Source organism: Paraburkholderia sp. (genome assembly GCF_050742655.1).
Classification (GTDB): domain Bacteria; phylum Pseudomonadota; class Gammaproteobacteria; order Burkholderiales; family Burkholderiaceae; genus Paraburkholderia.
Genome location: NZ_JBOIGG010000013.1, coordinates 57,672 through 173,014 on the forward strand (window position 1 = coordinate 57,672; position 115,343 = coordinate 173,014).

General features: G+C 64.1%; 96 protein-coding genes and 6 tRNA genes (2 of these 102 cut by a window edge). 64 read left to right on the forward strand and 38 right to left on the reverse strand.

Annotated elements, in window-relative coordinates; genetic code table 11:
* The 4 genes from ACREXZ_RS18950 to ACREXZ_RS18965 form a co-directional block, all read left to right on the forward strand.
* Positions 1-560: the 3' portion of a class I SAM-dependent methyltransferase gene (locus ACREXZ_RS18950; RefSeq protein ID WP_431765650.1), read on the forward strand. The gene continues 46 nt to the left of window position 1, outside the view; 560 of the gene's 606 nt are visible here — the last part of the coding sequence; its start codon lies off the left edge, out of view; it ends in the stop codon at positions 558-560.
* Between the two features lie 45 nt (positions 561-605).
* On the forward strand, positions 606-1,526 hold the full coding sequence (gene dapA, locus ACREXZ_RS18955) for a 4-hydroxy-tetrahydrodipicolinate synthase (RefSeq protein WP_431765651.1): 921 nt from the start codon (positions 606-608) through the stop codon (positions 1,524-1,526).
* 123 nt (positions 1,527-1,649) lie between these two features.
* Positions 1,650-2,789 carry an outer membrane protein assembly factor BamC gene (gene bamC, locus ACREXZ_RS18960; RefSeq protein ID WP_431765652.1) on the forward strand — a complete coding sequence of 380 codons (1,140 nt, stop codon included), beginning with the start codon at positions 1,650-1,652 and terminating at the stop codon, positions 2,787-2,789.
* Positions 2,790-2,797: 8 nt separating this feature from the next.
* A complete protein-coding gene (locus tag ACREXZ_RS18965) occupies positions 2,798-3,571 on the forward strand; it encodes an MBL fold metallo-hydrolase (RefSeq protein ID WP_431765653.1) in 774 nt (257 codons plus the stop codon).
* Between the two features lie 147 nt (positions 3,572-3,718).
* Here the strand turns inward: ACREXZ_RS18965 and ACREXZ_RS18970 are convergent, their stop codons facing one another.
* Positions 3,719-4,414, reverse strand: coding sequence for a Bax inhibitor-1/YccA family protein (locus ACREXZ_RS18970; protein ID WP_431765654.1), 696 nt, complete (start codon positions 4,412-4,414; stop codon positions 3,719-3,721).
* Positions 4,415-4,703: 289 nt separating this feature from the next.
* Here ACREXZ_RS18970 and ndk point away from each other — a divergent pair, with 289 nt between their 5' ends.
* The 17 genes from ndk to ACREXZ_RS19055 all read left to right on the forward strand — a co-directional run bounded on the left by ndk (position 4,704) and on the right by ACREXZ_RS19055 (position 23,845).
* Positions 4,704-5,129, forward strand: a complete 426-nt coding sequence (gene ndk, locus ACREXZ_RS18975) for a nucleoside-diphosphate kinase (protein ID WP_431765655.1) — start codon at positions 4,704-4,706, stop codon at positions 5,127-5,129.
* Positions 5,130-5,238: 109 nt separating this feature from the next.
* Positions 5,239-6,387 carry a 23S rRNA (adenine(2503)-C(2))-methyltransferase RlmN gene (gene rlmN / locus ACREXZ_RS18980; protein WP_431765656.1) on the forward strand — a complete coding sequence of 383 codons (1,149 nt, stop codon included), beginning with the start codon at positions 5,239-5,241 and terminating at the stop codon, positions 6,385-6,387.
* 217 nt (positions 6,388-6,604) lie between these two features.
* Positions 6,605-7,714, forward strand: a complete 1,110-nt coding sequence (locus tag ACREXZ_RS18985; protein ID WP_431765657.1) for a helix-turn-helix domain-containing protein — start codon at positions 6,605-6,607, stop codon at positions 7,712-7,714.
* Between the two features lie 98 nt (positions 7,715-7,812).
* The gene (ispG, locus tag ACREXZ_RS18990; protein ID WP_431765658.1) at positions 7,813-9,114 is read left to right on the forward strand and encodes a flavodoxin-dependent (E)-4-hydroxy-3-methylbut-2-enyl-diphosphate synthase; all 1,302 of its coding nucleotides are present in this window, start codon (positions 7,813-7,815) and stop codon (positions 9,112-9,114) included.
* Positions 9,115-9,135: 21 nt separating this feature from the next.
* On the forward strand, positions 9,136-10,476 hold the full coding sequence (gene hisS / locus ACREXZ_RS18995) for a histidine--tRNA ligase (RefSeq protein WP_431765659.1): 1,341 nt from the start codon (positions 9,136-9,138) through the stop codon (positions 10,474-10,476).
* 64 nt (positions 10,477-10,540) lie between these two features.
* Positions 10,541-11,170 carry a YfgM family protein gene (locus tag ACREXZ_RS19000; RefSeq protein ID WP_431765660.1) on the forward strand — a complete coding sequence of 210 codons (630 nt, stop codon included), beginning with the start codon at positions 10,541-10,543 and terminating at the stop codon, positions 11,168-11,170.
* A gap of 59 nt (positions 11,171-11,229) precedes the next feature.
* The gene (gene bamB, locus ACREXZ_RS19005; RefSeq protein WP_431765661.1) at positions 11,230-12,375 is read left to right on the forward strand and encodes an outer membrane protein assembly factor BamB; all 1,146 of its coding nucleotides are present in this window, start codon (positions 11,230-11,232) and stop codon (positions 12,373-12,375) included.
* Between the two features lie 435 nt (positions 12,376-12,810).
* Complete coding sequence (der, locus tag ACREXZ_RS19010; RefSeq protein ID WP_431765662.1) at positions 12,811-14,148, forward strand: ribosome biogenesis GTPase Der; 1,338 nt, start codon at positions 12,811-12,813, stop codon at positions 14,146-14,148.
* 153 nt (positions 14,149-14,301) lie between these two features.
* Entirely contained in the window at positions 14,302-14,541 is a 240-nt protein-coding gene (gene hfq / locus ACREXZ_RS19015) for an RNA chaperone Hfq (RefSeq protein WP_431765663.1), read from the forward strand.
* Between the two features lie 72 nt (positions 14,542-14,613).
* Entirely contained in the window at positions 14,614-15,789 is a 1,176-nt protein-coding gene (hflX, locus tag ACREXZ_RS19020) for a GTPase HflX (RefSeq protein WP_431765768.1), read from the forward strand.
* Positions 15,790-15,838: 49 nt separating this feature from the next.
* Complete coding sequence (gene hflK / locus ACREXZ_RS19025; RefSeq protein ID WP_431765664.1) at positions 15,839-17,227, forward strand: FtsH protease activity modulator HflK; 1,389 nt, start codon at positions 15,839-15,841, stop codon at positions 17,225-17,227.
* A 10-nt stretch (positions 17,228-17,237) separates the two neighbouring features.
* Entirely contained in the window at positions 17,238-18,140 is a 903-nt protein-coding gene (gene hflC, locus ACREXZ_RS19030; protein WP_431765665.1) for a protease modulator HflC, read from the forward strand.
* A gap of 44 nt (positions 18,141-18,184) precedes the next feature.
* Complete coding sequence (locus ACREXZ_RS19035) at positions 18,185-18,376, forward strand: DUF2065 domain-containing protein (protein WP_431765666.1); 192 nt, start codon at positions 18,185-18,187, stop codon at positions 18,374-18,376.
* Between the two features lie 145 nt (positions 18,377-18,521).
* Positions 18,522-19,673 carry an ATP phosphoribosyltransferase regulatory subunit gene (locus ACREXZ_RS19040; protein WP_431765667.1) on the forward strand — a complete coding sequence of 384 codons (1,152 nt, stop codon included), beginning with the start codon at positions 18,522-18,524 and terminating at the stop codon, positions 19,671-19,673.
* Positions 19,674-19,767: 94 nt separating this feature from the next.
* A complete protein-coding gene (locus ACREXZ_RS19045) occupies positions 19,768-21,114 on the forward strand; it encodes an adenylosuccinate synthase (protein ID WP_431765668.1) in 1,347 nt (448 codons plus the stop codon).
* A 3-nt stretch (positions 21,115-21,117) separates the two neighbouring features.
* Entirely contained in the window at positions 21,118-21,705 is a 588-nt protein-coding gene (locus ACREXZ_RS19050) for a phosphoribosyltransferase (RefSeq protein WP_431765669.1), read from the forward strand.
* Between the two features lie 253 nt (positions 21,706-21,958).
* Positions 21,959-23,845, forward strand: a complete 1,887-nt coding sequence (locus tag ACREXZ_RS19055; RefSeq protein ID WP_431765670.1) for a potassium transporter Kup — start codon at positions 21,959-21,961, stop codon at positions 23,843-23,845.
* A 108-nt stretch (positions 23,846-23,953) separates the two neighbouring features.
* On the opposite strand, the gene ACREXZ_RS19060 is transcribed toward ACREXZ_RS19055, so the two are convergent.
* Positions 23,954-26,296 (reverse strand): Tex family protein, encoded by a 2,343-nt coding sequence (locus ACREXZ_RS19060; RefSeq protein WP_431765671.1) that lies wholly within the window; start codon positions 26,294-26,296, stop codon positions 23,954-23,956.
* A 100-nt stretch (positions 26,297-26,396) separates the two neighbouring features.
* On the opposite strand from ACREXZ_RS19060, the gene ACREXZ_RS19065 reads away from it, so the two are divergent.
* The 3 genes from ACREXZ_RS19065 to ACREXZ_RS19075 all read left to right on the forward strand — a co-directional run bounded on the left by ACREXZ_RS19065 (position 26,397) and on the right by ACREXZ_RS19075 (position 29,979).
* Complete coding sequence (locus ACREXZ_RS19065; protein ID WP_431765672.1) at positions 26,397-27,374, forward strand: hypothetical protein; 978 nt, start codon at positions 26,397-26,399, stop codon at positions 27,372-27,374.
* A gap of 81 nt (positions 27,375-27,455) precedes the next feature.
* Positions 27,456-27,671, forward strand: a complete 216-nt coding sequence (locus tag ACREXZ_RS19070; RefSeq protein WP_431765673.1) for a DUF465 domain-containing protein — start codon at positions 27,456-27,458, stop codon at positions 27,669-27,671.
* Positions 27,672-27,732: 61 nt separating this feature from the next.
* Positions 27,733-29,979 carry an ATP-dependent DNA helicase gene (locus ACREXZ_RS19075; RefSeq protein ID WP_431765674.1) on the forward strand — a complete coding sequence of 749 codons (2,247 nt, stop codon included), beginning with the start codon at positions 27,733-27,735 and terminating at the stop codon, positions 29,977-29,979.
* Positions 29,980-30,131: 152 nt separating this feature from the next.
* Here the strand turns inward: ACREXZ_RS19075 and ACREXZ_RS19080 are convergent, their stop codons facing one another.
* Both ACREXZ_RS19080 and ACREXZ_RS19085 read right to left on the reverse strand, forming a co-directional pair.
* The gene (locus ACREXZ_RS19080) at positions 30,132-30,392 is read right to left on the reverse strand and encodes a hypothetical protein (RefSeq protein ID WP_431765675.1); all 261 of its coding nucleotides are present in this window, start codon (positions 30,390-30,392) and stop codon (positions 30,132-30,134) included.
* A 232-nt stretch (positions 30,393-30,624) separates the two neighbouring features.
* Positions 30,625-31,872 carry a JmjC domain-containing protein gene (locus ACREXZ_RS19085; RefSeq protein ID WP_431765676.1) on the reverse strand — a complete coding sequence of 416 codons (1,248 nt, stop codon included), beginning with the start codon at positions 31,870-31,872 and terminating at the stop codon, positions 30,625-30,627.
* A 32-nt stretch (positions 31,873-31,904) separates the two neighbouring features.
* On the opposite strand from ACREXZ_RS19085, the gene ACREXZ_RS19090 reads away from it, so the two are divergent.
* A complete protein-coding gene (locus tag ACREXZ_RS19090; protein WP_431765677.1) occupies positions 31,905-32,444 on the forward strand; it encodes an FKBP-type peptidyl-prolyl cis-trans isomerase in 540 nt (179 codons plus the stop codon).
* Here the strand turns inward: ACREXZ_RS19090 and ACREXZ_RS19095 are convergent.
* The gene (locus tag ACREXZ_RS19095) at positions 32,424-33,788 is read right to left on the reverse strand and encodes a hypothetical protein (protein ID WP_431765678.1); all 1,365 of its coding nucleotides are present in this window, start codon (positions 33,786-33,788) and stop codon (positions 32,424-32,426) included. The genes ACREXZ_RS19090 and ACREXZ_RS19095 overlap by 21 nt on opposite strands.
* The gene (gene mutS, locus ACREXZ_RS19100; protein ID WP_431765679.1) at positions 33,745-36,408 is read right to left on the reverse strand and encodes a DNA mismatch repair protein MutS; all 2,664 of its coding nucleotides are present in this window, start codon (positions 36,406-36,408) and stop codon (positions 33,745-33,747) included. Before mutS ends, ACREXZ_RS19095 begins: the two co-directional genes overlap by 44 nt.
* A gap of 468 nt (positions 36,409-36,876) precedes the next feature.
* Here mutS and ACREXZ_RS19105 point away from each other — a divergent pair, with 468 nt between their 5' ends.
* Together ACREXZ_RS19105 and ACREXZ_RS19110 are read left to right on the forward strand one after the other, a co-directional pair.
* Positions 36,877-37,575, forward strand: coding sequence for a helix-turn-helix transcriptional regulator (locus ACREXZ_RS19105; protein WP_431765680.1), 699 nt, complete (start codon positions 36,877-36,879; stop codon positions 37,573-37,575).
* A 73-nt stretch (positions 37,576-37,648) separates the two neighbouring features.
* Positions 37,649-38,797 carry an epoxide hydrolase family protein gene (locus ACREXZ_RS19110; RefSeq protein ID WP_431765681.1) on the forward strand — a complete coding sequence of 383 codons (1,149 nt, stop codon included), beginning with the start codon at positions 37,649-37,651 and terminating at the stop codon, positions 38,795-38,797.
* 241 nt (positions 38,798-39,038) lie between these two features.
* Here ACREXZ_RS19110 and lplT (ACREXZ_RS19115) read toward each other — a convergent pair whose 3' ends face one another.
* Together lplT (ACREXZ_RS19115) and ACREXZ_RS19120 are read right to left on the reverse strand one after the other, a co-directional pair.
* Positions 39,039-40,337: a lysophospholipid transporter LplT gene (gene lplT, locus ACREXZ_RS19115; protein WP_431765682.1), complete on the reverse strand. Its 1,299-nt coding sequence runs from the start codon at positions 40,335-40,337 to the stop codon at positions 39,039-39,041.
* A 186-nt stretch (positions 40,338-40,523) separates the two neighbouring features.
* Positions 40,524-41,324, reverse strand: a complete 801-nt coding sequence (locus tag ACREXZ_RS19120) for an inositol monophosphatase family protein (protein ID WP_431765683.1) — start codon at positions 41,322-41,324, stop codon at positions 40,524-40,526.
* Between the two features lie 349 nt (positions 41,325-41,673).
* Here ACREXZ_RS19120 and ACREXZ_RS19125 point away from each other — a divergent pair, with 349 nt between their 5' ends.
* Both ACREXZ_RS19125 and cysE read left to right on the forward strand, forming a co-directional pair.
* Positions 41,674-42,543: an RNA methyltransferase gene (locus tag ACREXZ_RS19125; protein WP_431765769.1), complete on the forward strand. Its 870-nt coding sequence runs from the start codon at positions 41,674-41,676 to the stop codon at positions 42,541-42,543.
* 182 nt (positions 42,544-42,725) lie between these two features.
* Complete coding sequence (gene cysE / locus ACREXZ_RS19130) at positions 42,726-43,529, forward strand: serine O-acetyltransferase (protein WP_431765684.1); 804 nt, start codon at positions 42,726-42,728, stop codon at positions 43,527-43,529.
* Between the two features lie 23 nt (positions 43,530-43,552).
* Here the strand turns inward: cysE and ACREXZ_RS19135 are convergent, their stop codons facing one another.
* The 4 genes from ACREXZ_RS19135 to ACREXZ_RS19150 form a co-directional block, all read right to left on the reverse strand.
* Positions 43,553-44,350: a UDP-2,3-diacylglucosamine diphosphatase gene (locus ACREXZ_RS19135; protein ID WP_431765685.1), complete on the reverse strand. Its 798-nt coding sequence runs from the start codon at positions 44,348-44,350 to the stop codon at positions 43,553-43,555.
* Positions 44,351-44,458: 108 nt separating this feature from the next.
* Positions 44,459-44,953 carry a peptidylprolyl isomerase gene (locus tag ACREXZ_RS19140; RefSeq protein WP_431765686.1) on the reverse strand — a complete coding sequence of 165 codons (495 nt, stop codon included), beginning with the start codon at positions 44,951-44,953 and terminating at the stop codon, positions 44,459-44,461.
* Between the two features lie 156 nt (positions 44,954-45,109).
* Positions 45,110-45,691 (reverse strand): peptidylprolyl isomerase, encoded by a 582-nt coding sequence (locus ACREXZ_RS19145; RefSeq protein ID WP_431765687.1) that lies wholly within the window; start codon positions 45,689-45,691, stop codon positions 45,110-45,112.
* Between the two features lie 66 nt (positions 45,692-45,757).
* Positions 45,758-46,486, reverse strand: a complete 729-nt coding sequence (locus ACREXZ_RS19150) for a tetratricopeptide repeat protein (protein ID WP_431765688.1) — start codon at positions 46,484-46,486, stop codon at positions 45,758-45,760.
* 234 nt (positions 46,487-46,720) lie between these two features.
* Here ACREXZ_RS19150 and cysS point away from each other — a divergent pair, with 234 nt between their 5' ends.
* The 6 genes from cysS (at position 46,721) to ACREXZ_RS19180 (ending at position 53,641) form a co-directional block, all read left to right on the forward strand.
* Complete coding sequence (cysS, locus tag ACREXZ_RS19155) at positions 46,721-48,118, forward strand: cysteine--tRNA ligase (protein WP_431765689.1); 1,398 nt, start codon at positions 46,721-46,723, stop codon at positions 48,116-48,118.
* A gap of 47 nt (positions 48,119-48,165) precedes the next feature.
* On the forward strand, positions 48,166-49,182 hold the full coding sequence (locus ACREXZ_RS19160; RefSeq protein ID WP_431765690.1) for a DNA-3-methyladenine glycosylase family protein: 1,017 nt from the start codon (positions 48,166-48,168) through the stop codon (positions 49,180-49,182).
* A gap of 122 nt (positions 49,183-49,304) precedes the next feature.
* Positions 49,305-50,276 carry an acetyl-CoA carboxylase carboxyltransferase subunit alpha gene (locus ACREXZ_RS19165; RefSeq protein ID WP_431765691.1) on the forward strand — a complete coding sequence of 324 codons (972 nt, stop codon included), beginning with the start codon at positions 49,305-49,307 and terminating at the stop codon, positions 50,274-50,276.
* Between the two features lie 47 nt (positions 50,277-50,323).
* Positions 50,324-51,763 carry a tRNA lysidine(34) synthetase TilS gene (tilS, locus tag ACREXZ_RS19170; RefSeq protein WP_431765692.1) on the forward strand — a complete coding sequence of 480 codons (1,440 nt, stop codon included), beginning with the start codon at positions 50,324-50,326 and terminating at the stop codon, positions 51,761-51,763.
* Between the two features lie 384 nt (positions 51,764-52,147).
* Entirely contained in the window at positions 52,148-53,398 is a 1,251-nt protein-coding gene (locus tag ACREXZ_RS19175; RefSeq protein ID WP_431765693.1) for an aspartate kinase, read from the forward strand.
* A gap of 149 nt (positions 53,399-53,547) precedes the next feature.
* Positions 53,548-53,641: transfer RNA gene (locus ACREXZ_RS19180), tRNA-Ser, on the forward strand.
* A gap of 403 nt (positions 53,642-54,044) precedes the next feature.
* Here the strand turns inward: ACREXZ_RS19180 and ACREXZ_RS19185 are convergent.
* The 8 genes from ACREXZ_RS19185 to solA all read right to left on the reverse strand — a co-directional run bounded on the left by ACREXZ_RS19185 (position 54,045) and on the right by solA (position 65,317).
* Complete coding sequence (locus ACREXZ_RS19185; protein WP_431765694.1) at positions 54,045-54,323, reverse strand: hypothetical protein; 279 nt, start codon at positions 54,321-54,323, stop codon at positions 54,045-54,047.
* 30 nt (positions 54,324-54,353) lie between these two features.
* Entirely contained in the window at positions 54,354-54,632 is a 279-nt protein-coding gene (locus ACREXZ_RS19190; RefSeq protein ID WP_431765695.1) for a hypothetical protein, read from the reverse strand.
* A 1-nt stretch (position 54,633) separates the two neighbouring features.
* Positions 54,634-59,205 carry an RHS repeat-associated core domain-containing protein gene (locus tag ACREXZ_RS19195; protein ID WP_431765696.1) on the reverse strand — a complete coding sequence of 1,524 codons (4,572 nt, stop codon included), beginning with the start codon at positions 59,203-59,205 and terminating at the stop codon, positions 54,634-54,636.
* Between the two features lie 7 nt (positions 59,206-59,212).
* Positions 59,213-59,635: a DcrB-related protein gene (locus tag ACREXZ_RS19200; RefSeq protein ID WP_431765697.1), complete on the reverse strand. Its 423-nt coding sequence runs from the start codon at positions 59,633-59,635 to the stop codon at positions 59,213-59,215.
* A gap of 15 nt (positions 59,636-59,650) precedes the next feature.
* Positions 59,651-61,762 carry a type VI secretion system Vgr family protein gene (locus ACREXZ_RS19205; RefSeq protein ID WP_431765698.1) on the reverse strand — a complete coding sequence of 704 codons (2,112 nt, stop codon included), beginning with the start codon at positions 61,760-61,762 and terminating at the stop codon, positions 59,651-59,653.
* A gap of 513 nt (positions 61,763-62,275) precedes the next feature.
* On the reverse strand, positions 62,276-63,019 hold the full coding sequence (locus ACREXZ_RS19210) for an alpha/beta fold hydrolase (RefSeq protein ID WP_431765699.1): 744 nt from the start codon (positions 63,017-63,019) through the stop codon (positions 62,276-62,278).
* Between the two features lie 148 nt (positions 63,020-63,167).
* The gene (locus tag ACREXZ_RS19215; RefSeq protein ID WP_431765700.1) at positions 63,168-63,983 is read right to left on the reverse strand and encodes an alpha/beta fold hydrolase; all 816 of its coding nucleotides are present in this window, start codon (positions 63,981-63,983) and stop codon (positions 63,168-63,170) included.
* 191 nt (positions 63,984-64,174) lie between these two features.
* Entirely contained in the window at positions 64,175-65,317 is a 1,143-nt protein-coding gene (solA, locus tag ACREXZ_RS19220; RefSeq protein WP_431765701.1) for an N-methyl-L-tryptophan oxidase, read from the reverse strand.
* Positions 65,318-65,706: 389 nt separating this feature from the next.
* On the opposite strand from solA, the gene ACREXZ_RS19225 reads away from it, so the two are divergent.
* On the forward strand, positions 65,707-66,066 hold the full coding sequence (locus ACREXZ_RS19225) for a hypothetical protein (protein ID WP_431765702.1): 360 nt from the start codon (positions 65,707-65,709) through the stop codon (positions 66,064-66,066).
* 106 nt (positions 66,067-66,172) lie between these two features.
* On the opposite strand, the gene fabI is transcribed toward ACREXZ_RS19225, so the two are convergent.
* Positions 66,173-66,964: an enoyl-ACP reductase FabI gene (gene fabI / locus ACREXZ_RS19230; RefSeq protein ID WP_431765703.1), complete on the reverse strand. Its 792-nt coding sequence runs from the start codon at positions 66,962-66,964 to the stop codon at positions 66,173-66,175.
* 108 nt (positions 66,965-67,072) lie between these two features.
* Here fabI and ACREXZ_RS19235 point away from each other — a divergent pair, with 108 nt between their 5' ends.
* From ACREXZ_RS19235 to ACREXZ_RS19255, 5 genes are all read left to right on the forward strand, one after another.
* Positions 67,073-68,938 (forward strand): extracellular solute-binding protein, encoded by a 1,866-nt coding sequence (locus ACREXZ_RS19235; protein WP_431765704.1) that lies wholly within the window; start codon positions 67,073-67,075, stop codon positions 68,936-68,938.
* A gap of 47 nt (positions 68,939-68,985) precedes the next feature.
* Positions 68,986-70,023, forward strand: a complete 1,038-nt coding sequence (locus ACREXZ_RS19240; RefSeq protein ID WP_431765705.1) for a microcin C ABC transporter permease YejB — start codon at positions 68,986-68,988, stop codon at positions 70,021-70,023.
* Between the two features lie 34 nt (positions 70,024-70,057).
* A complete protein-coding gene (locus tag ACREXZ_RS19245) occupies positions 70,058-71,131 on the forward strand; it encodes an ABC transporter permease (protein WP_431765706.1) in 1,074 nt (357 codons plus the stop codon).
* Positions 71,128-72,747: an ABC transporter ATP-binding protein gene (locus ACREXZ_RS19250; RefSeq protein ID WP_431765707.1), complete on the forward strand. Its 1,620-nt coding sequence runs from the start codon at positions 71,128-71,130 to the stop codon at positions 72,745-72,747. The genes ACREXZ_RS19245 and ACREXZ_RS19250 overlap by 4 nt, the downstream gene beginning before the upstream one ends.
* Positions 72,748-72,874: 127 nt before the next feature.
* A complete protein-coding gene (locus ACREXZ_RS19255) occupies positions 72,875-73,582 on the forward strand; it encodes a C40 family peptidase (RefSeq protein ID WP_431765708.1) in 708 nt (235 codons plus the stop codon).
* Positions 73,583-73,674: 92 nt separating this feature from the next.
* On the opposite strand, the gene ACREXZ_RS19260 is transcribed toward ACREXZ_RS19255, so the two are convergent.
* A complete protein-coding gene (locus tag ACREXZ_RS19260) occupies positions 73,675-74,625 on the reverse strand; it encodes a patatin-like phospholipase family protein (RefSeq protein WP_431765709.1) in 951 nt (316 codons plus the stop codon).
* A 331-nt stretch (positions 74,626-74,956) separates the two neighbouring features.
* On the opposite strand from ACREXZ_RS19260, the gene gltX reads away from it, so the two are divergent.
* From gltX to ACREXZ_RS19295, 7 genes are all read left to right on the forward strand, one after another.
* On the forward strand, positions 74,957-76,366 hold the full coding sequence (gene gltX / locus ACREXZ_RS19265) for a glutamate--tRNA ligase (RefSeq protein WP_431765710.1): 1,410 nt from the start codon (positions 74,957-74,959) through the stop codon (positions 76,364-76,366).
* Positions 76,367-76,489: 123 nt separating this feature from the next.
* Positions 76,490-76,565 (forward strand) — tRNA-Ala (locus tag ACREXZ_RS19270).
* A 169-nt stretch (positions 76,566-76,734) separates the two neighbouring features.
* Positions 76,735-76,810 (forward strand) — tRNA-Glu (locus ACREXZ_RS19275).
* Positions 76,811-76,889: 79 nt separating this feature from the next.
* A tRNA-Asp gene (locus ACREXZ_RS19280) sits at positions 76,890-76,966 on the forward strand.
* 60 nt (positions 76,967-77,026) lie between these two features.
* A tRNA-Glu gene (locus ACREXZ_RS19285) sits at positions 77,027-77,102 on the forward strand.
* Positions 77,103-77,171: 69 nt separating this feature from the next.
* Positions 77,172-77,248, forward strand: a tRNA-Asp gene (locus tag ACREXZ_RS19290).
* Positions 77,249-77,407: 159 nt separating this feature from the next.
* Positions 77,408-77,872 carry a GNAT family N-acetyltransferase gene (locus tag ACREXZ_RS19295; protein WP_431765711.1) on the forward strand — a complete coding sequence of 155 codons (465 nt, stop codon included), beginning with the start codon at positions 77,408-77,410 and terminating at the stop codon, positions 77,870-77,872.
* Positions 77,873-77,895: 23 nt separating this feature from the next.
* Here ACREXZ_RS19295 and ACREXZ_RS19300 read toward each other — a convergent pair whose 3' ends face one another.
* On the reverse strand, positions 77,896-78,780 hold the full coding sequence (locus tag ACREXZ_RS19300) for an AraC family transcriptional regulator (RefSeq protein ID WP_431765712.1): 885 nt from the start codon (positions 78,778-78,780) through the stop codon (positions 77,896-77,898).
* A gap of 175 nt (positions 78,781-78,955) precedes the next feature.
* Here ACREXZ_RS19300 and ACREXZ_RS19305 point away from each other — a divergent pair, with 175 nt between their 5' ends.
* Positions 78,956-79,363: a gamma-glutamylcyclotransferase family protein gene (locus tag ACREXZ_RS19305; protein WP_431765713.1), complete on the forward strand. Its 408-nt coding sequence runs from the start codon at positions 78,956-78,958 to the stop codon at positions 79,361-79,363.
* Positions 79,364-79,468: 105 nt separating this feature from the next.
* On the opposite strand, the gene aceB is transcribed toward ACREXZ_RS19305, so the two are convergent.
* The gene (aceB, locus tag ACREXZ_RS19310; RefSeq protein ID WP_431765714.1) at positions 79,469-81,061 is read right to left on the reverse strand and encodes a malate synthase A; all 1,593 of its coding nucleotides are present in this window, start codon (positions 81,059-81,061) and stop codon (positions 79,469-79,471) included.
* 67 nt (positions 81,062-81,128) lie between these two features.
* A complete protein-coding gene (locus tag ACREXZ_RS19315) occupies positions 81,129-81,905 on the reverse strand; it encodes a haloacid dehalogenase type II (RefSeq protein WP_431765715.1) in 777 nt (258 codons plus the stop codon).
* Between the two features lie 161 nt (positions 81,906-82,066).
* Between ACREXZ_RS19315 and ACREXZ_RS19320 the strand changes: the two genes are divergently transcribed.
* Positions 82,067-82,969, forward strand: coding sequence for a LysR family transcriptional regulator (locus ACREXZ_RS19320; protein WP_431765716.1), 903 nt, complete (start codon positions 82,067-82,069; stop codon positions 82,967-82,969).
* A gap of 141 nt (positions 82,970-83,110) precedes the next feature.
* Entirely contained in the window at positions 83,111-83,545 is a 435-nt protein-coding gene (locus tag ACREXZ_RS19325) for a universal stress protein (RefSeq protein WP_431765717.1), read from the forward strand.
* A 244-nt stretch (positions 83,546-83,789) separates the two neighbouring features.
* On the opposite strand, the gene aceA is transcribed toward ACREXZ_RS19325, so the two are convergent.
* From aceA to ACREXZ_RS19340, 3 genes are all read right to left on the reverse strand, one after another.
* The gene (gene aceA / locus ACREXZ_RS19330; protein ID WP_431765718.1) at positions 83,790-85,094 is read right to left on the reverse strand and encodes an isocitrate lyase; all 1,305 of its coding nucleotides are present in this window, start codon (positions 85,092-85,094) and stop codon (positions 83,790-83,792) included.
* Positions 85,095-85,475: 381 nt separating this feature from the next.
* The gene (locus tag ACREXZ_RS19335) at positions 85,476-87,083 is read right to left on the reverse strand and encodes a DEAD/DEAH box helicase (RefSeq protein ID WP_431765719.1); all 1,608 of its coding nucleotides are present in this window, start codon (positions 87,081-87,083) and stop codon (positions 85,476-85,478) included.
* Positions 87,084-87,543: 460 nt separating this feature from the next.
* Complete coding sequence (locus tag ACREXZ_RS19340; protein ID WP_431765720.1) at positions 87,544-87,813, reverse strand: acyl-CoA-binding protein; 270 nt, start codon at positions 87,811-87,813, stop codon at positions 87,544-87,546.
* Between the two features lie 161 nt (positions 87,814-87,974).
* On the opposite strand from ACREXZ_RS19340, the gene tsaB reads away from it, so the two are divergent.
* Genes tsaB through ACREXZ_RS19360 form a run of 4 tightly spaced genes read left to right on the forward strand, consistent with a single transcriptional unit; the run spans position 87,975 to position 91,144 of the window.
* Positions 87,975-88,724 carry a tRNA (adenosine(37)-N6)-threonylcarbamoyltransferase complex dimerization subunit type 1 TsaB gene (tsaB, locus tag ACREXZ_RS19345; RefSeq protein WP_431765721.1) on the forward strand — a complete coding sequence of 250 codons (750 nt, stop codon included), beginning with the start codon at positions 87,975-87,977 and terminating at the stop codon, positions 88,722-88,724.
* Positions 88,721-89,215, forward strand: a complete 495-nt coding sequence (gene rimI, locus ACREXZ_RS19350; protein WP_431765722.1) for a ribosomal protein S18-alanine N-acetyltransferase — start codon at positions 88,721-88,723, stop codon at positions 89,213-89,215. The genes tsaB and rimI overlap by 4 nt, the downstream gene beginning before the upstream one ends.
* Positions 89,202-90,137, forward strand: a complete 936-nt coding sequence (locus tag ACREXZ_RS19355; protein WP_431765723.1) for a uracil-DNA glycosylase — start codon at positions 89,202-89,204, stop codon at positions 90,135-90,137. The genes rimI and ACREXZ_RS19355 overlap by 14 nt, the downstream gene beginning before the upstream one ends.
* A complete protein-coding gene (locus ACREXZ_RS19360) occupies positions 90,137-91,144 on the forward strand; it encodes a DUF1853 family protein (protein ID WP_431765724.1) in 1,008 nt (335 codons plus the stop codon). Before ACREXZ_RS19355 ends, ACREXZ_RS19360 begins: the two co-directional genes overlap by 1 nt.
* Positions 91,145-91,175: 31 nt before the next feature.
* Here the strand turns inward: ACREXZ_RS19360 and thiD are convergent, their stop codons facing one another.
* Entirely contained in the window at positions 91,176-92,000 is an 825-nt protein-coding gene (thiD, locus tag ACREXZ_RS19365; RefSeq protein WP_431765725.1) for a bifunctional hydroxymethylpyrimidine kinase/phosphomethylpyrimidine kinase, read from the reverse strand.
* Positions 92,001-92,067: 67 nt separating this feature from the next.
* On the reverse strand, positions 92,068-93,375 hold the full coding sequence (lplT, locus tag ACREXZ_RS19370; protein ID WP_431765726.1) for a lysophospholipid transporter LplT: 1,308 nt from the start codon (positions 93,373-93,375) through the stop codon (positions 92,068-92,070).
* 219 nt (positions 93,376-93,594) lie between these two features.
* Between lplT (ACREXZ_RS19370) and alr the strand changes: the two genes are divergently transcribed.
* The 3 genes from alr to ACREXZ_RS19385 all read left to right on the forward strand — a co-directional run bounded on the left by alr (position 93,595) and on the right by ACREXZ_RS19385 (position 96,513).
* The gene (alr, locus tag ACREXZ_RS19375; RefSeq protein ID WP_431765727.1) at positions 93,595-94,665 is read left to right on the forward strand and encodes an alanine racemase; all 1,071 of its coding nucleotides are present in this window, start codon (positions 93,595-93,597) and stop codon (positions 94,663-94,665) included.
* Positions 94,666-94,729: 64 nt separating this feature from the next.
* A complete protein-coding gene (gene radA / locus ACREXZ_RS19380) occupies positions 94,730-96,106 on the forward strand; it encodes a DNA repair protein RadA (protein ID WP_431765728.1) in 1,377 nt (458 codons plus the stop codon).
* A gap of 143 nt (positions 96,107-96,249) precedes the next feature.
* A complete protein-coding gene (locus ACREXZ_RS19385; RefSeq protein ID WP_431765729.1) occupies positions 96,250-96,513 on the forward strand; it encodes a DUF2866 domain-containing protein in 264 nt (87 codons plus the stop codon).
* On the opposite strand, the gene ACREXZ_RS19390 is transcribed toward ACREXZ_RS19385, so the two are convergent.
* Both ACREXZ_RS19390 and ACREXZ_RS19395 read right to left on the reverse strand, forming a co-directional pair.
* Positions 96,510-97,574 (reverse strand): CaiB/BaiF CoA transferase family protein, encoded by a 1,065-nt coding sequence (locus ACREXZ_RS19390; protein ID WP_431765770.1) that lies wholly within the window; start codon positions 97,572-97,574, stop codon positions 96,510-96,512. The two genes, ACREXZ_RS19385 and ACREXZ_RS19390, sit on opposite strands and share 4 nt — an antisense overlap.
* Before the next feature lie 86 nt (positions 97,575-97,660).
* Positions 97,661-99,595 (reverse strand): ATP-binding cassette domain-containing protein, encoded by a 1,935-nt coding sequence (locus ACREXZ_RS19395; protein ID WP_431765730.1) that lies wholly within the window; start codon positions 99,593-99,595, stop codon positions 97,661-97,663.
* 142 nt (positions 99,596-99,737) lie between these two features.
* Here ACREXZ_RS19395 and ACREXZ_RS19400 point away from each other — a divergent pair, with 142 nt between their 5' ends.
* Positions 99,738-100,217, forward strand: a complete 480-nt coding sequence (locus ACREXZ_RS19400; RefSeq protein ID WP_431765731.1) for a glutathione peroxidase — start codon at positions 99,738-99,740, stop codon at positions 100,215-100,217.
* A gap of 3 nt (positions 100,218-100,220) precedes the next feature.
* On the opposite strand, the gene cls is transcribed toward ACREXZ_RS19400, so the two are convergent.
* The 6 genes from cls to dapC all read right to left on the reverse strand — a co-directional run bounded on the left by cls (position 100,221) and on the right by dapC (position 106,424).
* Positions 100,221-101,660: a cardiolipin synthase gene (gene cls / locus ACREXZ_RS19405; protein ID WP_431765732.1), complete on the reverse strand. Its 1,440-nt coding sequence runs from the start codon at positions 101,658-101,660 to the stop codon at positions 100,221-100,223.
* A gap of 118 nt (positions 101,661-101,778) precedes the next feature.
* A complete protein-coding gene (gene prmB, locus ACREXZ_RS19410) occupies positions 101,779-102,663 on the reverse strand; it encodes a 50S ribosomal protein L3 N(5)-glutamine methyltransferase (protein ID WP_431765733.1) in 885 nt (294 codons plus the stop codon).
* A 39-nt stretch (positions 102,664-102,702) separates the two neighbouring features.
* On the reverse strand, positions 102,703-103,842 hold the full coding sequence (dapE, locus tag ACREXZ_RS19415; protein ID WP_431765734.1) for a succinyl-diaminopimelate desuccinylase: 1,140 nt from the start codon (positions 103,840-103,842) through the stop codon (positions 102,703-102,705).
* A gap of 94 nt (positions 103,843-103,936) precedes the next feature.
* Positions 103,937-104,302 carry an ArsC family reductase gene (locus tag ACREXZ_RS19420; protein ID WP_431765735.1) on the reverse strand — a complete coding sequence of 122 codons (366 nt, stop codon included), beginning with the start codon at positions 104,300-104,302 and terminating at the stop codon, positions 103,937-103,939.
* 3 nt (positions 104,303-104,305) lie between these two features.
* Positions 104,306-105,133: a 2,3,4,5-tetrahydropyridine-2,6-dicarboxylate N-succinyltransferase gene (gene dapD, locus ACREXZ_RS19425; protein WP_431765736.1), complete on the reverse strand. Its 828-nt coding sequence runs from the start codon at positions 105,131-105,133 to the stop codon at positions 104,306-104,308.
* 73 nt (positions 105,134-105,206) lie between these two features.
* On the reverse strand, positions 105,207-106,424 hold the full coding sequence (gene dapC / locus ACREXZ_RS19430) for a succinyldiaminopimelate transaminase (protein ID WP_431765737.1): 1,218 nt from the start codon (positions 106,422-106,424) through the stop codon (positions 105,207-105,209).
* A 394-nt stretch (positions 106,425-106,818) separates the two neighbouring features.
* Between dapC and ACREXZ_RS19435 the strand changes: the two genes are divergently transcribed.
* From ACREXZ_RS19435 to def, 5 genes are all read left to right on the forward strand, one after another.
* A complete protein-coding gene (locus tag ACREXZ_RS19435) occupies positions 106,819-107,814 on the forward strand; it encodes a DMT family transporter (RefSeq protein WP_431765738.1) in 996 nt (331 codons plus the stop codon).
* 148 nt (positions 107,815-107,962) lie between these two features.
* Complete coding sequence (smc, locus tag ACREXZ_RS19440; RefSeq protein WP_431765739.1) at positions 107,963-111,481, forward strand: chromosome segregation protein SMC; 3,519 nt, start codon at positions 107,963-107,965, stop codon at positions 111,479-111,481.
* 133 nt (positions 111,482-111,614) lie between these two features.
* Positions 111,615-112,829, forward strand: a complete 1,215-nt coding sequence (locus ACREXZ_RS19445; protein ID WP_431765740.1) for a cell division protein ZipA C-terminal FtsZ-binding domain-containing protein — start codon at positions 111,615-111,617, stop codon at positions 112,827-112,829.
* A gap of 218 nt (positions 112,830-113,047) precedes the next feature.
* Positions 113,048-115,099: an NAD-dependent DNA ligase LigA gene (gene ligA, locus ACREXZ_RS19450; RefSeq protein WP_431765741.1), complete on the forward strand. Its 2,052-nt coding sequence runs from the start codon at positions 113,048-113,050 to the stop codon at positions 115,097-115,099.
* Positions 115,096-115,343, forward strand: partial view of a peptide deformylase gene (def, locus tag ACREXZ_RS19455; protein ID WP_431765742.1) — the beginning only. 286 nt of this gene lie beyond the right edge of the window; 248 of the gene's 534 nt are visible here — the first part of the coding sequence; the start codon lies at positions 115,096-115,098; its stop codon lies beyond the right edge, outside the window. Before ligA ends, def begins: the two co-directional genes overlap by 4 nt.

Genomic DNA, 115,343 nt, shown 5'->3' on the forward strand with positions numbered 1-115,343 from the left:
GCTGGGTGCGTCGCTGGACGCATCTGGTCGCGCCGGGCGGCGCGGTGCTCGACGTCGCGTGCGGCAGCGGACGTCACACGCGCTGGTTTGCGGCGCACGGGCATCCGGTGACGGCGATCGATCGCGATACCGATGCGCTGGTGGAACTGCGCAGCGAGCCGCTCGTCAAACCGCTCGCCGCCGACCTCGAAACCGCCGGCTGGCCGCTGCCCGACGACACGCGCTTTGCCGCGGTGGTCGTCACGAACTATCTGCATCGACCGCTGTTTCCGGCACTGCTGTCGGCGCTCGCGCCCGGCGGCGTGCTGATCTACGAGACTTTCGCGCAGGGCAACGAGACCGTCGGCAAACCGTCGCGGCCCGATTTCCTGCTCGCACCGGGCGAACTGCTCGATGTGGTTCGCGGAAGGCTGCGAGTGGTGGCCTTTCAGGACGGCTTTCTGGCGCAGCCCCGGGCGGCGTTCGTACAGCGGATCTGTGCCGTGTCGGAGGCGTCCGATGGCCGCCCGGCGGGGCAGGAGAAACCCGGACCCCCTCCGCGTTACGACCTCGCGGGCTAATCCGCTACAATCGCGATTTACCGATTCCCTTCATCACGGCGTTTCATGACTAACGGTACACACGGCACCCGCAGCAACGACGGCATCTGGATTCGCGGCAGCATTCCCGCAATCGTCACGCCCATGCTCGAAGATGGCAGTCTCGATCTGGCGGCGTTCCGCAAACTGATCGACTGGCATATCGCAGAGGGCACGAACGGGCTCGTCGTTGTGGGCACGAGCGGCGAGTCGGCGACGCTGTCGGTCGAAGAGCACGTGCTGATGATCAAGACCGCGGTCGAGCACACAGCGGGCCGGATTCCGGTGATCGCCGGCTCGGGCGGCAACTCCACAGCCGAGGCGATCGAGCTGACCGAGCAGGCGAAGCGTGCCGGCGCCGATGCGACCCTGCAGGTCGTGCCGTACTACAACAAACCCACCCAGGAAGGTATCTACCGGCATTTTGCGAAGATCGCGGAAACCGTCGATCTGCCGGTGATCCTGTACAACGTGCCGGGCCGTACGGTCGCGGATATGTCGAACGAAACGATCCTGCGCGTCGCTGGCGTGCCGGGCGTGATCGGCGTCAAGGAAGCGACCGGCAACATCGATCGCGCGGCGCACCTGATCAAGTCGGCACCCGCGCATTTCGGCATTTACAGCGGCGACGATCCGACTGCGATCGCGCTAATGCTGCTGGGTGGCCACGGCAATATTTCCGTGACCGCGAACGTCGCGCCACGGGCGATGAGCGAGCTGTGCAAGGCCGCGCTCGCCGCCGACGCGAAAACGGCAAGAGCGATTCACCTGAAATTGCTGTCGCTGCACAAGAACCTCTTCATCGAATCGAACCCGATTCCCGCGAAGTGGGCGCTGCAACAGCTGGGCCGCATTCAGGGCGGCATCCGCTTGCCGTTGACGCCGCTCGATGCGCGCTACCACGACGTGGTGCGCGCCGCGCTGCGTGAAGCGGACCTGACAGGCTGAAGCGGTATCGGCCCGGTCGCCCGACCGGGCCGGACCGTCACAGATATTCCCTTAACCGACGTCGATCCCGCCACGTTCCAGGCCCAGAACCAGGCACCGCGTTCCAGCTTCACGAAGGACCTCATGAAACGTTCCGCACTTTCCCTCCACGCAACCCGCATGGCGGCGCTGGCGCTTGTTCTCGGCACGCTCGCCGGTTGCGATACGCTGAACGACTGGTTCGCTTCCGACCGCGTCAACTACCGGACGACGAGCAGCGCGCCGCCGCTCGCGGTGCCGAGCGACCTGACCTCCGCGCAGATCGATCAGCGCTACGCCGCGCCGCCAGCTGACAAGGCGTTCGGCGGTGCTCCGCAGCGCGCCGTGACGGTAGCCGGTAACAAGACTGAAGGCGTGCCGAATACGCAGGACCCGTTCGGCATGCACGTCGAGCGCGATGGCGATCATCGCTGGCTTGTCGTCGACGGCCGCACGCCGGATCAACTGTGGCCGCAGCTGCAGGAGTTCTGGACCGAAAACGGTTTTGCGCTGAAGACCGACACGCCCGCGACCGGCATCATGGCAACCGACTGGGCCGAAAACCGCGCGAACATTCCGGACGACTGGTTCCGCCGCACGATCGGCAAGGTGATCGATATGGCGTACTCGTCGGGCACTCGGGACAGGTTCCGCACGCTCGTGTCGCGTGACCAGAACGGCGCGACCGATATCTCGATCACGCACAGCGCGCTGGAAGAAATGCTGACCGGGCAGGACAAGACGTCGTCGCGCTGGGTCGAACGGCCGCGCGATCCCGCGCTCGAAGCAGTATTCCTCGCGAAGCTGATGCAGCGATTCGGCCTGACCGACGCGCAGTCGAAGCAACTGCTGACCGACGCGCGTCCGTCCACGGCGCCTGCCCAGCTCGATACGTCGAACGGCGCAGCGATGCTCGATCTGCAGGAATCGTTCGACCGTGCGTGGCTGCGTGTGGGTCTGGCACTCGATCGGACCAACTTCACGGTCGATAACCGCGACCGCGAGAAAGGCATCTACTACGTGCGCTACGCGGACTCGATGGAGGAGCTGAAGCGCGACGGACTGTTCGGCAAGCTGTTCTACAGCAACAGCAGTGCGAAGAAGCCAGGCCAGGAATTCATGGTGAACGTGCGGCCGCATGGCGATGCGAGTACCCAGGTCGCCGTGGTCGATTCGAACGGGCAGGTCGATACGTCGTCGGACGCGCAGCGCATTGTGTCGTTGCTGCATGCGCAACTGAACTAGGCGGGACCATGCGCTTCGCGAGCCTCGGCAGCGGCAGCGAGGGCAACGCGCTGCTCGTCGAGGCGCGCAGCGGCACGACGACCACCCGGGTGCTGCTCGACTGCGGGTTCTCGGCCAAAGAGGTCGAGCGGCGGCTGATGCGCGTCGGCGCGGATGTCGAGGCGCTCGACGCGATCCTGATCACGCACGAACACAGCGACCATATCGGCAGCGCGCTGACGCTGGCCCGCAAATGGTCGATCCCGTTGTACATGAGCTGGGGCACCGCGCGCGCGGTCGGAGCGGACGAGCCGGACATCGATCTGCATGTGTTGTGGAGCGACGAGACGGTCGCGATCGGCGACGTGTCGGTGCTGCCTTACACCGTGCCGCACGATGCCCGCGAGCCGTTGCAGTTCGTGCTATCGGATGGTGCCGCGCGGCTCGGCGTGCTCACCGACGTCGGCACGTCGACACCGCACATCAGCGAGGTGCTGAGCGGCTGCGACGCACTGGTACTCGAATGCAATCACGACTTGCGGATGCTGGCGGCGAGCCGCTACCCGCCGTCGCTGAAAGCGCGGATCGGCGGTGCGCATGGGCACCTGAACAACGACGACGCGGCCGGCATCCTGGCTTCGCTCGATCGTTCGCGGCTGCGGTACCTGGTGGCGGCGCATCTGAGCCAGCAGAACAACCTGCCGGAACTGGCGCAGGCGGCGATGGCCGCGGTGCTTGGCGGGGCGAGCGAAGACGTGATCGTCGCGTCGCAGGAAGAGGGGTTCGCGTGGCTGAGCCTGTGAGGGCTTTGACGTGATGCCGTGACGGAGTTGCCCGATGCAGTCCGGACAAAGCGCGGCTACCAATAGAAAACGCCCATGACGAACTTCGCCATGGGCGTTTTGCTGTGCCACCGGCTGTCAGTCAGGCAGCCGGGCGGCGTGTGTCGCCTAGTTGCGGTTGCCGCCGAAGATACCCAGCAGCGCCAGCAGGTTCACGAACACGTTGTACAGATCCAGGTAGATCGCCAGCGTCGCGGTGATGTAGTTCGTCTCGCCGCCGTTCACGACGCGCTGCACGTCGAACAGCATGTACGCCGAGAAGATCACGATGGCGAGCACCGACACCGTGAGCATCAGCGCCGGCAGATGCAGGAACATGTTTGCGACCATCGCCAGCAGCAGCACGATCACGCCCACGAACAGCCACTTGCCGAGACCGGAGAAGTCGCGCTTGCTGACCGTGGCGATCGTCGCCATCGCGGCGAAGATCACACCGGTGCCACCGAACGCGAGCATGATCAGCGACGGACCGTTCGAAAAGCCGAGGATGAAGCTCAGCATGCGCGACAGCATCAGGCCCATGAAGAACGTGAAGCCGAGCAGCACGAACACGCCGATTGAGCTGTCCTTGGTACGCTGGATCGCGAACATGAAGCCGAAAGCGATCGCGAAGAACGCCAGCATGCTCATGGCCGGGCTGGTGGCGGCGAACAGCGAGAACCCGGTTGCGATACCCACCCACGCGCCGAGCACCGTCGGCACCATCGACAGCGCGAGCAGCCAATAGGTATTGCGCAGTACGCGGTTACGGGTTTCGGCCGTGGTGACGGTACCGCCGCGGCCAAAGTTGTAGGACTCGTTCATGGTTTCTCCTTGCGCCGAGCGCAGTGTGTGCGTAGTGGTGGTGCCCGCCGTCTGCCGGTTCGGCCCGGCTTGCCCACCCTACGCGTGAAAACTACATCCTTAAGATTAACCGTGTCTTAAGGAGTTGCAATGTCTGCCGGACGGGTTGTGCCAGGTGCGCGTGCGACACCGGAGCAACTGCCTCTTAGAGGCTTTCTGATTGTAAGGGTTCAATCGCAATCATACATCGGAACATGCTACAATAGCGGATTCATTTGAATCTGTAACCTCTTAATTTTCTGGAGTTTTTATGGCGCTCGAACGCACTTTGTCGATTATCAAGCCGGACGCAGTGGCAAAGAACGTGATCGGCCAGATTTACAGCCGTTTCGAAAACGCTGGCCTGAAGATCATTGCCGCCCGTATGGTGCATCTGTCGCGCGCCGACGCGGAAAAATTCTATGCAGTTCACGCGGAACGCCCGTTCTTCAAGGACCTCGTCGAATTCATGATCTCCGGCCCGGTGATGGTGCAGGCGCTGGAAGGCTCGGACGCGATCCTGAAGAATCGCGAACTGATGGGTGCAACCGATCCGAAGAAGGCCGAGAAAGGCACGATTCGCGCGGATTTCGCCGACAGCATCGACGCGAACGCGGTGCACGGCTCGGACGCCGCCGAAACGGCGCGTAACGAGATCGCGTTCTTCTTCCCGGAAGTCAACGTTTACTCGCGCTGATCGACGGGCAAAGTAGTAAGGTAAAGCAGGAACGGGCGCGAACGGCTGGAACGTTCATGCAGCGTGTTTTGCATGAACGTGGTCTCGCACTGAAATGGCAGGATTCGATATGACGAGCACAACCGTCAACCTTCTCGATCTCGACGCTCAGGGGCTTGTCGCCTATTGCGACAGCCTCGGCGAAAAGCCGTTTCGCGCCAAGCAGTTGCAACGCTGGATTCACCAGTACAACGCGGCAGATTTCGATGGCATGACCGATCTCGCGAAATCCCTGCGCGAAAAGCTGAAAGGGCGCGCGACCCTCGCGATGCCCGATATCGTCAGCGACCATATCTCCACCGACGGCACGCGTAAGTGGCTCGTCGACGTCGGCAACGGCAATGCCGTTGAAACCGTCTTTATTCCCGAAGAAACCCGCGGCACGCTGTGCGTGTCGTCGCAGGCCGGCTGCGCGGTGAACTGCCGCTTCTGCTCGACCGGCAAACAGGGTTTTTCGCGCAATCTCTCCACCGGCGAAATCATCGGCCAGTTGCGTATGGCCGAGTTCGCGCTGCGCGCGGCGCGCGGCACGGCAGGCGGCCGTGCGACGGGCGGCGACGGCAAGGGCGAGCGCGCCGTGACCAACGTCGTGATGATGGGCATGGGCGAGCCGCTGCTGAACTACGACGCGGTCGTGCCGGCCATGCGTCTGATGCTCGACGACAACGCGTACGGGCTGTCGCGCCGACGCGTGACGCTGTCCACGTCGGGCGTGGTGCCGATGATGGACCGGCTCGGCGCCGATCTGCCGGTGGCGCTCGCGGTTTCGCTGCACGCGCCGACTGACCATCTGCGCGACATGCTCGTTCCGTTGAACAAGAAGTATCCGTTGCGCGAGCTGATGGCGGCGTGCGAGCGGTATCTTCGGGTCGCACCGCGCGACTTCATCACGTTCGAATATTGCATGCTCGACAACGTGAACGATAGCGAAGCGCAGGCGCGCGAACTGCTGGCGGTGACGCGCGACATACCGTGCAAATTCAATCTGATTCCGTTCAATCCGTTCCCTGAGTCCGGGCTTTTTCGCTCGAAGCCGGAACAGATCAAGCGGTTCGCGCAGGTGCTGATCGACGCGGGCGTCGTGACGACCGTGCGCAAGACACGTGGCGACGACATCGATGCTGCCTGCGGTCAGCTTGCCGGTGCGGTCCAGGACCGTACACGGCTCGCCGAACGCACCGGGAAGGCGGCGAGGGTCATCGAGGTCCGCGCGGTGTAATTGCTGTAACAGCAGCGGCAAGCGCCGCTGTGAGGTGTAAATCCGGTCCGGTTCCGGCGTTGCCGGCAGGGCTGGTTGAACGAAAGTTTGCAGAATCGATCGGAAGCGGCACAGGGCCGCGCATTTTGTTATAAACGGTCTGCGAATCCGGTTTTGGGGCGGGGGTGTCCCGAAGGATCGCACGAGTGAAAAAAGAATCGACGCGAAAGGACTTGGGATGAGTGAGCCGCAGCACCCGCACCCGCAGCCGCAGGACACCGAGATGAACGCAAGCCGCCCAACGCCGGCCGCGGTGCCGCCGGTAGGCTTGGCTGGGCTGGATTCCCTCGCGGGGGTGGGCGCCCGTCTGGCGCAACTGCGCGAGTCGAAGGGCTTGTCGATCGACGACGTGTCGTCGCGCCTCAAAGTAGCCGCGCCCAAGTTGCGGGCGCTCGAAGCGGGCGACATCAGTCATCTGCCGGACACGACTTTCGCGCTCGGCGTCGTGCGCAGTTACGCACGGATGCTCGGCGCCGATCCTGCACCTTTTACGCAGGCGTTGCGTCGCGAGAAAGGTGTGCCGCAGCCGGATCTGTCGATGCCCGCGTCGTCGGGGCGCGATCTGCCACGTGGCAAGGTATCGCTGTCGCTCGGTGGGGCGCCGCGGCGCCGGTCGTGGCTGTGGGGTATCGCGGCGATCGTCGTCGCAGTCATCGCGCTGGCGATGTGGCACACGAACAGCGGTGAGTCGTCCGCATGGCTCGCGCGTCTGAAGGCGAGCGCGAACGGCACGGCAGGGGCGGGTACACCGGCCGATGCATCCGCGACGGTCGCGCAGGGCCAGACGACACCGGCCGCCGACGACTCGGCCAGCGCGCCGGACGCGCAGACGGCTTCGGCTGCTGCCGCCGATACGACCGCGGCGGCGTCCGGTGGAACGCCGATGCCGGCACCGCTGTCTACCGCAGCGGCACCGGCGTCGGTACCGGCTGCGACAGCCGCGCCCGCACCGCAGGCGCAGAATGCCGCGAGTGCACCGGCAGTGGTCACAACGGCACAAGGAACAACACAGGCAGCATCGGCGGTCGTCGCGCAGGACGGCGAGGCGATCGTCGCGATGCGCGTGACCCAGGACAGCTGGTTCAGCGTGCGCCAGAAGGACGGCAAGGAGCTTTTCTCCGGGCTCGTCCACTCCGGCGAGACGAAGGAAGTCACCGGCGCGGCGCCGTTCAGGATTACGGTGGGCAACAAGGCAGGGCTCGAGTCGCTGACGCTTGATGGCCAGCCGGTTGATCCCGCCAAGTATTCGTCGGCCCGAGGCAACGTCGCGCGTTTCGCGTTGCCTTGATTCAGTAACGACGCGTCGCGGCGAAAGGCCTGCGGCGCTCCCTGGTCGGGTGGCGCCCATGTGCGCGGACGCCCGGCCGATTTTTTGCGGATTTTTCGATGCATTCCGATCCCTTGCCCTCCAGCAGCCAGATCAGTTCGTCCGAGCCCGTTTTCGGCGGCCACGCGCCGCGTCGCAAGTCGCATGCGGTCGACGTGCGCTGGGGCGGCCAGCTCGTGACGATCGGCGGCGACGCGCCGGTGCGCGTGCAGTCGATGACCAACACCGACACGGCGGATCCGATCGGCACCGCGATCCAGATCAAGGAACTGGCGCAGGCCGGCTCCGAACTCGTGCGGATCACGGTCAACACGCCGGAAGCCGCGGCGGCCGTGCCGGCGGTGCGCGAGCAGCTCGACCGGATGGGCGTGATGGTGCCGCTCGTCGGCGATTTCCACTACAACGGTCACCTGCTGCTGCGCGACTATCCGGACTGCGCGGAAGCGCTGTCGAAGTACCGGATCAATCCGGGCAACGTCGGTCATGGCGCGAAACGCGACACGCAGTTCGCGCAGATGATCGAAGCGGCAGTCCGTTACGACAAGCCCGTGCGGATCGGCGTGAACTGGGGCAGTCTTGACCAGGACCTGCTCGCGAAGATGATGGACGAGAACGCCGCGCGCGCCGAACCGTGGGAAGCGCAAAGCGTGATGTACGAAGCGCTGATCCAGTCGGCGATCGGCTCGGCGGAGCGCGCGGTCGAACTCGGCCTCGGGCGCAACAAGATCATCCTGTCGTGCAAGGTGAGCGGTGTGCAGGATCTGATCGCCGTCTATCGCGAGCTTGCGAGGCGCTGTGAATTCGCGCTGCACCTCGGGCTGACCGAGGCGGGCATGGGTTCGAAGGGCATCGTCGCATCGACGGCCGCGCTGTCGGTGCTGTTGCAGCAGGGTATCGGCGACACGATCCGGATTTCGCTGACGCCGGAACCGGGCGGCCCGCGGACCGGCGAAGTAATCGTCGGCCAGGAAATCCTGCAGACGATGGGCCTGCGCTCGTTCACGCCAATGGTGATCGCGTGTCCGGGTTGCGGGCGGACCACCAGCACGCTGTTCCAGGAACTCGCGTCGCAGATCCAGACGTATCTGCGCACGCAGATGCCGGTGTGGCGCGACCAGTTCCCCGGCGTCGAGAAGATGCACGTCGCGGTGATGGGCTGCATCGTCAACGGGCCGGGCGAATCGAAGCAGGCGAACATCGGCATCAGCCTGCCGGGTTCCGGCGAGAATCCTGCTGCGCCGGTGTTCATCGACGGCGAGAAGGTGAAGACGCTGCGCGGCGAGCGCATCGCCGAAGAATTCCAGCAAATCGTGAGCGATTACGTCGAGCGCACCTACGGTCGCGCAACGGCGCTCAACTAAATATTCGTCGATCGAAGACAGATGACTGAACAGAAGAAGAAGCTCGAAAAGCTGTCCGCCGTGAAGGGCATGAACGATATCCTTCCGCAGGAAGCCGGGCTGTGGGAGTTTTTTGAATCGACCGTGAAGTCGATGCTCCGTTCGTACGGATACCAGAACATCCGCACGCCGATCGTCGAACACACGCAGCTGTTCACGCGGGGCATCGGCGAGGTGACGGACATCGTCGAGAAAGAGATGTACAGCTTTACCGACGCGCTGAACGGCGAGAATCTCACGATGCGCCCCGAGAATACCGCGGCCGTCGTGCGCGCGACGATCGAGCACAACCTGCTGTACGACGGCCCGAAGCGTCTGTGGTACATCGGTCCGATGTTTCGCCACGAGCGTCCGCAGCGTGGGCGCTATCGCCAGTTTCATCAGGTCGGCGTCGAGGCGCTCGGCTTTGCAGGCCCGGACACCGATGCCGAAATCATCCTGATGTGCCAGCGCCTGTGGGACGATCTCGGGCTGTCGGGCATCCGTCTCGAGATCAACTCGCTGGGGCTCGCGGATGAGCGCGCCGCACATCGCGTCGAACTGATCGCGTACCTCGAAAAGCATGTCGACGCGCTCGACGAAGAAGCGAAGCGCCGCCTGTACACGAACCCGTTGCGCGTGCTGGACACGAAGAATCCCGCGCTGCAGGAGATCGCGCAGAACGCGCCGAAGCTGATCGATTTTCTCGGCGACGAATCGCGCGCGCACTTCGACGGACTACAGCGTCTGCTGAAGGCGAACAACATTCCGTTCAGGATCAATCCGCGCCTCGTGCGCGGGCTCGACTACTACAACCTGACCGTGTTCGAGTGGGTGACCGACAAGCTCGGCGCGCAGGGTACGGTGGCCGCAGGCGGCCGCTACGATCCGCTGATCGAGCAACTGGGCGGCAAGCCGACGGCCGCGTGTGGCTGGGCGATGGGTGTCGAGCGGATTCTCGAACTGCTGAAGGAAGAGAACCTCGTACCGGAGTCCGAAGGCTGCGACGTGTACGTCGTCCACCAGGGCGACGCGGCACGCGAACAGGCGTTCATCGTCGCCGAGCGGCTGCGCGACACCGGGCTCGACGTGATCCTGCATTGCAGCCCCGACGGCCAGGCCGCAAGCTTCAAGTCGCAGATGAAGCGCGCCGACGCAAGCGGCGCGGCGTTCGCGGTGATCCTCGGCGACGACGAGATCGCGAACGGCACGGTCGGGGTCAAACCGCTGCGCGATGCCGCTGAAAATAACGGTAAGAGTGAACAACAGAACGTCGCGGCTGAAGACTTGACCGAATTTCTAATCAATGCGATGGTTGCAACCGCCGAAGACGGCGAGGACTGATCGCGGCGGCATTATTTACGCGGCCCGGCACGGACAGATATAAGGAAGAAGGAATCGCCTCGCGATGAGTTATCACGACGAACAAGAATCACTCGAGAGCCTGAAGGCATGGTGGACGCAGTGGGGCAATGCGACCACGTGGATCGTGCTGGTAGTGCTCGTTGCCGCAGCCGGCTGGAACGGCTGGAATTTCTGGCAGCGGCGCCAGGCAGCCGAAGCTGCAGTGCTGTACGACCAGGTGCAGCAGGCGGTCGCATCGAACGACAAGGCGAAGGTTTCGCGCGTCACCGCTGATATGGAAGACAAGTTCAGCAGCACCGCGTACGCGCAGATGACCGCGCTCGCCGCCGCGAAGTCGCTTTACGCGGCCGGCGACGAACCGGCGGCGAAGGCTCAGCTGCAATGGGCTGCCGATCACGCGAAGGACGATGAATTCCGGCAGATCGCGAAGCTGCGCCTCGCGTCGCTGCTACTCGACGAAAAAGCGTACGACGCCGGGCTTGCGCTGCTCGCGCAACCGCAGTCGGATGCATTCAAGGGCGTCGTCGCCAACGGCCGTGGCGATCTGCTCGCGGCTCAAGGCAAGCGCGACGACGCGCGCACCGCGTACAAGCTCGCGCTCGACACGCTGCCGAAGGCCGACTCGTCGGCTCGCCAGCTGATCCAGTTCAAGCTGGACGCACTGGGCGGCTGAGCGCTGCGTAGCGCGGCGCCTTCCCACCGATCAACCTCTCACCCATGCTTCGCTCACCGATGAATCTGCTGAAACGTTACGCTGTGCCCGTTGCCTGTGCGATGACCGTGCTCACCCTGGCGGCTTGCTCATCCACGAAAGACGAGCGCCGCGTGCCGACGCCGCTCACCGAGTTCAAACCCGTGCTCGAGGTTCAGCAGACGTGGAAGTCGAGTGTCGGCAAGGCCGGCCGCTACCTGTTCTCGCCGGTCGCCGTCGGCGACGTGGTGTATGCGGCAGGGACCAACGGCTCCGTCGCGAAGATCGACGCGAAGACCGGCAAAGACATCTGGCGCACGAAGGTTGGCAGCGACCTGTCGGCGGGGGTCGGCAGCGACGGCACGCTGACTGCGGTCGGCGCGCTGAAGGGCGGCGTCTACGTGCTCGGACCGGACGGCAAGGTGCTGTGGAAGGGCACCGTGCAGGGCGAAATCATTTCGCCGCCGCTCGTCGGCAACGGCCTCGTGATCGTGCGCACGATCGACGGCCAGATCGCCGCGTTCAATGCGCAGACCGGCGAGCAGAAGTGGGTCTACCGGAATCGCGCGGTGCCGCTGAACCTGCGGGTGTCGTCGGGCATGACGTTCGCCGGCGACGCCGCGGTGCTGGCCGGTTTCCCTGGCGGTGCGTTCGCCGCGATCAGCCTGCAGAGCGGCGATGCGTTCTGGCAGACGCCGGTGTCGTACCCGAAGGGCGTGACTGAAGTCGAGCGGATCAACGACGTGACCGGCCCGCCGACGCTGCTTGGTGCGCAGGCGTGTGCGGTGACGTTCCAGGGGCAGCTCGGCTGCTTCGATGCGAACTCGGGGCGTGCGGTGTGGGAGAAGCCGTTCTCGAGCACGAGCGGCCTCGCGCAGGACGATCGCGCGGTGGTCGGCGGCGACGACTGGTCGATCGTGTCTGCATTCGACGCGACCAACGGCAGCCTGCTGTGGCATAACGACAAGCTGAAGAACCGCGACGTCGGCATTCCGTACCTGCTCGGTCGCGCGGTCGTGGTGGGCGACTACGAGGGTTACGTACATTTCCTGTCGCGCGACGATGGCACGTTCATCGCGCGCATGAAGACCGATGGCAGCGCGATCACCGCCGCGCCGGTGCTGGCCGGCGACACGCTGGTCGTGCAGACGCACGACGGCGATCTGTACGGATTCCGTCCACGCTGATCGCAACGCGTCGCGGCAGGACCATGCGGGCCGGCTGCAACGCCGGCCGCGCGTTTTTTCAGGGCGGTGCGATAGCCTGAGCGGTCCGATGAGGGCCGTGGCCGCCTGGCCGGATGGTGTGGCCTGTGTGCCGTAACCATCCGCTTCGTCCCGTGCGAAGACATGGCTTGTGAACAGGCCCGCCCAGGCAGGTAACCTGCACTGGAAGCCGGATGTAGTGTCTGGCCGGCGTCTGTCGAGCGCCCGCGCGATCAGACATAGCCAGGCGCAATCGGGCGCAATCGGGCGCAAACCGACGCAAGCAGACTCTCCGCCTGTCCGGCCGCGGCTGGATTCGTGATAATTTTCGTCAGATGCCGCCGCGAACCGGCTGCCTGATGCCGTTCGTGGCGCCGCGGTTTTCCGCACGCCGCGCTTCACCGTGAACAACATTAGATGAAACCCGTAATTGCCCTCGTCGGGCGCCCCAATGTGGGGAAATCCACGCTGTTCAACCGTCTCACGCGTTCGCGCGACGCACTCGTCGCCGATCTGCCGGGGCTCACGCGCGATCGCCACTACGGCGAAGGGCGGGTCGGCGAGCGGCCGTATCTGGTGGTCGATACCGGTGGCTTCGAGCCGGTCGCGAAGGACGGCATCATGCACGAGATGGCGCGGCAGACGCGCCAGGCCGTCGAGGAGTCGGACATCGTCGTGTTCATCGTCGACGGCCGCAATGGGCTCGCGCCACAGGACAAGACGATCGCCGATTATCTGCGCAAGACCGGCCGGCCGATTTTCCTCGTCGTGAACAAGGCCGAGGGGATGAAGTACAGTGCGGTCGCCGCCGACTTCTATGAACTCGGCCTCGGCGATCCGCGCGCGATTTCGTCCGCGCACGGTGACGGCGTGACCGAGATGATCACCGAAGCGCTCGAAGTTGCGTACGCGGGACATCCGGAAGAAAGCGAAGAGGGCAAGGAAGCGCGCGGTGTGAAGATCGCGATCGTCGGGCGGCCGAACGTCGGCAAGTCGACGCTCGTGAATACGCTGATCGGCGAAGAGCGCGTCATCGCGTTCGACATGCCGGGCACGACGCGCGACTCGATCTATGTCGACTTCGAACGGCAGGGCAAGAAGTACACGCTGATCGATACAGCGGGTCTGCGTCGTCGCGGCAAGGTGTTCGAGGCGATCGAAAAATTCTCGGTCGTGAAGACGCTGCAGTCGATCTCCGATGCGAACGTCGTCATCCTGATGCTCGACGCGCGCCAGGACATCTCGGATCAGGATGCGCACATCGCCGGCTTCGTTGTCGAGCAGGGGCGCGCGCTCGTGGTCGGCGTGAACAAGTGGGACGGTCTCGACCCGCATGTGCGCGACCGCACGAAAGAGGATCTGCAGCGCAAGCTGAAATTCCTCGAGTTCGCTAAATTCCACTTCATTTCGGCCTCGGAAAAGACCGGCATCGGCCCATTGATGCGCTCGGTAGACGACGCGTATGCCGCCGCGATGGCGAAGCTGCCGACGCCGAAGCTGACGCGCGCGCTGATCGACGCGGTCGAATTCCAGCAGCCGCGCCGACGCGGTCCGGTGCGGCCGAAACTGCGCTACGCGCACCAGGGCGGCCAGAATCCGCCGATCATCGTGATCCACGGCAACGCACTCGACGCGATCACCGAAACCTACAAACGCTACCTCGAAAACCGCTTCCGGGAAACTTTCGCGCTGACCGGCACTCCATTGCGAATAGAGTTCCGTTCGTCGACGAACCCTTACGCGGACAAAGACTGAAGTTCAGGCTGAAACCCGCGTGTGCATTGGGTTTGGCCGGATGGCCGGCCCAGCGCGCAAAAATGAAAATCGGCTATAGTGTAGCGATTGACGGCGGATATCTTTTTCTTCGCCGACAATTCAGTCAACCTGCAAAAAAATACGGAGTTTGCTATGAGCAACAAAGGGCAATTGTTACAAGACCCGTTTTTGAACGCACTGCGTAAAGAGCATGTGCCGGTGTCGATCTACCTGGTCAACGGCATCAAGCTTCAAGGGAACATCGAATCGTTCGACCAGTACGTCGTGTTGCTCCGGAATACGGTGACCCAGATGGTGTACAAGCACGCCATTTCGACTGTGGTGCCCGCCCGTCCGGTGAATTTCCACCCGGATGCCGAAACACCGGCCTAACCTTCCATCGCGGCCGGCGCTGCGTCGCCCACTGGCGATTCTTGCCGGCCGCCTATTTTGACCACCACCAATTTGATCAACGCAGCGCTTGTCGGTATCGACTTCGGAAAGATCGATTTCGTAGCCAGTCTCGAAGAACTCAGCCTGCTCGCGCAAAGCGCGGGCGCTCATCCTGCCGTTACCCTCACCGGTCGCCGTTCCAGTCCCGATGCCGCGATGTTCGTCGGCAGCGGCAAGGCTGAAGAACTGCGGATCGCGTGCGAAGCGAACGACATCGAACTCGTCATCTTCAATCACGCACTCGCGCCCGCGCAGCAGCGCAATCTGGAGCGCGTGCTTAACAGGCGCGTGATCGATCGCACGAGTCTGATTCTCGACATCTTCGCGCAGCGCGCGCGCAGTCACGAAGGCAAGCTGCAGGTCGAGCTCGCACAACTGCAGTATCTCTCGACGCGGCTCATCCGCGCATGGACCCACCTTGAACGGCAGAAAGGCGGTATCGGTCTGCGCGGTCCTGGCGAAACGCAGCTGGAAACCGATCGCCGGTTGATCGGCGAGCGCATCAAGGCGTTGAAGATCCGGCTCGACAAGCTGCGTCGCCAGCACGGCACGCAACGGCGCGCGCGCGAGCGCAACCGCACGATGTCGGTATCGCTCGTCGGCTATACGAATGCCGGCAAGTCGACGCTGTTCAACGCGCTGACGAAAGCGCAGGCCTACGTGGCCGACCAGCTGTTCGCGACGCTCGATACGACCTCGCGTCGCGTGTACCTCGGCAATGAAGTGGGGCAGGTCGTGGTGTCCGACACGGTCGGCTTCATCCGCGAGCTGCCTCACCAGCTGGTCGCGGCGTTCCGCGCGACCCTCGAGGAAACGATTCACGCCGACCTGCTGCTGCACGTCGTCGATGCGTCGAGCGCGGTGCGGCTCGACCAGATCGACCAGGTCAACGACGTGCTGCACGACATCGGCGCGGACACGATCCGGCAGGTGCTGGTGTTCAACAAGATCGACGCGGTGCCTGAGCTGGCGGCCCGCGGCGACGCGGTTGAAAGGGATGAGTATGGTAATATTTCGCGCGTCTTTTTGAGCGCGCACACGGGGCTTGGACTGGACACATTGCGCGCGGCCATCGCTGAAATCGCTACTGCCGAACATCTTGCCGGCGGAGCTCCTCCACTGCCGGACGAGCCGCCATCTGTCGGGGCTCCACACGAGCATCGCAAGATCCCGGAACACGGGCGTTGACCCGTTCCAATTGCATTGACTGGCTGTCTATTCGGGTGAACGAACACAGGTGAACGATTACAACGAGCGGAGTATCTGGCTGCGTCTGCGCGGCATGTTGTCGCTGAACGACCCGCGATGGGGACGAGGCGATGGCAATGGCGACCGGCAGCGTCCGAACGAACCGCGTCGTCCGCAAAACGACAAGGACGGCGAAGGGCCGCCCGATCTCGACGAGATGTGGCGCGAGTTCAACCGTCGTCTGTCGAAGCTGTTTGGGCGCCGTGGGTCCGGTGGCGGCGATCGCCGTCCGGATAACGGCCGTGGTGCGCGGATCGGTGTCGGCATCGTGGTCGGCGTGCTGATCGCGATCTATCTCGGCAGCGGCGTGTTCGTCGTCCAGGACGGCGAGGCGGGTGTCGTGTCGCAGTTCGGCGAGTATCGCTATACCGCCGGGCAGGGCGTGCACTGGCGCATGCCGTACCCGTTCGAATCTCACGAGATGGTCAACGTCGGACAGATCCACTCGGTCGAGATCGGACGCAACAACGTCGTGCGTCTCGCGAACGTGAAAGATGCGTCGATGCTGACGCACGACGCCGATATCGTCGACGTGCGCTTCTCGGTGCAATACCAGGTGCGCAAGCCCACCGATTATCTGTTCCGCAGTGTCGATCCCGAACAGAGCGTGATCCAGGCCGGGCAGGCCGCGATACGTAGCATCGTCGGCTCGCGCAGTACCGACGACATCCTCTATCAGGATCGCGAAGCAATCGGTCTGCAACTGAGCGATGCGATCCAGCAATCGCTTGACGCCTGGCATACGGGCCTCGCAGTCACGGGCGTGACGATCCAGGGCGTGCAGGCACCGGAGCAGGTGCAGGCCGCCTTCGACGATGCGACTAAAGCGCATCAGGATCGCGAGCGTGCGAAGCGCGACGCGCAGGCCTATGCAAGCGAGCTGTTGCCGCGCGCGCAGGCGGACGCCGCCCGGATGATCGACGAAGCGAAGACCTACAGCGACCGCGTGGTGGCAGAGGCGCAAGGTGATGCCGCGCGCTTCAAGCAGGTCTACGCGCAGTATTCCAAAGCGCCCGCGGTGATTCGCGAGCGCATGTATCTGGACACGATGCAGCACATCTATTCGAATACGACGAAGGTGTTCGTCGACAGCAAGTCGAGCAGCAACGTGCTGTATCTGCCGCTCGACAAGCTCGTCGACCAGACCCGTCAGCGTGCCGCCGAAGCGGCTGCCGCGAGCGATGTCACGGGTGCCAATGCATCCGCATCGAACGCAGCCGCCGCAGCCGCAGCGATGGCCGCTACGAGCGGCGCTGCATCGGGTGTCGCCGCCGCGACCGCAGCCAATCCGGCGAGTCAGGCCGTGGCCGCGAGCGATCCGCTTCGTTCGCGCGAAGGTTTTCGCAGCCGCGGCCGCGAAGACGACACGCCGCAATAAGGAGCGCACCATGAATCGAATCATTGCGCTCGTCGTCGGCATCGTGGTCGTGCTGTTCGTCGCATCGTCGATGGTGTTCGTCGTCGACCAGCGCCACATGGCGGTGCTGTTGTCGCGCGACGGGGGCGAAGGCACGCTGGCCGGTCCCGGTCTGCACATCAAGCTGCCGGCGCCGCTGCAAACGCTGCGTCTCGTCGATACGCGGATCCAGACGTTCGACCCACCGGACGAAGACCGCTACCAGAGCGCCGACCAGTCCGACCTGCTCGTCAATCCGGTCATCAAGTATCGCGTGAGCGACCCGCTGAAGCTCGTCGCCGAAACCAAGGGCGATACGCAAAGCCTGCCCGACCGGCTCGCGCTGCTGTTGCGCAGCGCGCTCGGCGATGCGTTCGCGAAGTATCCGGTCGCCGACGCGCTCGCGAAGCAGCAGGCGATCGCCACCGAAGCGCGCGACGGCATGCAGAAGGCCGCGGCGTCGCTTGGCGTCGACGTGCTGGCCGTGCAACTCACACGTATCGATTTCCCCGCGGCCATGGCCGATTCGGTCTACAAGCGGATGATCGCGGGACGCGAACAGGCGGCTGCCCGCGAACGCGCGGAAGGCAAGTCGGAAGCGGACCAGATCAAGGCCGACGCGGACAGCAAGCAGCAGGCACTGATCGCCGATGCGTACCGTCAGGCGCAGACGATCAAGGGCGACGGCGACGGCAATGCAGCGTCGATTGCTGCCGATGCGTTCGGCCGCGACCCGCAGTTCTATGAGTTCTACCAGAGCATGCTGGCCTACCGGAATAGCTTCAAGCCGAACGACGTGATCGTCGTCGACCCGAGCAGCGAATTCTTCCGCTTCATGCGCAGTCCGTCCGGCGGCGCATCGCCGGATGCCGCTGCGGCGTCACGCAAACACTGATTACCGGAGCGCCGCGGCACACGCATCGCGGCGTCGTCACCCGAATGGACATAGCCGGCTCGTTACTGCTCGCGATCGCACTGATGCTGATCATCGAGGGAATGTTCCCTTTCGTTTTTCCGAGTGCGTGGCGCGATACGTTTCGTAGAATGTCGGAGCGGCCGCCGCATCACATCCGGATCGGCGGCCTGATCGTGATGTCGCTGGGACTCGTGCTGCTGCTGATCGCCACCTGATCCGCCGCGCCGCGCGTGCGACACGTTGGGCGCAGCAGGGGCTCGGCACGCACATGCCCGCGTGTCGGCCCACCCGCTGCCCACGCCCGCTCGCCACTTTCCGCCGGCGCCTTCGCGCCGTGCTTACCATCGTAGGACTGCATCGATGTCGACCTGGTTACTTCCCGAGAATATTGCCGACGTGCTGCCGTCGGAGGCCCGCAAGATCGAAGAGCTGCGGCGTAGCCTGCTGGACCGTTTCCGCGCGTACGGCTACGAGATGGTGATGCCGCCGCTGCTCGAATACATCGAGTCGCTGCTGACGGGCGGCGGCAGCGATCTGAACCTGCGCACGTTCAAGCTCGTCGACCAGCTGTCCGGCCGCACGCTAGGGCTGCGCGCGGACATCACGCCGCAGGTCGCGCGTATCGACGCGCATCTGCTGAACCGTCAGGGCGTGACACGCCTGTGCTACGCGGGCAACGTGCTGCACACGCGGCCGCGTGGCCTGCACGCGACGCGCGAGCAGATCCAGATCGGCGCCGAAATCTATGGCCATGCGGGGCTCGAAGCGGATCTCGAAATCCAGCAACTGATGCTCGACGCACTGCGTCTCGCAGGTCTCGCGAAGGTGCGGCTCGATCTGTGTCATGCGGGTGTACTGGCCGCGCTGCTCGACGGCGAACCGGCCGCGTCCGCGCTCGGGCAGACGCTGTTCGAGGCGCTGGCCGGCAAGGACGTGCCGCAGCTCGTCGAACTCACCGCGCATCTGCAGCCGGTCACACGCGATGCGCTGCGCATGCTGCCCACGCTGTACGGCGACGCATCGGTACTCGACGAGGCGCGCGCGCGCCTGCCGAACACGCCTGAAATCGCCCGCGCACTGGACGACCTCGCGTTCCTCGCGGCGCAGGTCGACGGCGCCGAAGTGATGATCGATCTCGCCGACCTGCGCGGCTACACGTATCACAGCGGCGTGATGTTCTCCGCGTATGTCGACGGCGTGCCGAACGCGGTTGCGCGCGGCGGCCGTTACGACCACGTCGGTCAGGCCTACGGCCGGGCACGCGCTGCGACCGGCTTCTCGCTGGATCTGCGCGAAGTGGCGCGCATTTCGCCGGTCGAGGCGCGCAGCAGCGCGATCCTCGCGCCGTGGCAGCACGACGACGCATTGCGCGCGAGCGTCGCGGCGCTGCGCGATGCCGGAGAGGTCGTGATCCAGGCGCTACCAGGACATGACCACGACCTGGACGAATTCGCATGCGACCGCGTGCTAGTCGAGCGCAACGGCGCGTGGGTCGTCGAGATGCGGCACTGAGCAAGATTGTCCAGACCTTTGAGCGGAAACGGAAAAATTCGGAACCCGCGGCGAACCTAGGTAAAATACGTTTTTAACCAGCTTACGAAACAACATGTCTGCCAGCGCAGTGAATGTGAACGCCGGGCGCAACGTCGTCGTGGTGGGGACCCAGTGGGGTGATGAGGGCAAGGGCAAGATCGTCGACTGGCTGACGGACCACGCCCAGGGCGTCGTTCGCTTTCAGGGCGGTCACAACGCCGGCCATACGCTCATCATCGGCGGCAAGAAGACGATCCTCCGTCTGATTCCGTCGGGCATCATGCACCCGGGCGTCGCGTGCTACATCGGCAATGGCGTCGTGTTGTCGCCGGAAGCGCTGTTCAAGGAAATCGGCGAGCTCGAATCCGCCGGCGTCGACGTCCAGAAGCGTCTGTTCATTTCCGAAGCCACCACGCTGATCCTCCCGTATCACATCGCGATCGACCAGGGGCGCGAAGCGCGCCGCGGCGCCGGCAAGATCGGCACCACGGGTCGCGGTATCGGCCCCGCGTACGAAGACAAGGTCGCACGCCGCGGGCTGCGCGTGCAGGACCTGTTCGATCCGGTGACGTTCGCCGAACGTCTGCGCGAAAACCTCGATTACCACAACTTCGTGCTGACCCAGTACCTGGGCGTTGCGGCCGTCGATTTCCAGCAGACGCTCGACACGATGCTGAGCTACGCGGACCGTCTGAAGCCGATGGTCACCGACGTCTCCCGTCGTCTGTACGACGAGAACGCGGCTGGCCGCAACCTGCTGTTCGAAGGCGCGCAGGGCACGCTGCTCGACATCGATCACGGCACCTATCCGTTCGTCACGTCGAGCAACTGCGTCGCCGGTGCGGCGACGGCCGGCGCGGGCGTCGGTCCGCAGAAGCTGCACTACATCCTCGGCATCACGAAGGCCTACTGCACGCGCGTCGGTTCGGGTCCGTTCCCGAGCGAGCTGTACGACGCGGACAACGCCGACCGCCAGGACCAGATCGGCGTGACGCTCGCGAACGTCGGCAAGGAGTTCGGCTCGGTCACGGGCCGTCCGCGCCGCACCGGCTGGCTCGATGCCGCCGCGCTGCGCCGCTCGATCCAGATCAATGGCCTGTCGGGCCTGTGCATGACGAAGCTCGACGTGCTCGACGGCCTCGACGAAGTGAAGCTGTGCGTCGGCTACACGATCGACGGCAAGGCGGTCGATCTGCTGCCGCGCGGTGCAACCGAAGTCGCGCGTTGCGAACCGGTGTACGAAACGTTCAGCGGCTGGAAGGAAAGCACGGTCGGCATCAAGTCGTGGGACGCGCTGCCTGCCAATGCGCGTGCGTACCTCGAACGCGTGCAGGAAGTCTCTGGTGTACCGATCGACATGGTATCGACCGGTCCGGACCGCGACGAGACGATCCTGCTGCGCCATCCGTTCAAGGTGTGACCCATGACGCAGGGTGTGCCCATGATCGCAATGAAGGACCCGCGCAACGATGACAAGAACCTGTGGGTCGGCTGGGACGAGTATCACCGGCTGATCGAGCTGCTCGCGCTCGCCGTGCACGATTCGGGCTGGAAGTTCGACAAGATCCTGTGCCTCGCGCGTGGCGGTCTGCGCGTCGGCGACCAGCTGTCGCGCATCTACGATCTGCCGCTGGCGATTCTCGCCACCAGTTCGTATCGTGAAGCCGCGGGCACCGAGCAGGGCGAACTCGACATCGCGCAGTACATCACGATGACGCGCGGCGAGCTGTCGGGCAACGTGCTGCTGGTCGACGATCTGGTCGATTCCGGCGTGACGCTCGCGCGCGTGCAGCAGCATCTGAAGGACCGCTATCCGGCGATCACGTCGGTGCGCTCCGCGGTGCTCTGGTACAAGGGCTGCTCGAAGGTCAAGCCGGACTACCACGTGCAGTTTCTGCCGACCAACCCGTGGATTCACCAGCCATTCGAAGAATGGGACACGGTTCGTCCGCACAATCTCGGCGCATGGATCAAGCGCGGTACCGCGCAGGATTCGGCATCGAAGGCATAACCCGCTTCGACCGCCTCGCTACAGGGAGCCCTCGCGGCTCCCTTTTTATGAGTCGACGGAGTTTTGTGACAGCGTCACACGAACGGCCGCAGAATGGCCGGCAGCGCCCCATCCGCACACAGACTTGCTTCGGACGCGATGCTACACTGCGGACCGTCCGCGTCGTGTATCCGCAACGACTGGACAGCGGGTTCTGGCCCACAGTTAGAATAGCGCTCGTTTTACTCCGCTCCGGAACGGATTCCTTGCGTTTATGACAGATACCCATCACGTGCGGAAGCAGCCGCTGCCGTCTCTTGCGATCGCCGCCGTCGGAGTGGTCTTCGGCGACATCGGCACCAGCCCGCTGTATGCGCTGAAAGAAGCCTTCAGTCCATCGCACGGCATCCCGCTCACCGAAGCGTCGATCCTGGGTGTCATCTCCCTGCTGTTCTGGGCGATCATCATCGTCGTGAGCATCAAGTACGTGATGTTCGTGATGCGCGCCGACAACAACGGCGAGGGCGGCGTACTCGCGCTGATGGCGCTGTCGCTACGCTCGTTCAACCAGAAAAGCCGTGCGGCCGGGCTGCTGATGATGCTCGGCATCTTCGGCGCGTGCATGTTCTACGGCGATGCGGTGATCACGCCGGCGATCTCGGTGATGTCGGCGGTGGAAGGGCTCGAGATCGCGGCGCCGAAGCTGACGCATCTCGTGTTGCCGCTCACGATGGTCATTCTGGTCATTCTGTTCTGGATCCAGCGGCACGGCACGGCGATGGTCGGGCGGCTGTTCGGGCCGATCATGGTGGTGTGGTTCGCGACGATCGCGGTGCTCGGCATTTCGCATATCGTGCAGGCGCCGGTCGTGATCAAGGCGCTGAACCCGTACTACGCTTTCACTTTCATGTCGGCGCACGTGCTGCAGGCTTACGTCGTGCTCGGCTCGGTCGTGCTGGTGCTGACCGGCGCCGAAGCGCTGTACGCGGACATGGGCCACTTCGGCGCAAAGCCGATCCGCGTTGCATGGTATGCGCTCGTGGGGCCTTCGCTGGTGCTCAACTACTTCGGCCAGGGCGCGCTGCTGATGCACGACCCGAAGGCGATCGAAAATCCGTTCTTCCTGCTCGCACCGGAATGGGCGCTGCTGCCGCTCGTCGTGCTGTCGACGGTCGCGACGGTGATCGCGTCGCAGGCGGTGATCTCCGGCGCGTATTCGCTGACGAGCCAGGCGATCCAGCTCGGCTATGTGCCGCGGATGAAGATCCTGCATACGTCGGAACTCGCGATCGGCCAGATCTACGTGCCGGTGGTGAACTGGATGCTGCTTCTGATCATCCTGTGCATCGTGGTCGCCTTCAAGAGCTCGGACAACCTGGCCGCCGCGTACGGCATCGCGGTCACCGCGACGATGGTCATCACGACCGTGCTCGCGTGCGTCGTGATGGTCAAGGTGTGGAAGTGGAACAAGCTGCTGGTCGGGCTGATCATCGGCGTGTTCATGGTCGTCGACGTAGGCTTCTTCGGCGCGAACCTGCTGAAGGTCGCGGAGGGCGGCTGGCTGCCGCTCTGCATAGGCGCGCTGCTGTTCTTCCTGCTGATGACGTGGTTCAAGGGCAGGATGATCGTGAAGGACCGCACCGCGGCCGACGGTATTCCGCTGATGCCGTTCCTGCAGGGGCTGCTCGCGCATCCGCCGCATCGGGTGTCCGGGACCGCGATCTATCTGACGGGCAGCGACTCGCTCGTGCCGGTCAGCCTGCTGCACAACCTGAAGCACAACAAGGTGTTACACGAGCGCACGATCTTCCTGACCTTCGTCACGCGCGACATTCCGTATGTCAGCGACGCCGAACGCGTCACCGTCAAGGAGATCGACGGCGGACTCTATCTCGTCAAGGCCGTGTACGGCTTCAACGAGACGCCCGACGTGAAGGCCGTGCTGCTCGAGGTCGGCCGCACGCACGACATGACGTTCGAACTGATGGACACGTCGTTCTTCCTCGCGCGCGAAACGGTCGTGCCGACGCAACTGCCGGGGATGTCGGTGTGGCGCGAGCGGGTGTTCGCGTGGATGCACCAGAACGCCGCGAAACCGACCGATTTCTTCAGCATTCCGGCGAACCGGGTCGTCGAACTGGGTACGAAGATCGAGATCTGAGCACAACATGTCGAACGAGACGAGCGCGACGAGCGCGACATTCGCGAACGAAAAAAAGCCCACGCACGCGTGGGCTTTTTTTGTATCGCTCGAAGAGCCGATACTCGTCTAACGCTGCTTCAGTTTCGCGAACGCCGCAGCCATCGCGCCCCCTGCTTCCGGCTCGCGCGAACGCTGCTGTTGCGGACGGCCACCGCCGGCCCCGGACCGATTGGCGCCACGCTCCTGCGGGTTGCCACCGCGCGGAGCCGAGCCGCCGGCGAAGTCGTCGTCGAGACGCATCGTCAGCGCAATACGCTGACGCTTCACGTCGACTTCGACCACCTTCACCTTGACGATCTGACCGGCCTTCACGACTTCGTGCGGGTCCTTGATGAACTTCGTCGACATGGCCGACACGTGGACGAGACCGTCCTGATGCACGCCGATGTCGATGAACGCACCGAATGCGGCGACGTTCGTCACGACGCCTTCGAGCACCATCCCAGGTGCGAGATCGGAGACTTTCTCGACGCCTTCGCGGAACGTCGCGGTCTTGAATTCCGGACGCGGGTCGCGACCGGGCTTCTCGAGTTCGGTGAAGATGTCGCGCACGGTCGGCAGGCCGAAGCGGTCGTCGACGAATTCCGCGGGCGACAGCCCCGACAGCGCCTCGCGATTGCCGAGCACATCGCCGACGTGCTTGCTGATCTTCGCGAGAATCCGCTCGACGACCGGATACGCTTCCGGGTGCACCGACGACCGGTCGAGCGGATTTTCGCCGCCGTTGATGCGCAGGAAGCCGGCGGCCTGCTCGAACGTCTTGTCGCCGAGACGCGGCACCTTGCGCAGATGTTCGCGCGACGGGAACGGGCCGTTCGCATCGCGAAAATCGACGATGTTGCGCGCGAGCGTTGCGTTCAGACCGGACACGCGTGCCAGCAGTGCGACCGAGGCCGTATTCGCGTCGACGCCGACGGCGTTCACGCAATCCTCGACGACCGCGTCGAGCGAACGCGCGAGTTCGCGCTGGTTCACGTCGTGCTGATACTGGCCGACGCCGATCGCCTTAGGCTCGATCTTAACGAGTTCCGCGAGCGGATCCTGCAGGCGTCGCGCGATCGATACCGCGCCGCGCAGCGACACGTCCATATCCGGGAATTCCTTCGCCGCGAGTTCGGACGCCGAGTACACCGACGCACCGGCTTCGGATACGACGATCTTCTGCAGCTTGAATTCCGGATGACGGGCGATCAGTTCGCTCGCGAGCCTGTCCGTTTCACGCGACGCCGTGCCGTTGCCGATACTGATCAGTTCGGCCTGCGTCTGCGCGCAGATTCGCGCGAGTTTGGCGATCGAGCCATCCCAGTCGCGGCGCGGCTCGTGCGGATAGATCACGTCGGTGGCGAGCACCTTGCCGGTCCGATCGACCACGGCCACTTTCACACCGGTGCGCATGCCAGGATCGAGACCGATCACGGCCTTCGGGCCCGCGGGCGCGGCGAGCAGCAGGTCCTTCAGATTGCGCGCGAACACGCGAATTGCTTCGTGCTCGGCTTCTTCGCGCAGATTCGTCAGGAGTTCGTTTTCGATGTGCGGCTGCACCTTCACGCGCCAGCACCAGCGGCACACGTCGGAGAGCCATTTGTCGGCGGGCCGGCCCTGGTTCGCGATACCGACGTGGCGTGCGATCGTCGCTTCGCCGGGATGCGGCACCTGCGCGTCGAGCTCTTCGCCGAGACCGAGCTTGACCATCAGCACGCCGGCGTTGCGGCCGCGGAACAGCGCGAGCGCGCGATGCGACGGCACCGTTTTGATGGTTTCCGAATAATCGTAGTAGTCGCGGAATTTCTCTTCTTCCGCGCCTTCCTTGCCTTCGACCACTTTCGACGACACCACGCCCTGGTTGAACAGGTAATCGCGCAGTTTGCCGAGCAGGTCGGCCGTTTCGCCGAACTGTTCGGAGAGAATGTCGCGGGCGCCGTCGAGCGCGGCCTTCACGTCGGCGACACCTTTCTCCGCGTCGACGTACGCGGCGGCTTCAGTGGGGGGATCGCGCTGCGGATCGGCGAGCAGCAACTGCGCGAGCGGCTCGAGTCCGGCCTCGCGTGCGATCTGCGCGCGGGTGCGGCGCTTCTGCTTGTACGGAAGATAGAGGTCTTCGAGCACCTGCTTGCTGTCGGCGCCTTCGATTGCAGTGCGCAGCTCGTCGGTCAGCTTGCCCTGTTCGTCGATGCTCGCGATGATCGTTGCGCGCCGGTCTTCGAGTTCGCGCAGGTACAGCAGACGTTCTTCGAGATTGCGTAACTGCGTGTCGTCGAGATTGCCGGTCACTTCCTTCCGGTAACGGGCAATGAACGGCACAGTCGATCCTTCGTCGAGAAGTTGCACCGCGGCGGCAACCTGGCGCGGCTGGACGGCCAGTTCGGTGGCGATGCGCTGTACGATCTTGAGTGCTACGGTTTCCGTCATAAAGTCTTGAGGTTCCTGCCGGTCGCGACCGGGTTGCTGAAGCGGGGCATTTTGCCATAAATGCCCGGACGCTCAAGCGCACGGTGATAGAATTTCGGGCATGTCCTGCTGCCCATCCCCGACGTTGCCGAACTCCCGCTTTTCCCTTTTATCGCGTGTTGCTGCCGCGCCCGGTGCCCCGTTTGCCGCACAGGCGGCAGCCTGTTGCATCGCCGGGCTGTTCGCGATGTCCACGCCGGCGTTCGCGCAATCGGGTGCGGGGGCCGATGTGGCGGCCTCTGCTGTATTGAGCGCGGCTTCGTCGCCGATGGCTGCGTCCGGAGTATCGTCCGACGGTCCCGACGATTCCAGCGCCACGAACGGCTTCGACGCGCGCCAGAAGGATCTGGACCGCAGGGGGGCGGAGAACAACTACCGTTATGGCGTGGCGGAGCACGATTGCTACAGCAAATTTTTCGTGAATCACTGCCTCGGCAACGCGCGCGAAGACATGCGCAAGGAGCAGGCGAGTATCCGCAAGGAACAGCTCGCGCTCGACGACGAGCAACGCGTCGCGCGTGCGCAGAAGCGCGATCAGCAGGCCGCGCTCAAGCGTGCGCAGGACGAGGCGGATGCGCCGCAGCGCGCCGCCGACGAAGCGCGCAATACGCAGTCGTACCAGGACAAGCAGCGTCAGCATGCGCTCGATCAGGCGCAGCGCACGGCCGAAGCGCCGCAGCGCGCGGCGAACGAGCAGGCGTATCAAGAGAAGCAGCGCCAGCATGCGATCGATCAGGCGCAGCGCGGTATCGGCGCGTCGCAGGCGACGGCGAACCAGCAGGCCTACGATAGCAAGCAGGCGGGCTTCCAGCAGAAGCTCGACGAGGCGCGACGGCAGGGCGCCCAGAAGGCGCAGGAACGGGTCGAGAACCAGCAGCACTTTGAGCAGAAGCAGGAAAACGCCGCACAGCACAAGGCGGACGTCGAGGCGCGTCAGAAGCAGGCCGCCGAGAAAGCCCGCGAGAAACAGCAGCAGCAATTGCAGGAACAGCAGCAGCAACAGCAACTTCAGCAGCAACGGCAGCAGCAAGGCCAGTAACGCGTTTTAAGCCGGACAGCAACCTCAGGCGAAGCGGCTGAACTCATGGCTCCTCCGCCGCATCGGGTAGAGGAGGCGAGCATGCGCGATCATCACGCCATCAATGCGGATACGCTTCGCGACCGCATTCTGCAGCTGGAGTCGGAGCACAGTGGGCTCGACCGGCTGATCGACAGGATGTCCGAGGAGCCTGGCATCGACGACCTGGAGCTGCAGCGGCTGAAAAAGCGCAAGCTCAAGGTCAAGGACACAATCATCTTGCTGCAGTTGCAGCTCGAACCGGACGGACGCGCCTGACCGGCCTCCTGGCAGGCGCCGGGCGTGCCCCGCGCACCGGATTTTGCAGGAACCGCTTGCCTTGAATTCATCGCCTGTTTCTTCTTCGCGTGCGTCGACGGACGCCGCCGCGACGTCGCGTGATACCCGCGATAACGCCAGCGCGCCGGCGCTCAACGCGCGGCGTGTCGCGGAGCTCGACGGGATCTTCGCCGCCGACGGGTTGCTCGCGCGGCAGATCGACGGTTACCGGTCGCGTGCGTCGCAGATCGAGATGGCGCGCGCGGTTGCGGCCGCAATGGAAGCGTCGGGCCGCGCGATGCCCGAACCCGTGATGTTCGAAGCGCAGAAGCGCCCCGCGCGCCGGCTCCAGGGCGCCGCAGGGGAGGCCGCACCGGTTGACGAGCCCGCTGCGCTCGACGGCAGCGAGAACACGCTGATCGTCGAAGCAGGGACCGGCACTGGCAAAACTTTCGCGTATCTCGTCCCCGCGATGTTGTGGGGCGGCAAGGTGATCGTCTCGACGGGCACCAAGCATCTGCAGGACCAGCTGTTTCAACGCGATATCCCGACCGTGCGCGACGCGCTCGCGGTGCCGGTATCGGTCGCGATGCTGAAGGGCCGCGCGAACTATCTCTGTCACTACTACCTGCAGCGTACCGCGGACAACGGCCGCCTGCCGTCGCGTCAGGAGACGTCGTATCTGCAGGACATCGTGCGGTTCGCGAAGATTACGCGTACCGGCGACAAGGCCGAACTCGCGAGCGTGCCGGAAACGGCGGCGGTGTGGTCGATGGTCACGTCGACACGCGATAACTGCCTCGGCCAGGAGTGTCCGCACTACAAGGAATGCTTCGTCATGCAGGCGCGTCGCGACGCGCAGCAGGCGGATATCGTCGTCGTCAATCATCACCTGTTTTTCGCGGACATCATGCTGCGCGACACGGGGATGGCGGAGTTGCTGCCGACCGCGAATACGATCATCTTCGACGAAGCGCATCAGTTGCCGGAAACCGCGACACTGTTCTTCGGCGAGACGCTGTCGACGGCGCAGCTGCTCGAGCTGGCGCGCGACGCGGTCGCCGAAGGGCTTGCGCACGCACGTGACGCGGTGGAGTGGGTGAAGCTCGGCAGCGCGCTCGAACGCGCCGCGCGCGACGTGCGTCTCGTGTTCAGGGAGGACTCGGTACGGATGTCGGTGGCGCAACTGGCCGACGACCATCCGCTGTTTGCCGCGCTCGACGTGCTCGATACGGAGCTCGATGCGCTCGCGTCGGCGCTTGCGGCGCAAGCGGAGCGTGCCGAGTCGATCGGTGCGTGTTTGCGCCGCGCGCGCGAACTGCAGAAGCTGCTTGCCGGCTGGACCACGTCGCCCGCTGTGGACGCTCCTTCACCGGCGGCTACCGATCGCATCACCCGCACACGCGAGGATGGCACCGATGCTACCGATGCAGAAGCGGCCGACGAGAAAGTCCGCTGGATCGAAGTCTTCTCGCAGACGGTGCAACTGCACGAGACGCCGCTATCGGTGGCACCGATTTTCGCGCGGCAGCGTGCGGGTGTGCCGCGCGCATGGGTGTTCACATCGGCGACGCTGTCGGTGCGCGGCGACTTCACCCACTACGCCGCGCAGATGGGCCTGAATGCGCGCCGCTCGATGACGCTGCCCAGCCCATTCGATTATGAGACTCAGGGGCTCATGTACGTGCCGCGCAATCTGCCGCAACCGTCGTCGCCGGCATTCACCGATGCTGTGTTCGATGCGGCGCTGCCCGCGATCGAAGCGGCGGGCGGCGGCGTCTTCATGCTCTGCACGACGCTGCGCGCGGTCGATCGTATCGCGGGTAAGTTGCGCGACACGATTGAATCGCGCGGCTGGAGCATGCCGCTGCTCGTGCAGGGCGATGCGAGCCGCACCGAGCTGCTCGAACGGTTTCGTGCGTACGGGAATGCGATCCTGGTTGGTAGCCAGAGCTTCTGGGAAGGCGTCGACGTGCGCGGCGATGCGTTGTCGCTTGTCGTGATCGACAAGCTGCCGTTCGCGCCGCCCGACGATCCGGTGCTGTCCGCGCGTCTCGATGCGCTGACGAAGAAGGGATTGAGCCCGTTTGCGGTCCATCAATTGCCGCAGGCGGTGATCACATTGAAGCAGGGCGCGGGCCGATTGATTCGCGCGGAGACGGATCGCGGCGTGCTGATGATCTGCGATACACGGCTCGTCGACAAACCCTATGGACGCCGGATCTGGCAGAGCCTGCCGCCGTTCAAACGGACACGCGAGATCGAGGTAGTGAAGGAGTTTTTTTCAGATAGGGCCGGGCTACCCTGAACCACGCAGGCGACGCCTGAAGCCAATCGATCCTGAATCGATTCCAGAATGACAAAACGCCACGGAGAATATCCGTGGCGTTTTGTTTTATCCGTGTTCGGAAGCCGTTTGGCTCCCGATGCGGCTTCGCCCGAAGGCGAGTGCTGTACGGCTTACTGGCTTGCGCCCGATGCCGGAGCAGCCATCGAAGCAGCAGCAGCTACGTCCGATGCGGCACCCGTAGCGGCAGCAGCAGCGTCGCTTGCAGCAGCAGCAGCGCCCGATGCGGCCATCGCTGCATCCGAAGCGGCAGCAGCCGGTGCCGAAGCAGCCATTGCGTCGCTAGCCGGGGCAGCAGCCTGATCGCTGCTCTTGTTGCATGCGGCCAGTGCCACAGCTGCCAACAGGGATGCTACGAGGAGGGATTTCTTCATGATCACGTCCTTTTATGGTTAAAGGTAAGCAACAGCGCAAAATATTACCGGTAATGTGCTCCAACATCGACCTGGGCCGCTGGTGGAGATGCACTTCTGCATGAGCGTGAATCTTCCCTACGGCTTGGGCGGAAATTATATGCACTTTCGTATCGACCGTCGACAAATCCGGGGTCAATACGTTGTCTTTCTCATACAAATTTTCTTCGTACGGTATGGCACGCAGGCGGCTTCACGCAAGCTCGCCCACTTGCACCCAGCCCGCACAATACCACTCGTGCAGCAGTGCTGTCACCGATGAATCGTGTGAGAGTGTTACAAAGCGTTTCGCACTCAAAGACCGTTTATTCGCGAATTCAGGCAGCCATTTTCTCGCATTTGACAACGCATTTTCTTCGCCATTCACGAAATATGCGCGATGGTCGTATAGCAGCAGGGTCCTGCGATCGAGCCTGATTCCCGACTTCGCCGCGAGCGCCGCAAAGCGCGCTTCATTCAGCGGCCGGGCCGGCGGCTCGAAGAACACCGAGGGCTTCGGCTCGCTCAGGTAAGCACCCAGAAACGAAACGATATCCCGCTCTTGCCAGCGGACCTTGGCCAGCATCTCCCCGACCTTCGCGACGAGCGCATGCGGCAGTTCGGCCGGGCATTCGACAGCAGGCTGCCCCGGGTCGCGATACAGCGCGGCGGAGGTCGCGCCGCCGCTGCCGGACTCGGCCAGGTGATAGAGGAACTGCGACGTCAACTCGCCTGTCGACGGCGCACGAAAACCGATCGAACACGTCATGCACTCGCCCTCGGCGACACCGTCGTGTGCGATGTGCGGCGGCAGATACAGCATGTCGCCGGGTTCGAGCACCCACTCTTCGTCGGGTTCGAAATGACGGAGCACCTTCAGCGGCACTCCTTCCTCGAGCGACAGGTCGCGTTGCGCACCGATGCGCCACCGGCGCTTGCCATGCACCTGCAGCAGGAACACGTCGTAAGAATCGAAATGCGGACCGACGCCGCCGCCGTCGGTTGCGTAGGAGATCATCAGATCGTCGAGACGCGCGTCGGGAACGAAGCGGAAGCGGTCGAGCAATGCCCGTGCGCGATCGTCGTGCAGATCGACACCCTGCACGAGCAGGGTCCATGCGCGCTGACGGACGGTGGGCAGATCGTCGCCGGAAAACGGACCGTGCGCGAGTTGCCAGCGATTGCGAAAGCGCGTGATCAAACGCGCTTCGACGTCGTCGCTGCCGGCAAGATCGAACAGCTCGTCGCGCGACAGCGGCGCTGCAACTTGCGGAATAGCCTGACGGATCAGCAGCGGTTTCTTCTGCCAGTACCGGCGCATAAATTGCGACGGAGTGAGATTGCCGAGCAGCGGCGTGGGTTGATCCGGGGACGGAAGCGGAGCCGGTCCGGCATGCGAACGGTCCGGTGAAACTGGCGCCGAAGCCATGCTGGCCGGGTGGTCAAGGGGCCGCCTGGGCATCGTATAATGTGATTTGTATTCTGGAGAATTGAATGAAAATCGCAAAGAACACCGTCGTGTCGGTCGCATACAAGCTATCGGATGCGCAGGGCAATCTGATCGAGGAAAGCGACGAGCCGATGGTCTATCTGCACGGCGGCTATGATGGCACGTTCCCCAAGATCGAGGAAGAGCTCGACGGCCATGAGCCGGGCTTCGAAACCCAGATTCAGCTCGAACCGCAGGACGCGTTCGGCGAGTACGATCCCGACCTCGTGAAGATCGAAGCGCGTACGCGGTTTCCGGAGCCGCTCGAAGTCGGCATGCAGTTCGAAGGCACGCCGGAAGAGGGCGATGAAGATCTCGATTCGCTGATCTATACGGTGACAGATGTTGCCGAAGACAAGGTCGTGCTCGACGGCAACCATCCGCTCGCCGGCATGTCGTTGCGTTTCGCGCTGACCGTCAGGGAAGTGCGTCCCGCGACCGAGGACGAAATCCAGCACGAACACGCGCACGGCGCTGACGGTCTCGAAGTCATCGACGAGGATGACGAAGACGACGACAGCAAATCAGGGCCTACGCTGCACTGAACTTGCGGGATGCGGCGGCAGCGGCAGTAGTGGAGAGACGCCGCTCGCCGCATTGTTCGATGGGCCGCCACTCGACGCGCTGCCTGCGTCACCGGGTGATTGAAGGATCGGCGGCACATCGGGCGGTCCGGCTTCGGATGCCGGCGCGAGGCCAGACGAACCAGGTAAGTCAGGTAAGCCAGGCACTTCGGGCATCGGCGGAGGCGTCGGCTCTTCATGCGGCAAGCCGGACGACGGCGCGGCCGGTGGCAGTGCCGGCAGGTTCTTCGGCACGTCCCGCACCGTCACACGAAACGGCGGACGCCGCGCCAGATCCACATCAATTTGCACCCACTGGTCGAGACGAACGCGCGGCGCGAATGCAATGCGCGTCAGATTCGCGACGAGCGCACCCTTGTCGTTGCGCAGCGGCTGATCGATCAGAAAGCCGCCTGCCTGCGGTTCGTCGTCTTCATGAATGACGAGCACCGGACCGCGAAACGTCTGCGCCAGTTTCACCAGACTCCGTTTGAATTCCAGATAACCGTCGCGTCGCGGGTTGCGTCCGAAACGCAGCCACGCGAACCGTTCGGGCCGCTCGTAGCGTTCCGGATCGGGATCGCCCTGAATGAACACGACGATCGCACGGGCGTCGCGCCGCTTCGCGTATTCGGCCGCGTGTTCGAGCCAGAAGCCGTTGGCGATCACGCGATCTTCGAACTCGCCGTTGCGTCCGCCGGCATTCAGATAGTGATTGTTCGGCCCCGGCGCATTCAGCCCGATGAACACCGTATCGCCGACTTGCCAGCGCACGTTTTCACGATACGGGCGAAAGCGCGATACCTCGCTTTCGCGTGTCAGCGTGAGCGGGTTCTGTCCCATCGATGTGCTTTCCGCGAATAGCGTCTGCCGCAGCAGATCGAGCCGCTCCACCGGATCGAAACCGCCGGCCGCCGCCGTGCCGCAGTCGGTCCAGTCGTGCTGACCCGGGATGAACACGAGTGCTGGCCGTGCGGCTTCGAGCAGCGCCTGACGCCGCTCGTACAGCGAATCGCGGCAGGCTTCCTTCGCGCTCTTCAGATTGCCGTCGTAGACGATGAACGACACCTGCGGGTCACGGCCGATTGCATCGAGGAGCCGCTGCGTCGGCGCTTCGTCGGCGGGGCTGTGCATCGTGCTGCCGATGACCGCGAACGCATAGCGCTGCGGTTCGGCTGCGTGTGCGGCCGCCGTTATCGAGACAAAGGCGACCGCGACGAAAGCGACGACCGCCGCGCGAGTCGCGACGCAGCGGCGTAGCCGCAAGAGATGCAGCGGCAGGTCAATGATCCGCATCCGGCGGCGCGGCCAGGTCGTGCAGTTCATACAGGAGATCGAGCGCGTCGCGCGGACGCAGCTCGTTCGGATCGATCGCGCGCAATCGATCCAGCAGCGCCTGCGTCGCCGGATTTTCCGCGACAGCAGGCGTGTCGTCGTCGCGATCCTCCAGCATTGGCGCCGCCGCGAACAGATCGAGTTGCGGCGCCGGTTGTCCCGCCGACTGCTGTTCGAGATGCGCGAGATGCTTGCGCGCCGCGCGGATCACCGCCGACGGTACGCCCGCCAGTTGCGCGACCTGCAGGCCGTAGCTCTGGTTCGCGGGTCCCTCGTTGACCGCGTGCAGGAACACGATGCCGTGACCGTGCTCGACTGCCGACAGATGCACGTTCGCGGCCTGCGGAAACTCGATGGGCAGCTGCGTGAGTTCGAAGTAGTGCGTCGCGAACAGCGTATGGCAGCCGTTGTGCGCGAGCAGATGGCGCGCGATCGCCCACGCGAGCGCGAGGCCGTCGAACGTCGACGTGCCGCGTCCGATTTCGTCCATCAGCACGAGGCTTTGCGGCGTCGCGTCGTTCAGGATCGCCGCGGCTTCCGTCATCTCGACCATGAAGGTCGAACGGCCGCCGGCCAGATCGTCGGCGGCGCCGATCCGCGTGAAGATGCGGTCGATCGGACCGAATTCCCCGCGCCGAGCCGGCACGTAGCTGCCGACGTAGGCCATCAGCGCGATCAGCGCCGTCTGCCGCATGAAGGTCGATTTACCGCCCATGTTCGGGCCGGTGATCAGTAGCAGCTTGCGCTCGGGGTTCAGCGTGCAGTCGTTCGCGATGAACTGTTCGACCTGCGCTTCGACGACCGGATGGCGTCCCTGTTCGATCTCGATGCCGGCGGCTTCACGGAACATCGGCGCGACCCAGTCGAGCGCGCGGGCGCGTTCCGCGAACGCGGTCAGCAGGTCCAGTTCGGCGAGCGCCGATGCGACCCGCTGGCAGTCCGCGATGAACGGCAGCAGCGACTGCAGCAGCGCGTCGTACAGCGAGCGCTCGCGGGCCAGCGCGCGCTCCTGTGCGGAGAGCGCTTTGTCCTCGAAGGTTTTCAGTTCGGGCGTGATGTAGCGCTCGGCGTTCTTCAGCGTTTGGCGGCGGCGGTAGTCGTCGGGCACCTTGTCGGTCTGGCCGCGCGTGACTTCGATATAGAAGCCGTGCACCTTGTTGTACTCGACACGCAGGTTGCCGATCCCGGTGCGCGCGCGCTCGCGGGTTTCGAGATCGATCAGGAACTGGCCGCAGTTCTCGGAGATGTCGCGCAGTTCGTCGAGATCGGCGTCGTAGCCGCGGGCGATCACACCGCCGTCGCGGACCATCGCCGCCGGTTCTTCGGCGATCGCCTGGCGCAGCAGGTCGACGCACGGCGCGGGCGGTTCCAGTGCCGCTTCGATCCGCACCAGCGAGTCGACGCCGGCCGTCACCGACGCGAGTTGCGCGCGCAGCGCCGGCAGCGACACGAACGTATCGCGCAGGCTCGACAGATCGCGTGGCCGTGCCGATAGCAGCGCGAGGCGCCCGGTGATCCGTTCGATGTCGGAGATTTGCCGCAGCGTGCCGCGCAGCGCATCGACGCCATTGCCCGGCGGCGCGTCGAGCAATGCGCCGATTGCCTGCTGACGGGCGCGTGCGATCGACGCATCGCGCGGCGGATGATGCAGCCAGTGACGCAGCAGACGGCTGCCCATCGTCGTGCAGCAGGTATCGAGCAGCGAGCAGAGCGTCGGCGATTCGGTGCCACGCAGCGTTTCGGTGAGTTCGAGATTGCGACGCGTAGCCGGGTCGAGCCCGATGTACTCCGATTCGTATTCGACCTTCAGACTGCGCACGTGGCGCAACTGCTGCCCCTGCGTCGCCGACGCGTACAACAGCAGCGCGCCCGCCGCGCCGCAGGCGCTCGACAGCGAGTGCGCGCCGAAGCCGTCGAGACTCGCGACGTCGAGCTGATCGCACAGCCGCTTCGTGCCCGAGGTCGTGTCGAAGTGCCATGCGGGCACGCGGGTCAGCGCGCCGAAGCCGGCAGGCGGCGACCATGCGCTCGCGTCGCTGCCGGTATCGGCGACGAGGATTTCCGCGGGACGGATGCGTTCGAACGCGGTCGCGGCCTGGTCGGGCGTGACTTCTGCGAGGCGCAGCGCGCCGCTCGCCAGATTCAGCCACGCGAGGCCGAGCGTCGTCGCGACGCCGCGCCGGTTGTGGCCGACGCAGGCGGCGAGCAGGAACACGTCGTTCTTGTCGGAAAGAAGGGCTGCGTCCGTCAGCGTACCGGGCGTAACGACGCGCATGACTTTACGTTCGACCGGCCCTTTCGACGTGGCCGGGTCGCCGATCTGTTCGCAGATTGCGACCGATTCGCCGAGCTTCACGAGCTTCGCGAGATATTGCTCGACCGCGTGATGTGGCACGCCAGCCATCTTGATCGGATTGCCCCCCGATGCGCCGCGCTGCGTCAGTGTCAGATCGAGCAGCCGCGACGCTTTTTCTGCGTCGTCGTAGAACAGTTCGTAGAAATCGCCCATCCGGTAGAAGACGAGCGTGCCGGGATGTTCCGATTTGATGCGCAGGTACTGCTGCATCATCGGCGTGACGTTTGCAGGTGCGTCGATGGGTTGGCTGCTCATGTGACCGGGAAAAGTTGCTTTGCGTGCCCGAGTTTACCAGTGGCTCCGACGTGCAAGCACGAAGTTGGCCTTTCGGCAGAAGTCGCCGTTTCCAGCGGCCGGCCTTCGAAGGCACGTAGATCCGGCTACGTTGCGGCCGAAGGGCCGTAGAACCGCCTTCTGCGCGGAACCAGGCGTCCGCGGCAGAGGAGTTTCTGCTTTCCGCAATCCAGCAAATTCACTGGCTGCCTCAGTGCCGATTGGCAACTCGCGGCGGAAACTAACTTTGGCGACACCGTTGCCTTTGGTTTCAATGGTGACAGAATTTGGCAGTGTACCGTTCTACACTGGGTTTTCTTCATCAACGCGGTAGGGAAGCCATCCTGACCAGCACGAACGACACGGCTCAGAAAATCGCGCGTGTCTGCGTAGAGGCGATTGAACCCGGTCGTATGCTCGGCGGAAAGGGCTTGTTTCGATGGACTGAGCGTGTCTCGAAGCCAACGACTGTTCGATCTTATGCAGGTACTTCGGCGACACCGTGGCGCGGTGTCTGGGGAGGTGCTGGCGCAAGAAACCGGCGTATCGCTGCGCACGGTTCGTCGCGATGTCGCGACGCTTCAGGCCATGGGGGCCGACATCGACGGTGCCCCGGGTGTTGGATACCTCTTGCGGCCCGGGTTCTTGCTACCGCCGTTGTCGTTCACCATGGAAGAACTGCAGGCGCTGGTTGCCGGGGTTCAGTGGGTAAGCCGCCAGACGGATGACGCGTTGGCTCAGGCAGCGCAAAACGCGTTGGCAAAAATCGGTGGTGTCCTTTCCTCTGAAATGAGAGGGGCTTTGACTGACGATGCCCTCTATGTCGGCCCGAACAATGTGAACTCGACGCTTGATTTAACGCGCGTGCGGCAGGCGTTGCGCGAGCAGCGCAAGATGCATATCACCTACGAGGACCATCATGGGGCGTTATCTGAGCGCACGATATGGCCGATCGTTTTAGGTTTCGTCGAGTCGCGGCGGTTTATCGCTGCGTGGTGCGAACTGCGGGAGGGATTCCGGTTGTTCCGTGTTGACCGTATCGTCAAGGCCGTATTTCTGGAGGACCGGTATTCCAGAAGTCGAAGACAGCTTGTCAAGGAGTGGCGAGCGCTCGAGGACGGTCGGCAAGCGCGGCAGGGTTCAATCTGAGCGAACGTGATCAGGAAAATTTTAGTGCGATTCAAGATTTTTCATAACTGAAGGTAAATCGACGGAGATTTTAATGGCCACGCCATTCACAATTAATGTGCCGCAGGAGCGGCTCGAAATGATTCGAAGCAAGGTCGCCAATTATGATTGGGATGCGCTCGCCGACGCCGGGGGTTGGAAATCCGGGGTGGGCCTCGCCGATCTCAAGCGGCTGACCTCCTACTGGCTCGAACGATATGACTGGCGTGCGCAAGAAACGCGGCTCAACCGATGGCCGCATTTCACGACCGAGATTTCAGGACAGAAGCTGCATTTTATTCATGTGCGATCGGACGTTGCAGAGGGCGGGCGCAGACTGCCCATCCTCCTCGTTCACGGATGGCCCGGCTCTTTCCTGGAATTCGAGAGTCTGATTGAGCCATTGCTGGCGGATGGCCACGACGTCGTTATACCGTCGCTTCCCGGCTTCGCTTTCTCGGGACGCCCGGCGACGCCGATCGGACCGCGCCGCACCGCCGAACTGCTGCGCGGCATGATGGCCGAACTCTACGGCGATCAGCAGTTCTTCGCGCAAGGTGGCGACTGGGGTGGCATCACCGTCTCCTGGCTTGCGTACCAGTTTCCCGAAGCCGTCGCCGGCCTCCATCTCAATGCCGTCGCGGTCAACGACGCTGGTGTGAAACCTGAAAGCGACGTTGAGAAGGCGCGGCAGAAGAAGATGGGCGAGCGGATGCAGGCGGAAATGGGCTATTACCAGCAACAAAGTACCCGCCCGCAGACGCTGAACGCTCTGCTGGCCGACAGCCCGGTGGGCGTTGCTGCCTGGATTTTCGAAAAATTCGGCGAATGGTCGGACGTGCCCCGCGACGCAGAGGGCACGCCCGACGTCTGGCAGGCGTTCGACGAGGATCTGCTGCTGACCAATATCATGCTCTATCTGGTTACCAGTTCGATTGTGACGTCGACCTGGTTTTACCGCGGCAACCTGTTCGAAGGAGCCTTCGTCTTCCCACCTGGTACAGGAGTGACGGTGCCGACTGGCGTAGCAGCGTTCCCGGATCCGGTCTTTGACCGGCCGTTGCGCTCCTATACCGGGCGCAGCTACAACATCGTCCACTGGAATGACATGCCATCGGGCGGTCACTTCGCGGCGCTGGAGCGTCCCGAACTCCTGCTTGCGGATATGCGGAGTTTCTTCCGCTCGGTCGATCGCATGGACTGAGCTATGTGGTGTCCGCGAGCGGCACTGCCAACCTGGTGGTGGTGAGACGGCGCAGTGTCGCAGAGCTGGATTACTCAGAAAGCGTTCGACGGATTTTGGCATCGACTGCTGCGGTCTAGGGGCCCGTCCCCGGTGTTTTTTTGTGTGGTGTTCAGGGCGTGGGTTTAACCCGCCGCGTGGTCGGCGGGGACCTGGCCGGATGGATGGTGCGCCGCGGCCCGGAACAAGCCCGGTATCACCCTCACTCGCTAATCAATTCCGCCAGATTCGCCTCACGCGCATTCACCACACTGCGCCGTTTCGCGAGCCAGATCATCACCGTAATGAACGAGCCGAACACGACGATGATCCATTGCACCGGCATCTTCGCCGTCAGCAGCAGCGCGTACGCGCCGAGCAACAGCAGCACGGCGAGATTCTGGTTGAAATTCTGCACGGCGATCGAGTGTCCCGCCGACAGCAGCGTCGCGCCCCGATGCTGGAGGAGCGCGTTCATCGGCACGATGAAGAAGCCGGACAGTGCGCCGAGCAGGATCATCAGCGGATAGGCGAACACGATGTAGAACGGCGCGACGAACGACCCGACGCGAAAGCCCGCGCCAGCCGGAAACAGCCCCTTGCTGTAGAACGCCATCGCGATTGCGACGAGCCCCGTCACAATGCCGATAGGCAACACGCGCAGCGAACCGCGCAGCGGAATCCACGCGGCCGCGGCGGCGGCGCCCACCGCGATGCCGAGGCCAGCCACGCCCTGTATCACTGCGGCCTTCGACAGCGACAACCCGAGATTCACGTCGGCCCATTTCAGCACGAGCAGTTGCAACGTGACCGCACCGCCCCACATCAGCGTCGTCACCCACAGCGCGATCTGGGCGAGCTTGTCGGACCACAGCACGTGAAAGCAATTTGCGAAATCGCCGATGAGCTTGCGCGGCTCGGCGAGCCGGTTCGGATAGCGTTTGCCGGTGTCGGGGATGCCGAAGTTGATCGTGGCCGCGACGGCGTACGTGATCATCACGGCGAGCATCGCGAGATCGGCGGCCGTGCGGATCAGCGGCAGGTGGGCGTGCGCGACGAACCGCGTCGCGTAGGTGCTGATCAGCGCGCCACCGAGCATCGTGCCGACAATGGTCGACAGCACCGTCGCCGATTCGAGCCATGCGTTTGCCGCAACAAGGCGCTCCGCGGGCAGCAGCTCGGTAAGAATCCCGTACTTCGCCGGCGAGTACGCGGCGGCACCGAAGCCGACGACGCCATACGCGATCATCGGATGCACGCCGCCGATCATCATCAGGCAACCGCATGCCTTCAATGCATTCGCGACGAACATCACGTGACGCTTCTGCAATGCATCGGCGAACGCGCCGACGAACGGTGCGAGCAGCACGTACGAGATCGTGAAGAAGATCTGCAGGAGCGGCGTGATCCATGCGGGCGACTGGATCACGGTCAGCAGCGCGATCGCCGCGATCAGCAAGGCGTTATCCGCCAGCGACGACACGAACTGCGCCGCGATGATCGTGTAGAAACCTTTTTTCATGAGACCGATTGGAACACAGCACGACAGAACGCGTGCGAGCCGGGCGCCTGATAGAGAACTTCAAACGGGGCCCGGCTATACGGCTCGACGCGCGGTTCGACACGCAGTTCGACGCGCGGCGGGCCGACGTGAGCCGTCACGCATAAAGAAAAAGGCGGCCGAAGCCGCCTTGCCGGGCGCGCTGTGTCAGGCCGCCTGACGCGTGCGGCTGTAGCGCGACAGCAGCGGCACCATCTGCGCGTACACCTTCGGGTTCGCCGCGACGATCTCGCCGATGTGCAGGAAGTCGGAGTCGCCAGTGTAGTTGCCGACGAGGCCGCCGGCTTCAGTGATCAGCAGGCTGCCCGCCGCCATGTCCCACGCGTTGATGCCCTGTTCGAAGAAGCCGTCCAGACGGCCAGCGGCGACGTTCGCGAGATCGAGCGCGGCGGCGCCGGGGCGGCGCAGGCCCGAGCAGGCCTTCGTCATGTCGGCGAAGAGGGTGCAGTACGCGTCGAGCGAGTCGGTCTCGCGGAACGGGAAGCCGGTGCCGATCAGCGAATCGGCGAGACGGTCGCGGCGGCCGACGCGGATGCGGCGGTCGTTCAGGAACGCGCCGCGGCCGCGCGAAGCGGTGTACAGATCGTTGCGGGTCGGGTCGTAGATCACGGCCTGCTGGACAGTGCCCTTGTGCGCGAGCGCGATCGACACGCAGTAGTACTGGAAGCCGTGAATGAAGTTCGTGGTGCCGTCGAGCGGATCGATGATCCACTGGTACTCGGATTCGTTCTCGGAGCGGCCGGATTCTTCGGCGAGGATCGCGTGATCGGGGTAGGCGGTCTTCAGCGTGTCGATGATCGCTGCTTCGGATGCCTTGTCGACCTCCGTGACGAAATCGTTGTGCTGTTTCTTGCTGACCTGGACCAGATCGAGATCGAGCGACGCGCGGTTGATGATCTGTCCGGCGCGGCGTGCGGCCTTGACAGCGATGTTGAGCATGGGATGCATGAGACGGGATCCTTTTTTGCCGGTGCAGTGCCGCTGCAAACCGGATTGTGCAATATGCAGGCGAAAGCCAGCAGGAGCGGGTCGGAAACAACACGGAACGCGGTTTCGGCGCGCGTTCCGGCCACGGAGACGAATTGAAGAAGAGCGGGGCGCACGTTCGAAGACGGCGCGAATAGGCGTGATTTTACCCGAACCGGGCGTGTTCCGGCGAGTTGGGCAGCAAGCGACGCGCGTGCGGCAGTGACGAAGGCAGCACTCGCTGGAGCTTTGGCAAGAGCCGCAGCAACCATGTGCCAATTGGGATCGGTCGCTATTGGCGCTACCATAGCCGCTTTCCTGTCCTTGCCGCATACCGGCGTCCACCGTGGTTCAGTCTCCCCGTTCTGCTTCGCTTTCCGCCTCCCGCCCGTCATCCGCAGGCGACGCCGGTCCCGTGCGCGGCGGCTTCACGTCGACGCGCTTCGTGCTGGTCGAGCCGAGCCATCCCGGCAACGTCGGCGCAGCGGCGCGCGCGCTGAAGACGATGGGCTTCTCGCGGCTCGTGCTGGTGGCGCCACGCGTCGCGCACGTGCAGAGCGACCCGGAGGCGATCGCGATGGCGAGCGGTGCCGACGACGTGCTCGCGTCGGCGCACGTCGTGCCCACGCTCGGGGATGCGCTGAACGGCGTCCAGTGGTCGATCGCACTGACCGCGCGGGCGCGTGAATACGGGCCGCCGCAACTGGCACCTCGCGCGGCCGCAGGCGCTGCGCGCATGCAGGCCGCGTCCGGCGACATCGCGCTCGTGTTCGGCAACGAGCGCACGGGTCTGTCGAACGAAGACGTCGAGCGTTGCAGCGCGCTCGCGCATATTCCGGCGAACCCCGCATACAGCTCGCTGAATCTCGCGCAGGCGGTCCAGGTGCTCGCGTACGAGCTGCGCGTCGCGTACCTCGGCGACGTGGTGCCCGTGACGCCTGGGGCGTCGGTTGCCGTTCGCGCAGTCGATATGCAGGACAGCCCGCGCGCGGCCAGCGACGAGATCGAGCGGATGTACGTCCACCTCGAGAACGCGCTGATCGCCCTCGACTTTCTCGATCCCGCGAATCCGAAGAAGCTGATGTCGCGGCTGCGCCGTCTGTTCGCGCGCGCGGGCCTCGAGCGCGAAGAAGTAAACATCGTGCGCGGCATCGCGAAGCACATCCTGCTGAAGGCGAAAGCGCCGGGCAGCGACGATTAGGGCACGGGCGGTCTCGTCTATCTCCGCCTGTCAGCCTGACAGTAACCTGTCAGCAGACGACCTTGCCGCCCGCGTGGACTTCCGGCACGTTTCGCACAGTCGCCCTACAATCCCTGAAACGTTCTAAGCAAAGCTGCCGGGCTGCTAACCGGCGGCGCTCCTTCCTCACGACGGTCACTGCCATGTTCACGAGACTCCGCGAAGACATCGCCACGATTCGCGAGCGCGATCCCGCCGCCCGCAGCGCGTGGGAAGTGCTCACGTGTTACCCGGGGCTGCACGCGGTCGTGCTGCACCGTTTCGCGCACGCATGCTGGCTCGCGCGCCGCCGCTGGGTCGCGCGCTTCGTGTCGCAGATCGCGCGTTTTCTGACCGGCATCGAGATCCATCCCGGTGCGACGATCGGCCGGCGCGTGTTCATCGATCACGGGATGGGTGTCGTGATCGGCGAGACGGCCGAGGTCGGCGACGACTGCACGATCTATCAGGGCGTGACGCTCGGTGGCACGTCGCTCACGCGTGGCGCGAAGCGGCATCCGACGCTGGAGCGCGGCGTGATCGTCGGCGCGGGCGCGAAGGTGCTCGGCGGTTTCACGATTGGCGCGGACGCGAAGATCGGTTCGAACGCGGTCGTCGTGAAGCCGGTGCCGGCGGGCGGTACCGCGGTGGGCAATCCGGCGCGCGTGATTGCGCCGGCTGCGTCGCGTAGCGGTTCGTCAGTGGACGGCCGCGTGGGCTCCGCCACCGGTGCCGGACCTGCACGCGAGGGGTTCTGCGCATACGGCATCACGCCGAATGCCGACGACCCGGTGTCGCTTGCAATTCACGGGTTGATCGATCACGCGGCCACGCAGACCCAGCGCGTCGACGAGATCGTCGCGGCGCTCGAACGGCTCGGCACGCGTATCGAAGCGATGCAGGGGACCGACGGGACGCTGCGCGGCCTGCGCCAGCTGTCCGCGGCGCTCGAGGGCGACGTCGACTGAGCGCTGCTTGCTTCAATCAGGCGCTAGTCGAGCGGTAGCGCCTTGAACCCTTCGGCATCGACGCGCAGATAACCGCCGCGCCGTTCGCCGTGATCCAGATCCCAGTCGGGCAGCACCCAGCGCACGCCACCGGCTTCAAGGTGGCGCGCGGGCCTGTGGGTATGGCCATGAATCATCGTCGCTGTGCCGGTCTTGCGGAACAACGCCGCGACGCCTTTGCGCGTCACGTCGTAGCGCGGCGACACGGGCCGCGCGCGGCCTTCCTGACTCGCCGAGCGCATCCGCTGCGCGAGCGCCTGGCGCCAACTGAACGGCCAGGCGAGAAACAGCATCTGGATCAAACGATTCCGCGCAAGCCGACGAAACCATTGATAGCCGCGGTCGGCCGTGCACTGCGCGTCGCCGTGCGCAAGCGCGACGCGCGTGCCGAACGCGCTGATCGCGATCGGATCCGGTAGCCAGATTGCGCCGGCCGCTTTCATGAATCGCTTGCCGAGCAGAAAGTCGCGATTGCCGTGCATGATGTACAGCGCTATGCCGCGCTCCGACAGCGTGTGCATCAGCGCGGCCATGCGGGCGGGGAACGGTTCGGCGAGCATGTCGTCGCCGATCCAGTATTCGAAAAGATCGCCGAGAATGAATACCGAGTCGGCCTGTTCGGCCGTGACACGGATGAAGTGTTCGAACGCGGCGACCGTGCGCGGGATCGCCTCGCTCAGATGAAGATCGGAGAGGAAAAAAAACGGGCGTGCGGCGTGCGGGCGCTTGCCCTCGCCAGGCACGCCCGCAGCGACGCTTCGCAGTGGCGTTTCTTGCAGCATCGAAGTGCGCCAGGTAGTTGCAGTTGCGGCGAACCGGTAGCCGCTTGCAGGCGGCTGCCGGTCGTCACGGATGTTACGGTACGAGGTTACGCTGCTATGCGGGCCCGCTTATTCGACGACGACGGCTTTTTCGATGATCACGTCGTCGGCCGGGACGTCCTGATGGAAGCCCTTCGAACCCGTCTTCACCTTCTTGATCTTCTCGACCACGTCGAGGCCATCGACGACCTTGCCGAACACCGCGTAGCCCCAGCCCTGCGGCGTCGGCGACGAGTGATTCAGGAAGTCGTTGTCGTTCACGTTGATGAAGAACTGTGCGGTGGCCGAGTGCGGATCGTTCGTGCGCGCCATCGCAATCGAACCGTTGACGTTCTTCAGACCGTTGTTCGCTTCGTTGGTGATAGCCGCTTCGGTCGGCTTCTGCTTCATGCCCGGTTCGAAGCCGCCGCCCTGGATCATGAACCCGTCGATCACGCGGTGGAACACGGTGTTGTCGTAGTGACCGGCTTTCACGTAGTTAAGGAAGTTCTCGACCGACTTCGGTGCTTTTTCCGCGTCCAGTTCGAGTTTGATGACGCCGTGATTCGTATGCAGTTCGACCATGATGGCAACCTTTGAAGTGCAGGATTAAGTGAGAAATAAGTGAAAAGCGCGGGCAGGGTGGCAAAAGCCGCGCGCCGCCGCGCCGGCAGCGATGGATTATGTTAGCGCGCCGGCCCGCTGCGTGTCCGGCGCTGCTTATATACAGTGACTTGCCGCTTACTTACCGACGACCGTCGCCGACTCGATCACGATTGCCTTTTGCGGCACGTCGGACATCGGGCCGCGCGTCGTCGTCGGCGTGCCTTCGATCTTCTTCACGACGTCCATACCCGAGGTCACCTTGCCGAACACCGCGTAGCCGTTGCCGTCCGGATTCGGATAGTCGAGGCCGGCGTTGTCGACGGTGTTGATGAAGAATTGCGCGGTCGCCGAATTCGGATCGCTCGTACGCGCCATCGAAATCGTGCCGACCGTGTTCTTCAGGCCGTTCTGGCTCTCGAGCGGAATCGGCGCGCGCGTCGGCTTCTCGGCGTAGCTCGTCGTGAAGCCGCCGCCCTGGATCATGAAGCCGGGGATCACGCGATGGAAGATCGTGCCCGAGTACTGGCCGGACTTCACGTAGTCGAGAAAGTTAGCGACCGTCTTCGGCGCTTTCTCCGGATACAGCTCGACACGGATGTCGCCTTGCGACGTCTTGAACAGCACCGATGGGTGCGTCGCCGGCGCGGCCGTTTGTGCGAAGGCGGGGGCGTGTGCGATCAGGGCGGCGCTGCCGAGCGCCAGCATCAACCATTTCATGAAGATCCTCGGGTTGGAAAAAACGCAGTGAACAAACGGCGCCGGCACGAGCCGGCGCGCATGGATTTATTCTGCCGGCGCGACGTACGGCTGCACCGGCAGCGAGCCGCTCGGCCCGCCGAACTGGAAGCTCGGCGTGTCGGTCAGATTCGACGTCGCGCGATTCGTGTAGTCGTCGACCGACACGGATTTCTTCGCGGGCTTCGCCGCGACCTTCGGCGGCGAGACGATCTTCTGGATGTCGGCGAGACGCTGCTGCGTCGTCGCGCTCGCGCGGCCGAGGCCCTGCGAGCGCTGATACGCGGCGCTCGCGAGGCGCAGATACAGGTCGCCGAGATTTTCGTACGCGAGGCCGTAGCCTGGGTTGACCTTCGTCGCGGTTTCGAGCGCGGCGCGCGCTTCGTCGTAGCGGCCATGCTTCGCATACAGCGCGGCGAGGTTGTTGTACGGCTCGGGCAATTCGGGATACGTCTGGGTGAGTTCGGTGAACGCGGTGATCGCTTCGTCGTCGCGGTTCAGGCGCGCGAGCACGGTGGCGCGCTTGAATTTCGCCTGCGCGTCGCGCGGATTCGATGCGATGCGCGCATCGAGTTGCTTGAGTGCCTGGGTCCAGTTTTTCTGCTCGATCGACGAATCGATTTCCGGCGTACCGTCGCGCACGGCCGGCCCTTGCGGCAGTGCACTGGCTTTCTCCGCATGCGCGGAGACGCCCGGAAAAAGCGTGAGCGCGATGCCGAAAAAGGCTGTCGCGGCGAGGGTCGCGGCGCTTCGCGCGCGGCCGCTGGAAGGTTTCATAGGCTGAGGTCTGGGTGTTATACTCCGACCCATTCTAACAAAAGGTCTGCGCGTTCCGTTGAACCACAGACTCTCTTTTCGCCACTCGTGGTCGTCTCCGCGTCGATGGCAGCCCACCACAGCACGAAGTGCACCGGTTTGCTGTCCGATGTGCTGCAGCGCATGAGCCCATCGTTCGATGGACTCCATGCACAAAATGCCGGGCGGATCTCTTTCGAACCACGCATCGTCTCTATGGAATCACTGCGCATCTACAACACGCTCGCGCGTGACAAGCAATCTTTCGTGCCGCTTCAGCAAGGCGTCGTGCGGATGTATGTCTGCGGGATCACGGTGTATGACTACTGCCACATCGGGCACGCGCGCATGATGGTCGTGTTCGACGTCGTGCAGCGCTGGCTGCGGCTGCTCGGCTACGACGTCACCTATGTCCGTAACATCACCGACATCGAGGACAAGATCATCCGGCGCGCAGTCGAGAACGGCGAGACGATCAAGTCGTTGACCAACCGCTTCATCGCGGCGATGCACGAAGACATGGACGCGCTCGGTGTCGAGCGGCCCGACCTCGAACCGCGCGCGACCGATTTCATTCCGCAGATGCTCCGCATGATCGAGACGCTCGAAGCGAACGGTTACGCGTATCAGGCGACCGATGGCGACGTGAACTACGCGGTGCGCAAGTTTGCGAACTACGGGAAGCTGTCGGGCAAGTCGCTCGAGGATCTGCGCGCGGGCGAACGCGTCGCCACGAACGACGCGAAGCAGGACCCGCTCGATTTCGTGCTGTGGAAACAGGCGAAGCCCGACGAGCCCGCCGACACCGGCTGGGATTCGAAATACGGCCGCGGCCGTCCGGGCTGGCATATCGAATGCTCCGCGATGGGCTGCACGCTGCTCGGCGAACAATTCGACATTCACGGTGGCGGGCAGGACCTGCAGTTTCCGCACCACGAAAACGAAATTGCGCAAAGCGAAGGTGCGACGGGCCATACGTTCGTCAATTACTGGATGCACAACGGCTACGTGCAGATCGACAACGAGAAGATGTCGAAGTCGCTCGGCAATTTCTTTACGATCCGCGAGGTGCTCGCGCGTTATGACGCCGAAGTGGTGCGCTTCTTTATCGTGCGTGCCCACTACCGGTCGCCGTTGAACTACAGCGATACGCATATCGACGACGCGCGCGGCGCGCTCACGCGTCTTTACACTGCATTGAAAGACGTGACACCCGACTCGTCTGAACTAGACTGGAGTGAAGCGCACGCGCAGCGGTTCCGCGCGGCGATGAACGACGACTTCAATACGGCGGTCGCGGTGTCGGTGCTGTTCGAACTGGCAAGTGAAGTCAATCGCACGCGCGACGCATCGCTTGCACGACAATTGCAAGGCCTCGGGCGCGTGCTCGGTCTGCTCGGCCGCGAGCCGCGCGCCTATCTGCAGCAGGCGGGCGGCAGCGCCGGTGAAGCCGGGCTCGATGCGGCGACGATCGAAGCGCGGATCGCCGCGCGCGTCGCGGCGAAGCAGGCCAGGAATTACGCTGAGGCAGACCGGATTCGGGCAGAACTGCTCGAATCCGGAATCGCACTTGAAGATAAACCGGGCGGGTTGACCGAGTGGCGGCGCGTGTGAGCGCTTCCCGCACTTCCCTCTGATCGACACGCCAGGCAGGAGGCAGGATGGTAACGGCCACGAAGACGCAGGCTAAACGAGCCGCGTCTCAGACAGGCGCGGCACCCGTGACGAAAGCGACGCGCGCGAAGAGCGGCAGCGCGCGCGCGCCACAACGCGCCACGTCGCATGCGGCGAAAGCCGCGAACGGTGTCGCGAAGAAAACCGCGGCGAAGCGCGGCATGCTCAACGGCGATGCATCGCATGCACCGAAACTGTCGCGCCCGACACGTGCGCCGGCGGAAGGACGCACAAAAGCGGCGGCTGGCAAACGTGCCGGCAAGGCGAACGGCGCACTGCCCGACGCACACGTCGACGACGCACGGCAAGTCGCGGTCGACGAACTGCACATCATCGATACCGAAGTCGCCGTGCCGGTGCAGATCGGCGGCCTCGCGCCGGAAGTCACACGGCCCGCATATTGGGACAAGGCGTGCGCGGATCTCGTCAAGCGCGACCGCATCCTCAAGAAGCTGATTCCGAAATTCGGTCCCGTGCATCTGCTGTCGCGTGGCGACCCGTTCGTCACGCTCGCGCGCTCGGTGGTGGGCCAGCAGATTTCGGTCGCGGCCGCGCAGGCGGTGTGGCAGCGTGTCGAGGGCGCGTGTCCGAAGCTCGTGCCGCAGCAGTTCATCAAGCTCGGCCAGGACAAGCTCGTCGCATGCGGACTGTCGAAGCGCAAGACCGAATACATCCTGGATCTCGCGCAGCATTTCGTGTCCGGTGCGCTGCACGTGGGCAAGTGGACGTCGATGGAAGACGAAGCGGTGATCGACGAGCTCACGCAGATTCGCGGCATCGGTCGCTGGACTGCGGAGATGTTCCTGATCTTCAACCTGTCGCGACCGGACGTACTGCCGCTCGATGACCTCGGGCTGATCCGCGCGATCAGCGTCAACTACTTCAGCGGCGAGCCGGTCACGCGCAGTGAAGCGCGCGAGGTCGCCGCGAACTGGGAGCCGTGGCGCACGGTCGCCACCTGGTACATGTGGCGCAGCCTCGACCCGCTGTCGGTCGACAACTGACACCACATTCCGTCTGCCGCTACGCAACTATCGTTTCCCTGATTCGATAGTTGCGATCTGGTTTTGACATGGGCGGGCGCGGTTAGAATACGCGCTGCCGGTAAGTCCAAGGATTCCAACCAATGAAGACCACCTTTCTGGATTTCGAACAGCCGATCGCTGAACTCGAAGCGAAGATCGAAGAATTGCGCTTCGTGCAGGACGATTCGGCCGTCGATATTTCGGAAGAGATCGATCGGCTTTCCAAGAAAAGCCAGCAACTCACGAAAGACCTGTACGCGAACCTGACGCCCTGGCAGGTCTCGCAGATCGCACGCCATCCGCAACGCCCTTACACGCTCGATTACGTCAACGAGCTGTTCACCGATTTCCACGAACTGCATGGCGACCGCTCGTATGCGGACGACCTGTCGATCGTCGGCGGTCTCGCGCGTTTCAACGGCCATCCGTGCATGGTGATTGGCCAGCAGAAGGGCCGCGATACGAAGGAGCGCGCCGCGCGCAACTTCGGCATGCCGCGTCCGGAAGGCTACCGTAAGGCCGAGCGCCTGATGCGCGTCGCCGAGAAATTCGCGCTGCCCATCTTCACGTTCATCGATACGCCCGGCGCGTATCCCGGCATCGGTGCGGAAGAGCGTGGCCAGTCGGAGGCGATCGGCCGCAACCTGTACGTGATGTCCGAGCTGAAGGTGCCGCTCATCGCGACGATCATTGGCGAGGGCGGCTCTGGCGGTGCACTCGCGATCGCCGTCGGCGACAGCGTGCTGATGCTGCAATTCTCGACCTATTCGGTGATCTCGCCGGAAGGCTGCGCGGCGATCCTGTGGAAGAGCCCGGCGAAGGCACCGGAAGCGGCCGAAGCGCTCGGGCTGACCGCGCATCGTCTGAAGGCGCTCGGGCTGATCGACAAGATCGTCAACGAACCGCTCGGCGGTGCGCATCGCGATCCGAAGGGCATGGCCGCGCTGCTGCGCCGCGCGCTCGCCGATACGCTGCGCCAGTTCCAGGGCATGAGCACGCAGGACCTGCGCCAGCGCCGCTTCGAGCGGCTGATGGCCTACGGCAAGTTCAAGGAAACGACGCCGGGCGCGTAAGCGCCGTGCGTGTTTCTCTAATCCCTTCCTGTGCGCGGTGATCCACCGTGACTTCCTCCTCCGAAACACCCGCTGACCGCCTCGTGATCGAGGCTGTCGGCGCGGCGTCGACGCCATTGAACGCCGACGCGTGCGTCGCGATCGCGTTCAGCGGTGGCCTCGATTCGACCGTGCTGCTCGACGCGGCGGTGCGTGTGCTGGGCGCGTCGCGTTGCATCGCGCTGCATGTGCATCACGGGTTGAGCGCGCACGCGGACGCGTGGCTCGCGCACTGCGCGGCGTTCGCGGAGGCGCGCGGGATCGCGTTCGCGCATCGGCGTGTCGACGTCGCGCGCGATGCCGGCACCGGTATCGAAGCTGCGGCGCGCGACGCGCGCTATCGCGCGCTCGATGCGCTGTGCGCCGAACACGCTGTCCACGTGCTGTGGCTCGCGCAGCATGCGGACGATCAGGCAGAGACCGTGCTGCTGCAGCTGCTGCGCGGAGCGGGGCTCGCAGGGCTCGCTGCGATGGCGCCTGAGCGGTTGCCGGCCGGCGCGGCGGCGACGCGTGTGCGTCCGCTGTTGCCGCTGCTGCGCGCGCAGCTCGAGCAATATGCACGCGCGCATGCGCTGCGCTGGATCGACGACGAGTCGAACGCGGACACACGCTACGCACGCAACGCGCTGCGTCACGACGTGCTGCCCACGCTTGCCGTGCACTTTCCGGGCTTTCGCGATGCGTTGTCGAGGACGGCTGCGCACGCCGCGTCGGCACAGCGTCTGCTCGACGATCTTGCGCGGCTCGATCTGCGGCACGCATCGCGCGACGAGGGCAGGGCGCTGTCGCGCGATACGCTGCTCGTGCTCGACGACGACCGCGCGCTGAACCTGTTGCGTTACTGGATGCGCACGCTCGGGCTGCCCGCTGCGCCCGCGGCACGCCTGATCGATGCGCTGCGCCAGCTGCGGACGATCGGCGACGATCACGGACTGCGGATCGATCATGCGGGACAGGCGCTGCGCGCCTATCGCGACGACGTCTACTGGGAAGCCGGCGACAGTGCTGATCCCCCCGATCCCGCCGACGAAGCCGCGCTCGCGCAACGGCCGGCCTTGACGCTTGCGTGGCGCGGCGAAGCGGTGTGGCATCTGCGGGCGTGGCGCGGCACGTTCGTCTTTGCGGATAGCGGCGCCGACGACCCGCACGCGGTGCCCGAAGCGGCGCTGATGCGTGCGCCGCTGACCGTGCGTTCGCGCGCGGGCGGTGAGCGGATGCGCACGACCGCGGACGGACCAGGCCGGACGCTGAAGAACCTGTTCCAGGAGCGCGGCGTGCCGTCGTGGCAACGCGATGTGCCGCTGCTGTTCAGTGGCGACGATCTGCTGTTCGTGCCGTTGCTCGGCGTGAACCGCGCGGCGATCGTGTCACCGGCGGCGTCGCCGGCGACGGAGACGGGCGGGCGGTATCGTCGCATTGAATGGCGCGAGGATTTGTCGATCGCGTGAGCGAGTGAGCAGGTCGGGTCGGCCCAGGCGACCTCGAAAACGATCCGGAAAAAATAGCGGATTTTGCCGCGAATCCTTGGTGGGTAAGCCTTGGCGGGCCATATCCCGGGAATTTTGACTTGTCTTTTTACGGCCGATCGGGTACGGTTACTTGTTTGCCCGGACCGCTTTTACCGTCTCTCGCATCGAGTCCCGCCGCGTTCCACCGTTGCTGGCCGTTTCGGCCGCATTCCGGTGTGATCGCAGGCTGCGAGGGATTTCACGGGCAAATCCGCGCGCGTTGCCTGGCGCCTCACACACTTCGCTGTCGTTCCCGAACGTTTGCTTGTTGTGCGGCCGTTTCCAGCGCGCCCGACGCGGTTTCTTCCTCAGTTCAGAACGACAATGGCACTCATCGTACACAAATACGGCGGCACTTCGATGGGCTCGGTCGAGCGCATCAAGAATGTCGCGAAGCGCGTCGCGAAATGGCAGAAGGCCGGCCACAAGATGGTCGTGGTGCCGTCGGCGATGTCCGGCGAAACCAATCGTCTGCTCGGCCTCGCGAAAGAAATTTCGGCACAGCCGAGTCCGCGCGAACTCGACATGATCGCGTCGACCGGCGAGCAGGTCAGCGTCGGTCTGCTGTCGATCGCGCTGCATGAAGCGGGCGTCGACGCGGTCAGCTACACCGGCTGGCAAGTGCCGGTCAAAACCGACAGCGCATTCACGAAAGCGCGCATCAACGAAATCGACGGCGAGCGCGTGCTGCGCGATCTCGACGCTGGCAAGGTGGTGGTGATCACCGGCTTCCAGGGCATCGATCCCGAAGGCCATATCACGACACTCGGTCGCGGCGGTTCTGACACATCGGCGGTCGCGGTTGCGGCGGCGTTGAAAGCGGACGAGTGCCTGATCTACACGGACGTCGACGGTGTGTACACGACCGATCCGCGTGTCGTCGAAGAGGCGCGCCGGCTCGATCGCGTGACGTTCGAAGAGATGCTGGAAATGGCGAGCCTCGGCTCGAAGGTGCTGCAGATCCGCTCGGTGGAATTCGCCGGCAAGTACCAGGTGAAGACGCGCGTGCTGTCGAGCCTGACCGATCCGCTGATGCCGCTCGAAGCCGAGATGTCGTCGGGCACCCTGATCACTTTTGAAGAAGACGAGACCATGGAAAAAGCAGTCATCTCGGGCATTGCATTTCAGCGCGACGAGGCCCGCATCGCGGTGATGGGCGTGCCCGACAAGCCGGGCATCGCGTATCAGATCCTCGGCCCGGTGGCGGACGCGAACATCGACATCGACATGATCATCCAGAACCAGAGCGTTCAGGGCAAGACGGACTTCACGTTCACAGTCGGCCGCGGCGACTATCAGCGCGCGATGGACATCCTCACCGGCCAGGTGAAGGGCCATATAAACGCGGAGCAGGTGCTGGGCGATCCGAAGGTGTCGAAGGTGTCGGTGGTCGGCGTCGGCATGCGTTCGCATGTTGGTATCGCGAGCACGATGTTCCGCACGCTGTCGGAAGAGGGCATCAACATCCAGATGATCTCGACGTCGGAAATCAAGATCTCCGTGCTGATCGACGAGAAGTATATGGAGCTCGCGGTGCGTGCGCTGCATAAGGCATTCGAGCTCGATCACGTGTAAAGATGCAGGCCGCGGATGCACGCGGTTTCGGCGTGTCACTCGCATGACGCGATGAGTCAAAAAGTGCACTCCGTAAATTGACCTCATCCGGTGAACCCGCTATTATCTTGGCTTCGTCGCGTTGCCTCCCTGGCGCGAGCGAAAGTTTGGGAGACGTGGCCGAGAGGTCGAAGGCACTCCCCTGCTAAGGGAGCATCTGGGCCAAAACCTGGATCGAGGGTTCGAATCCCTCCGTCTCCGCCAGAAGCGGTTAAAAACCCCCGTCAGTCCAAGGACTGACGGGGGTTTTTCTTTTCTGGTCCATCTTCAGCATTGGCTTGCCAGCGGCCCGGCGAACTATGGCTCAAGTCGTTGGGCAGCCCACGACCGCAGAACCTGTGATGTGCGATAAGGCCTGCTTGCGTTGGAGTGTCGTTGGAAGTTTCTTGCTTCCTTATACTCGCAGAAGTCAGGAGAACAATCCAACGGGGTCGAGGGGCAAGTCCGTGTCGAACTACCGGTCCGGTCATCGAGTGCTTGAGTTTCTGCAGGGCTATCGTCGAGGCCATCTGTCCGACGAGCGAACGGCACTATCAGGGCGTTGAATGCATCGTCAACAAAATGCAGTTCCCGACTTTCTTCGCGGCTCTTGCACGTCACATCCGCTTCAGACGGGAAACCGCATCAACGCTTCTCTTAGCCGTTTGATCAGCACAGGATCGTTAATGCAGTCAAGCGGTCGGAGGTCGTCAAGAACTGGTATTTTACGATCAAGCCACGCTGCTCCGCCGTGCCCGATCGTCGCATAGATCACACACGCCAGGCCCAGGTCTTCCCCCAATTTTGCCAAGATTTTCCGAACTTCCGGAATGTCCTTGTATTCTTTGAGCACGAGTTTTTCGAGATCGTCCCAATTCTCGTCGCCAGAATAATAATTCTCTAACATCTCCTGGTCATCCTGCCTCTGACATGGAAACTAATACATCCTCTTCAGTACCACTCTTAACCGTTTGATCAACACGGGATCGTCAATGCAGTCCAGTGGGCGAATATTTTCCAGAGCCGGAACTTTCCGTTCAAGCCATTCTGCCCCGTCGCTCCCAACCTGCTTATAAATTACACACGCAAGGCCCACATTCCCGCCTAGCTTTGCGGCGATATCCTTTACCTCGGGAGCATCCTTGAATTCGAGAAAAAGCGCCTCGAACTTTTCCCAATTCTCGTCGCCCTTATATTCGTCCTCCAGGTGTGCCATGTCAGAATCCAGCAAATGAGATCAAATTATTGCCCGCAGGGTTTCGGGCCGATGGAGCGAGGATACCATCATACCCATTTGCAGCCGCCATGTTGCCTATCTTCTGGGTAACGGGATATGTGTTTCCCGTTATGTCATCGAGTGAAACGCCCAATTGATTTCTCACGTTGCTATCCGTCAGATCAAGAACATTATTGAGTGAAACATCCTTGCTTGTTAATTCACGTGTCGAGAGATCGACTTTATAGTGGTTAACTTCCGCCAGAGCTGTTTCCGGTGAACTGGCGCCATACACTCCACCCTGGCCTTCCGCGGTATAACGGTGGTCCGAAGCGACGTTCCATTTGTGAGCGTCCCATGTGGTTGCCATCCGATCTGGTTGCTCATATCGATACACCGTAGCACTCATCGGTTTTCCAGCTGGCAAGTCAGTTGGCCGGGCCATGAACCTGCCGGAGCTATCTCGCCAGCGACGCACCTTGCTGTCCCATTGGCACAGCGCTAACCCCAGGGGATCACACCACTGCAGGGGGTCATGCACATACGCGTGCGTGTTCAGTCCGCCTTCGAGTCCGATAGGGTCGACGCTCAGATATCGCCCGGTTGCCGGATCGTAGTACCTCTGGAGATTATAATGAAGGCCACTTTCCTCGTCTTCCCACTGGCCTGCAAACCTCAGACTCACGTCGAGTGCGCTATCGTCATTCGCACCCCTGATTTGTTCAACCTGTTGTCCCCATAACGAATACTTCGAGCACCAGACTCGCTGGCCGCTTTCGTCGAACATCGCCTGCGGCAACCCGGTCTGGTCGGACAACACCGGATACAGGCCCCGGTCTGTTTCCTGTGCCAGGGGCGAAAAGTCGGTTGGCGAAATGTGCCACGTCACTGCCAGCGCGGTCGTACCATCCTTCTCCTGCCACTGCTCGGCAAGTCTCGAGCCATCCCAAAGAAACCTGACCGATTCACGCGCGCCTATGACGCGTTTCTCCACGCGGCGGTTAAACGCGTCGTACTGATAAGTCCAGACTCCTCTGTCCGGAGTGCGTACCTTCACGAGCCGGTTCATGCCGTCCCATGTGTACTGCCACGTCTTTGGCCTGAAACCCGGCTGGTCGACAGTCTTCTCGATCGTGCGACCGCGAGCATCATATCGATAGCGCGCGTGGCCAACGCGTTCAGGAAGTCCCCCTGCCAGGTACTGGTGGGTATCAACCGGCCCCTGGCTACCGTGCGAAGCGATATTCAGGTTCGCGTCATAACGATAGTGTTCGGAAGGCTGCCGGAGGCTCTGCACTTCCGTGACCTGCCCCCGGACATCGTGCTGATACGTGAGTGTGTCGCTATCGGTGTCGAGCTGGCTACGTTGCCCCGCAGCGTCGTACGCATATAGCTGGCGCGTCAGTTGTTCCAGCGCACGCACGGGATCGGACTGCATGTCCTCGATGGCTGAGCGCGGACCGGCGACCTGCCGGCTCAGACGGCTCATGGAATCGTATTGCCGTTGCAATACGAAGTCCCCCACCTGCCGGCCGGTTTCACGCCCGAGTTCGTCGCGCAAAATTGCTATCGGTCCGACCTTGGTCAGTACGCCGAGCGCGTCGTACTCATACTCGGTCTCCCGATGCGGCGTCACTCGTACCCGACGCCTGCCTTGCCTGTCGTAGACATGTTTGAGGAGGTGTCCGTGCTGATCTTCCCCGATCAGGCGGCCCTTTTCATCGTAGGCGAATCGGGTGACATGCGTAGACTCGCCATGTACTTCGGCAGTTGCGAAGCGCCCCAGATCGTCGTACGTGTAGACCTGCTTCACATCACCCGCATCGATCATTACCGGGCGGTCAAAGGCGTCATACGTATAGCGCCACGTGCCGCCATCGGGCAACGTCCTGGTCAGTACCCGGCCAGCCGCATCGCGCTCATACTGCGTCTTGCGACCACCCCAGTCGATCTCCGTCACGAGCCGGCCCGCTGCATCGTAGTGGCACTCCCACGTTTCCCGCAGCGCGTTCACGACTCTGGTCAACCGCGTCGCGTGGTCATACTCGAAACGGGTAGCATGGCCGGCCGGGTCGATCTCCGCGGTAACCAGATCGAATGGGCCGTACTCCCTTCGGGCTACACGTCCAAGCGGATCGATCTGTTCGACGGGCAGGCCTTCGCCGTTGTAGCGCGTTCTGATGATTGAGCCATCCGCCTGTACCGCTTGCGCGAGCGCGCCGTGTGGGTTATCGGGGCCCGCAGAATAATCGTATCGCGCGATATTCCCATCTGGATCGGCTTTTTCGACAAGGCGACCGAACACATCGAATGCAGTACGAAATCGGGCACCGGACGGTAATCGTGTCGCGATCAACCTCAGCTGCGCGTCATAATCGAAGCGGGTTTCGCGCTCACCATCCACGACGCGCAGGAGTTCGCCTCGTTCACCGTAACGGTAGCGCCTTACCGTTCCGTCCGGTGCCGTGCGGGCAATCAATCGCCGCAGACGATCGTATTCGAGCTTGACGCGTTCACCGTCTGGCAACACGACCGCAGTCATCAGGCGGTTATCGTCATATTCGAACCTGCTCACGCGACCCGTATGCTCCTCGATCGCCAGCAGATTGCCCGTTTCATCGTAATGGAATCGGGATCGCCGGCCGAGTTCATCAGTCTGCGAGAGCAGTCGACCCAGCCCCCATTCACGCAGTGTGGAGTGTCCGAGCGGGTTGGTCTCTACGGTGACCAGCCCGTCCGCGTTGTGCTCGTAGAACCATTCGCCATCGCCATCGATTACACGTGTACGGCCGTCCTCATAGATGAATCGGCCTGTGTGATAGCCCTGCCGTGTTCCCGTTTCGATTACGCGACCTGCATCGTCGTAGAGATAGCGCACGTCGGTCTGGTCGCTATCGCGCCAGCCCGTCATCCAGCCATTCACGTCGTACGTGTAGTGGAAGTCTCCGCACTGGAAGCTCGCCGCGCGCGCAAGCATCGAACCATCGTACGCATACTCGGTGAGTGTCTGCGTTTTGCCGGAGGCCTCACGCAGGACGATCGTGTTCACCACGCGCCGGGAACCGTAGTAGTCGAGGTCCAACCGGTATCCGTCGCTGTGCGCCAACGCAATCAGACGATCGTCCGGGTCATACGTGAAGGCAATTGCATTGCCGTTCAGATCTTCAATCCGCTCAATTCTTGACGTGCGTCCGTGGGCGAGGGGCGCGAACACCAGAACCTGTCGTGTTTTATGGTCCAGAATACGTGGCTCGTCGCGCGTGCCGGTCAGACGGTATCGCGGCGCTCGCAGATTGATGCCGTCAAGCCATGGATCCGGGGCAACAAAGGTGATCGTCTGACCGCCTTCACTGTGGAACCTGACAAGGTGTCCGTCCGCGAGGTCGAGTCGTTGCGACCAGCTTGTCGACCACTTCGGCCCAAGCAGACCCGAATCGGTCGAGTGTGTGCGATACCGTCGGGCGAGCTGAAGCGGTAAGACACCAGGAATAGAGACGTCAATGCGAATCTCGACCATCTCGCCCGTCGCGACATCGATCGGGTCTTCCTTGCATAACGTTGTTTCGTCGTTTCTGCCAGCGACTTCCGCCGATTCTGTCGCCTTCGGCCGGAATCTTTCACGCAGTTTGCCGCCTGCCCACTTTCCGACTCCCGCGCCGATGGCCGCGCCCAGCAGACCCGCGAGGAACTCTTGCCCGGCCGTCAGTTCCGGATTCTTCGGACCGTATTGCGCAGTCGTCCTGTCGATCCAGATGCTGTTGCGCCCTGAATTAATCTTGCCGCTACAGTGCGTCTCGTGGCCGATCCGGGCAAGTGCCAGGCCATTGACGAAAATCGTCTTGCTGCCATCGACGATCGGCTGAGGCATATCCGAGTGATGGTCGCACTTCACCAGATCCGTGACGCGTGCGACCTTTCTGCCCTCGAAGTACACGTCGTCCGAGCCGGTCTTGATCTCGCCGCAGTCGCTTCCCATATGCTGGCTCGCTGAAGCGAGTGCGCTCCCCAGCGTCAAGCCGCCCGCCATACAGGCACCGACGATCACGGCGCCTGCCAGCCCACCCGTAGCGACTGTCGCCGCCACGGCAGCACCAATGGCCACCCCGACCGCGATCCCCGCCACGATGCCCCAGAATGCGCTCGAGTGCGCGACCTTGTCTCCTACGCAGGCAGGGTGCGGATCACCACGGCCAATGGTCAGTCCCAGCGCGTCGCCGGCCGATACGAATTTATCCGCTATCCAGTCGGTCACGCCTAACTTCTGCGCCGCGTAGGCGCCGCCAATCGCAATCGTCATGGGCAGCAGGACAGTACCCGTCGCGATGGCGCCGGCACCCAACGCCGCAGAACCACTTGCCCCTCCAAGCAAGGCGGTCCCCGCGGCCCCCAGGCCTGCTCCAGCGCCTTCAACTGTGGTCATGCCAACGTCGGCACCCAGCATCGCGTCGTTGGCGTGGCCGTAAAACGCCTGATCGGCGGCCTTGGCTGCGTCGCCGTCTTCCAGATGCTGGATATTCGCCAGGCGATCGCGGGCGCTACCGCCTGGCTCGTCGTAGTTTGGCGTGTCTGCCATCGCGGCCTCAGCCTGGTTCGACCAGTTTCAGACTCGAGATCATTTCCTGCATCAGCTGGCGTTGCGAATCACTTATCGCGCCCGGCGTCGTAAAGGTGAGCATCAGCACGACCTGGCCGTATTCGACCATCGTCAACCGCTGTTGAATCGGAGCGTGATTGTTGATCCACGTGTACTCGTGTACCTGCGCAGCGCGTCCCGATACTGTGGCCTTTTCATTTAGTACCTCGGCATAATCCGGCACCTGCTTTGCAACCTTGCGGATTTCACTCGCGATGTACTCTTCGAATTTCATCCCCCACGGCATCCGCTCGCGAGTGATGACGAAACTCACGCCTTCAGTTCCTGTTGCCGATGACACGAACACGTTCATCGTCTTGTCTTGCCACTCGACCGGCAGCGCCAGCGTGCCTTCCTGTATCTGGTACATGTTCCGTCACCCCTGCTATTTGTTCTTCGGGTTAATGTCTGTGCGGGCGGCCTGCACGTTGATACTTTTCGAATCAAGGTAAATCACCGAGCCCCCCTGGTACAGTTCAATGAGTTCCTTTGTCATGTGCAGCACCGTACCGCCGTCGCCTCCGACCTTGATCCACAATTCGTTAGTCTCGATTGTGTGATTACCTTGTGGCGTCTGGTGCAGCGTATCGCCCTGCGCGACAACGTTGGTCAGGTTGCCGACCGCCACGGTCGTCGCGTGGTCCCCCTTGCCGACCTCGATGGTCCGGTTGCCCTTCAGGACCTGGGTCTTTTGCCCGTCCTGAACGACGGTGTGCATATCCTTCTGCGCGTGCATGAAGAGCATTTGCGCACCGTTCACGTCGCCCATCATGAGTTCGTTCGCTCCTTGCCCCTGAATCGTCTGGCTGCGAATCCCCATCGTCTCACCGGCCGAGCCGTGATACGGATTCGCCGCTTCGCCGTTGAACACGCGGCCGACCACGACCGGGTTGTCCGGATCGCCCTCGTTGAAGGCGACGATCACTTCCTGACCGACCCGCGGAATCGTGCTGCCGCCCCAGCCCGCGCCGGCCCAGGGCTGCGACACGCGAATCCACATCGAGTCCGTGCCGTCGCTCTTGCCGCGACGGTCCCACATGAAATGCAGCTTTATGCGGCTGCCGTCCGTATAGATCGGATTGCCTTTCGGTCCCACGACGATCGCAGCCTGCATGCCCTGCATGTACGGCTTCGGCGTGCGTCGCTCGGCACGAAACGGGATGTCGATCGGCAGACAGGCAAACGAATTGCGATACGGCAGATCCGCTTCGTGACGCGAGTAGTCGTTCACCGCGTGATGCCGCACGTGCAGGACCGCGAACTCCTTGTCGTTGTACGTGGACGTATCGTGATTGGTCAGCTTGAAGCGGCCCACCGTCGTCATGCGCCACGCGAAGCCGGTGCCGTTGAATTTGCGCGCGAGCGCTTCCTCGGCCTGCATCGCGTAGCGCGCATAGCGGTTGCCATCGTCGCCGTGGTCGTAGAGCGAGTGATATTCGTAGCGCTCGGTGGTGCCGATGTTCGGATTCTTCAGCACCGTCGGCACTTCGACATGCATCAGCGGCGTGGACGGTGTGTTGTAGTTGAAGTCGCGATAGACGATCTTGCCGACGCGGAAGTTGAACGCCTCGTCCCAGCCGTCGATGCCGTTCAGTTCGCTCGCCGAGCTGTCAGCGTAGTAGGGCACCGAATCCATCTGCGGTACGGGCTGGAACACGTCGTTGCCGTCGGCGACCACGAGCATGTGCTTGTCCTTCTCGTAGCGGTACGTCCAGATCAGTCCTTCCTGTTCCATCAGACGGGCGCAGAAGTTGTAATAGGACTCGCCGTACATCACGATGTATTCAAGCGGGACCTGCGCGGTTTTCAGATTGAATTCGAAATCCTGGAAACCGTGCTCCGTGAATATCTCCGAGAGAATGTCGCGCGCGGTCTGGTTCTGGAAAATACGGCAATCGGTCGAGCGCGTTAAAAACCAGAACCACGGCACGACCGTCATCTCATAGCGGGTGACGGCCCCCGAATTGCCGACGCGTCCGAACGACACCGCATACCCATGAAAATACCGTTTATCGCCTTGTGAAGACGCGGTAGTCATGCTGGCCAGCCTCGAGCCTTGCGGATCGAGCGTGATCGAGACGAGTTGTCCGACTACCTGTTCGGCTTCGATATTGTTCTGGTGCGAAAGCAGGTCGAGGTGAATCTCGGGCAACTGATTCACGTATTCGTCGATCACCGCGGCATTGACGAGCAGCACGTCCTTGCCGAGCGGCGAATCCATCGTGACGAAGCGGTTGTCCTGGGTCAGTTTCGGTTGCGCGCCGGACGTGCTGTTGAGCGCATCGGCAATCGACGCGGGCGTCTTGCCGAGCAGCGACATGCCTGTCTGCGCGAGCTGGACGGCTTTCGTCGCGCCGCCGATCAGACCGGTTCCGGGGACGCCGGCAAGTGCGCCCGCCTGACTCGCGGCTCCCGCGATCGAACCGAGGTTCGAGAGCCCGGACGGGAAAAGCCCGCCTCCCGCCATACCGCCGTTTCCATTGGGTAGAAAACTCATCGAGTAACTCCGCGCGTAACCGGACTATTAATGACTTTGTTGCGACAGGCTTTTTGAGGGTTTTTCGAGTCTGGAGAGTATATAAAACGAACGAGTGGCGGAATATTAAATGGACCGCCACCACCTCATTAACCAGGGATAATCTGGCGGAAAATTATTCCGGCACGCGAGCTTGAAACGGACGGCAGCGGGTACTAATTGCGGGTGACTGGAGTGGTATCGTTTCAGGGCTGTATGTGTCGCGGAATCCTTGATCGCAGAAACGATCCAGATCCTGCTCGACGAGATCGCGAGGCCGGTCCACATCGAACAACTCGCGGACACCGCCCGGATGAGTCCCTCGCGGTTTGCCAGCACTTCAAGATGCTCACATCGCTGACGCCGATGCGGTATCAGAAGCAGGTACGGCTGCTCGAGGCACGCCGCCTAAACGGGACATTGCGGAATTGCGCGCTGTGTCGGCATAGCGTGAGGCTTCCTCGAAATCAACTGGCGTCGTGCGCGCACGGCCGCTCAACCCAGGCAGCGTTCGATCGCCGCCACAAACGCATCGGGCTGTTCGAGCATCATCAAATGGCCGCAGTCCTCGAGCGTCTGGAAGCTCGCACATTGCTCGATTGCCCAGTCCGGCGCATTCCACTCATCGCGCGAACGCTTGCCTGCGAGCAGGTACACCGGATGCCGCTCGAACACCTCACGGACCATCGCGAGGTAACGGTTGTCGCCAGTCGTCGTGACCACCGACTGCCCCATTGCACGCAAAGTCGAAGCCGGCTGATGCGCGAGCCAACCGGCGGCGATGTCGTGCATGTCGGGCGTTACATGCGGGACTGAACCGCCGAGCCACGCAAGCGGATCGCTGCGAAAACCGGCGAGCATCGCGTCGGCTTCCTGTTCGCTCATGCGTCCCACCGACGCCGACCAGAACGCATCGGCCAGCGTGAAGTTGCCTTCGACGTTGACGATCCGTCGAACGGATTGCGGATGCGCGTGCGCGAGCAGCATCGCAATCGCTCCGCCGACCGAGTGACCGACGACGTCGACTGGCGTGGAGCCGAACTGCACTTCGATGAGTCCGTGCACATGCTCCGCCTGCGCGGCAAGCGAGATCGACTCGGGCGGGATATTGCGCCAGGCGCCGTAGCCCAGCAGATCCGGCGCGATGCTCGTGCGTTCCGGCAATGACGGGACGTGTCCGTTTACTGCGAGCGTGCCGATGAAACCGTGAATGAAGACGACAGGCGGGTGATGGTGCATGGCGGTCGGGCGGTTGGGATACGTTGGCGATCATTCACGGCCGACGTTCGAAGGCCATCATCGAACGTCGACACGTGAAGATCCTGCATCATAACCGTGCCGACACGGCACGCGGCATGCAGCACACGCCGCGCGGAGAGGACCAGCTTCAGTTCGTCGTCGATGCGGCGTTCGGAACCATCGCGGCACTGGGACGGCGACCAGCAGCCGCGAGAATCAGGTTCGCGATTTCCTGCGGATTCGACACGAGCGACAGGTGACCCGCATCCACTTCGACGGTGGTCGCGTGCATGCGTTTCGCGAGGAAGCGTTCGAAGTCAGGGTTGATCGTCTCGTCGTACTTCGATACCGCGTACCAGCTCGGCTTGGTGTGCCATGCGGCGGCTGTCGTGCGTTCGCCGAACAGCGAAGCCGCGGTCGGCCACTGTTCGGCATACAGCGCCTTCGCCCGGTCCGGCGTGACGCCGTTCGCGAAATAATTCAGGAAGGCCGGTTCGGAGATTGTCGTCAAGCCATCGTGATTCTGCACGCCGGCGCGGACCGGCGTCGTCGGGAATTTGCCCTGCAGCGCGACGAAATCTTCGTTCGCATCCGGTGCGCGCGCGGCAACGTAGACGAGGGCCGAGACCTTCGGGTCCGTACCGACATCGCTCACGACGGTGCCACCCCACGAATGGCCGACCAGTACGGTGGGGCCATCCTGCTGCGCGATCGCCCGGCGTGTGGCTGCATCCGAATCGGCCAGCGACGACAATGGATTCTGCACAGCGGTGACGTGCAGACCGGCTGCCTGCAGACGTGTGATCACGTCGTTCCAGCTGGAGCCGTCGGCCCACGCGCCGTGCACGAGCACGACATTGTGGGCCAGCACGGGCTGGGTGATTTGTGCGGAGGCGGCCTGGAAAACGGACGATGCGCAAAGCGCGGCAAGCAACGCCGCTTTAAGGGGAAGCGAAACTTTCATGGTTATTCCTCGCGGACGGTAGGGGAGAGCGGCGGATGCCGGGCGCAGCAGCGTGCCCGTACGTGTCGATTGCCGTGTCATTGGGGTGAACCGCGGGGAAAGACGATTATTCCGGCGGCGCCGGATTATTTTTTTGTGGGCTCTTTCGGACGGCGGTCGAACGCGTTCTCTGTGATGCCGCCCATGAAGTTTCAGGCGCCGGCGAAGCGCGCAAGTGAGAACAGCGACAGGTCCGCACGGCTCGCGCCATCGATCACGCGCTCGCTCAACGCTTCGCCGAGCGCGCTGGCGAACTTGAAACCGTGTCCGGAGAAACCCGTCGCGGCGTGAAGGTTCGGATGGCCCGGTAGCTGGTCGACGATGAAGTCGGAGTCCGGTGTCATGATGTACTGACAGGTCTTGCCGACACGCAACGCGCCGGCCTCCGGCAGGTAACGCGCGATAAAGCGCTGGAGATCGTCGGCGTCCTCGGGGTGCTCGCCGAACGGCGCGAGCATCGCGTCGGCATCGAGGATCTGTCCGCCGTCGTGTCGTCCGACCTTGAGACCCGCGTCTTCGAGATCGGGAAAGCCGTAGAACTGCCCGAGTTCCGACGACATCGAGAAGCCGGGGAAAGCGGAAGGGCCGAAGCGTGACGGATCGGCGTCGAACCACGCGAAGGTCTTACGCAGGCGCGTCACCGGAATGGCGATGCCGAGCTCGCGCAGCAGCGCGCGGCTCGACCGTGCGGCGCAGACGATCGCGTGCCGTGCTTCGTAACGCTCGCCCTGTGCGGTGATGGCAACGACGTGGGTGTCGCTGGTTTCGATGTGCGCGATCGTCGTGTGCGGGCGCAGTACTGCGCCGGCTTGCGTCGCGAGCCGCCGATAACCGCGCACGGCCTCTTCGCAGAACAGCACGCCCGCATCGGGCTCGTGGCACACGACCTGATGCGCATCGAGTCGCCAGCCAGGCCAGCGACGCGATGCGGCCACGCCGTCGAGCACGTCGAGACGCAGCCCGTGCAGTGCCGCGCCGCGTTGCACCTCGGTGATGAACGGCTCATCCGCGTCGCCGATATTGAGCACACCGGTCCGCGCGAAAATGGGCGTGCTGGTTTGCGCCTCCAGCTCCAGCCACAATTGCTGCGCGCGCAGCGCGAGCGGCACGTAGCCGGCGCCTTCGCCATATGCATGCCGGATCAGACGTGTGCTGCCGTGATGCGCGCCGCCATCGTGCGGCGGATCGCCTGCATCAAGCAGCAGTACGCGCTGGCCGGCGCGACTGAGAAAGTAGCCGGCGGCCATGCCCACCGAGCCGGCACCGATGATCAACGTATCGAAGGAGTGACTCACGCTGCGACTTCCGGTTGCCTGTCGAAGTCGCGCAGTTTAGCACCGCAAAATCGCTGGGGCTTGCTGTATACGCAGGGGTTCGATTCCGCGAAAACCAGTACGCGGAGTACCGAGTCGAGCGATGCTTAAAGCGCGCATCGATTCACGCTAAATTTACCTGGCATGCCCAGGTAAATGCGTGGCGCGAGATTTTTTCCAGCCAACGGGATTGCCCCGCAAGCCGCACCAGGCGGCGAGAATCACACACTAGGCAGAGATGTAACGAGACGTTACCCAGCGTACTTCGATGCGATCTGCTGCATCAGTTATTACAAACGTGAAATATGCGGGAAGCGCGTCGTGCGCTATAGTCGAGTCAACAAAACATGTTCCCAGAAGAGGTGAAATCCATGAAGTCCGCTCGTCTTGTTACGCTGGTGATCGGGGCATTGGCAATTGGCGCATCGAGCGCAGCGATGGCTCACGTGAACATCGGCCTGAACATCGGTATTCCCGCACCGGTTTATATCGCACCGGCTCCGGTCTATGCACCGCCGCCTCCGCCGGTCGTGTATCAGCCGGCGCCCGTGTATGGCGCACCGGTGTACGGCTATGGTGGCCCGACAGTCGTGATCGGCTGGCATGGTGACCGCTACTGGGATGGCCGCCGCTACTGGGGTCGCGACGAATGGTATCGTCGTCATCCGCAGGGCCGTTGGGATCGTGGCGATCGCGGTGATCATGGCGATCGCGGCCGTCGCTGGCACTAGGCGCGCACCGGGCAGCACGCGCAGACAAACAAAAACCGCCCGGGCAGGGCGGTTTTTTTATGGCCATTCAAATCTCGCGACACGCACGCGTCGTGCGCGAATCGTGTTACTCCGCCGCTGCGGCCATTCCACCAACCACCGCATTGAAACCGCTGTCGACGTGCACGATTTCAGCGGTGACGCCGCTCGCCAGATCCGACAGCAGGAACGCCGCGGTGTTGCCTACCTGCTCGATCGTCACGTTGCGCTTGAGCGGCGCATTGTCTTCGACGAAATCGAGAATCTTGCGGAAGCCCTTGATGCCGCTTGCCGCCAGTGTCTTGATCGGGCCGGCTGAAATGCCGTTCACGCGCACGCCCTTCGCGCCTAGCGATACAGCCAGGTAACGCACGCTCGCTTCGAGCGACGCCTTCGCGAGACCCATCGTGTTGTAGTTCGGAATCGCGCGCTCGGCGCCGAGATACGTCAGCGTCAGCAGCGCGGCATTTGGCGACAGCATCGGCAGCGCGGCCTTCGCGAGCGCGGCGAAGCTGTACGCGGAGATGTCGTGTGCGATGCGGAAGTTCTCGCGCGTCATGCCGTCGAGGAAATCACCGGCAATCGCCTCGCTCGGCGCGAAGCCGATCGAATGAACGACGCCGTCGATGCTGTCCCAACGCGTCTTCAGCGACGCGAACAGCGCGTCGATCTGCGCATCGTCGGCGACGTCGCACGGGAACACGAGGTCGCTGCCGAACTCGGTCGCGAATTCGGTGATGCGATCCTTGAAGCGGTCGCCGACGTACGTGAACGCCAGTTCCGCGCCTTCGCGTTTGCAGGCCTGTGCAATGCCGTAGGCGATCGAACGGTTCGACAGCAGGCCGGTCAGCAGGATTCGTTTGCCAGCGAGAAAGCCCATGAATTCTCCCAATGAAGTCGGTGCGCGCCTCGAGAGGTAGCGGACGGCGCGCGGGTTTTGGGTAGAATTCTCTCACATTGCCACAGCCCACTGACCAGCAAGGACTCTATGACAATCGGTTCGCGATGGAATGGCGCGCGTCGCGCGGGGCGGCGCATCGTCGCGAGCGGTCTCGCGTTCATCGCGGCGGCGTCCTTCGCGCTGCCCGCGCACGCGGTCTATGCGATCGCGCAATATGGAGAGCCCAAATATCCGCCGGGCTTCAGCCATTTCGACTACGTGAATCCGGACGCCCCAAAGGGCGGCACCCTGGTGCTGTCGAATCCGTACCGCTTGACGAGTTTCGACAAGTTCAATCCGTTCACGCTGCGCGGCAATTCTGCGCCGGGCATTGGGATGCTGTTCGAGAGTCTGACCACCGGTAGTTCGGACGAAGCCGCGTCCGCATATGGGCTGCTCGCCGATGACATCCGCATCGCGCCCGATCGTCTGTCGACCACGTTCCACATCAATCCGCGCGCGCATTTTTCGAATGGCGATCCGGTCACCGCCGCGGACGTCAAGTTCTCGCTCGACATGCTGAAGAGTCCGCAGGCGTCGCCGTCGATGTCCGCATATTTCGCCGACATCACGCGCGCGGTCGTCGTCGATCCGTCCACAGTGCGCTTCGAATTTCGCCAGCCCAACCGCGAGCTGCCGCTGCTCGCAGGCAGCATGCCGGTGTTCTCGCACAAGTGGGGCTTGAAACCGGACGGCTCGCGTGTACCGTTCGATCAACTGGCGTTCCAGCAGCCGATCGCGAGCGGTCCCTATCTGATCGAACGCTACGACAACGGTCGCACGATCTCCTACCGGCGCGATCCGAACTACTGGGGCGCGGCGCTGCCGGTGCGCGTCGGCATGAACAACTTCGACCGCATCGTCTACAAGCTGTATTCGGATTCGGTCGCGCGGCTCGAAGCGTTCAAGGCAGGCGAGTACGACGTCTATGTCGAGAACATCGCGCGCAACTGGGTGCGGCGCGTGGTCGGCAAGAAATTCGACGACGGCGAACTGATCAAGCGCGAATTCGAACAGCACAACGGCGCGGGCATGCAGGGCTTCATCCTGAACCAGCGCCGCGCGATCTTTCAGGACGTGCGCGTGCGCAAGGCGCTCGATCTCGCGCTCGATTTCGAATGGCTCAACAGCCGGCTCTTCTACAGTCAATACACCCGGGTCGACAGCTTCTTTGCGAATACCGGGCTGAAGGCAACGGGTCTGCCGTCGGCGGGCGAACTCGCGTTGCTGAATCCGTGGCGCGCGAGTCTCGACCCCGCCGTGTTCGGGCTGCCGCCCACGCAACCCGACACCGATCCGCCCGGTTCGCTGCGCGCGAATCTGCTCGAGGCACGCACGCTACTCGCGCAGGCGGGCTGGACCTATCGGGACGGCGCATTGCGAAACGCGAAGGGCGAGCCGTTCCGCTTTGAGATCCTCGACGATTCCGGATCGGCGTCGTCGATGGAGCCCGTCATCGCGCCGTATGCGCGCAATCTGCAAAAGCTCGGCATCGTCGCAACGTTTCGCGTCGTCGACTTCGCGCTGTATCAGAAGCGGCTCGACGCATTCGATTTCGATGCGACGACGATCCGCATTCCCGGCGTCCAGGTGCCGGGCTCCGAACAGATCGACCAGTTCGGCAGCAAGGCAGCTGGCCAGCCGGGTTCCAACAACCTGATTGGGCTGCGCTCGCCGGCGATCGACGCGATCCTGCGCGCGCTCGTCAACGCACAGACGCGCGAACAGCTCATCGATGCGACGCATGCGCTCGACCGTGTTCTGATACACGGCTACTATGTCGTGCCGCACTGGTACAGCGCGACGCATCGCGTTGCATTCAGGCGCGGCCTCGCATGGCCGAAGACGCTGCCGCTGTACTATGAGGCCAACGACTGGATCATCTCGACCTGGTGGTTCGCGCCGCAGCACTGATACGTTCCGCTCCGTTCTCTCTCAGACCGTTCGCCCGACCGCCGCCTATGTGGAGCTACATTCTCAAACGTCTGCTGCTGATGATCCCGACGCTGCTGGGCGTTTTGACACTGACGTTCGTCGTGATCCAGTTCGTGCCGGGCGGTCCCGTCGAGCAGGCCTCGCACGAGTTGCGCCGGGGCGCGGAGCAGGGCGCGTCGTTCGGTCTGCGCGCGCATACCGGCGTCGACGCACAGCAGATCGCGCAACTGAAAGCGCTGTACGGCTTCGACAAGCCGCCGCTCGAACGCTACCTGCTGATGCTGAAGCGCTTCGCGCGCTTCGATCTCGGCGACAGCTATTTCCGGCATCAAAGCGTGTGGTCGCTGGTCGTATCGAAGCTGCCGGTGTCGCTCAGCATCGGGCTATGGACGTTCCTTCTGTCGTATCTGATTTCCGTGCCGCTCGGCATCGCGAAGGCGGTCCGCAACGGCTCGCGCTTCGACCTCGCGACGAGCCTCATCGTACTGGTCGGCTATGCGATTCCGGGCTTCGTGCTCGGTGTGCTGCTGCTCGTGCTGTTCGGCGGCGGCACGTTTCTGCAACTGTTTCCGCTGCGCAATCTCACGTCGGATAACTGGTCGCAACTGAGCGTGGCCGGCAAGGTCGTCGATTATCTGTGGCACATCACGCTGCCGATCGTCGCATCGGTGGTCGGCAGCTTCGCGGTCATCACGATGCTGACGAAGAACGCGTTTCTCGACGAAGTCCGCAAACAGTACGTGCTGACGGCGCGCGCGAAGGGGCTGTCCGAACGGCGAGTGCTGTGGAAGCACGTGTTCCGCAATGCGCTGCTGCCGCTGATCGTCGGTTTCCCGGCAGCGTTCATCGGCGCGTTCTTCACCGGCAGTCTGCTGATCGAGACGCTGTTCTCGCTCGACGGTCTCGGCCTGCTGTCGTACGAATCGGTGACGCGACGCGACTATCCGGTCGTGCTCGGCACGCTGTATCTGTTCACGCTGATCGGCCTCGCGACGAAGCTGATCTCCGACCTCTGCTACGTGTGGGTCGATCCGCGCATTCAATTCGAACAACTGGAGCGCTGACTTGAATCGAGCCCGCGTCCAATCCGACGCTTCCATGCGCACGCAGACAGCGCGCGCGTTCGTGTCGCCGTCGCCGGCACGCCGCGTGTGGCAGCGCTTCAGGCAGCAGCGTCTCGGCTACTGGAGCTTGATCGTTTTCATCATTGTGTTTGCGGCGAGTCTCGCTGCGCCGCTGTGGTCGAACGACAAACCGCTCGTCGTGCGCTACGACGGTCACTATTATTTCCCGCTGGTCCACGCCTACCCGGAGACGACCTTCGGCGGCGATTTCCCGACGCCTGCCGACTATCTCGATCCGTACGTGCAGAAGCGTCTGGAAGCGCCCGGCAACTTCGTGCTCTATCCGCCGAACCGCTACTACTACGACACGCTGAACTATTTTTCGAAGGCCCCGAATCCGGCGCCGCCGTCACGCGACAACTGGCTCGGCACCGACGACCGCGGCCGCGACCTGTTCGCGCGTCTGCTGTACGGGTTTCGCGTGTCGGTTGAATTCGCGCTCGTGCTGACGCTGATCGGCACTGTGTTCGGCGTGCTGGCCGGCGCGGTGCAGGGGTTCTTCGGCGGGCGGATCGACATCGTCGGGCAGCGGCTGATCGAAATCTGGAGTGCCATGCCGGAGCTGTATCTGCTGATCATTTTCGCGTCGATCTTCGAGCCGGGCTTTATCCTGCTGATCGTGCTGCTGTCGCTGTTCGGCTGGATCGGCCTGTCCGACTACGTGCGCGCGGAGTTTCTGCGCAACCGCATGCAGGACTACGTGCGCGCAGCGCGTGCGATGGGGCTGTCGAACTGGCAGATCATCTGGCGTCACGTGTTGCCCAACAGTCTCACGCCGATGATCACGTTCCTGCCGTTCCGGATGAGCGGCGCGATTCTTGCGCTGACGAGCCTCGATTTTCTGGGCCTCGGCGTGCCGCCGCCGACACCGAGCCTTGGCGAACTGCTCGCGCAGGGCAAGGCGAATCTCGACGCGTGGTGGATCTCGCTGTCGACCTTCGGCGTGCTCGTCGCGACGCTGCTGCTGCTCACATTCATGGGCGACGCGCTGCGCAATGCGCTCGATACGCGGATCGCCGATGCGATGCGCGCGGGGGGCAATCAATGAGCGCGCCGGCTGTGCGTGCAGCGGACGGTCCGCTGCTGGAACTCGATCGTCTGCACGTGAGCTTCGGCGATACCGTCGCGGTCGACGACGTCACGCTCGCGATCGGACGCGGCGAGCGGGTCGCGCTCGTCGGCGAATCGGGTTCGGGCAAGACGGTGACTGCGCTATCCGTGCTGCGTCTGCTGAACGACGCGACGATCGGCGGCGCGATCCGCTTCGCCGGCGAGGATCTGCTCGCGAAGAGCGAGCGCGGCATGCGGGCGCTGCGCGGCTCCGACATCGCGATGATCTTCCAGGAGCCGACGAGCGCGCTGAACCCGCTGTACACGATCGGCGAGCAGATCGCGGAGACGATCGTGGTCCACGACGGCGTGACCGCAGCCGAGGCACGCAAGCGCGCGGTCGCGCTGCTCGCGCGCACGGGCGTCGCGGAGCCGGGGCGGCGCGTGAACAGTTATCCGCATCAGCTGTCGGGTGGGCAGAAGCAGCGCGCGATGATCGCGATGGCGCTCGCGTGCCGGCCACGCCTGCTGCTCGCCGATGAACCTACCACCGCGCTCGACGTGACGATCCGCGCGCAGATCGTCGAGCTGCTGCTCGAACTGCAGCGCGACGAAGCGGAGAAGCGCGGCATGGCCGTGCTGCTGATCACGCACGACCTGAATCTCGTGCGCCGCTTTGCACAGCGCGTCGCGGTGATGGAGCGGGGCAAGCTGGTCGAGAGCGGCACCGTCGACGCGATCTTCTCGTCGCCGCAGCATCCTTATACGCGTCGGCTGCTCGAAAGCCGGCCCGCGCGCACGGTGACGCCGGTGATTCCGATTGCGCCGGTGCTGCTCGAGGCGCGCGAAGTCTCAGTCGATTTCCGGACGAAACTGCCGGGGTTCCGCGGCTGGTTTCGCTCGGGTCGTTTTCGCGCGGTGTCGGATGCGAATCTGTCCGTGCGGCAGGGCGAAACGCTTGGCATCGTCGGCGAATCCGGGTCCGGCAAATCGACGCTCGCGATGGCGCTGCTCGGTCTGCAGCGCGCGCAAGGCGACGTCGAATTCCAGGGCCGCCCGCTCCCGAGCTATCGCGGCCGCGAGCGGACCGCGCTGCGCTCGGAGATGCAGGTCGTCTTTCAGGATCCGTTCAGTTCGCTGTCGCCGCGGCACACGATCGAACGGATCGTCGGTGAGGGGCTCGCGCTGCATCGTCCGCAGCTTGATGCAGATGCGCGCCGCGACAAGGTGGTCGCCGTGCTGCGTGAGGTCGGTCTGGACCGTACGGTGCTGCAGCGCTATCCGCACGAATTCTCGGGCGGCCAGCGGCAGCGCATCGCGATTGCGCGGGCGCTCGTGCTCGAGCCGCGCATCCTGATCCTCGACGAGCCCACCAGCGCGCTCGACGTATCGATCCAGCAGCAGGTACTAAAGCTGCTCGCCGAGCTGCAGCACAAGTACAACCTCGGCTTCGTTTTCATCAGCCACGATCTGGCCGTAATCGGTGCAATGGCGCACCGGGTTGCGGTCATGCAGAACGGTTCTATCGTCGAGAGTGGGGAAGTCGAGAAGATTTTTGCGGAACCCGTGCATCCTTACACTCGAAAGCTGCTGAAAGCGGCGTTCGATCGCTGATATTCACCAATTGGGTGCGTGTGACGATTGTATTTTTCTATTTGTTTTGACACACAAATACTTACTGGCTAGTATCGACCAAACTTTTTCCGTAGCTATCTGATTCTTAGGCAAAATCTACCGAACAATGCAGCAGCGATCTCTCATACAAGCTTGCACGCGCGTTGTCGCCGGAATGTTCGTTGGCGTACTACTAACCGCAGCTCCCAGTGTTTTCGCAGACGAAGCCGCCGGTTTTAGCCAGAATGCCTCGTTTTCGACGCCTGCCGCGTCGAATTCCACGAATTCCACCCCTTCTCTTTCGCTCCCCAATTCCACGTCCCAATCGTCGTCCAGCGCTGCGTCGGCTTCGTCCGATAGCGAAAGCGGTGCACGCTCGTTTCTGTCCGGCATGGCCGGCAAGGCGGGGGACGTGGTGGTCGGCGCGCTGAACATGATCGGCGTGCGGTACCGCTGGGGCGGCAATACGCCGGATTCCGGCCTGGATTGCAGCGGCTTCGTCCGCTACGTGTTCCAGGACACGCTGGGCATGGCACTGCCGCGACGCGCGGAAGAAATGAGCCGCGTCGGCGAGAAGGTCCGGATGAGCGAACTCAAGCCGGGCGATCTCGTGTTCTTCAATACGATGCGCCGGACGTTCTCGCACGTGGGCATCTACATCGGCGACAACAAGTTCGTGCACTCGCCGTCCACCGGCAGCACGATCCGCGTTGATGATCTGGATAGCGGCTACTGGGAAAAGCGTTTCACTGGTGCACGCCGGGTCGAGACGTCGTATCAGCAGTCGGAAGATCTGCGGCAACGCGTGAGCGCGACGATCGGCGGCGGTAACTGATCCACTTGTTTCGCTGCATCCGCTTCAGCGAACACCGAACATAAAAAAGCCTGCTCCGAAACGAGCAGGCTTTTTCTTTTGATGAGCCTGGATCAGGCGGTCGCGACGCTCGCAGCCGAGAGCTTGCGCTGTAATTCTGGCATCAGCTTCGCCACCGCTTCCTCGCCGGCGAGAATCGCCGCGTTGCGCTGGCTGAAGTCGCTGCCGCTCATCGCGTTCAGGTTCGGCCGGATCACGATGTCCGCGTATTTGTCGAGTTCATAGGCCTTGATGGTCTGGCTCATGATCGTGAACGTCTGCAGCAGCACGTCGAACGAACTTTGCGTGAGAGCCGTCTCGGGCCGCGCGGAGATGTCGACCGCGATCACGAAGTCGGCGCCCATCTTGCGGGCGAACGATGCCGGCACCGGGCTCACGAGGCCGCCGTCGACGTACTCGTGATCGCCGATCTTCACCGGCTCGAAGATCGACGGCACACTGCACGACGCGCGCACCGCGATCCCCGTGTTGCCGCGCTGGAACAGGATCGGCTGGCCGGTTTTCAGATCCGTGGCGACGACGCCGAGCGGCTTCAGCATCTTCTCGATCGGCCGGTTGTTGAGCGTCGTGTTCAGGTAGTTCTGCAGCGCGACGCCTTGCAGAAAACCGCGCGCGCGAAAGGGCATCGCCCAGTCGCTGATCGACGCCTCGTCCATGTTTAGCGCAAGCTTGTTCAGCGCAAAGCCGTTCATCCCCGATGCGTACAGCGCGCCGACTACCGAGCCCGCGCTCGTGCCCGCGATCAGATCGACCTGGATGTTGCGCGCTTCGAGCGCCTTGATGACACCGATGTGCGCGAAACCGCGCGCGGCGCCGCCACCCAGTGCGAGCCCGACGCGCAGCGGGCGCGGTGGCTTCGCGATTGGTGGTGCTGGCGGTGTCGCGGTGGCGGATGTGCTGGTGTCGGGCTTGCTGCCGCCCGTCGTGGTGCAGGCGGCGAGAACGGCGGACGCGGCAGCCAGCGAAAACGCGCGGCGCCCGGGGCGTGGCGATGATGGATTCAACGAATTCTCCAGCAGGCGATGGTGCACGGAAGCGGGCGACCACCGCGATCTTGCGAACACGATCGCACGGCGACCGTCCCGCACCGTCGATGTGGACGACGGTGCGCGCACATCATAAAGCAAAGCTCAGCGGCGGCGAAAATGCGCACCCGGTCCTCGTACCGCACGGAGGACCGGTCGATGTTGGCGGCAGGTAGGCAGGTATAATCCCGGACTCGTATTTTCATTCCGTCCACGCGCTGCGCGCTTCGTTCGCGCGGCCCGTTTCGCCGCCGCTTCGCTATGACGTTGCCGTCGTTGCCAACCGGCGACCGCCCTCGAGTAACCGCTTATGACCACCTCCGTTCGTACCCGCTTCGCGCCCAGTCCCACCGGTTTCATCCATCTCGGCAACATCCGCTCCGCGCTGTACCCGTGGGCGTTCGCCCGCAAGATGAAGGGCGCCTTCGTGCTGCGGATCGAAGACACCGACGTGGAGCGTTCGTCGCAGGAAGCCGTCGATGCGATTCTCGAAGGGATGGCATGGCTCGATCTCGACTACGACGAAGGCCCGTTCTTCCAGATGCAGCGCCTCGACCGTTATCGCGAAGTGCTGAAGCAGATGACGGAGCAGGGGCTGGCGTATCCGTGCTACATGTCGACGGAAGAACTCGATGCGTTGCGCGAACGTCAGCGTGCCGCGGGCGAAAAGCCGCGCTATGACGGCACGTGGCGTCCGGAACCGGGCAAGACGTTGCCGGTGCCGCCAGCCGGCGTCGATCCGGTAATGCGCTTCCGCAATCCGTTGACGGGCGTCGTCGCGTGGGACGATGCGGTGAAAGGGCGTATCGAAATCTCGAACGAGGAACTCGACGACCTCGTGATCGCGCGTCCCGACGGCACGCCGATGTACAACTTCTGCGTCGTCGTCGACGATCTCGACATGCGCATCACGCACGTCATCCGCGGCGACGATCACGTGAACAACACGCCTCGCCAGATCAACATCCTGCGCGCGCTCGGCGGCGAGCCGCCGGTCTACGCGCATCTGCCCACCGTGCTTAACGAGCAGGGCGAGAAGATGAGCAAGCGGCACGGTGCGATGAGCGTGACCGGTTATCGCGACGAAGGTTTTCTGCCCGAAGCGGTGGTCAACTATCTCGCGCGCCTCGGCTGGTCGCACGGCGATGCGGAGATATTCTCGCGCGAGCAGTTCGTCGAGTGGTTCGATCTCGATCATCTGGGCAAGTCGCCGGCGCAGTACGACCACGACAAGCTCAAGTGGCTGAACAACCACTACATCAAGGAAGCGGATACCGGTCGACTGGCGGACCTCGCACGTCCGTTCTTCGCCGGGCTCGGTATCGACGATGCCGCGCTCGCGAAAGGCGCGGATCTGACGGCTGTGGTCGCACTGCTAAAGGATCGCGCATCGACGGTGAAAGAGATCGCCGAGAACGCTGCGATGTTCTATCGCGAACCGACTCCCGAACCCGATGCGCTCGCGCAGCATGTGACCGATGTCGTGCGTCCCGCGCTCATCGATTTCGCAGCGGCATTGAAGAGCGCGGAATGGACGAAGGAGGGCATCGCCGCCGCATTGAAGGCGACGCTCGGCACGCACAAGCTGAAGATGCCGCAACTCGCGATGCCGGTGCGTTTGCTCGTCGCGGGAACGACGCACACGCCGTCGATCGATAGTGTGCTGATGCTGTTCGGTCGCGACGTTGCAGTGAGCCGTATCGAGAAGGCGTTTGCGTGATGTGAGCGATGCATGACCCGTGCGCGCCTGCGCGCATCGGTCATGCAAAAAATCGGGCGCGTCGATACGCAAGGTATTTACAACACGTCGTTCTCTATCTACAATCTCGCTTCTGTTCTGCAAGGGGGTATAGCTCAGCTGGGAGAGCGCTTGCATGGCATGCAAGAGGTCAGCGGTTCGATCCCGCTTACCTCCACCACCAGAACAAGTGAAAGTCTTCAGGTAGCAAGCAGGGCGTAGTAAAAAAGACTTCACAAATGGATGTTAGGCAGTTAAAATAGCGCTCTTCGCTATTTGCTGGAATTAGCAGCGAAATGGCGGCAAGAATGCAGTAGATGTGTCGCTGCAGGACATATCCAAAAGATCATGTCCCCTTCGTCTAGAGGCCTAGGACATCACCCTTTCACGGTGAGTACAGGGGTTCGAATCCCCTAGGGGACGCCAGACATCAGCACCGCACGGAACGACGTCGGTGCGGCTTGTGCAGAGTCGGCCGGCTCTCGCAGGTTACGATGCAAAGATTGGAGTGGTAGTTCAGTTGGTTAGAATACCGGCCTGTCACGCCGGGGGTCGCGGGTTCGAGTCCCGTCCACTCCGCCAGACGAAGCCCGTTCAGGTACGCTTGAGCGGGCTTTTTCATTAAAGGTGTAAGCGTATGTTGTCCCCTTCGTCTAGAGGCCTAGGACATCACCCTTTCACGGTGAGTACAGGGGTTCGAATCCCCTAGGGGACGCCAGATATCGCATCGCGGGTGATACGCGATGCCGCTCGCAGAGACGATCATTTCTGCGGGCCGAAGTAAAACGGAGCGGTAGTTCAGTTGGTTAGAATACCGGCCTGTCACGCCGGGGGTCGCGGGTTCGAGTCCCGTCCGCTCCGCCAGAAAGAGAAGCCCGTTCAGTTCGCTGAACGGGCTTTTTTCTGCGCGCCTGCTTCGTACGCGCTGTGTTCTGCACCGTCCCACGCTACGGAAAAACAGCCATTGCCAGCGCGCGCTGTGTGTCTTACCGTTAGGCGACGATCTCTCTCGCGCATCGAGCCATGTTCGATCCCACTCCAGCGTTGCCCCGCTTCCAGTTACGCAAGGCCGCCATGGACGACTTCGAGTTTGCAGAAGCACTGACTCGCAACAACATGGGCGGCTACTACCGTCGTCATCATCTGGTGTGGCGCGGCGATCTCTTTCTCGGGAGCTGGCGCGAATCGGAAAACTACATCCTCGAATCCGACGGCGAGCCGATCGGCGTGCTGCGCGTGACCGAGGAGGGCGACTCGCTGCATATCCGCGACGTGCAGATCGCGGACGGGCATCGGCGACAGGGCGGGGGCACCTATCTGCTCGACGTGGCACATCGTTGGGCGCGAGCCCGCGGTCTTCGCGAACTGCAGTTGCGCGTGTTCGTCGACAACCCCGCGGCGCTTCTCTATCAACGGATGGGCTACCGCCTCGCCGGTCCGCGTCTCGCGCAGTTCGGCGCGATCCGGCACATGGCGCGACGTGTTTGATGACGTTTGCCGCGAGCGGGGTTTCAACGCGACTCGATGCTCTCGCCGTCCGCTGCGTTGTCCGAAGGCAACCCGAAGTCGTCGTCGCCGGCCGTGCGATGTTCGGCGCCGCGCACGATGAATGCGCGTGGGCTTTGTCCGAACGCGCGGCGGAACATTGCCGAAAACGCGCTCTGACTCTGATAGCCCAGCGCCTGCGCGACATGCGACAGCGGTCGACCCTGACTCAGCAGCGGAATCGCGCGCGCGAGGATCGCTTGCTGTCGCCACTGCGAAAAACTCACCCCCAGTTCCTGACGAAACAGCCGAGCGATCGTGCGCGTACTCGCCCCGACCGTCGCCGCCCAGTTCTCCAGCGAATCCGCATTGGCCGGATCTGCGAGCACCGCTTCGCAAAGCGCGCGCAAGCGCTTCTCGCTGGGCATCGGCACCGATAGCGGTAGCGGCTCGGAGCGTGTCAGTTCGTCGAGCGCGAGTGCGCCGAGCAGGCGCTCCCGCGCAGGCGGCAGATTCGGCGTATCGAGTGCTGCGATCACTTCGCGCAGCAACCCCGACACCTCGACCACTCGGCACGCGTCGAGACCGGCGGGCACCACGCTTTCGTTCACGTACAGCGTCCGCATGAACGCGTCTTCGATGATCGCGACCTCGTGCAGCACGTGCGGCGGTACCCAGATCGCTCTCGACGGCGGCACCATCCACGTCGTGCCGACGGTTCCGATCCGCAGCACGCCGCGCGACGTATACGCGACCTGCGCCCACGCATGCGTGTGGCGCGCGATCCTCACGCCCGCCTGTATGGGCCGCGAACGGACACGGATCGGATGCTGCGGCGTTGGCGCGAATTCGGGTGGGATGTCGGCGAATTCGACGACGGTAGACAGCGGGGCGGTACTGGATGAATTCATCGGCGGGTCTCGGTCCAGGAACTCCGGCGGGCGGAAGGACTCCGTCGATATTGTAGGGGTGTTGTCCGCGGCTGTCCGCGCCTGTCCATTCGGCCAGGTGTTTCGCGCGATGGGAGGCGAGGCATAATTCCCCATCGCACTCATCAACTCATCGATCGCAAGAGGAACAACGGCAATGCAGAAGGTGTTCGTTTATGGAACGTTGCGGGCCGGCGAGGTCAACGACATCGGCGCGGCCGCCGCACGGCATGATATCGCAGCGCCGACGCTGCTCGGCACGGCCTCGGTGCACGGGCGGCTGTTCGATTTCGGTTTGTATCCGGGGCTTGTCGTCGATCACGGCGGCGTGCCGGTCCGCGGTGACGTCTACGAGGTTGACGATGCGCTTATCGCAGTGCTCGATGAAATCGAGGCCGTGTATCCGGGCGTCGAAGGGTTGTTTCGCGCGCATCGGCTCACCATCGACGTCGACGGTGCGCCGCTCGAATGCCGGATCTACCCGGTCGCGGCCGATGCGGTAAAAGGACTGCCGGAAATCGCATCGGGCGACTGGGTCGAACATCGCCGCGCGCATGTGCGATAGCGCTGCCACGGTTGAATAAAAAAGCCGGAGCGGCTTGGCACCGGTCCGGCTTTTGTCGATCAACTCAGCAACGTCTCACGAGAGTACGTGAGACGCTACGTGCGTTCAGATTTCCTCGTACAGCGGCAACGTCAGGAATTCGGTGAAGGTTTCCGACGTGGACATCTGTTCGAAAATCTGCGCGGCGCGCTCGTACGGCTTCGTATCGCCGCCGACCACCTGCTTGACCTTGTCGAGTTCCTGCTGCGTCAACTGGCTGACCAGTTCGGCAGTGACCTTGCGGCCGTCGTCGAGCTTGCCCTTCGGCGAACGGATCCACTGCCACACCTGCGAGCGCGAGATTTCCGCGGTGGCCGCATCTTCCATCAGGTTGTGAATCGGCACGCAGCCATTGCCCGCGAGCCACGAACCCAGATAGTGGATGCCGACGTTGATGTTGTAGCGCAGCCCCGTCTCGGTGATCGGCGCTTCGGGGCGGAAGTCGAGCAGATCGGTCGGCGTCACCTGCACGTCGGCGCGTTGCTTCGCGATCTGATTCGGCTTGTCGCCGAGCACTTTCACGAACTCTTCCATCGCGATCGGCACGAGGCCCGGGTGCGCGACCCAGCCGCCGTCGTAACCGTCGCTCGCGTCGCGTGCCTTGTCCGAACGCACGCCGCCCATCGCCTTGTCGTTCGCGGCGGGATCGTTCTTGATCGGAATCAGTGCGCTCATCCCGCCGATTGCCGGCGCGTTACGGCGGTGGCAGGTCTTCAGCAGCTGCAGTGCGTACGCGCGCATGAACGGCACGGTCATCGTGATCTGCACGCGGTCCGCGAGGCAGAAGTCCTGGTCGCTCTTGAACTTCTTGATCGCCGAGAAGATGTAGTCCCAGCGGCCCGCGTTCAGCCCCGAGCTGTGCTCGCGCAGTTCGTACAGGATCTCGTCCATTTCGAACGCGGCGAGGATCGTCTCGATCAACACCGTCGCGCGAATCGTGCCGCGCGGAACGCCGACCGCTTCCTGCGCAGCGACGAAGATGTCGTTCCACAGACGCGCTTCGAGGTGGCTCTCCAGCTTCGGCAGATAGAAGTACGGACCCGATCCGCGCGTGAGCTGTTCCTTCGCGTTGTGAAACAGGAACAGCGCGAAATCGAAAATGCCGCCCGACACGCGCTGCCCGTCGACCGTCACGTGCTTTTCGTCGAGATGCCAGCCGCGCGGCCGGACGATCAGCGTCGCGACCTTGTCGTTCAGGCTGTACGACTTGCCGTTCTGCTCAAGCGAGATCGTGCGGCGTACCGCTTCTTTCAGGTTCAACTGGCCGGTGATCTGGTTCGTCCAGTTCGGCGTATTCGAATCCTCGAAGTCCGTCATGTACGAATCGGCGCCGGAGTTCAGCGCGTTGATGATCATCTTGCGTTCGACCGGCCCGGTGATCTCGACGCGACGGCATTCGAGATCCTTCGGCAGCGGCGCAATCGTCCAGTCGGCGTCGCGGATGTTCTTTGTTTCCGCGAGGAAGTCGGGACGCTCGCCGGCATCGAGGCGTTTCGTGCGTTCGGCGCGCAGCTTCAGCAGTTCCTGGCGGCGCGGCTCGAACGCGCGGTGCAGCTTCGCGACGAGAGCCAGCGCGTCGGGAGTCAGGATCGTTTCGAAGCCGGGTTCGATCGTGGCAGTGATTTCCATGCCCTGCGGCAGCGTTAGCGTGTTCGCCATGGTTTCTCCTTGGTCGGTCAGATTGCAAAAATGCGGATGAGGTGCGTCGTCGGTTGCGGTTCGAGGATCACGCGCCAGGGCTGTGGCGCGTGCGTTCGGACGGTCGGTCGGACGGCGCGAAGGTTTCCAGAAATACGAGCAGGTCGGCCATGCTGCTCCCGGTGCCGTGGGGCGTCACGCCGAGCTCTTCGGCGGGCAGGCGCTGGCGGTTGATCCAGAAGGTCGTGTAGCCGAACCAGTTCGCGCCGCTCGCGTCCCAACCGTTCGACGACACGAACACGATGTCGCGCGCGTTCGCGGTGAAGGCTTGTGTGGCGAGCGAGTAGGCGGCCGGCGCGGGCTTGTACGCGCGCACCGCGTCGACGGACAGCACATGGTCGAACAGCCCGGTCATGCCCGCGCTTTTCACGGCGATGTCGAGCATCTGCGGATTGCCGTTCGAGAGGATCGCGAGGCCGATGTGCGCGGCGCCTTCACCGGACGTGCGCTGCGCGCGTAGACGGCGCAAGACGGGCAAGGCATCGGGAAACGCCGAGAGGCATGCGTATTCGTCCATCAACCGCTTCTCGGCGGCGCCGTTCAGCGTCAGCGACAGACGGCGCGCTGCGTAGCGCAGCGCGTCGAGCGTGATGTTCCAGAACGGCTGGTAGCGTGCACCGCCCGGGTCGGACAGCGTGCGCAACTGGGTGTATTCGATCTGCTTTTGCCGCCACAGTTGGGACAGCGCATCGCCGTGGCCCGGGAACATCTGCTCCGCCGCGGCGACGACGGAATGCACGTCGAACAACGTGCCGTACGCGTCGAAGATGACTGCCTTGGGGAAAAGTGCCGTTGTGGCCGACATTGCCGTGCGCTCCAGTTCAGAGGTCAAGATGGATTGTATTAGTGATCTCTGGTGCAAAAAAAGTCCGTTGAGATCACTTGATCTTTTACTTTCACCCACCTAATCTGACGCGCATCCCTATTATTCCGATACGCAGGCGTTTGCATCGGCTCGTCGACTTCATGGATCGCTTCAAGCAGATAGAGACTTTCGTAACCGTAGCGGCCAAAGGCAGCCTGTCCGCGGCGGCGCAGGCCGAGGGCGTCGCGCCGGCTATCATCGGGCGCCGCATCGACGCACTCGAAGAACGGCTCGGCGTGAAGCTGCTGGTGCGCACGACGCGCCGCATCACGCTGACGTTCGAGGGCTCCGCGTTCCTCGAAGACTGCCAGCGCGTGATCCACGACATGCAGAACGCGGAGGCGAGCGTGTCGGCGGGTGGTGTGAAAGCGAGCGGCCATCTGCGCGTGTCGGCGCCGGCGGGATTCGGACGTCGTCACGTCGCGCCGCTGGTTCCCGCGTTCACGGTCGCGCATCCGGACGTGTCGATCACGCTCGATCTGTCCGACCGGATGGTCGATCTCGTCAACGAGGGCTTCGATTGCGCGGTGCGGCTCGGTGAGCTGCCGGATTCGTCGCTGGTGTCGCTGCGGCTCGGCGAGAACCGGCGCGTGTGCGTCGCGTCGCCGGCCTACCTGGCGCGCCGCGGCGCACCGAGCACACTCGCCGACCTGGGGCATCACAACTGTCTCGCGCTCGGCGCGAGCGCGAACCAGCAGCGCGGCTGGATGTTCCAGCAGGGCGATAAGGTCGTGTCGATCAAGGTGTCGGGCACGATGGAATGCTCGGACGGTGCGGTGCTGCACGAATGGTGTCTCGACGGCTATGGGCTCGCGTGGCGTTCGTGGTGGGAGGTCGGCACGGACATCGCAGCGGGGCGGCTCGTCAGCGTGCTCGACGAGTTCGCTGCGCCGCCGATCGGCATCCACGCGGTGTTTCCGCAACGGCGCCATTTGCCTCTGCGCGTCCGGCTGTTTCTCGATTTTCTCAAGCATACGTACGGCCATCCCGGTTACTGGGGCTGACCTAAGCCGGCGGTGGTCGCTCGGGGCGCGGCAATCTGGCCATTCGGCAATTCGCTCGCGCGCACTACAATCGGTACAGGGATGCCGCATCCGCACGCCGTCACGGCAGCGTCGCAGCGCCCACCGGTGATGGAGGACATCATGTTCACGCACATCCTGGTTCCAACCGACGGTTCGGATCTGTCGAAAAAGGCCATCGACGGCGCGATCGATCTCGCGCGCTCCGTCGGCGCACGCGTGACGGCCTATGCGTGTCTGCCGCAATATCCGTACTCGCCGTTTTCGGAGGTCGTGATCGAGCCGCCGGTCGATTTCCAGGAGCGCAGCGAGCGCGAAGCGCGCCAGCATCTGCAGGAAATCGAAGAGGCCGCGCGCGAAGCGGGCGTGTCGTGCGCGAGCCGGACCAGCGTGCATCCGTCGCCGTATCTCGGAATCATCGAGGCGGCGGAGCAGGGCGGCTGCGACGTGATCTTCATGGCGTCGCACGGACGCCGCGGCCTCGGCAGCCTGCTGATCGGCAGCGAGACCCAGCGCGTGCTCACGCATACGAAAATTCCGGTGATCGTGTATCGGTAGCGGCGCATAGCACCGGGCGGGGACTGACGAAGGCGAAGGCGCGCGCCGACGTGACCGTCGGCGCGCGTGGCTTCAACCGCGGCATCTCGAACCGTGCCGCTTGTGCCGCTTCTCCAGCTCCTCCCAGATCCCATGACGGCCCGAGCCGCGGTCGCCATTGCCACTCCCTCCCTGACGGCGATCCTCTGCGGGACCGCTCATGTGTGCCTTGTCGCGTCGCAGGCTGCGAAGCCCGCGAGCCGCATCAGGCGACTTTCTTGTCGAAGAACTGTTCGTCTTCGGTCGAGCCGTGCAGCGCGGTGGTCGACGCTTCGCGCTCGACCGTCTGCGTCACCGCGTCGAAGTAGCCGGTGCCGACTTCGCGCTGATGCTTGACCGCGGTGAAGCCCTTCTCGGCGGCGGCGAATTCGGCCTGCTGCATTTCGACGAACGCGGTCATCTGATTGCGGGCGTAGCCGTGCGCGAGGTTGAACATCGAGTAGTTCAGCGCGTGGAAACCGGCCAGCGTGATGAACTGGAACTTGTAGCCCATTGCGCCGAGTTCCTTCTGGAACTTGGCGATCGTCGCGTCGTCGAGGTTCTTCTTCCAGTTGAACGACGGCGAGCAGTTGTACGACAGCATCTTGTCCGGGAACTGCTTGTGGATCGCGTCGGCGAATTTCTTCGCGAACTCGAGGTCGGGCTTGCCGGTTTCGCACCAGATCATGTCGGCGTACGGCGCGTATGCGAGACCGCGCGAAATCGCCTGCTCGATGCCCGGCCGCGTACGGTAGAAGCCTTCCACCGTGCGTTCGCCGGTCAGGAACGGTTTGTCGTTGTCGTCGATGTCGGACGTGACGAGGTCGGCGGCTTCCGCATCCGTGCGGGCGAGCAGCACGGTCGGCACACCGGACACGTCGGCCGCGAGACGCGCGGCGCTCAGTTTCGCGACGTTCTCGCGCGTCGGTACGAGCACCTTGCCGCCCATGTGGCCGCACTTCTTCACCGACGCGAGCTGATCTTCGAAGTGCACGCCCGAGGCGCCGGCTTCGATCATCGCTTTCATCAGTTCGAACGCGTTGAGCACGCCGCCGAAGCCGGCTTCCGCATCCGCGACGATCGGCGCGAAGAAATCGACGTAGCCTTCGTCGCCGGGGTTCTTGCCTTCGGACCACTGGATCTGGTCAGCCCGCGTGAGCGTGTTGTTGATCCGCTTCACGACGAGCGGCACCGAATTCGCCGGGTACAGCGACTGGTCCGGGTACATTTCGCCGGCGACGTTCGCGTCGCCCGCCACCTGCCAGCCGGACAGATAGATCGCCTTGAGGCCGGCCTTGACCTGCTGCATCGCCTGATTGCCGGTCAGCGCGCCGAGCGAATTGACGAACGGTTCGTTGTTCACCAGCTCCCACAGCTTTTCGGCGCCGCGCTTCGCGAGCGTGTGCTCGACCGGCTGCGAGCCGCGCAGACGCACCACGTCTTCCGCGGTGTAGCTGCGCTTGATGCCTTTCCAGCGCGGATCGGTTTCCCACTGCTGCTGAAGCTGCTGAGCTTGCTGTTGACGTGACATGGTGTGCTCCCTGATGGCGTTGAAAGTGGATCGGTCGACTCGTGTCTTCGGCGAAACCGTTGCTCGAGGCGTTTTGTTTCGCGAAGTCTTATATAAGAGTCTAGGCAAATCGATCGATCTGGGACAGCAGCAAGGGGCACTCGCGGCACTATTTATTTTCAAATAAAATCATAGTGTTGTAGTTTTAATTTCGCATTAAGAAACGATATTTCCCATGTCGCAATAAGCGGTGTTGTGCCACGCAGCACGATTTTTCACGGATCAAAAATTTTTTCCACATCGTGAAACGCTGAGGGGGGCGTAAAAAAACCGGCGCCGAAGCGCCGGTTTTCTGTCTGGCGTGACCGGGCGGCGTGATGCCGTCCAGTCGGGGTGACGCGATCAGCTACCGCGGCGTGCCGTGCGCGGACCGTCGCTGCGGCGTGCGCCGTAGCCGCCGTCGCGCGAACCACCGTAGCCTTCGCGATTGCCGCCGTTGCCCGACGGCTTGCTGCCCCAGCTATTGCCGTTGCCGCTGCCGCTGCGCGCACCGGCGCTGCCAGCCGGTTTGCTGCTGCTGCCGTTACCAAAACGACGGCCGCTGCTGTTACCGCCATTGCCGCCACCAGGACGGCCACGACCGCCGCCGAATCCGCCGCGACCGTTGGCCGGGGCTGTTTTGCGCGGCTCGAAGCCGGCGACGACATTGACCGGCAGCGTCAGGCGAACGAAACGTTCGATGCGCTTCAGCGCGCCCTGTTCGGCGTGGTGCACGAGGCTCACGGCGATACCCGAACGGCCCGCACGGCCGGTACGGCCAATACGGTGCACGTAGTCTTCGGCGAACTTCGGCAGATCGTAGTTGAACACGTGCGTGATGCCCGGGATGTCGATACCGCGGGCGGCGACGTCGGTCGCCACCAGCACGCGCACCCGACGTTCGCGCAGTGCGCGGATCGTGCGGGTACGCGCACCTTGCGGCAGGTCGCCGTGCAGCGCGGCCGATTCGAAGCCCGCGTCGGCGAGACGGCCGGCCAGCTGGTCGGCTTCCATCTTGGTGGACGTGAACACGATGGCCTGATCCAGGCCTTCATCGCGCAGCAGGTGATCGAGCAGACGATCCTTGTGATCGCGGTCGTCCACGTAATGCACGGTTTGCGCAATGTTCGTGGCGGACTCCAGGCGCTGGACGATCTCGATACGCTCCGGGTTCTTCAGCAGACGGCCGGTCAGCGAGCTGATCTTGCCGTCGAGCGTGGCCGAGAACAGCATCGTTTGACGCGACGCCGGCGTGGCAGCGACGATCGTTTCGATGTCGTCGATGAAGCCCATGTCGAGCATCCGGTCGGCTTCGTCGAGCACCAGGATCTGCAGTTGCGACAGATCGATACGGCCGCGTTCCAGGTGATCGAGCAGACGGCCCGGGGTGGCCACGAGAATTTCAGGGTTCTTGGCGAGCAGCATCAACTGCTGGCCGTAGGCGACGCCGCCGAGAATGCTGACGGTGCGCAGGCGCTTGAGGTGCTTGCCGTACGTCGAAGCGGCGGTCGTCACCTGCATCGCGAGTTCGCGGGTCGGCGTGAGGACCAGCAGGCTCGGACGGGCGGCCGGCTGCTGCGGACGGCGCGTACGGCGATCGGCGCCGTTTGCATCGCGCGGTTCGCGCGGCTGCGCTGCCTGGGTTTTTTGCAGCTGCGCGAAACGCTCGATCGCGGGCAGCATGAAGGCGGCGGTCTTGCCGGAACCGGTCGGGCTCGAGACCATCAGGTCGCGGCCGGCGATCGCGGCGGGAATCGCGCGCTGCTGCACGGGCGTCGGGGTCTGGTAGCCAGCGGCGACCAGCGCCGAGACGATTTCCGGCGACAAACCGAGCGACTCGAACGTCGGACCTTGCGGTGCCGCGGTTTTAGCCGCCGGGGTTTCAGCCGTATCAGTCACGCCAGAGGCATCGATGCCGAGAGCTTCGTCGGCGATGGCGGTCAGCGGGCTGGGGGTATTGCTCGAAGTCATTTGAATCCTTGGGACACAGGGAATAAAACGTCGGCGCCAATCGGCATACCCAAGTCGTCGGATTCAGCGAGCAAAGAAGCAGCGAGCAAATCGAAAAACGGGGGCAACTTGCCAGCGTGCGGCAAGTTTTTCGTTAGAAGCTGTATCGGATGCGACAGGCCATTCCGGCATTGTCGCCAGCCTTACATGACGGCCCGAAGAAAAGGCCTAAGCAGGAGGGGACAGGTTCTAAACTGGATTGGAGCAAAACGCTACGAGGCGCTGCACCGACTGATCCGGCCACGCAGAGCGCACGGACCGGGCGGAGAAAGTGAAGCGCAGGCCGCATTATAACGGAGTTTGCTGCACTGCGCCAGCCCGTTGAGATACCACTTGCGGGAACGCCGGCAGCCCGTCCTGCCAGGGATTGTCAGGGGTGTCAGGGGTGTCAGGGCCGCCAGATCGTCGGATCGCCGTCGCGTCAGGCCGACGCACCGCTTTTCAGCGATTCGACCAGCTCGACATATTGCTGTTTCGCCGCGTCCTGCGGGGTGCCCTGCAATGCGGCCCACGCGTCGTATTTGTACTTGCCGACGATGTCGGTGAAGCCGGGCTTGTCGCCGTGCACGTCGCCGTCGGTGGCCTGCTTGAACAGCGCGTAGAGACGCAGCAGCGTCAGGTTGCCCGGGCGTTCCGACAACTGCTTCACATCTTCCTGAGCTTGCGCGAACAGCGCATTGACGTCACTCATCGATTCCTCCATGCCAGATCGAGATAGGGCGTCGATCATAGCAAGCACCGCCGGATGCCGGCTGGAGAGATTCTTCCAAACGATGTGCCCCCGATCGATGGGGCAGCCTGTCCGCATGCTCCATGCCCGGTGCCACCCGGTGCCGCATTACAATAGCGGGCATGACTCGAACCGTGCTGCTTGCCATCGATACGTCGACTGAATTCTGTTCGGTCGCGCTGCTGTCCGCCGCTAACGCCTCCGCCGCCGATCCGCAAACCTGGGTGCGCCATGAAGCGACCGGTGCGGTGTCGAGCGCGCGTCTCCTGCCCGCCGTCCGCGAACTGTTCGACGAAGCGGGTCTGCCGCTGTCGGCTTGCGATGCCATTGCGTTCGGCGCCGGCCCGGGTTCGTTCACGGGGCTGCGCACCGCGACCGGCGTCGCGCAGGGGTTCGCGTTCGGACTCGATCGTCCGGTGATACCAGTGAGCACGCTGCTCGCGTGCGCGGAAAGCGCACGTCTGCGCGACCCGTCGGCGGCGCGCGTGCTCGCGGCGCTCGATGCGCGGATGGACGAGGTCTACTGGGCCGACTACGCGTGGGACACCCTGCTCGGCGAATGGCGCACGCTGCACCCGGCCTCGCTCGACGCGCCCGACGCTTTGCCGCTGCCCGACGCGCCATTCACGCTCGCCGGTAATGCGGCTGCCGTCTTCGGCGCGCGGCTGCCGGCGTGTGCGGCGGCCCGCGTGGTCGACGGCGACGCCGTGCCGCACGCACTGCCTGTCGCGTTCGCGGCGCTGCGCGCGTACCGCGCGGGACGGACCGTGCCGGCCGACCAGGCCGCTCCCGAGTACGTGCGCAACAAGGTCGCGCAGACGACGGCCGAGCGGATGGCGGCGAAGGCCGCCCGAAGCGAGGGCGTGCAATGAGCGGTGTGCTGCTCGCGGACCGCTACGTATCGCAGATGACCGAAGGCGATCTCGACGAAGTCGCCTCGATCGAAAAGGTTGCGTACGAATTTCCGTGGAGCCGCGGCAACTTCGAGGATTCGCTGCGCAACGGCTATCTCGGAATCTGTCTGCGGCACGTGACCGGTACGCTGATCGGCTACTGTGTACTGATGCCGGTCGTCGACGAGATGCATCTGTTGAATCTGTGTGTCGCGCCGGCTGCGCAGGGCGCGGGCGCCGGGCTCACGTTGCTGCGCGAAGCGGTGCGTGTGACGCGCGCGGAAAAGCTCGACGGTCTGCTGCTCGAAGTGCGACCGTCGAATCACCGGGCCATCCGGCTGTACGAGCGTTTCGGTTTCTCGACGATCGGCCGGCGCAAAAACTATTATCCGGCGCGGCATCGCGGCCGGGAGGACGCCATCGTGATGCGTTTTTCGTTTGCAGAGGAGGGCGCAGATGGCGCTGCATGAATCCGCGCTGGAAGAACTCGGGCTCGCGACCCGTTGGGTGATGCGCGGCAGTACGCCCGTCGAGGTGGCCGATGTCGCCACGCAACCGGTGCAGTTGCGCACCGAGGAACCGCTCGCGGAATCGCGCGCACCGCAGCAGAACGCGGAGCCGGTCACCGTTCGCGAAGCCGCCGTCGCAAGCGACGTACCACGCAGAGCGCCCACCGCGACGCAATCGCCGGCCACGCCGAATGACGACTTCGCATGGTTCGACGACCTGCCCACCACGGCGCCGCAACCGGGCACGCGCAACGTCGCGCCGGCCGCGAGCGAACCGTCCATCGAAGAACCGTCGCGGCCGTCAGTCGCGACCCTCGACTGGGACGCGCTCGGCGCGCGCGTCGCTTCGTGCGAAAGCTGCCGTCTGTGCGAGAAGCGCACGAAGACCGTGTTCGGCGTCGGCGATCGCGAAGCGGACTGGATGCTCGTCGGCGAAGCGCCCGGCGAAAACGAGGACCGCCAGGGCGAGCCGTTCGTCGGCCAGGCGGGTAAGCTGCTCGACAACATGCTGCGTTCGCTCGATCTCGCGCGCGACCGCAACGTCTACATCGCGAACGTGATCAAATGCAGGCCGCCCGGCAACCGCAATCCGGAACCCGACGAAGTCGCGCGCTGCGAACCATATCTGCAGCGCCAGGTCGCGCTCGTCAAGCCGAAGCTGATCGTCGCGCTCGGCCGCTTCGCCGCGCAGAGTCTGTTGAAAACCGACTCGAGCATCTCGTCGTTGCGCGGTCGCGTGCACGCCTACGAAGGCGTGCCAGTCGTCGTCACGTATCACCCGGCGTATCTGCTGCGCAGCCTGCAGGACAAGTCGAAGTCGTGGGCCGATCTCTGTCTCGCGCGCGACACGCTACGCGAGGCCTCAGGGCAGACGGAGCATTGATGAGCGCACCCGCGTCCGAGGCGGCAGCGGCGACGGGCGATGTACGTCCTGATCTCCCGATCGACGAACTGAAGGACCCGATGGTGCGCGATCTCGCGTGGCTGCTCGCGAGCCCGGCGCTGCTGCGCGAGCAACCGCCCGTCGGTGTGCTCGCCGACCCGCTTGCCGCACCGGGCGAGGCGGCGCGCATCGCGAGCCTGCTGCGCGCGCTCGATACCGATCCCGACGCACTGCACCGCGCACTCGCCGCGCTGCACGTGACGCGTCTCGGCCGCTACGCCGAAGCGCTTCTCGCGTGGTTTCTCGAACATGATCCAGCGACGCGTCTCGTCGCCGCAAACGTCGCGTTGCGCCGCGCGGGCGTGACTTTGGGTGAATGCGATTTTCTCGTCGAAACCGCGAATGGCCGGCGCCTGCATTGGGAGCTGGCGGTGAAATGCTATCTGCACGCGGGCGCCGCGCGCGGCCAGCTCGCCGACTACGTGGGGCCGAACCTGCAGGACCGCTTCGATCTCAAGCTCGCGCATCTGCTGGGCCATCAGCTGCCGCTTAGCGCGCGAGAGGAATTCGCGTCGCTGGGACTCGTCGGGCCGTGGCATGCACAGATGTTCATCAAGGGCTGGCTGTTCTATCCGCAGGCCGAAGCCGCCGATTCAGGCGCGCTCGACGTGCTGCCCGCCGACGCACCCGAACTCGATCCCGCACACCCACGTGGCTGGTGGACGACGCGCACAGCGTGGCCGGATTTTGCGGCTGCGCATGCGCCCGCGTGGCGCGTGCTGCCGCGTCTCGAATGGCTCGCGCCGCGTTGCTACGAAGCAGGGGATGCCGCTGCGGCGGAGCTCGTCGATGCCGCGACGCTCGCGCCACGGCTCGTACGGCAGACCGGACCGACGATGGTCGCCGGTTTCGCAAGCGATGCGCAGGGCCGCTGGATCGAACGATCGCGCGGCTTCGTGGTGCCCGATGCGTGGCCCGCGCTTGCACAGGCATTCGCACGCAAGTGACCGTCGGTCACCCACGCCACTCGCCGCGCAGTTACCACCACCGATAGAAGTGATGCACCGGGCCGACGCCCGAGCCGACGTCGAGCCGGTCACTCGCCTGTAGCGCGCCGGTCAGATACGTCTTCGCATCGGTGACGGCAGCGGCGAGATCGTCGCGCTGCGCGGCGAGCGCCGCGATCGCCGACGACAGCGTGCAGCCGGTGCCGTGCGTGTTCTTCACTGGCACGCGCGGACCGCCGAGACGCAGCGTGCCGCTGTCCTGAATGAGCCAGTCGGGACTGTCCGTGGATGCGAGGTGACCGCCCTTCATCAGTACCGCCTGCGCGCCGAGCGCGCGTAGCGCTTCGCCCTGACGGACCATGCCGGCTTCGTCGGTGACGGCGGTTTCGCCGAGCAGCGCGGCCGCTTCCGGCAGGTTCGGCGTGACGAGCGTCGCGAGCGGCAGCAGCACGTCGCGAATTGCCGCGACCGCATCGGACGACAGCAACGCATGGTTGCTCTTCGAGATCATTACCGTATCGAGCACGATGTACCGCGGCCGGTAGCGTTGCAGCGCGTCGGCGACCGCGCGCGCGATCGGTGCGTTCGCCAGCATGCCGATCTTCACCGCGTCGATGCGGATGTCGTCGAATACCGCATCGAGCTGCGCGGTGACGAAGCCCCGGTCCGGCGCATGAATCGCAGTCACGCCACGCGTGTTCTGCGCGGTCAGCGCGGTGATCACGCTCGCGCCATACGCGCCGAGCGCGGAGAACGTCTTGAGGTCGGCCTGAATGCCCGCACCGCCGCCAGAGTCCGAACCGGCGATGGTCAGCACGTTGGCGATGGCCATGGAAGCGGAAGAAGCGTTTGTCATCGGAACGCGATAACGACAGAAATAAAATGAGGGGGCGGGCAGCGCGCCCGTAGACATCAGCGACCCATCAATGCCGCATTTCGCCGATCAGCGCGACAGAATCGAACGCGCGCTGGTTCGCCTGGTGGCGCCGCATCACGAACCACATCATCAGGCAGACGAAGGTACCGAACAGCACGATCACCAGTGCGACCGGCACGTCGAGCCACACGAGCACCGCGTACAGGCACAGCATCACGAGCACTGAGAGGTTTTCGTTGAAGTTCTGCACGGCGATCGAGTGACCGGCCGACAGCAGCACGTGGCCGCGATGCTGTAGCAGCGCGTTCATCGGTACGACAAAAAAGCCCGACAGCCCACCGACCACGATCAGGAACAGATACGCGACGAGCAGGTAGCCAGGCATATGCATCTTGCCGACATAGATGCCCCAGTGCGTGGGGAACAGATGCTTCGTATAGAACGCCATCAGCATTACCGCGATGCCCATCATGATGCCGACCGGCAGCACCGACAGCGATTTCTTCAGCGGCACGCGGGCCGCGGCGATCATCGCGCCCGCCGCGACGCCGACCGCGACGACCGCCTGCAGGATCGCGCCTTCGGACAGCGACATGTTGAGCGATACTTCTGCCCACTTCAGCACGATGAACTGCAGCGTCGCGCCCGCGCCCCAGAAGAGCGTCGTGACTGCGAGCGAGATCTGCCCGAGCTTGTCGTGCCAGAGGATCTGGAAGCAGTCGGCGAAATCGGTGATGAGTTTGAGCGGGCCGCGTTCCTGGCGCGGATAGCGCGCGCCGGTATCGGGAATGCGCAGATTGAACAGCGCGGCGACGATGTAGATCGCGATGATGACGAGCATCGCGGCCTCGGCCGGCGTGTTGATATTCGGGGGCGTGTGTTTCATCACGTGCGCCGCGATGTGCGGGCTGATCAGCGCGCCGCCGAGCACGGTACCGAGAATGATCGAGCCGACGGTGGTGCCCTCGATCCAGCCGTTCGCGGCGACGAGCCGGTCAGCCGGCAGCAGTTCGGTGAGGATGCCGTACTTGGCCGGCGAATACGCGGCTGCGCCGAAACCGACGATGCCATATGCGATGAGAGGGTGTGCGCCGAACAGCATCACCAGACAGCCGACGACCTTGATCGTGTTGGTGACGAACATCACGCGGCCCTTTGGACGGGAGTCCGCAAAGGCGCCGACAAAAGCCGCGAGCACGACGTACGACAGCACAAAAAACAGCTTGAGCAGCGGCGTCATCCAGTTCGGGGCGTGAAGATCTTTCAGCAGTGCGATAGCAGCGATCAGAAGCGCATTGTCGGCCAGCGAGGAAAAAAACTGCGCGGCCATAATGGTGTAAAAACCTTTTTTCATCTGATGCGATGCTTTCCTCGCCGCGGTCTGTCCGGCCCCCGCGCGCGGTCGGCGTTCGGGCTTATTCCGTTCGAAATGGGTTGTGCGCACGGCTTTATATCATGAAAATAGCTGCATTCGGACTAGCAAAATCCTTGATCGCACCGCCCAGCGGACTTCGGACGTATCGAAAACGCCCAGTAAGCCGCTGATTCGCAAGCGTCTTTACGAAAAACTCTCATGCCGCGCCCCCTTTCAGCCACGATTCACACCGCCGCACTCGCCAATAACCTCGCTGTCGCCCGCCGCCACGCGCCGAAATCGAAGATTTGGGCGGTGGTCAAAGCCAATGCGTATGGCCACGGTCTTGCGCGAGTGTTCCCCGGATTGCGCGCGACCGACGGCTTCGGTCTACTCGACCTCGAAGAAGCCGTGAAGTTGCGCGAACTGGGCTGGGCCGGCCCGATTCTGCTGCTCGAGGGTTTTTTCCGGCCCACCGACATCGACGTGATCGACCGCTATAGCCTCACCACCGCGGTGCATTCGGACGAGCAGATGCGGATGCTCGAAATGGCGCGCCTGTCGAAGCCACTCAACATCCAGCTGAAGATGAACAGCGGCATGAATCGCCTCGGCTACACGCCCGAGCGTTTTCGCAGTGCGTGGGAGCGCGCGCGTGCGTGTCAGGGCGTAGGCCAGATCACGTTGATGACCCATTTCTCCGACGCCGACGGCGAGCGCGGCATCGGTCACCAGATGGAGACGTTCGAGCGCGGTGCCGAAGGCATCGCCGGCGCGCGCAGCCTCGCGAATTCGGCTGCGACGCTGTGGCATCCCGAATCGCATTTCGACTGGGTCCGGCCCGGCATCATCCTGTATGGCGGCTCGCCGTCGGGCGTGCATGGCGCGATCGAAGGCACGGGCCTGCAGCCGGCGATGACGCTCTCGTCCGAATTGATCGCGGTGCAGACGCTCGGCGAGGGACAGACCGTCGGCTACGGTTCGAAGTTCGCGGCGCGCGGACCGATGCGCATCGGCGTGGTCGCATGCGGCTATGCGGACGGCTATTCGCGGATCGCGCCGGAAGGCACGCCGATCATCGTCGACGGTGTGCGCACGCGGATCGTCGGCCGCGTGTCGATGGACATGATCACCGTCGACCTGACGCCGTGCCCGGCAGCGGGCGTCGGCTCGCGCGTCGAGTTGTGGGGTGCTGCGTTGCCGATCGACGAAGTCGCGCAGGCATGTGGCACGATCGGCTACGAGTTGATGTGCGCGATTGCGCAGCGTGTGCCCGTGCGCGCGGAATGAATGCACGGAATGAACTCGCCGGACCAGCCGTACCAGGATAAATCGCAGGAACAGCGGAACACGCGTGGCTAAACAGAAAACGTTGTACACCTGCAGTGAATGCGGCGGGCAGGTGCCGAAGTGGCAGGGCCAGTGCCCTGCGTGCGGCGCATGGAACACGCTGGTCGAGAGCGTCGCGGAGCAGCCGGGCGCGCACCGCTACCAGTCGCTTGCTAAGAGCGCGCCGGTACAGCGGCTCGCGGACATCGAAGCATCGGACGTGCCGCGCTTCTCGACCGGCGTCGGCGAATTCGACCGCGTGCTCGGCGGCGGTCTCGTCGCGGGCGGCGTGGTGCTGATCGGCGGCGATCCGGGTATCGGCAAATCGACGCTGCTGTTGCAATCGCTCGGGGCGATCTCGAGCGAGCGGCGGGCGCTCTACGTGAGCGGGGAAGAATCGGCCGCGCAGATCGCGTTGCGCGCGCAGCGGCTGTCGTTGCTCGAAACCGGTAGCCAGGCAAGCGAACTGCAACTGCTCGCCGAAATCCAGCTCGAAAAAATCCAGGCAACGATCGTGGCCGAACGGCCCGACGTCGCGGTCATCGATTCGATCCAGACGATCTATTCCGAGGCACTGACGTCGGCGCCCGGCTCGGTCGCGCAGGTGCGCGAGTGCGCAGCGCAGTTGACGCGGGTCGCGAAGCAGTCGGGCACCGCGATCATCATGGTCGGGCACGTGACGAAGGAGGGCAACCTCGCGGGGCCGCGCGTGCTCGAGCACATCGTCGATACTGTGTTGTATTTCGAAGGCGACACGCATTCGTCGTTCCGCCTCGTGCGCGCGTTCAAGAACCGCTTCGGCGCAGTGAATGAACTCGGTGTGTTCGCGATGACCGAGCGCGGTCTGCGCGGCGTCGCCAATCCGTCTGCACTGTTTCTGTCGCAGCACGAGCAGTCGGTGCCGGGCTCGTGCGTGCTGGTCACGCAGGAGGGCACCCGGCCACTGCTCGTCGAAGTGCAGGCGCTCGTCGATACCGCGAACGTGCCGAATCCGCGGCGGCTCGCGGTCGGGCTCGAACAGAACCGGCTCGCGATGTTGCTCGCGGTGCTGCACCGGCACGCGGGCATCGCGTGCTTCGATCAGGACGTGTTCCTGAACGCGGTCGGCGGCGTGAAGATCACCGAGCCCGCAGCCGACCTGGCCGTGCTGCTCGCGATTCATTCGTCGATGCGCAACAAGCCGCTGCCGAAGGGGCTGATCGTGTTCGGCGAAGTCGGGCTGGCCGGTGAGATCCGGCCGTCGCCGCGCGGTCAGGAGCGTCTGAAGGAAGCGGCGAAGCTTGGCTTTTCGGTGGCGCTGATTCCGAAGGCGAACGCGCCGAAACAGCCGATCGACGGGCTGCAGGTGATCGCGGTGGAGCGCATCGAGCAGGCGATCGACCGCGTGCGCACGCTCGAATAACGCATGGGGCGGGTCGTGCCCCGAAGATGTGCGTCTGTAATCCGTCGTAAATAACACCGGAATTACTGTAACCAGACTGCTGGGCGTTTTCCCTATGCTGCGGGGGTGTGTATTCGTGTCCCCGAAGCGGAAAGGATGACGTCTTGAAACAGCCTTATGAAGCAGCGAGCGATCGACTCTCGAATCTGCGCGGCTGCCGCGTGTCGCCGCCTATCAGCGCGCCGTGGGGTGGCGGTTGCCGGATCGTCGAGTGGATCGACGAAACCGGGCAGATCTCGCGCCGCGTGGTGGCCGAGAACGTGACCGCCGACCAGGTACGCGCGACGATCCGCCAGCACGTGCAGGGCCGCAAACATACGCTCATCGACGACGGCCCGACCCAGCGGCAAACCTTGCCGCGGCGCTAGGCGTCGCTTTCGGGTTGGGTGTCACGCGGCCCGTCGCTGTCGTTGTCATCGCCGTTCAGCTGCGGCGCGAACAGCGGATGCTGCGCCGCCTCCGCGGCCGTCAATACCGGCGACACACAGCAGTCGAGCGGTTCCAGCAACGTCACCCAGTCTTCCAGCGGATTGCCCACGATGATCGCGGCGAGTTCCTGCGTGAGCGCGGCGGCATCCGGGCCGCCGATCGCCTGCCCCAGGCTCCAGTGGCGCGCTGCCCAGTCCGGACGGCCGAGCGCCGCACACAACGTTTCCCAGAACTTCAGTTCGAGCGCGCCGACCGCTAGCCAGCGTCCGTCGAGCGTACGGTACAGGTTGTAGCAGGGCACGCCGCCGTTCAGCAGGCCGCCGCCGGCGGACGGCGTCGCGCCATCGTTTGCGAGCGCGACCTGCGCGATCACGTTGTGCGCGTGCGACGCATGCGTCATCGATACGTCGACGAAGCGTCCGTCGCCGCCGCGCGCGACGTGCCATAGCGCCGCGAGAATCTGCGTGACCGCTGAGAGCGCGCCGCCGAGCAGATCAGCGATCTGGAAGTTCGGTAGCACCGGCGCGCCGGTGCGATCCGCGAACTGATCGAGCACGCCCGCATAGCCGACGTAGTTGATGTCGTGACCCGCGCGCTGCACGAACGGTCCCTGCGTGCCGTAGCCGGTGATCGCGCAGTACACGAGCTTCGGATTCAGCGCGAGCAGCGCCTCGTGACCGACGCCGAGCCGGTCCATCACGCCCGGCCGGAAACTCTCGACCAGCACGTCCGCCTCGCGCGCCAGCGCACGCAGCACGGTGAGCCCGGCTTCCGATTTCAGGTCGAGCCGCATCTCGCGCTTGCCGCGATTCACGAGCCGGTAGAACGCACCGGGCCGGCTGGCGGCGCGGTCGGTCGCGCTCTGCATCATCGTGCGCGTCGCGTCGCCCGCGCCGGGCGGTTCGATCTTCAGCACTTCGGCGCCGAGTTCCGCGAGCCGCAGCGTGGCGACCGGACCGGGCAGCAGGCGCGTCAGATCGAGTACGCGCAGACCCTGCAAGGCGGCAGGAGGTGACGACAACGCAGACGACAACGCGGCCAAGGCGAACCTCTCATCGATGCCGGCGCGGACCGTGCTCGGTGCCGTCAGCCGATCTGTTCAAGTTCCTCGTGTGCGCCGAGCCATTCGGCTTCGAGCGCTTCGAGGCGCGCATTCACTTCCGCCTGGCGCCGGATCGAATCGGTCAGCCGGGTCTTGTGGGCAGGCTCGTAGCTGGACGGATCGGCGACGAACGTATCGAGCGTCGACTTCTCCGTATGGAGCTTGTCCATTTCCTTCTCGAGCTTCGCGATCCGCGTCTGCAGCGGCTTTTTCAGGTGCGACAGCTTTTGCCGCGTCTCGGCTTCGAGGCGCCGCTGTTCCTTGCGGTTGAAGCCCGCATCGGCATCGCTCGTTTGCGATCCCGCCACCGCCTTCAGTGCCGCGCGCTGTTCGGCTGCGTGCTGCAGCAGCCAGTCGCGATAGTCGTCGAGATCGCCGTCGAACGGTTGCAGCCGATGCTTCGCGACCAGCATGAACAGGTCGGTGGTCGCGCGCAACAGATGCCGGTCGTGCGACACGAGGATCAGCGTGCCGTCGAACTGCGCGAGCGCCATCGTCAGCGCGTACCGTGTTTCGAGGTCGAGGTGGTTGGTCGGTTCGTCGAGCAGCAGCAGGTTCGGTTTCTGCCAGATGATCAGCGCGAGCGCGAGCCGTGCCTTCTCGCCGCCGGAGAACGGCGCGATGCGCGCGCTCGCCATTTCGCCGGGGAAGTTGAAGCCGCCGAGGAAGTCGCGCAGTTCCTGTTCGCGCGTGTTCGGCGCGAGCCGGGCGAGATGCTGTAGCGGCGAATCATCCGGGCGTAGCGTTTCGAGCTGATGCTGCGCGAAGTAGCCGACACGCAGCCCTTTGCCTTCGCGCACGTCGCCGCCGAGCGGCGCGAGCGTACCGGCGAGCGTTTTGATCAGCGTCGACTTGCCCTGGCCGTTCGCGCCGAGCAGGCCGATGCGCTGGCCGTTCTGGATCGACAGCGTGACCTGGTCGACGATCGGAATCGGTGAGCCGTCTTCCGCGTGATAGCCGCAGCGCACGTCTTCCATCACGAGCATCGGGTTCGGTGCGGACTCGGGTGCGCGGAACTCGAACGTGAACGGCGAGCTCGCATGCGCGGGCGCGATCATCTCCATGCGCTCGAGCGCCTTCACGCGGCTCTGTGCCTGACGCGCCTTGCTGGCCTTCGCCTTGAAGCGGTCGATGAAGCTGTGCAGGTGCGCGACCGTCTTCTGCTGCTTGTCGTACGCGGCCTGCTGCAACGCGAGGTGCTGCGCGCGCAGGATCTCGAACTGCGAGTAGTTGCCGCCGTAGCGCTTCACCTGCTGGTTCTCGAGATGCAGCGTCACGTTGCAGATCGAATCGAGAAATTCGCGGTCATGCGAGATCACGATCAGCGTGCCCGCATAGCGGTGCAGCCAGTCTTCGAGCCAGACGATCGCGTCGAGGTCCAGGTGGTTCGTCGGTTCGTCGAGCAGCAGCAGATCGGACGGGCACATCAGCGCCTGCGCGAGGTTGAGCCGCATGCGCCAGCCGCCCGAGAAGCTGCTGACCGGCTCGCGGGTCTGCGCCAGCGTAAAGCCGAGGCCGAGCAGCAAGGTCTCCGCGCGCGCCGGCGCAGTGTAGCCGTCGGCGTCGGCGAAGGCCGCATGCGCTTCGGCCTCGGCGGCGCCGTCGTGCGCGGCGGATGCCGACGCGATGCGCGCTTCGATCGCGCGCAAGGCGGTGTCGCCGTCGAGCGTGTAGTCGAGCGCGGAGCGGGTGACGGCGGGCGTTTCCTGCATCACGTACGCGATGCGCCACGCCGGCGGCAGCGTGAAATCGCCGGCGTCGGCGTGCAGTTCGCCGAGCAGCACGGCGAACAGGGTGGTCTTGCCCGCGCCGTTCGCGCCGATCAAGCCGGCCTTCTCACCCGGGTTGAGCGTGAACGTGGCCTGATCGAAGAGCGGCTTGGTGCCGCGCGCAAGACTGAACTGGTTGAAACGGATCACGGGAATGCGGATGGTCGGAGCGGGAAAGTCGCTATTCTAGACTGCGCGGCGCATCACGGGCGACGCGCGGGGCATCGGCCGGATGGCTAGCTCCCGCCACGGGCCTTTTCGCTTAGACTGGGCGCTTTCACGGGAGGGACGTATGGCATCGATCCATGATTTCTCGGCGCGCACGCTCAGCGGGGAGACGATCGGGCTGGACCGGTATCGCGGCAAGGTGCTGCTGATCGTCAACACGGCGAGCGAATGCGGCTTCACGCCACAGTACGCGGGGCTGCAGACGCTGTACGGCGAGTACGCCGAACGCGGGCTCGAAGTGCTCGGTTTTCCGTGCAACCAGTTCGGCAAGCAGGAGCCCGGCGATGCGACGCAGATCGGCAGCTTCTGTGAGAAGAACTACGGCGTGTCGTTCCCGATGTTCGACAAGATCGACGTGAACGGCGCGGGCGCGCATCCGCTATACAAGTATCTGACCGAAGAGGCGCCCGGGCTGCTCGGCATCGAGGCGATCAAATGGAATTTTACGAAGTTTCTGATCGGCCGCGATGGCAACGTGGTGAAGCGCTATGCGCCGTTGACGAAACCCGACGCGATTCGCGCGGACATCGAAAAGCTGCTGTAGCAATTACAGAATCGGCGCGAACAGCCGCGCCACGTGCATCGCCATGCGCCGCCATGCAGGCGCGTTCCGGTACTCGCTTCGATCGATCTCGAACGACTGCGTGAGGTCGTGCGTGAGCATTGCGTCGACTTCTGCGGCGAAACCGCGGTCCACGGTCAGCACCATGATCTCGAAGTTCAGGCGGAACGAACGGTTGTCGAGATTTGCGCTGCCCACCGCCGCGGCGACGTCGTCGATCAGCACGACCTTCTGGTGAATGAAGCCCGGCCGGTAGCGGAAGATGCGGATGCCCGAGCGCACCGCGTCGTACGCATACAGCGTCGATGCGGCGAATACCACTTTGTGATCGGGCCGGCTCGGAATCAGGATGCGCACGTCGACGCCGCGCAGCACCGCGAGCCGCAACGCAGACAGCACGGCTTCGTCGGGGACGAGATACGGCGTCGTGATCCAGATCCGCTCGCGCGCCGCGTTGATCGCTTCGACGAAGAACAGCGAACAGGTCTCGAAGCGATCGGCGGGGCCGGTCGGCATCACGAGGCAGTGCATCCCTTCGCTGGGCGCATCGAACGGCGGTGTGTCGAGCAGCGGCAGTTCCTGGGTGGCCCAGTACCAGTCCTCGGTGAAGACGAACTGGATGCTGGCCACGGCCGGCCCGCGAACCTCGATGTGCGTGTCGCGCCACGGCGATAGCGGCGGCTTCGCGCCGAGATACTCGACGCCCACGTTGTGCCCGCCGACGAACGCCCGCACGCCGTCCACGACGACGATCTTGCGGTGATTGCGGAAATTCAGCTGGAAGCGGTTGACGAACTTGCGGTTCGTCGCGAACGGATGAGTCTCGACGCCGCCCGCGCGCAGCGCCGCGATGTAGCGGTGCGGCAGATCGAAGCTGCCGATGCTGTCGTACAGGAAGTAGACGCGCACGCCTTGCGCGGCTCTCGTCAGCAGCGCCTCTTTCAGCATCTCGCCGAGCGCGTCGGCGCGCACGATGAAGAACTGCACGACCACGTACTGCTGCGCCTGCTCGATCGCTTCGAGAATCGCCGCGAACGTCGCTTCGCCGTTGACGAGCGTGCGGACCGTGTTGCCTGGCAGGAACGGCATCCCGCCGAGATGCGTCAGCGATCGCACGAGGCTGTGGCCGAGCGCATCGGTTGGCGCACCCGCCGACGAAGCATGCGTGTCCCACTCCGGCGGATGCGCGCGCGAGCGCAGCGTTTCGTTTTCGATGCGCCGTGCATCCGCGTAACCCGCGAACTTGCTGCGGCCGAGAAACAGATACGGCACGAGCGTCAGATACGGCATCGCGACCAGCGACACCGCCCACGCAATGGCGCCCTGCGACGTACGCGTGTGCAGGATCGCGTGGCACGCGGCGATCGCGCCCAGGATGTGAGCGAGCAGGACGAGCGGGCCGAGATGAAGCAGATCGAGTCGCATAAGCAGGCGAGAGTGAACCGGCGCCTTCTCCATTCGAAAGAGGCGGCACGGCGGATCAGGCCTATCTTACCGAAGCGCACCGCATGAGGGCACCCCGATGCGGTTTCGGTAGTGCCAATCAGACCGGCAGATCCGCAGCCTGAATCAGGAACACGTTATCGTCGCCCGCGCTGGTTGGCAGCCAGATCAGGTCGAGGCCGCCGAACGCCGCTTCGACGTGCCCGCGCTCGTTACCGATCTCGACGACGAGCACGCCTTCGTCGGTCAGCCACTCGCGCGCGCCGCCGATGATCCGGCGCACGATCTCCATGCCGTCCGTGCCGCCCGCCAGCGCCATCTCCGGCTCGTGCCGGTACTCGGGCGGCAGCAGTTGCATCGACTGTGCATTGACGTACGGCGGGTTGGTCACGATCACGTCGTAGCGGCGCTCGGGCAACGGCGCGTACAGGTCGCCTTCGAACAGCGCGATGCGCTCGTCGAGTTCGTAGTCGTGCACGTTGCGCGCGGCGACTTCGAGCGCCGGCGCGGACAGATCCACCGCGTCGATGTCCGCGTTCTGAAACGCGTGCGCGGCGAGGATCGCGAGGCAGCCGGAGCCCGTGCACAACTCGAGCACGGCGCCGACCTGTTCGGGGTCGGCGACGTACGGTTGCAGCCCGTCCTGCAGCAGCTCGCCGACGAACGAGCGCGGCACGATCGTGCGTTCATCGACGTAGAAGCGAAAGCCGTGCATCCACGCTTCATGCGTGATGTACGCGGCGGGCACGCGATCGTGCGCGCGCCGTTCGATCACGTTCAGCACCGCATCGATTTCGGCGGGCGTGAGGCGCGCGTCGAGAAACGGATCGAGCAGGTCGAGCGGCAGATGCAGCGTGTGCAGCACGAGGTACGCGGCTTCGTCGTACGCGTTCGACGAGCCGTGGCCGAACGCGAGGCCGGCCTGATTGAAGCGCGACACCGCGAAACGCAGCACGTCGCGGACAGTGGAAAACGGAAGTGTCATGGACGTTCCATAGGTAAACAGGCGCAAGCAGACCGCAGGTCATGCGACCAGTTGTTCGAGCACGCGGCGATAGATGTTCTTCAGCGGCTCGATGAAGGCGACGTCGATGTGTTCGTCGATCTTGTGGATGCTTGCGTTGAGCGGTCCGAATTCGACGACCTGTTCGCAGATGCGCGCGATGAAGCGTCCGTCGGACGTACCGCCGGTCGTCGACAGTTCGGTCGTGACGCCGGTTTCGTCTGAGATCGCTTTCGCGAGTGCGTCGGACAGGTCGCCGCGCGGCGTGAGGAATGGCAGGCCGCTGATGCTCCATTGCAGGTCGTATTCGACGCCGTGCCGGTCGAGGATTGCGTGCACGCGGCTTTGCAGACTCTCGACGGTGCTCGCGGTCGAGAAGCGGAAATTGAACAGCAGTTCCGCGTGACCCGGAATGATGTTGCTCGCGCCGGTGCCGCTATGCAGGTTCGACACCTGCCACGTCGTGGGCGGGAAGTATTCGTTGCCGTCGTCCCAGCGTTCGGCGACCAGCTCGGCGAGCGCCGGCGCGAGTTCGTGCACGGGGTTCTTCGCGAGATGCGGATACGCGATGTGGCCTTGCACACCCTTGACGATCAACCGGCCCGACATCGAGCCGCGCCGGCCGTTCTTCACCATGTCGCCGAGCGTCGCGCTCGACGTCGGTTCGCCGACGATGCAGTAGTCGAGCCGTTCGCCGCGCGCCTGCAGCGCTTCGACGACCTTGATCGTGCCATCGGTCGCGGGGCCTTCCTCGTCGCTCGTGATCAGAAACGCGATCGAGCCGCGATGGTCCGGATGCGCGGCGACGAATTCCTCGCTCGCGACGACGAAGCCGGCGATCGACGTCTTCATGTCGGCGGCGCCGCGGCCGTACAGCCTGCCGTCTCGCTGGGTCGGCTCGAACGGCGGCGAGGTCCATTGTTCGAGCGGACCGGTCGGCACGACGTCGGTGTGGCCCGCGAACACGAGCAGCTTGCCGGCGGTGCCCGCCGTGCCGCGTCGCACGGCCCACAGATTGGTGACGCCGTGCGACTCGATCGTCTCGCACGCTAAGCCGATTGCGGCGAGGCGCTCGATCAGGAGCTGCTGGCAGTGCTGGTCGTCGGGCGTGACGGACGCACGCGCGATCAGCTGTTCGGTAAGGGCGAGGGTGCCGGACATGAATTCGTTATCGACCACATTCGAATGAAAAAATGCCGGCCCATGGGCCGGCAACCATCTGGTTCGCGCAGCGCGCGGGCGCCTGCGTCGGCACCTAGCCGAACAGCGCCTCGTACTGCTCCACCGAAAAACCGAGCGTCTTCACGCGGCCGTTGACCACCACCACCGGCCGCTTGATCACCGAAGGCTTGTGGATCATCAGCGCGATCGCACCGTCCTTGCTGTCGGCGGCTTCCTTCATGTCGTCGGACAGCGCGCGCCACGTCGTGCCTCGACGGTTCAGCAGCGCGTCGAGCGACACGTCCTTCAACCAGTCCTGCACGAGCGGCGCGGTGACGCCGGTCTTCTTGAAGTCGTGGAATTCGAACTCGACGCCGTGCTCTTCGAGCCACACGCGGGCTTTCTTCACGGTGTCGCAGTTCGGGATGCCGTAGACGACGATTTTCGGCGCAGCAGCCATCGATCAGTCGCCTCGCAGCAGTTCGTTCAGCCCGACCTTCGCGCGGGTTTTCGCGTCGACCTTCTTGACGATCACCGCGCAATACAGGCTGTGCGTGCCGTCCTTCGACGGCAGGTTGCCCGCCACCACCACCGAGCCGGCTGGAATGCGGCCATACGTGACTTCACCGGTTTCGCGGTCGTAAATCTTCGTGCTCTGGCCGAGGTACACGCCCATCGAGATCACCGAGTTTTCCTCGACGATCACGCCTTCGACCACTTCCGAACGCGCGCCAACGAAGCAGTTGTCTTCGATGATGACCGGGTTCGCCTGCAGCGGCTCGAGCACGCCGCCGATGCCGACGCCGCCCGACAGATGCACGTTCTTGCCGATCTGCGCGCACGAGCCGACGGTGGCCCATGTGTCGACCATCGTGCCTTCGTCGACGTAGGCGCCGATGTTGGTGTACGACGGCATCAGCACGACGTTCTTCGCGATGAACGAGCCGCGGCGCGCGATGGCCGGCGGCACGACGCGGAAGCCGCCGGCGGCGAAGTCTTCGGCGGTGTAGTTCGCAAACTTCGACGGGACCTTGTCGTAGAACTGGGAGTATCCGCCGGCCGGCATCGGCGCGTTGTCTTCAAGACGGAACGACAGCAGCACCGCTTTCTTCAGCCATTGATTGACGACCCAGTCGCCGTCTTTCTTTTCGGCGACGCGCAGCGCGCCGCGATCGAGTTGTTCGATCGCATGTGCGACCGCTTCACGGACGTCGGCGGGCGCGGCTTTCGGCGACAGCTCGGCGCGGATTTCCCAGGCGTTATCGATGATCTGCTGAAGTTGTTGCGACATATGCGTGGCTGCTTGAAGAAAGTGGGTGAAATCGGTGATGAAGAGAGGCGAGTCTCGCGGGCTTGATAGCGATCTAGCGCGCAAGCCCCCGGCAGAAATCGACGATGCGTTGTGCGCCTGTCGTGCACTCGTCGACGTCCGCGACGAGCGCTATCCGGATGAAGCCGCGGCCCGGATTCGTGCCTTGCGCGGTGCGCGCGAGATACGAGCCGGGCAGAACCGTCACATTATAGTCGGCGTACAGGCGCCGGGCGAATTCGTCGTCGGCGAGGCCGGTGCGTGTGACGTCGGCCCACAGGTAGAACGCGGCGTCCGGCAACCGGACGTCGAGCACGTCGGCGAGCATCGGCGTGACGGTCGCGAACTTCTGCGCATATTTCGTGCGGTTCTCGCGCACGTGCGCTTCGTCGCTCCATGCGGCGACGCTCGCGGACTGATAGACCGTCGACAGCGCCGCGCCGTGATAGGTGCGGTACAGCAGGAATTTCGCGAGGATCGCCGCGTCGCCGGCGACGAAGCCCGAGCGCATGCCCGGTACGTTCGAGCGCTTCGACAGGCTCGACAGCATCACGAGACGTTCGAAGCCGCGGCCCAGCCGGTGCGCCGCCTCGAGGCAGCCGGGCGGCGGGTTCGCTTCGTCGAAGTAGATCTCTGAATAGCACTCGTCCGACGCGATCACGAAGCCGTAGCGGTCGGACAGCGCGAACAGTTCGCGCCAGTCGTCGAGCGTCAGCACGGCGCCCGTCGGGTTGCCCGGCGAGCAGACGTACAGCAGCTGGGTGCGCGCCCACACGTCGGCTGGGACGGCCGCGTAGTCGCACGCGAAGTTGCGCGCCGGATCGCTGTTCACGAAATACGGCTGAGCACCGGCGAGCAGCGCGGCGCCTTCGTAGATTTGATAGAACGGGTTCGGGCAGAGTACGATCGCGGCCTCGCCATCGACCGTACGCGCCGGATCGACGACCGTTTGTGCGAGTGCGAACAGCGCCTCGCGCGAGCCCGCGACTGGCAGCACCTGGGTGGCCGGATCGACCGGCGGCAGGTTATAGCGCTGCGTGACCCACTGCGCGATCGCCGTGCGCAGCGCTTCGGAGCCGAGCGTCGACGGGTACGCGGCAAGGCCGCCGAGCGAATCGATCACGGCGTCGCGGATCAGCGCGGGCGTCGGATGTTTCGGCTCACCGATGCCAAAGCTGATGTGCGGCAGCGCGGCCGGTGGCGTGATGCCCTTGAACAGCGCGCGCAGCTTTTCGAACGGGTAGGGCTGGAGAGAGTCGAGTAGCGGATTCACTTGGCGGATGGAGCCTGACGAGGACGGGCGATATGCGACGGGGCGGGCGCGCGGCGAACCTGCAGAACCTGCAACCGGACTGCGACGATTGCGCGCGCGGCACGCGGAAAACAGCGCGGGCGTAGTGCCCGCACAACCTTGCGATTATAGCGTGGCATCGCGTGGCTGGGCCTGTATGGCGGGCTCGCGGCGAGCAGGCGCCCGGCTTGCCCGCGGCGGTCGAAAGCGCTCGCGTTTCACGCAGGTGGCAGGCAGGATAGCGAGCATGGCAACGGATGCCGTACCCGGAAAAGGAGACGCAATTGGCAACGGCAGTACCCTTCGGCTCGGTGGTAGCTTGGTCCGCCCCGAACCCAATAACCCGCCGCGCAAAGGCCGACCCGTGGAGCACCGCATGACCCACCGGTCGCTACACGCATGGCCCGTGCTCGCGATCATGCTGGGCGCGTCGGTCTGGGGCACGATCTGGTATCCGTTGCGCATGCTCGCGGCGCTCGGCGTGAGCGGCACCGAAGCGAGCGCACTGACGAGCACGGCCGCGTTCCTGTGCGTGTTGATCGCCCGCCGCCGCGCACTCGCGACTTTCCGCTGGCACTGGCTGGTACCGGCGCTCGGCTTCACATCGGGCATCACCAATCTCGGCTTCGTCTGGGGCACGATTCACGGCGAAGTGATGCGCGTGCTGCTGCTGTTCTATCTGACGCCGGCATGGACCGCGCTGTTCGCGCACTTCGTGCTGCGCGAACGCCTGACATGGACCGCGGTCGGGCTCGCCGCGCTGTCGCTGGCGGGCGCGATGCTGATGCTGTGGTCGCCGCGGCTCGGCATGCCGATGCCCGGCAGTCCCGCCGAATGGGCCGGACTCGCGGCGGGCATGGGCTTCGCGCTGAGCAACGTGCTGATCGTCAAGACCAGTCGCGTGCTGCCGGATACGAAGGCCGAGGTGCGCACCGCGACGATCTTCGGTGGCGCGGCGATCTTCAGCTCGTGCGCAGCGCTGCTCGAGACGGTGTTCGCACCGGCGGCCGGCCTGCCGCTCGCGCACGTCGCGCAGCCCGGCGTCGCTGTGCTGCTGGTTGCGGCGCTTGGCTTCGTGCTCGCGTCGAACAACGTGCTCGTGCAGTACGGGCTCGCACGCGTGGCCGCGAACCGCGCATCGGTCGTGATGCTGTTCGAGATCGTCGTGACCGCGCTGTCCGCGTGGTTTTTTGCCGGCGAGACGCCCGGCCCGCGCGAATGGGCAGGCGGTGCGTGCATCGTGCTTGCATCCGCACTCGCGAGCTGGGCGCACCGGCGTGCGCCCCCCGCAAAGGATGATGCACAGGGCAACACAGCGGACGACCCAGCGCCCGACGCAAGCCCCCGGGACCGCGCGCGCGCGATGGTATGATTCCCCATGCCCGCCGCAGCGCGCGTCACAGCGCGCATGCGGCGCCAGGTTCGCGGCGGGTCCGCGTGTCGTCTCGCCGGGTAGCCGAACGGCGCGGCCGGCCTCCGCGGTCCTGGTTCCTTTTCTCTTTTCAAACAGCGATATCGCCGTGCGTCTGACCTCGATCAAACTCGCTGGCTTCAAATCCTTCGTCGATCCCACGCATTTCCAGGTTCCGGGCCAGCTTGTCGGCGTGGTCGGTCCCAATGGCTGCGGCAAGTCGAACATCATCGATGCCGTCCGCTGGGTGCTGGGCGAATCGCGCGCATCCGAACTGCGCGGCGAATCGATGCAGGACGTGATCTTCAACGGCTCGACCGCGCGCAAGCCGGGTAGCCGCGCCAGCGTTGAACTCATCTTCGACAACGCCGACGGCCGTGCCGCCGGCCAGTGGGGCCAATACGCGGAAATCGCGGTTAAGCGCGTGCTGACACGCGACGGCACGTCGAGCTACTACATTAATAACCTGCCGGCCCGCCGGCGCGATATCCAGGACATCTTCCTCGGTACCGGCCTCGGGCCGCGCGCGTACGCGATCATCGGTCAGGGGATGATCTCGCGGATCATCGAGGCGAAGCCCGAAGAACTGCGCGTGTTCCTCGAGGAAGCCGCGGGCGTGTCGAAGTACAAGGAACGCCGTCGCGAAACCGAGAACCGTCTGCACGACACGCGCGAGAATTTGACGCGGGTCGAGGACATCGTCCGCGAACTCGGCGCGAATCTCGAAAAGCTCGAAGGGCAGGCGGTCGTCGCGACGAAGTTCAAGGAACTGCAGGCCGACGGCGAAGAGAAGCAGCGCCTGCTGTGGCTGCTGCGCAAGAACGACGCCGGCAACGAGCAGGAACGTCAGCAGCGCGCGATCGAGCAGGCGCAGATCGACCTCGAAGCGCATACGGCGAAGCTGCGCGAAGTCGAGGCGCAACTTGAAACACTGCGGGTCGCGCATTACGCGGCCAGCGACGCGATGCAGGGCGCGCAAGGCTCGCTCTACGAAGCGAACGCCGAGGTGAGCCGGCTCGAGGCGGAGATCAAGTTCATCGTCGAGTCGCGTAACCGCGTGCAGGCGCAGATCGCCGCGCTCACCGCGCAGCGCGAACAGTGGCAGGTACAGGCCGAAAAGGCGCGCGGCGATCTCGAGGAGGCCGAGGAACAGCTGGCGGTCTCCGAAGAACTCGCAGCAGTCGCCGAAGAGAGCGCGGCCGCGAAGCACGACGCGCTGCCCGCGCTCGAAGCGCGCTGGCGTGATGCGCAGACGCAGCAGAACGACGAGCGCGGCAACATCGCGCAGACCGAACAGGCGCTGAAGCTCGAAGCCGCGCATCAGCGCAATGCCGACCAGCAGTTGCAACAGTTGCAGCAGCGTCACGAGCGGCTGAAGCTGGAATCCGGCGGTCTCGACGCGCCGGACGAAGCGCAGCTCGAAGAGCAGCGCATGCAGCTCGCCGAACACGAAGAAATTCTGCGCGACGCTCAGGCGCAGCTCGCCGACGCGCAGGAAACGCTGCCGCGTCTCGACGCCGAACGCCGCACCGCGCAAGAACGCGTGCAGGCCGAAAGCGCGCAGAACCACCAGCTTGACGCCCGTCTCGCGGCGCTCAAACAGTTGCAGGAAAACGTACAGACGGAAGGCAAAATCCAGCCGTGGCTCGACCGGCACGAACTGGGCGGCCTGCCGCGGCTGTGGAAGAAGCTGCACGTCGAACCGGGCTGGGAAACGGCGCTCGAATCGGTGCTGCGCGAAAGGCTCGCCGCGCTCGAGGTATCGAACCTCGACTGGGTGAAGGCCTTCGCCACCGACGCGCCGCCCGCCAAGCTCGCGTTCTATGCGCCACCCGCCGCGAGCGCCGCACCGGAAACGCCGGCCGCGCTGCGACCGTTGCTGTCGCTCGTGCGCATCGACGATGCGGGGTTGCGCGCAGTACTCAACGACTGGCTCGGCCGCGCGTTCGTCGCGGACGATCTGCAGCAGGCACTCGCCGCGCGCACGCAATTGCCGGAAGGCGGTGCGTTCGTCGTGAAGGCCGGCCATCAGGTGACGCGCGTCGGCGTGCAGTTGTACGCAGCCGATTCCGAGCAGGCCGGGATGCTCGCGCGCCAGCAGGAAATCGAGAACCTGACGCGCCAGGTGCGCGCGCAGGCGCTGCTCGCGGAAGAAGCGCGCAGCGCGGCGATTCGCGCGGAAGCGGCGCACACGCAGGCGTCGCAGACGCTGACCGACGTGCGCCAGCAGTCCGAGCGCGCGACGCAGCGCGTGCACGCGCTGCAGATGGACGTGCTGAAGCTCGCGCAGGCGCACGAGCGCTACACGCAGCGCAGCACGCAGATCCGCGAGGAACTCGAGGAAATCACCGCGCAGATCGACGAGCAGCGTGCGCTGCGCGCCGAATCGGAAGCGAACTTCGAACGGCACGACGCGCAGCTTGCCGAGTTGCAGGCGCGCTTCGAGGACAACCAGCTTGCATTCGAGGCGCTCGACGAAACCCTGAGCGCCGCTCGCGCCGAAACGCGCGACCTCGACCGCGCCGCTACCGATGCGCGCTTCGCCGCGCGCAACATGGCGAACCGGATCGACGAACTGAAGCGCAGCATCCAGGTCGCGCGCGAGCAGAGCGAGCGCGTGGCCGTATCGCTGGAAGACGCGCGAGCCGAACTCGAAACCATCAACCAGCAGACCGCGCACACCGGGTTGCAGGATGCGCTCGAAATCCGCGCCGTGAAGGAAGCCGCGTTGCAGGCGGCACGGCTCGAACTCGACGACCTCACCGCGAAGCTGCGCCAGGCCGACGAAACGCGCCTCACCGCCGAGCGTGCGCTGCAGCCGCTGCGCGATCGCATCACCGAACTGCAACTGAAAGAGCAGGCCGCGCGGTTGAACGCCGAGCAGTTCATCGAACAGCTGGAAGCAGCGGGTGTCGACGAGGCCGAACTGCAGGCGAAGCTCACGTCCGACATGAAGCCCGCGTACCTGCAGGGCGAAGTCACGCGGATCAATAACGCGATCGCCGCACTCGGTCCGGTGAACATGGCGGCGCTCGACGAGCTGAAGGCCGCGAGCGAGCGCAAGGCGTTCCTCGATGCGCAGTCGGCCGACTTGACCAGCGCGATCGAAACGCTAGAAGATGCGATCCACAAGATCGACCAGGAAACCCGCACGCTGCTGCAAGGCACGTTCGACGAGGTCAACCGACACTTCGGCGAGTTGTTCCCGCGCCTGTTCGGCGGCGGCCAGGCGAAGCTGATCATGACCGGCGACGAGATTCTCGACGCCGGCGTCCAGGTAATGGCACAGCCGCCGGGCAAGAAGAACTCGACCATCCACTTGCTTTCAGGCGGCGAAAAAGCGCTGACGGCGACCGCGCTCGTGTTCGCGATGTTCCAGCTGAACCCGGCGCCGTTCTGTCTGCTCGACGAAGTGGACGCGCCGCTCGACGATGCGAACACCGAGCGCTTCGCGAACCTCGTCCGCGCGATGGCGGAGAAGACCCAGTTCCTGTTCATTTCGCACAACAAGATCGCGATGGAAATGGCGCAGCAGCTGATCGGCGTGACGATGCAGGAGCAGGGCGTGTCGCGGATCGTCGCGGTCGACATGGAAAGCGCGTCGGGATTCGTCCAGAATGCGGCCTGAAATATGGCCGGCAACAATAGGCTGAAGCAGGTGGTCGGTGCGCGTGAGGGCGGGCATCGCCCGGACTCCGCGAACGAATTCCGCGACCGGACCCCGGCAGCGCAGATAAAAAGGAATTGCTGATGGAGCGTGCATGGACGAGTTGACACTCGGTTTGATCGGGGCCGGCGCCGTGGTGGTCGGTGGCGTGGTGGCGTACAACGCATGGCAGGGCGCGAAGGTGCGCCGCAGGATGCCACGGCCGATGCCGGCCGATGCGGCCGATACGCTGGCCCGGGACGATCAGGCGGAACAGAGTCCGTTCATCGAGCCCGCGCGGCCCACGGTCCGCCGCGAGCCCGCGGTGGGCGAATCGGCGTCGCGTGTCGAACCGACGTTCGGCGGCGTCGCGCCGCTCGATACGCCCGTCGACATCCAGGCCGAATCGACCGTGCCGAACGGTTTCCCCGACACCACCGATGTGCCCCAGGGCGAGCACGACGCGGCCGAGCCGATCCTGCCCGCCGCGACGACGATCTCGTCGGCGCCACCCGCGATCGTCGATCGACGCATCGACTGCATCGTGCCGATCCGTCCGGCCTCGGTGGTCGCCGGCGACAAGGCGATTCCGTTTGCGCAGCGGTTGCGTCGCGCCGGCAGCAAGCCGGTGCATATCGAAGGCAAGCCGGAAGGCGGCGGCGCGTGGGAACTGCTGCAAAACGGCGTGCGCTACGAGGAACTGCATGCGGCGGCGCAACTCGCGAACCGCAGCGGGCCGCTCAACGAACTCGAATTCTCGGAATTCGTCGCCGGCGTCCAGCAGTTCGCGGACGCGATCGACGCCGTGCCCGAATTCCCCGACATGATCGAAACCGTATCGATGGCGCGTGAGCTCGACGGCTTCGCCGCGCAGTGCGACGCGCAGCTTTCGATCAATGTGATGTCAGACGGCGCGCCGTGGTCGGCGAACTACGTGCAGGCCGTCGCGTCGCAGGACGGGCTGCTGCTGTCGCGTGACGGGACGCGCTTCGTGAAGCTCGACGCGAAGCAGAGTCCGGTGTTCATGCTGCAGTTCGGCGACACCAACTTCCTGCGCGACGACCTCACGTACAAGGGCGGCCAGATGATCACACTGGTGCTCGACGTGCCGGTCGCCGACGAAGACATCCTGCCGTTCAGGCTGATGTGCGATTACGCGAAATCGCTGGCCGAGCGGATCGGTGGGCGGGTGGTCGACGATCAGCGTCATCCGCTGCCGGAAAGCGCATTGCTCGCGATCGAGAAGCAGCTGATGACGCTGTACGCGAAGCTCGAACAGGCTGGTATCCCGGCGGGTTCGCCAGCGACCCGGCGGTTGTTCAGCCAGTAAGTCCAGCCGGGGCGGTCCGCACCGCCGCGAGCTTCGTACGTGCTTCATTCACGGCGCGGTTCGCAGGCCGCGGAGTCGTGCGGACCATATTGCCACGCGGGCGCGGACGCGCCGATGTCCGTCCGCGCCCGCACCGAACCGGCCATTCGGCCGATGCCACAGCGCGCGCTTCCTGCGATAATCTGAAGCCTCACCATCATCTGCGAACCGCTCCCAGCATGGCCCGAACCAGTGCTTCCCGAACGGCATCGAGCGCTCCGTCCGAGCGGGCTGCCCAACTGCGTGCCGAGCTCGACCGCGCGAATCACGCGTACTACGTGCTCGACCAGCCTGAGTTGCCCGACGCGGAGTACGACAAGCTCTTCAAGGAGCTTCAGCAGATCGAGACCGACCACCCGGATCTGATCACGCCCGAGTCGCCCACCCAGCGTGTCGGCGGCGAAGTGGCGCGTGGTTTCGAGCCGGTCGTGCACGCGTCGCCGATGCTGTCGCTCAACAACGGTTTTGCCGACGAGGACATCGCCGCGTTCGACCGGCGCATCGCCGACGCGCTCGGTACGTCACCAGTCGAATACGCGTGCGAGCTCAAGTTCGATGGCCTCGCCATTTCGCTGCGCTACGAGGAGGGCCGCTTCGTGCAGGCGTCGACGCGCGGCGACGGCACGTCCGGCGAGGACGTGACCGAAAATATCCGCACGGTCCGTTCCATCCCGCTCACGCTGAAGGGCCCACGCGTGCCGAAGGTGCTCGACGTGCGCGGCGAAGTGCTGATGTTCAAGCGCGACTTCGAACGGCTCAACGCGCGGCAGCGCGAGGCCGAGCAACGCGAGTTCGCGAACCCGCGCAACGCGGCGGCCGGCAGTCTGCGGCAACTCGATTCGCGGATCACAGCACAGCGTCCGCTGTCGTTCTTCGCTTACGGTATCGGCGTGCTCGAAGGCATTGAGATGCCGGCGACGCACCGCGATCTGCTCGACTGGTACGCGGAGATGGGTTTGCCGGTGAACGGCGAGCGCGCGGTCGTGCACGGCGCGGAAGGGTTGCTCGCGTTCTTCCACACGGTCGGCGAGAAGCGCGACGCGCTGCCGTACGATATCGACGGCGTGGTGTACAAGGTGAACCGGCGCGACGAGCAGGACAAGCTCGGCTTCGTGTCGCGTGCGCCGCGTTTTGCGCTCGCGCACAAGTTTCCGGCGCAGGAGGCGTTGACGAAGCTGCTCGCGATCGACGTGCAGGTGGGCCGCACCGGCGCGATCACGCCGGTTGCGCGGCTCGAGCCGGTGTTCGTCGGCGGCGCGACGGTGACCAACGCGACGCTGCACAACGAAGATGAAGTGCGCCGCAAGGACATTCGCATCGGCGATACGGTGATCGTGCGGCGTGCCGGCGACGTGATCCCCGAGGTGGTCGGTGCGCTACCCGACCGGCGCCCGGCCGACGCATACGAGTTCGTGATGCCCACGCATTGCCCGGTGTGCGGCTCGAGCATCGAGCGCCTGCCGGACGAGGCGATCGCGCGCTGTACCGGCGGCCTCTTTTGCCCGGCGCAGCGCAAGCAGGCGCTGTGGCATTTCGCGGCGCGCCGCGCGCTCGACATCGACGGGCTCGGCGAAAAGATTATCGATCAACTGGTCGAACAGAACCTCGTGCGCACGCCGGCCGATCTGTTCAATCTCGGCTTCGCGACACTCGCCGAGCTCGACCGCTTCGCCGACAAGTCGGCGCAAAACCTGCTCGACTCGCTCGACAAGGCGAAGCACACCACGCTCGCGCGCTTCATCTACGCGCTGGGCATCCGCCACGTCGGCGAATCGACGGCGAAGGATCTCGCGAAGCATTTCGGTTCGCTCGACCCGCTGATGAGCGCGTCGGTTGAGGAACTGCTGGAAGTGAACGACGTCGGGCCAGTGGTCGCGGAAGCGCTGCATCAGTTCTTCGCCGAGGAGCACAACCGCACGGTGATCGAACAGCTGCGTGCGCCGGGGCGCGTCACGTGGCCCGAGGGGCCACCCGCACCGAAGGCGCCGGTTGGCGTGCTCGCCGGCAAGACCGTGGTGCTGACCGGTACGCTGCCCAATCTATCGCGCGACGACGCGAAGGAAATGCTCGAAGCGGCCGGCGCGAAGGTCGCCGGCTCGGTGTCGAAGAAGACCGATTACGTGGTGGCCGGGGCGGAGGCGGGCAGCAAACTTGCGAAGGCCGAGGAACTCGGCATCCCGGTGCTCGACGAAGATGGTATGCGCACGCTCCTGGAGGGGCATTCAACATGATTCACGAAATTCTCAAGATGGGCGATCCGCGTCTTTTACGCATCGCCGCTCCGGTCGATCACTTCGACACGCCCGAACTGCACGAGCTCGTGAAAGACCTGTTCGAGACGATGCACGACGCGAACGGCGCCGGGCTCGCGGCGCCGCAGATCGGCGTCGACCTGCAGGTCGTAATCTTCGGTTTCGGCCATAACGAGCGTTACCCCGATGCGCCGCCGGTGCCGGAAACGGTGCTGATCAATCC

Coding starts and splice junctions, on each gene's coding strand:
- dapA (WP_431765651.1), top strand. CDS start 606: ATGACTAACGGTACACACGGCACCCGCAGCAACGACGGCATCTGGATT.
- bamC (WP_431765652.1), top strand. CDS start 1,650: ATGAAACGTTCCGCACTTTCCCTCCACGCAACCCGCATGGCGGCGCTG.
- ACREXZ_RS18965 (WP_431765653.1), top strand. CDS start 2,798: ATGCGCTTCGCGAGCCTCGGCAGCGGCAGCGAGGGCAACGCGCTGCTC.
- ACREXZ_RS18970 (WP_431765654.1), bottom strand. CDS start 4,414: ATGAACGAGTCCTACAACTTTGGCCGCGGCGGTACCGTCACCACGGCC.
- ndk (WP_431765655.1), top strand. CDS start 4,704: ATGGCGCTCGAACGCACTTTGTCGATTATCAAGCCGGACGCAGTGGCA.
- rlmN (WP_431765656.1), top strand. CDS start 5,239: ATGACGAGCACAACCGTCAACCTTCTCGATCTCGACGCTCAGGGGCTT.
- ACREXZ_RS18985 (WP_431765657.1), top strand. CDS start 6,605: ATGAGTGAGCCGCAGCACCCGCACCCGCAGCCGCAGGACACCGAGATG.
- ispG (WP_431765658.1), top strand. CDS start 7,813: ATGCATTCCGATCCCTTGCCCTCCAGCAGCCAGATCAGTTCGTCCGAG.
- hisS (WP_431765659.1), top strand. CDS start 9,136: ATGACTGAACAGAAGAAGAAGCTCGAAAAGCTGTCCGCCGTGAAGGGC.
- ACREXZ_RS19000 (WP_431765660.1), top strand. CDS start 10,541: ATGAGTTATCACGACGAACAAGAATCACTCGAGAGCCTGAAGGCATGG.
- bamB (WP_431765661.1), top strand. CDS start 11,230: ATGAATCTGCTGAAACGTTACGCTGTGCCCGTTGCCTGTGCGATGACC.
- der (WP_431765662.1), top strand. CDS start 12,811: ATGAAACCCGTAATTGCCCTCGTCGGGCGCCCCAATGTGGGGAAATCC.
- hfq (WP_431765663.1), top strand. CDS start 14,302: ATGAGCAACAAAGGGCAATTGTTACAAGACCCGTTTTTGAACGCACTG.
- hflC (WP_431765665.1), top strand. CDS start 17,238: ATGAATCGAATCATTGCGCTCGTCGTCGGCATCGTGGTCGTGCTGTTC.
- ACREXZ_RS19035 (WP_431765666.1), top strand. CDS start 18,185: ATGGACATAGCCGGCTCGTTACTGCTCGCGATCGCACTGATGCTGATC.
- ACREXZ_RS19040 (WP_431765667.1), top strand. CDS start 18,522: ATGTCGACCTGGTTACTTCCCGAGAATATTGCCGACGTGCTGCCGTCG.
- ACREXZ_RS19045 (WP_431765668.1), top strand. CDS start 19,768: ATGTCTGCCAGCGCAGTGAATGTGAACGCCGGGCGCAACGTCGTCGTG.
- ACREXZ_RS19050 (WP_431765669.1), top strand. CDS start 21,118: ATGACGCAGGGTGTGCCCATGATCGCAATGAAGGACCCGCGCAACGAT.
- ACREXZ_RS19055 (WP_431765670.1), top strand. CDS start 21,959: ATGACAGATACCCATCACGTGCGGAAGCAGCCGCTGCCGTCTCTTGCG.
- ACREXZ_RS19060 (WP_431765671.1), bottom strand. CDS start 26,296: ATGACGGAAACCGTAGCACTCAAGATCGTACAGCGCATCGCCACCGAA.
- ACREXZ_RS19065 (WP_431765672.1), top strand. CDS start 26,397: ATGTCCTGCTGCCCATCCCCGACGTTGCCGAACTCCCGCTTTTCCCTT.
- ACREXZ_RS19070 (WP_431765673.1), top strand. CDS start 27,456: ATGCGCGATCATCACGCCATCAATGCGGATACGCTTCGCGACCGCATT.
- ACREXZ_RS19080 (WP_431765675.1), bottom strand. CDS start 30,392: ATGAAGAAATCCCTCCTCGTAGCATCCCTGTTGGCAGCTGTGGCACTG.
- ACREXZ_RS19085 (WP_431765676.1), bottom strand. CDS start 31,872: ATGCCCAGGCGGCCCCTTGACCACCCGGCCAGCATGGCTTCGGCGCCA.
- ACREXZ_RS19090 (WP_431765677.1), top strand. CDS start 31,905: ATGAAAATCGCAAAGAACACCGTCGTGTCGGTCGCATACAAGCTATCG.
- ACREXZ_RS19095 (WP_431765678.1), bottom strand. CDS start 33,788: ATGAACTGCACGACCTGGCCGCGCCGCCGGATGCGGATCATTGACCTG.
- mutS (WP_431765679.1), bottom strand. CDS start 36,408: ATGAGCAGCCAACCCATCGACGCACCTGCAAACGTCACGCCGATGATG.
- ACREXZ_RS19110 (WP_431765681.1), top strand. CDS start 37,649: ATGGCCACGCCATTCACAATTAATGTGCCGCAGGAGCGGCTCGAAATG.
- lplT (WP_431765682.1), bottom strand. CDS start 40,337: ATGAAAAAAGGTTTCTACACGATCATCGCGGCGCAGTTCGTGTCGTCG.
- ACREXZ_RS19120 (WP_431765683.1), bottom strand. CDS start 41,324: ATGCATCCCATGCTCAACATCGCTGTCAAGGCCGCACGCCGCGCCGGA.
- cysE (WP_431765684.1), top strand. CDS start 42,726: ATGTTCACGAGACTCCGCGAAGACATCGCCACGATTCGCGAGCGCGAT.
- ACREXZ_RS19135 (WP_431765685.1), bottom strand. CDS start 44,350: ATGCTGCAAGAAACGCCACTGCGAAGCGTCGCTGCGGGCGTGCCTGGC.
- ACREXZ_RS19140 (WP_431765686.1), bottom strand. CDS start 44,953: ATGGTCGAACTGCATACGAATCACGGCGTCATCAAACTCGAACTGGAC.
- ACREXZ_RS19145 (WP_431765687.1), bottom strand. CDS start 45,691: ATGAAATGGTTGATGCTGGCGCTCGGCAGCGCCGCCCTGATCGCACAC.
- ACREXZ_RS19150 (WP_431765688.1), bottom strand. CDS start 46,486: ATGAAACCTTCCAGCGGCCGCGCGCGAAGCGCCGCGACCCTCGCCGCG.
- cysS (WP_431765689.1), top strand. CDS start 46,721: ATGGAATCACTGCGCATCTACAACACGCTCGCGCGTGACAAGCAATCT.
- ACREXZ_RS19160 (WP_431765690.1), top strand. CDS start 48,166: ATGGTAACGGCCACGAAGACGCAGGCTAAACGAGCCGCGTCTCAGACA.
- ACREXZ_RS19165 (WP_431765691.1), top strand. CDS start 49,305: ATGAAGACCACCTTTCTGGATTTCGAACAGCCGATCGCTGAACTCGAA.
- ACREXZ_RS19175 (WP_431765693.1), top strand. CDS start 52,148: ATGGCACTCATCGTACACAAATACGGCGGCACTTCGATGGGCTCGGTC.
- ACREXZ_RS19185 (WP_431765694.1), bottom strand. CDS start 54,323: ATGTTAGAGAATTATTATTCTGGCGACGAGAATTGGGACGATCTCGAA.
- ACREXZ_RS19190 (WP_431765695.1), bottom strand. CDS start 54,632: ATGGCACACCTGGAGGACGAATATAAGGGCGACGAGAATTGGGAAAAG.
- ACREXZ_RS19195 (WP_431765696.1), bottom strand. CDS start 59,205: ATGGCAGACACGCCAAACTACGACGAGCCAGGCGGTAGCGCCCGCGAT.
- ACREXZ_RS19200 (WP_431765697.1), bottom strand. CDS start 59,635: ATGTACCAGATACAGGAAGGCACGCTGGCGCTGCCGGTCGAGTGGCAA.
- ACREXZ_RS19205 (WP_431765698.1), bottom strand. CDS start 61,762: ATGAGTTTTCTACCCAATGGAAACGGCGGTATGGCGGGAGGCGGGCTT.
- ACREXZ_RS19210 (WP_431765699.1), bottom strand. CDS start 63,019: ATGCACCATCACCCGCCTGTCGTCTTCATTCACGGTTTCATCGGCACG.
- ACREXZ_RS19215 (WP_431765700.1), bottom strand. CDS start 63,983: ATGAAAGTTTCGCTTCCCCTTAAAGCGGCGTTGCTTGCCGCGCTTTGC.
- ACREXZ_RS19225 (WP_431765702.1), top strand. CDS start 65,707: ATGAAGTCCGCTCGTCTTGTTACGCTGGTGATCGGGGCATTGGCAATT.
- fabI (WP_431765703.1), bottom strand. CDS start 66,964: ATGGGCTTTCTCGCTGGCAAACGAATCCTGCTGACCGGCCTGCTGTCG.
- ACREXZ_RS19235 (WP_431765704.1), top strand. CDS start 67,073: ATGACAATCGGTTCGCGATGGAATGGCGCGCGTCGCGCGGGGCGGCGC.
- ACREXZ_RS19240 (WP_431765705.1), top strand. CDS start 68,986: ATGTGGAGCTACATTCTCAAACGTCTGCTGCTGATGATCCCGACGCTG.
- ACREXZ_RS19245 (WP_431765706.1), top strand. CDS start 70,058: ATGCGCACGCAGACAGCGCGCGCGTTCGTGTCGCCGTCGCCGGCACGC.
- ACREXZ_RS19250 (WP_431765707.1), top strand. CDS start 71,128: ATGAGCGCGCCGGCTGTGCGTGCAGCGGACGGTCCGCTGCTGGAACTC.
- ACREXZ_RS19255 (WP_431765708.1), top strand. CDS start 72,875: ATGCAGCAGCGATCTCTCATACAAGCTTGCACGCGCGTTGTCGCCGGA.
- gltX (WP_431765710.1), top strand. CDS start 74,957: ATGACCACCTCCGTTCGTACCCGCTTCGCGCCCAGTCCCACCGGTTTC.
- ACREXZ_RS19295 (WP_431765711.1), top strand. CDS start 77,408: ATGTTCGATCCCACTCCAGCGTTGCCCCGCTTCCAGTTACGCAAGGCC.
- ACREXZ_RS19300 (WP_431765712.1), bottom strand. CDS start 78,780: ATGAATTCATCCAGTACCGCCCCGCTGTCTACCGTCGTCGAATTCGCC.
- ACREXZ_RS19305 (WP_431765713.1), top strand. CDS start 78,956: ATGCAGAAGGTGTTCGTTTATGGAACGTTGCGGGCCGGCGAGGTCAAC.
- aceB (WP_431765714.1), bottom strand. CDS start 81,061: ATGGCGAACACGCTAACGCTGCCGCAGGGCATGGAAATCACTGCCACG.
- ACREXZ_RS19315 (WP_431765715.1), bottom strand. CDS start 81,905: ATGTCGGCCACAACGGCACTTTTCCCCAAGGCAGTCATCTTCGACGCG.
- ACREXZ_RS19320 (WP_431765716.1), top strand. CDS start 82,067: ATGGATCGCTTCAAGCAGATAGAGACTTTCGTAACCGTAGCGGCCAAA.
- ACREXZ_RS19325 (WP_431765717.1), top strand. CDS start 83,111: ATGTTCACGCACATCCTGGTTCCAACCGACGGTTCGGATCTGTCGAAA.
- aceA (WP_431765718.1), bottom strand. CDS start 85,094: ATGTCACGTCAACAGCAAGCTCAGCAGCTTCAGCAGCAGTGGGAAACC.
- ACREXZ_RS19335 (WP_431765719.1), bottom strand. CDS start 87,083: ATGACTTCGAGCAATACCCCCAGCCCGCTGACCGCCATCGCCGACGAA.
- ACREXZ_RS19340 (WP_431765720.1), bottom strand. CDS start 87,813: ATGAGTGACGTCAATGCGCTGTTCGCGCAAGCTCAGGAAGATGTGAAG.
- tsaB (WP_431765721.1), top strand. CDS start 87,975: ATGACTCGAACCGTGCTGCTTGCCATCGATACGTCGACTGAATTCTGT.
- rimI (WP_431765722.1), top strand. CDS start 88,721: ATGAGCGGTGTGCTGCTCGCGGACCGCTACGTATCGCAGATGACCGAA.
- ACREXZ_RS19355 (WP_431765723.1), top strand. CDS start 89,202: ATGGCGCTGCATGAATCCGCGCTGGAAGAACTCGGGCTCGCGACCCGT.
- ACREXZ_RS19360 (WP_431765724.1), top strand. CDS start 90,137: ATGAGCGCACCCGCGTCCGAGGCGGCAGCGGCGACGGGCGATGTACGT.
- thiD (WP_431765725.1), bottom strand. CDS start 92,000: ATGACAAACGCTTCTTCCGCTTCCATGGCCATCGCCAACGTGCTGACC.
- lplT (WP_431765726.1), bottom strand. CDS start 93,375: ATGAAAAAAGGTTTTTACACCATTATGGCCGCGCAGTTTTTTTCCTCG.
- alr (WP_431765727.1), top strand. CDS start 93,595: ATGCCGCGCCCCCTTTCAGCCACGATTCACACCGCCGCACTCGCCAAT.
- ACREXZ_RS19400 (WP_431765731.1), top strand. CDS start 99,738: ATGGCATCGATCCATGATTTCTCGGCGCGCACGCTCAGCGGGGAGACG.
- cls (WP_431765732.1), bottom strand. CDS start 101,660: ATGCGACTCGATCTGCTTCATCTCGGCCCGCTCGTCCTGCTCGCTCAC.
- prmB (WP_431765733.1), bottom strand. CDS start 102,663: ATGACACTTCCGTTTTCCACTGTCCGCGACGTGCTGCGTTTCGCGGTG.
- dapE (WP_431765734.1), bottom strand. CDS start 103,842: ATGTCCGGCACCCTCGCCCTTACCGAACAGCTGATCGCGCGTGCGTCC.
- ACREXZ_RS19420 (WP_431765735.1), bottom strand. CDS start 104,302: ATGGCTGCTGCGCCGAAAATCGTCGTCTACGGCATCCCGAACTGCGAC.
- dapD (WP_431765736.1), bottom strand. CDS start 105,133: ATGTCGCAACAACTTCAGCAGATCATCGATAACGCCTGGGAAATCCGC.
- ACREXZ_RS19435 (WP_431765738.1), top strand. CDS start 106,819: ATGACCCACCGGTCGCTACACGCATGGCCCGTGCTCGCGATCATGCTG.
- ACREXZ_RS19445 (WP_431765740.1), top strand. CDS start 111,615: ATGGACGAGTTGACACTCGGTTTGATCGGGGCCGGCGCCGTGGTGGTC.
- ligA (WP_431765741.1), top strand. CDS start 113,048: ATGGCCCGAACCAGTGCTTCCCGAACGGCATCGAGCGCTCCGTCCGAG.